We start from the raw sequence: 114,539 nt of genomic DNA, 5'->3' as shown, positions 1-114,539 counted from the left end.
ACCCACAACCTGGAAAAGAACGCCTTCACCAAAGGCGAACCGGAATACGGTGCGCACCTGGCCGACGAACTGGAACGTCTGGTCGCGCTGCACGATGCCTCCAACATCGCCGCCGTGATCGTCGAGCCGGTGGCCGGTTCGACCGGCGTGCTGATTCCGCCCAAGGGCTACCTCAAGCGCCTGCGCGAACTGTGCACCAAGCACGGCATCCTGCTGATCTTCGATGAAGTCATCACCGGCTTCGGCCGCCTCGGCACGCCGTTCGCGTCGGATTATTTCGGCGTCGAGCCGGACATCTTCACGACCGCCAAAGGCCTGACCAACGGCGTGGTGCCAATGGGCGCGGTGTTCGTCAAACCGCACATCCACGACGCCTTCATGCACGGCCCGGACGGCATCGAACTGTTCCACGGCTACACCTATTCCGGCCATCCGCTGGCCTGCGCCGCCGGGCTGGCGTCGCTCGACATCTTCGAGCAGGAAGGCATCCTCGAACACGCGCAAAGCGTGGCCGATTACTGGCAGGAGGCCGCCCATGCGCTGCGCGGCCTGCCGCATGTGATCGACATCCGCACCATCGGCATGATCGTCGGCATCGAACTGGCGTCGATTCCCGGCAAGCCGGGTGCGCGCGCCTACGACGCCTTCCTCCGCGCCTTTGACGACGGCATCCTGATCCGCGTGACCGGCGACATCATCGCGCTGTCGCCGCCGCTGGTCATCGAGAAGAAACACATCGACGAATTGTTCGGCAAGCTCGCTGCGATTTTGAAAACTCTGAATTAAAAACGACAGTATGGAAAAGATTACCCACTTCATCGGCGGACGCCGCGTCGACACCAACAGCGACCGCTACGCCGACGTCTTCAATCCTGCGCTCGGCGTCCCGGTGGCGCGCGTGGCGCTGGGCACGGCGGAGGATGTCGACAACGCCGTCGCGGTCGCGGCGGCGGCCTTCCCCGCCTGGTCCAACACGCCGCCGCTGACGCGCGCCCGCGTGCTGTTCAAGTTTCTCAACCTGATCCAGCAGCATGCCGACGACTTCGCCGCCATCCTCACCCGCGAACACGGCAAGACGTTCTCCGATGCGCAAGGCGAAGTCGCGCGCGGCATCGAGGTGGTCGAATACGCCGTCGGCATTCCGCAAATGCTCAAGGGCGAATACACCGACCAGATCGCGCGCGGCATCGACGCCTGGTCGATGCGCCAGCCGCTCGGTGTGGTGGCCGGCATCACGCCGTTCAACTTCCCGGCGATGGTGCCGATGTGGATGTTCCCGATCGCGCTGGCTTGCGGCAACTGCTTCATCCTCAAGCCGTCCGAACGCGACCCGTCCGCTTCGCTGCTGATCGCGGAACTATTGCAGCAAGCTGGTCTGCCGGATGGCGTATTCAACGTCATCCAGGGCGACAAGGTCACCGTCGACGCGCTGCTCGACCATCCCAAGGTCAAGGCGATCAGCTTCGTCGGCTCGACCCCGATCGCCGAATACATCTACGCGCGCGGCAGCGCCAAGGGCAAACGCGTGCAGGCATTGGGCGGCGCCAAGAATCACATGGTGGTGATGCCCGACGCCGACATGCAAGTCGCGGTCGACGCGCTGATCGGCGCGGCCTACGGTTCGGCCGGCGAACGCTGCATGGCGATCTCCGTCGCCGTTGCCGTCGGCGATGCCGGCGACAAACTGGTAACCGCACTGGCCGAACGCACGCGCAGCCTGAAGATCAACGACGGCATGGAAAAAGACGCCGAGATGGGTCCGGTCGTCACCGCCGCCGCGAAGGCGCGCATCGAAGGACTGATCGGCAAGGGCGTCGAAGAAGGCGCAACGCTGGTAGTCGACGGCCGCGGCTTCAAGGTGCCGGGACGCGAAAAAGGCTTCTTCGTCGGCGGCACGCTGTTCGATCACGTCACGCCCGGGATGACCATCTACAAGGAAGAAATTTTCGGGCCGGTGCTGTGCGTATTGCGCGCGCCCGATGTCGCCACCGCCGTCGAACTGATCAACAACCACGAATACGGCAATGGCGTTGCGGTATTCACACGCGACGGCGGCGTGGCGCGCGAGTTCGTGCGCCAGATCGAGGTCGGCATGGTCGGCGTGAACGTGCCGCTGCCGGTGCCGATGGCGTTCAGCAGTTTCGGCGGCTGGAAGCGCAGCCTGTTCGGCGACCATCACGTCTACGGTCCGGAAGGCGTGCGTTTTTATACACGCGCCAAAGCGGTCATGCAACGTTGGCCGAACAGCGCCAGCGCCGGCGCCGAGTTCGCTTTCCCGCAAATGAAGTGAACCTGAAAGCGCGATGAAAGCAGCGATTTTTTCATGGACAGAAACGGCATGAGCGAACCTCATGCCGTCGCTGTTTTCAGCGACGATTTTTCGATGTGAAGTATTGGTGCGGAAGACGGATTTGATGGTGCAAATCGATGTTGACGATGTTGAAAATGCACCGATATCTACGGAAAGGAATCATTAAATTCATCTCAAGAAAAATGAAACGATGAAGTAATTCACGTAGTATGCAGTAACGCGAAAAAACATAATGAAGACCTGCGCAACACATGGTCATGCACCTATTCGCGGCAGTAAAAAACATAAAAACGAACAGAGACGTTAAACCAGGAGGAGCAATCATGATCCATCGCCATCATGTGTTGCGACAGGCGCACATACGCATGCGCGCGAGGTCGCAAACAATCCATCTTCACGTCGCGTTTAGCTCGGTAAACGCGATGTATTTTGACACGTCCATGCAGTAAATTTTTTCTTATCCCGCGATGATTTTCCTGGCGTCATGGGCATAGAACTTGCGTCACAACATCCTGATTTAACCCTTTCAATGCGCAGTCATTTTTGGAGATGTGAATATGATGAATCGTCGTGATTTTCTCAAGCTGTCCGCACTCGCCGCACCGGGAGCTTTGTCGTTCACCGATGTCTTTGCACAAGCCGATGCGATCCAGTTCGGCTGTCCTGTCCCGATGTCCGGTCCTTTCGCCGCCAACGGCAAATACGCCGACATGGGCATGAAGCTGGTGCTGCAAAAATACGGCAAGGTGCTCGGCAAGAACCTCAGCTACGTCACGCTCGATACGGAAGGGAAACCGGCGACCGCCGTGCGCAAGATGCAGGAAACGATGGAAAAGGGCACGCGCTTTTTCGCCGGCGGCATTCTCTCCGGCGAAGCGCTGGCGATGGGCAAGGAAGCCGAGAAAGGCGGCGGCATTTTCATCACCACCGCCGGCGCCGATGAAATCACCGGCAGCGATTGCAATCGCGCCACCTTCCGCTGGTCGGTGCCGACCTTCGGCGCAATCGAACAGACCGTACGTCCGCTGCTGGAAAAAATGCCGAACGCCAAACGCTGGTACACCATCACGCCGCAATACGTATTCGGCGACGGTTTGCTCAGTGCAGCCAAGGCGATCTTCAAGGAAAAAGGCATCGAGCACGTCGGCAACAGCTATCACTCGCTGGCCGAAAAGGAATTCAGCGGCTACCTGACCAACGCCATGGCGGCCAAGCCGGATGTGCTTCTGCTACTGAACTTCGGTTCGCAATCTTCGGACACGCTGCGTCAGGCGGTCAGCTTCGGCATGAAGAACAACTGCACCATCCTGATGGCCTGGGCGTCCGGCCTGGAACAGTTCGAAACGCTGGGCGCCGACATCTGCGACGGCGTGTATTTCGGCGCGCAATACTGGCACGCGATCGACTCGCCGTTCAACAAGGAATTCGTGCAACTGGTCAACAGCAACCTGAAGATCGACCCGAACTACAGCCTGGCCGGTTCCTACATCTGCACCAAGATCATGCTCGACGCCATCATCAAGGCCAACAGCACCGATCCCAAAGCGGTCATCGCCGCGATGGAAGGCATGAAGTACGAGGGCCTGACCGGCACCGAGGAAATCCGCAAGGGCGACCACCAGGTCATCAAGAACTACTACCTGCTCAAGGGTAAAGCCAAGGCCAAGATGCGCAACAAGAACGACTATGCGGACATCATTTCGTCCGGCAAATCCTTCCTGGCGCTCGACAAGACCATGTGCAAGCTCGGTTGATCGGACCGGCGTAAGTTCGTTTCTGCGCGGCGCTGTGCAAGATTCGTGTACAGCGCCGCTTATGCACATTACTGCAAGCTGCTTGCATCGGCGTTTCGAGGTTTCATGAATATTTATCTGCTGCAAATTGCCAATGGCGTCGGCATCGGCATGTTGTATTTCCTGCTGGCGGTGGGACTCTCCATCGTGTTCGGCTTGCTGCGCTTCGTCAATTTTTCGCATGGCGCATTTTTCCTGCTGGGCGCTTACCTGTGCTTCCAGCTCGGCGAAATGGGCGTCAATTTCTGGTGGTCGCTGCTGGTCGCGCCGCTGGTGGTGGCTGCGTTCGCCTGGCTGGTCGAGCGCTTCGTGCTGCGCCATATCTACGCGCTGCCGCATCACTTCCATATCCTGTTTACGGTCGGCCTGGCGTTGGTGTTGCAGGAGGCTGTCATCTCTTACTGGGGACCGCTGGGCAACAATATTTCGCCGCCGGACCTGCTGCAAGGCGTGGTGATGGCCGGCGGTTTCGTCTATCCAAAATATCGCCTGTTCGTCATCGCTTTCACCGCCGTGATGGCGCTGCTGCTGTGGTGGATCCTCGAAGGCACGCGCCTCGGCTCCATCGTGCGCGCGGGCAGCGAATCGACCGAGATGGTGTCGCTGCTGGGTCTGAACATCGATCGCATCTTCAGCCTGGTGTTCGCGCTGGGCGCGTTTACCGCCGGCCTCGCCGGCGCGCTGGCGGCGCCGATCCGCGGCGTCGAACCGTTCATGGGGGTGGAAGCGCTCGGCATTGCCTTCGTGGTGGTGGTGATCGGCGGCCTCGGCAGTTTCTCCGGCGCGCTGGTGGGCGGCATCCTGGTCGGCATCGTGCAAAGCGTGATGAGCACGGTGTGGTCGGAAGGCGCGCACCTGATGATCTACATCGCAATGGCGGCGGTCATGCTGCTGCGCCCCAATGGCCTGCTCGGCCGCGCCAGCTAAGGAGGCCGCCATGAAACATATCGTGCATTTCCGCTTCACGCTGCTGGTCATTGCCGTCGTCTTGCTGCTGCCGTTGTGCGTCGGCTCCGGCACGCTGGCGACCGAAGTATTGATCTATGCGCTGGCCGCGCTGGGTTGCAATCTGCTGCTCGGCTATACCGGCCTGATGTCGTTCGGCCAGGGGATTTTCTTCGGCATCGGCAGTTATGCCACCGGCCTGGCCTTGCTGCACCTGAAGGCGCCGCTGCTGATTTCACTATTGATCGCGGCCGTCATCGGCGGACTGATCGCGCTGTTGGTCGGCTGGTTTTCGATTCGCCAGCGCGGCACTTATTTCGTCATGCTGACGCTGGCGTTCGCGCAGATGTTCTACTTCCTCGCCTATACGATGAAGGACATCACCGGCGGCGACAACGGCCTGCTCGACATTCCGCGTCCCGACCTGTCGATATTCGGGCTGACGCTGTTGCCGACCACGTCGTCGTGGCAGTACTACAGCTTTGTTGCGATCCTGTTCGTGCTGGTGTTCTGGCTGCTGCAACGGGTGGTCGATTCGGTGCTGGGCCGCACCTTGCTGGCGGTGCGCGACAACGAGGCGCGCGCTTCCGCGGTCGGTTATGACATCACGCTGCTGAAGCTGGCGGCCTTCGTGATCTCGGGCGCGGTGACCGGCCTGGCCGGCGGCTTGCACGCGATGATGACCGGCGTCGCGCCGCTGTCGAATATCGAATACCACGCCAGCGAAGCTATCCTGATCATGACCGTGATCGGCGGCACCGGCAATCTGTTCGCCTCGGTGCTGGGGGCATCCTTCTATGTACTGGTCGGCAACTGGCTGTCGACGCTGTGGCCGCGCTGGCTGATGCTGCTGGGCTTCCTGCTGATCGGTGTGAGCCTGTACATGCACAAGGGCTTGTACGGCCTCGCGCAGTCGCTGCTGCAACGCCTGCGCCCCGGCGCCAAGGTCGGCCCCGATGTCGTCAAGGAGACCCACTGATGAGCTCGCCCATCCTCAAAGCGGTGAACGTGACCAAGCGCTACGGCAAATTCACCGCCGTCAACAACATCACGCTCGATATCCTGCCCGGCACCGTGCATTCGGTAATCGGTCCCAACGGCGCTGGCAAGACCACGCTGTTCCATACGCTGACCGGCACCACGCCGATCACCGAAGGCAGCATCCTGGTCGAGGGCGAAGAAGTGTCGCATCTGCCCGGCTACAAACGGGTGCGCAAAGGCCTGGCGCGTTCATTCCAGGTGACCAGCCTGTTCCCGAACCTGAGCGTGCGCGAAAACCTGCGGCTGGCCGCGCAAGGCACGCGGCCGGCGCAGGCGCTCAATCCGTGGCGGCGTCCCGAGTTGTTGCGCCAGGCCTGCGACATCGCCGAGCAATTGCTGGCGCGGCTGAGCCTGCAAGGGGTCGCCGATCGCCTGTCGGCCGAACTGTCGCACGGCCAGCAGCGCCGTCTCGAAGTCGGCATGGCGATGGCCGGTCAGCCGAAGGTGATCTTCCTCGATGAGCCGACCTCGGGCATGGGCATCGACGACATCGGCGAGATGAAGAAACTGATTCACAGCCTGCGCGACAACTACACCGTGGTGCTGATCGAACACAACATGGATATCGTCATGGACATCTCCGACAGCATCACCGTGATGCAGCAGGGCCAGATCCTCGCGCAAGGCAAACCGGAGGACATCCGCAACGACGAGCGCGTGCGCCGCGCTTATCTGGGCAGCATGATCACCGGAGGAAAAGCATGATCCTCGACATACAGGATGTTCACAGCTATTACGGCAAGAGCCACATCCTGCAAGGCGTGTCGCTGCAGGTCGCGGCCGGTGAAGTGGTCACGCTGCTGGGCCGCAACGGCGCCGGCAAAAGCACGACCCTGAAGAGCATCGTCGGCGTGGTCCAGCCGCGCCAGGGCAAGGTCATGTTCGAAGGCAACAACGTGGCCGGCCTGCCCGCCTACAAGATCGCCGCGCGCGGCGTCTGCCTGGTGCCGGAACATCGCGGCATCTTCAAGCTGCTGACCGTGGAGGAAAACCTGACCATGGCGGCGCGCAAGGATTCTGCGTGGGGACTGGAAGACGTCTACACAATCTTTCCGCGCCTGAAGGAGCGCCGCAAGAACGGCGGCGGCCAGCTCTCCGGCGGCGAGCAACAGATGCTGGCGATTGCGCGCGCATTGATGACGCATCCCAAGGTGCTGATGCTGGACGAGCCGGTCGAAGGACTGGCGCCGGTGATCGTCGATGAGATCGTCGCACAGATCAAACTGATCAAGGCAACCGGCATGTCGATCATCCTGGTGGAACAGAATCTGGAGGTTTGCACGCAGCTTGCCGATCGCCATTACATCGTGGAACAGGGGTGTATCGCCTATACGGCGACCAACGCGGAATTCCTCGCCGACGACAGCGCGAAGGATCGTTATCTTGGCGTAAATATTGCTAACTGAGTTGCGGCATAAGTTAAGTACTGAGCTGCAGCACAAACCGAATTTGACGGAGTCATCATGGACATGAAAACCAGCATCACCAATGTACGCATCGACGGCAAGCGCCTGTGGCAATCGCTGATGGACCTCGGCGCCATCGGCGCGACGCCGAAAGGCGGCGTCTGCCGCCTGGCGCTGACCGACCTCGACAAGCAGGGACGCGACCTCGTCAGCGGCTGGGCGAAACAGGAAGGCATGAGTGTGACGGTCGACCAGATCGGCAACATCTTCATGCGCCGCGCCGGACGCAACAACGCCTTGCCGCCTGTCGTCACCGGCTCGCACATCGACACCCAGCCGACCGGCGGCAAATTCGACGGCAACTATGGCGTGCTGGCCGGCATGGAGGTGATCCGCACGCTCAACCAGCACAACATCCAGACCGAAGCGCCGATCGAGGTCGCGGTCTGGACCAATGAAGAAGGTTCGCGCTTCGTGCCGGTAATGATGGGCTCGGGCGTGTTCTGCGGCGCGTTCACGCTGGAACATGCTTACGGTGCGACCGATGTCGACGGCAAGAACGTCAGGGACGAACTCGCGCGCATCGGTTACATCGGCGAACAGAAGTGCGGCGATCATCCCATCGGCGCCTATTACGAAGCGCATATCGAGCAAGGCCCGGTGCTGGAAAACGCCGACACCGTGATCGGCGTGGTGCCTGCCGTGCTCGGCCTGTCGTGGTACGACTGCACGGTCACCGGGTTCGAATCGCATGCCGGTCCGACGCCGATGGAAATCCGCAAGGACGCGCTGCAAGTCTCGACGTACATCATGCAGGAAGTCGTCGCGATTGCGAAACGCTATGCGCCCTATGGCCGCGGCACGGTGGGTTCGGTGCAGGTGATGCCGAACAGCCGCAACGTGATTCCGGGGCAGGTGAAATTCTCGATCGACCTGCGCAACGTCAGCGACGAGACGCTCAACCGGATGCATGAAGAATTGCTGGCCTATCTGGAACAGACCCGCCAGAGGACCGGCCTGAGGATCGACCTGGAACGCGTGTCGTATTTCCCGCCCTGCCCTTTCCATCCCGACTGCGTCGGCGAAGTGCGCAAGGCCTCGGCGATGCTCGGCTACGCGACGATGGACGTGGTCTCGGGCGCCGGTCACGACGCCATCTACGCCGCGCGCCTGGCGCCGGCCGGCATGATCTTCGTACCGTGCAAGGATGGCGTCAGCCACAATGAAATCGAGGACGCCAAACCGGAACATCTGGAAGCCGGCGCGAATGTACTGCTGCACGCCATCCTGGCCAGCGCCAAAGTCGTCGCTTAGTCAAAGAACACGCAAGGAAAAATTGTCATGCCGCTGAAAATCGTCATCGCCCGCCTCAACCACGAGACCAATACCTTCTCGCCCATCCCGACGCCGCTCGAAGCCTTTGCGCCGCAATGGGATGACGCCGCCTACCGCGACCAGAAAGGCGCGCGCACCGCGATGGGCGCCTTTCTCGATATCGCCGACGGCATGTCGGCGACCATCGCGACGCCGCTGGCCGCCATGGCCAATCCGAGCGCAGCCGTCGCCGCCGACGCTTACACGCTGATGACCGACGCCATCGTGCGCGCCATCGAAAACGGCTGCGACGCCATCATGCTCGATCTGCACGGCGCGATGGTGGCGGAGAACGCCGACGACGGCGAAGGCACGCTGCTCGAACGCATCCGCAAGATCGCGCCGCACGTGCCCATGTGCGTAGCGCTCGACCTGCACGCCAACGTCACGCAAAAGATAGTCGACAACGCCGACGTCATCGTCAGCTTCAAGACCTACCCGCACATCGATATGTACGAAACCGGCGAACACGCCGGCCGCCTGCTGGTCGATCTGCTGCAGGAGAAATCGCGTCCCGTGACCGGCTGGCGGCAAGTGCCGCTACTGTCGGCGACGCTGACCAGCAATACTTCCGCATCGGCCATGCAGCGCGCAGTCGAGCAGGCCAAACTGGCGGAAAAGCAGCCCGGTGTGTTGGCGGCCTCGGTGCTGGCCGGATTCCCGCTGTCCGACTTCCGCGATGCCGGCATGTCGGTGGTGGTGGTGACCGACAACGATGCGGCGCTGGCGCAGAGCGTCGCCGACGAGATTGCGAAAAAGATCTGGCAGGAACGCGACGATTTCGTCTATGACAGCCAGCCGCTGCGCCAGTCGCTGGCGCACGCGCGCGCGATGGCGGCAGGTGCCGGCAAGGGGCCGGTGCTGCTGCTCGACCACAGCGACAACGTCATGTCGGGCGGCACCTGCAACACCATGGATGTGCTCGAAGCGGCGCTGGCCGAAGGTTTGGATAATATCGCCGCCGGCCCGATCAGCGATCCCGAGGCGGTCGCGCAGTTGCTCGCCGCGGGCGTCGGCAGCAGTGTCACGCTGGCGGTCGGCAACAAGGTCGCGCTGACGCAGCAGGCCATCACGAAGACGCCGCTGCAACTGAGCGGCAAGGTGCTGGCGATCACCGACGGCATATTCCGCGTGACCGGGCCGATCTATACCGGCTCGACCATCAACATGGGCAAGAGCGTCCTGTTCGACACCGGCAAGGCGAAAATCGTCGTCACCGAAGAACGCGTCGAACCGTACGACCTGGGTGTGTTCACGTCGCTCGGCCTCGATCCGGCCGCAATGAATTACGTGATCCTGAAATCGCGCATGTATTGCCGGCCGGTGTTCGTACCGATCGGCAAGGGCCTGGTGGAATGCGATTCGGACAGCGGCGGTCCGACCAGCTCGAATTTCGACCTGTTTCCGATCCGTAACGTACGGCGCCCGATCTATCCGCTCGACGCCGCCACGCCGGCGCCGGTCTGACTCCCGAAGCCATGCCGCCAACCGCCGTGCAGAGCGGCAAGGCCAGGCTGCTTCTGCTTGTCCTCGGCGTAGTGTGGGGCCTGAACTGGCCCGCAGTGAAGGTATCGCTGGGAGGCGTCTCGCCGTGGACCTTGCGCAGCATCGGACTCGGCGCGGCGGCGTGCACGCTGTTTGCGCTGGCGTTCGCGCGCGGCCGCAGCCTGCGCATCGGCCCGCGCGATCGCGTACACGTCATCATGACCGGACTGCTCAACATTGCGCTGTTCAATATCCTGCTGACGTTTGCCCAGCTCGGCGCGGCGACTTCGCGCGTGGCGATCATTACGTATTCGATGCCGTTGTGGGCGACGCTGTTTGCGCGCATCGCGCTGGGAGAGAAACTCGACCGCGTGCGCTGCATGGGCCTGGCGCTCGGCGTCGGCGGCCTGGCGGTGCTGATTGCTCCGCTGCTGGGCGGCGGCATGTCGGGCCTGATGAACCTGCCGCACGGCATCCTGTACGCGCTGGCGGCGGCGCTGACATGGGCGGCGGGCACGGTGTACATGAAATGGGCGAAGATTGCCGCCGAACCGCTGGCGATCGCCGCATGGCAATTGCTGATCGGCGCGCTGGCGGCGCTGGCCGGGTTGCTGTCTTTCGAAGGCTGGCCGCATCCGGGCGCGCTGCACCTGCCGGTGCTGTGCGCATTGGCGTATCACATCTTCTTCGGCATGGCGGCCGGTTACATCCTCTGGTTTGAAATCATCGCCAGATTGCCCGCAGGTACTGCCGCGCTGGGCACGCTGCTGGTGCCGGTGGTGGGCGTCAGCGGCGCCGTGCTGTTGTTGCACGAGCATCCGAGCAGACCGGACATGCTGGGCTTTGCGCTGATTTTCAGCGCCGCCGTCTGCGTGCTGCTGCCGGCGGGATCGCTGCGCTTCATACGATTGCCGCGCCGCTCCTGATCATTGCGCCAGCGACTGCAGGGAATTGACGTAGGCGGTTTCCAGTACGTGATGCGGCACGTACAGCAGATCGGTGACCGTTTCCGGCGCCAGCGCGCGCGAAAAGAAAAACCCTTGCCCGAAATCGCAACCAAGACTGCGCAGATGCTCGACCTGCATTTCGGTTTCGGTGCCTTCTGCCACCACTTCGATGCCGAGGTTGCGCGCCAGCGTCATGATGGTCTGTACGATCTGCAGGCGCTCGCGGTCTTCATTCATGCGCATGACGAAGGAACGGTCGATCTTCAGTACGTCCAGCGGGAAACGGTGCAGGTAGCTCAGCGAGGAGTAGCCGGTGCCGAAATCGTCGACGCTGAAACGCACGCCCAGCGCGCGCAACTGCGACAGGATCCTGATGGTGCGCTCGACGTCGCCCATGGTGACACTCTCGGTGATTTCCAGCCGCAGGGTATTCGGATCGATGCCGGTGTCGGCGATGATCTGCTTGATCTGGTCGACCAGGTTGGGCTGCACGAACTGGCGCGGCGAGATGTTGACGCTGATCGTGAGCGGCTTGGCGCGCGGAAATTGCCGGTGCCACAGATGCATCTGGCGGCAGGCCTCGCGCAACACCCACATGCCGATGTAGAGGATCAGGCCGGTGTCTTCGGCGACGCCGATGAAGTCGCCCGGGTAGACCAGTTCGTCCGGTCCGCGCCGCCAGCGCACCAGCGCCTCGACACCGACGATGGTGCCGGCCTGGAGTTCGATGATGGGCTGGTAGTGCAGGACGAATTCGTTGTTCTTCAATGCATGGCGCAAGGCGGTCTCGATGGCGAGGCGGCTCACGGCGCCTTTGCGCATGCTGCGATCGAATACTTCGTAGTGGCTCTTGCCGGTAGCCTTGGCGCGGTACATGGCGAGGTCGGCGTCGCGCAAGACTTCGTCGGCCAGCGTGTGGCCGACGTCGCCGAAGACGATGCCGGTGCTGGCGCTGGCGTAGATCTCCTGGTCGCGAATCAGGAACGGCAGGGCCATGGCCGACTGGATGCGCTCGGCGATGCGCACCGCTTCATCGGCGTCGGGGATGTCGCGCAGCAAGATGGTGAACTCGTCGCCGCCCATGCGCGCCAGCGTGTAGCTTGGGCCGACGCTGTCTTCATGCGATGCAACGCGGTCCGGTCGCAAGGCGTTTTTCAGGCGCGCCGCGACCTGGACGATCATGCGGTCGCCGGCGAGATGACCAAGGCTGTCGTTGACGATCTTGAAGCGATCGATATCGATGAACAGCACCGCAAACCTGGCGTTGTCGTCGTCCCACTGGCGTTTCAGCGCCAGATCCAGTTGCTGCAGGAACAGGCTGCGGTTGGGCAAGCCGGTCAGGGCGTCGTGCGATGCCTCGTGGATCAGCCGCTGTTGCGCTTGCTGGCGCTCGGCGACGCGGCCGAGACGGGTGCCGATCTCGCGCATCAGGTCCATCAGACGCAGCAAGTGATCGTCGAGCGACAGGATGCGCACGGAGAAAAATTCCAGCACAGCAACTATCCCTCCACCGCTCACCACCGGAAAGGCGATCGCCGCGCGAATGCCCGCCGCACGGGCGACATCCGCGCGCACGGCATCGCGGTCGGCACCGATGTTGACGATCCACACGGGCGCGGCTTCTTTCAGTGCACGGCCAGGCAAATCACGTTCCGCCTGGAATTGCGGATCGCTGGAATAGCAGTGAAATGCAGCGAATTCAGGTCGGCTGGCGCCATGCCAGATACCGCTGGACGTCAGGACGGTGTGCTTGCCGGTTTTTTGCACGTGAAAACAGTGTCCCAGCGGCCAGCCGGTGTAGCGGCAGATTTCATCGACGGCGAACTGCAACGCCTCGTCCATCGTATCGGCTTGATTGGCGGCGGCGGTGACTGCCTCAAGCGCCTGGAGCCGACGCAGGCGATGCTCGGCGGCAGCTTCAGCCTGCAGGCGCGCATCGCGCTCACGCAACAGGGACTGGGTCAGTTTTTCTAGTTCCGCGGCATGCGCAGCCGCGTCCGGTTTCATTGTCATGTGGTCGTAAGGTAAGACGGCTGATACGCGCATTGCCGTGATGTACTTCCCAAGCGCTTGATTATAGCGGCACGTTGTCACTGTTGCATGATTACATTACGCCGCCGCAGTAAAGTTCCTTGCCTTGCATGCCGTATAGTTCATAAGAGGCACGGCCAAACAGCGTTAAACGGCATTTCGGCGCAATGCCGCTGTGGTACGCTGGACCGATAACGATAAGCAGGCGCTCGCGCCGCCTCAGGCGACGAGATGAAAACCGATACAACAAGAGGAGACCATCATGAAGAACTTCAGGATAGGCGTACGTCTCGGCATAGGTTTCATCGCAATGTTGATGCTGATGGCGGTGATGGTCGGCATCGGCGTCTGGCGCCTGCAGGGCATCGGGGACGCCACCGACGACATGGTCAGGAATGCCTTGCAGAAAGAGCGCAACGCCAGCCGCTGGCATGCCGCCATCAAGGAAAATGGCGTTCGCACTTTTGCCGTCATGCGCAGCGACGACGCCGAATTCCAGAAGTACTTCCAAACCCAGATCGATGATGAATCGAAGAAGATCAGCGCAATACAGAAACGCGTGGAGGCGGCCATCGCCACGCCGGAAGAAAAGCAATTGTTCGATGAAGTCGGCAAGCTGCGCACCGGCTATCGCAACGCCCGCGAAGATATCTTCAAGCTGAAGGCGGCCGGTAATGTCGAAGAGGCCAAGCGACTGACCAACACCAGCCTGATCAAGATGATGGACGATTACGCCGCCAGCGTCCTGAAATATGCCAACTATCAAACCCAGGTCATCGACAGGTCCGCCGACCGGATCAACGGCAGCTACCGGTCCGGCCGCACGCTGCTGCTGAGCCTGGGCATGATAGAACTGATCCTGGGGGGCGTGCTCGGCTGGCTGTTGACGCTGAGCATCACGCGTCCTCTCAACGAAGCGGTCAGCATCGCCGAGACCGTGGCGGCGGGCGACCTGACTTCGCACATCGAGAGCAGCGGCAAGGATGAAACCAGCAAACTGCTGCGGGCCTTGAAGACGATGAACGATAATCTGCTGAACATTGTCGGCAAGGTGCGCAACGGCACCGACACCATCGCCACGGCGTCGAGCGAAATCGCCACGGGCAACCTCGACCTGTCGTCGCGCACCGAACAGCAGGCCGGCGCGCTGGAAGAGACGGCATCGGCCATGGAAGAACTCACCGCGACCGTCAGACAGAACGCCGACAACGCGCGCCAGGCAAACCAATTGGCGGTGTCTGCGTCCGAAGTCGCGATCCAGGGCGGCAACGTGGTGGGGCAAGTGGTCGACACCATGGGCGCCATCAATGACTCATCGAAGAAAATTGTCGACATCATCAGCGTGATCGATGGCATTGCTTTCCAGACCAATATTCTGGCGCTCAATGCCGCTGTCGAAGCAGCGCGCGCCGGCGAGCAGGGCCGAGGCTTTGCCGTGGTCGCCAGCGAAGTGCGCGGTCTCGCGCAGCGCTCCGCCGCAGCGGCAAAGGAGATCAAGGCGCTGATCGGCGATTCGGTGGAAAAGGTCGGCTCCGGCAGCAGGCTGGTCGAACAGGCCGGCCAGACCATGAGCGAAGTGGTGGCCAGCGTCAAGCGCGTGACCGACATCGTCGGTGAAATCAGCTCGGCCAGCCAGGAACAGAGCGACGGCATCGAGCAGATCAACCGTGCGATCACGCAAATGGACGAGACCACGCAGCAGAACGCGGCGCTGGTCGAGCAAGCTGCAGCAGCAGCCCAGTCGTTGCAAGACCAGGCAGATACGCTGACTCAGGTGGTCAGCGTGTTCAAGCTGGACAATACGCGCCTGGCGGCGATGCCTCCGGTGCGAACCGTCGACATCACGCCGCGACGGACTCCGGAAAAAATGGCCGCGGCACAGATGCCCAAACTAAGGCAGGCGCCCGTCAAATCCGAATCGGGCAAGGAAGGCTGGGAACAGTTCTGAAACTCTCGCAGCCCTATACCAAAACGAAAACGCCGGCATGACGCCGGCGCTTTTCTTGTTGCATGCCGATGAGATAGATCAGGCGGCCAGCGCCTTTTCCAGCAACTGGTGCAACTCGGCGAATTGCGGCTCGCCGACATAGCGTTTGAGGATGCTGCCGTCCTTGCCGATGACGAACGTGGTCGGAGTCAGCTTGACGTCGCCGAAGGCTTTGGCCAGCGTATCTTGCGGATCAAGCGCGACCTTGAAGGGCAGCTTGCGCGTTTCGGTGTAGTTGAGGACGTAGTTGGGCGGATCGTAGCTCATGGCGACGGCCACGAAGTCCAGGCCCTGATCCTTGAATTTGTTGTAGGTCGAAATCATTTGCGGCATTTCGCCCACGCAGGTGGTGCAACTGGTGGCCCAGAAATTGACCATCACAACCTTGCCGCGCAAATCCTTGAGTGCGACCTTTTCGCCATTGAGCTTGACGAAGGTGACGTCGGGAGCGGCATTGCGCGCCGACAGAGAAGTGTAGCCGAACACGGCGATGGCCGCGACAACGGCCAGTCCGCCGAGCTTGAGACCGAGGCGACGACCGGATGCGGCGGGAGCGGCAGGGGTGGCGTTTTTGGCTTCCATATTCTTTCCTAGTATTGCCGGATGACAATTCAACAACATCGGGTCACCGGGAAACATTCCAATTCGTTCATTATAGACGCGCCATGAAAAAACCGCCGGGTCGGCGACACCGGCGGTTCTGGCATGGCCTCCGACTGCGCTGCCGTCCGCTTTACCGGGACTGCTCCGGGGCCGGCTGGTGGATGTATTGCTTGAGTTCTTCTTCCGAAATGTATTCGTACAGCGTCACGACCTTTTGCACGCCGCTCACGCCGCTGGCGATTTCCGCGCCGCGCTTGCCTTCGCGCTCGGTCACGCGCCCCATCAGATAGACGATGCCGCGTTCGGTGGTGACCTTGTAGGCGCTCGCATAGAGATCCTTGGCGTCGACCAGGCTGGCCAGGACTTTGCTGGTGATCAACGCGTCGCCGGAACGGGCAGAGAAACCGGACGAGCCGGAGATGGCCAGTTCGTTGAAGACGCCTTCGACGCCGGGCAGGCTTTTGATCTCGCGCTCGGCGGCGGCCTTGGATGCTTCGTCAGGCACTTCGCCGGTCAGCAGGACCTTGCGGTTGAAGCTGGTCACGTTGACGTGCGAGCCTTCCGGCACGACGCCGGGAATATTGGATTCGCCCTTGACCACGATCGACTTGTCCTCGGTCTGGGCGCCCAGCGTGCGCCGGTCCGTCGCTGCGAACGTGCCTGCCAGCATGCCGCCGGCGAGAATGCCGAAACAGCCTTGCAGGCTGATCGCCAGCATGCCGCCCACAGCAACCGCCGCCAGCGGACGGCGCAATGATTTCAGCACTTGCGGCAACCTGGTCCAACCAGCCTTGACATTATTCATTCGCATCACCTCCAAATAGCGCGACATCGATACCGTCGCAAATACAATGTAGTGTCACCAGATGCACTTCCTGGATGCGCGCGGTGCGATCATGCGGCACACAGATATGCACATCGGCGTCGGTCAGCTTCTTGCCGATGGCGCCGCCGCCTTTACCGGTCAGCGCCACCACGCGCATGTCGCGTTCCTGGGCGATCTCGATGGCCGCCAGCACGTTGCCGGAATTGCCCGAGGTCGAAAACGCCAGCAAGATATCGCCGGCCTGGCCGAAAGCCTGGACCTGTTTTGAAAAAATCTCCCGATAGCTGTAATCGTTACCGACCGCTGTCAGGATCGACGTATCCGTCGTCAACGCCAGCGCCGGCAGGGGCAGGCGTTCACGTTCGAAACGCCCCACCAGTTCGGCGGCGAAATGCTGGCAGTCCGCTGCCGATCCGCCGTTGCCGCAAGCAAGAATCTTGTTGCCGTTCGACAGCGCTGTGAACATAAGTTCAATTGCCTGTTCAATCGGCTGCGCCAGCACTGCGGCTGAGTGCATCTTGAGTTCGGCGCTTTCCTGGAAATGCGAAAGGATACGTTGATTGGTCATGGTGCGAGAGTATTTAAGAATGCGTGAAGAACGACAGCCCCGGTCTGCTCCGTCGGGTTGCTGCCATCGGCCGGCAGGAAACAAACCCCGGGTGCAGCGGCAACAAGCCCGCCAATTATAGTGTAGTTGCGCACTTGCACCCGCCGCTGGCGGTAAAGAAGCGTATCAAAATGCTTCAGGCATTGCTTCCACGGCATTTTTCAGCCAGGTCATCTGCTCGCCGTCATAGCCGATCACGTCGAACCGGCAAGCCGGCGGCATGCGATAGCGCTGCAGGAAGACCTGTGCGGCAATGATCAGGCGTTTTTGTTTCGTCCGTGTGACGCTGGCCAGCGCGCCGCCGTAGTTGTCCTTGCTGCGCTTGCGGACCTCGACGAACACCACGGTGTCGCGCTCCAGCATGATCAGGTCGATCTCGCCGCCCTTGCAGCGGAAGTTTCGCTCGATCTCGCGCAGGCCCTGGCGGCGCAGGAAATCCAGCGCGGCATCCTCGGCGGCGTCGCCGCTGACCTGTTTACTGGTGCGCCCGGGACGATCGCCGCGCAGCCGGTCAAAGAAAGCCATGCCGCACCGCTCAGCGCTGGTTGGAAACCGGAATCGCGATGCCGTCTTGGTAGACGGCCTGGGTTTCCCTGCGCTGGAAATAGGTGGCGCCGGCATCCATGTTGACGTTGATCTGGCCGGTGACGCCATCGATGTCGAAGCCGGAGCGCAGCAAGGCGATTTGGTCGGCGACACGGAAGGCGTCGATACCGAGCGCATACAGGCGCTCGAGGTCGGCGTTCGGTTTGACGTCGGCATTGGCGACAGAGCGCGGATAAGCCGCGACCGCCGGATGGTCGGCCTGCAACTGCCAGGGCATGTCGACCAGATGCACGCCATCGAGTTCGGGCAAGCGATTGTCGGCGGCGTTCGGCGCAGCGAGGACCGGATTGCCCACGACGCCGTTGGCAACGTTGTTGACGACATTATTGACGGTATTCCCGCCCGCGGCATTGGCGGCGGCAATGGCTGCCGTAGCCGCCGCCAGCGTCAACGGATTGAGTTGCGAGGTGCCGTACAGCGGGATCTCGCCGCCGATGGCGCTGCGCAACTGGATGGTTTGCGCGGCGTCGAGCGCGACGAACAGCAGCGCCGGCTTTTCAGCCTGGATGCGCTGTCCCAGTTGCGCCAGGCCGCTGGCGCTCAGCGCATTATTGGGCACGCTCAACTCCAGGCTCTCGACGACCAGGCCGATCTGGCGCGCCTGCTGGACGAACGCCTTGGCGGCGCGTCGCTGCCAGGCGATGTTGGTGGAAATCGCGAAGATCTTGCCGGACGTCTTTTCGCGCTCGACCCAGGCGGCGACCTGGCGCGCCTCGTCTTCGATCGACAGGCCCATCATCAGCATCTGGCGCGGCAGATGCTGCTCCGCCGTGTCGGGAAGATCGGGCTGCGCCAGCGCGATGGTCGGCTTCAACACATTGTTCGACTGTGCCAGCGCGGTGACGGCGCTGCGCGAGAGCGGACCGACGATGATGTCGTATTTGGCAGCGGCGTCGTTATAGGCGCTCAGTACATCTTGCACGGAATCGCCGGTTTCGATGATGGTGATGACGAGATTGCTCTTCTTGCGCTCTGAGGCGGTCAGGAAGCCGGTACGCACCGCATCGGCGGCCGCGCCGAACACGCTGGAACGCAGCGGCAGCAGTAGCGCCAGGCGTTTGGGAGGAGGGCCACTGTCGGGCAAGACGACGATGTCGGCGCCGGCGCCGTTGCCGACATCGGCAACGGTTGTATTTGCTTGCACGGAAGCGCACAATCCGCTCAGCAGAACAGTCTGCAAGATGACTTTCGCCCATTTTTCCAACATTTTCTTCTCCAATGAGTCATCCCAACTTCACCGCGGCCGTGGCGTCGTCAGTACTGAGCGAGGCCGCGCAGCAGACTTATCCTGAGTCGGCATTATATGTGCTGGCCACGCCCATCGGAAATGTTTGCGACGTGACGTTGCGCGCTTTGCACGTCCTGACGATCGCCGATGCGGTCGCTTGCGAGGACACCCGCAATACGAGCCACCTGCTCACGCGCTACGGCATCAGCCAGACCCTGATTGCAGCACACGAACACAACGAGCGCGAAGCCGCCGACAAGATCATCGCGCGCCTGCAGCAGGGCCAACGCATCGCGCTGGTGTCGGATGCCGGCACGCCGGCAGTGTCCGATCCTGGCGCGCGCATCGTCGAGGCAGTGCGTGCGGCGGGCCTGACGGTGGTGCCCCTGCCGGGCGCATCGGCGGCGGTGACGGCATTGTCCGCCAGCGGCCTGGTCAACGACCAGTTCCGTTTCGTCGGTTTCCTGCCGAACAAATCGAAACAGCGCGAGCATGCGCTGCAAAAACTGGCGGCCGACACGGCGACGCTGGTTTTCTACGAAGCGCCGCATCGCATCGTCGAAACGGTCGACGCGCTGCTGCAGGCGTTCGGCCCGGAACGGCACGTCGTGCTGGCGCGCGAACTGACAAAGCTGTTCGAGACCATCCATCGTTGTCCGCTGGCACAGGCACCGGCATGGTTGGCGCAGGACGCCAACCGCCAGCGCGGCGAGTTCGTCCTGTTGGTCGAAGGAGCGGCGGCAGGCGACGACAACGACGCCGAAACCGAGCGCGTATTGCGTATCCTGCTCGATGAGTTGCCGGTCAAACAGGCAGCAACGCTGGCGGCGCAGATCACCGGCCAAAAGAAGAACGCGCTCTATGAGCGCGCTTTGCAGATCAAGGACGGCGACTGAACCCGGTCGCGCCGATACCGGAAACGGCGGCTAGTGCGCCGTCGATTTCGAAAAGAGATTCAACACCAGCACGCCTGCCAGAATCAGCGTCATCCCGATGATCGCCGGCAGATCCAGCGACTGGCCGTAGACGAAATACGCCACTACCGAAATCAGCACAACGCCCAGGCCCGACCAGATCGCATAGGCGATGCCTACCGGGATCGATTTCAGCGTGATCGACAGGAACAGGAAAGCCAGCGCGTATCCGACCACCACCATGATCGACGGCACCAACCGCGTAAAGCCATCGGCTGCGCGCAAGGCGGATGTGGCGATGACTTCGGACACGATGGCGATCGCCAGCGACAGGTAGGGATGCATGCGCTCTCCTGCGAAGTGAACGGATCAGCGTTCGACCACGAAGGGCATCACGCTGCTGCGCTGACGGACGGTTTGCGCGGCGTCCACCGCCGCAGGACGGTTCTCGTAGGGACCGGCATACAAACGATACAGGCCGTTGTCGACGATGGTTTCCATCTTGACGACGGCGCCGCTCAGGCTTTGCATGAGCCTGTCGCGTGCGGCGCGGGCGTTGGTTTCCTGGGCATAGGCGCCGAATTGCAGGTAAAAGCCGCCGGGCAATGCGGTCGCCGGTTGTGCTTCCTCGCCGCCGGCCGCAGCCGACGATGCGCCGGTCGCCACAACGGCAGGCGCGCTCGCCATCGCCACCGGCACAACCTGTCCTTGCGGCGCGACGCTGCCCACGACCGGCTCCGATGCAGGCGCCGGCCCGGCGGCAAGCACCGGCGTCGGCGCATTCGGAATGCCGTTGCGTTTGTTCTCGGCCATGCGCGTGATTTCTTCAGGCAACAGGCGCTCGACTTCCAGCTCGCTGCTGCCGGACGATAGATATCCCAGCTTCAGCGCGGCGGTGTAAGACAGGTCGATGATGCGCGTCGAATGGAACGGCCCGCGATCGTTGATGCGCACGATGACCTGCGCGCCGGTCTTCAAGTTGGTGACGCGCGCATAGGACGGAATCGGCAAGGTCGGATGCGCGGCGGTCATCTTGTACATGTCGTAGAGTTCGCCGGAAGAGGTCTTCTGGTTGTGGAATTTCTTGCCGTACCAACTGCCGATGCCGCGCTGCTTGAAAGGTCGGTCATCGCTGATCGGCGTGTAAGTCTTGCCGAACACCGTGTAGGGACGCAGCGCCGATTTCGAGTACGGTTCGATGCGCGGTTCGGCATCGGGCGTATCCAGCAAACCTTCCGGCGGCTGGTCGCCCGGGCCGTCGTCCTTGTAATAACCGCCGCGCCCCGATCCTGCCGCAGGCAGGGCCGGCAGCGGCTTGCCATTGGAGGCACGAGCCGCCGGTTTCGACGACGATGTCGACGCTGACGGCGAATTGAGCGACGGAGCGCTGCTGCACGCGGCCAGTGCCAGCGGCGCCAACAAGGAAAGCCAGCGCACCAGGCGCGGCATCGAGGTAAAGAAATCTCGCATTGGCAGTCTTCCCATAGCTTGTATTATTATTTGAGGCCCAGGCCTCAGGCTAGGGCCCAACGATACCAGAGTATCCGTCATGCGTTGCCAAAGCGCCCGCATACGGCGCAAAAGTTGTCAGGTCTGCACCAGCTTGCGATGGCGCTGGATACTCATCAGAATGCCGGCGCCCAGGCCAAGCGTCACAAGAGCGGTGCCGCCGTAGCTCATGAACGGCAACGGTACGCCGACCACCGGCAGGATGCCGCTGACCATGCCCATATTGACGAAGGCATAGGTAAAGAAAATCATCGTGATGGCGCCGCCCAGCAGGCGCGTGAACAGCGTCGGCGCGTTGGCGGTGATCATCAGGCCGCGACCGATCAGCAACAGGTACAACACCAGCAGGATTGTGTTGCCGATCAGGCCGAATTCCTCCGAATATACCGAAAAAATGAAATCGGTGGTGCGCTCGGGGATGAATTCGAGATGGGTCTGGGTTCCCATCAGCCAGCCTTTGCCGGTGACGCCGCCGGAACCGATGGCGATAGTCGACTGAATGATATGGAAACCCTTGCCGAGCGGATCGGAGGTCGGGTCGATCAGCATCATTACGCGCTGCCGCTGGTAATCGTGCAGGACCGACCATATCACCGGCAGACTGGCGGCGCCGGCGACCACCAGGCCGGTCAGGACTTTCCACGACAGCCCGGCAAAGAAAATGACATAGAAACCGGCCGCCAGCACCAGCACGCCGGTGCCCAGGTCGGGCTGGCGGATGATCAGACCGACCGGCACCGCCAGCAGCACGCCGGCGATCAGGAAGATATGCCAGCGGATCATGCCTTCGCGCTTCTGGAAGAACCAGGCCAGCATCAGCGGCATGGCGATCTTCATCACTTCCGACGGCTGCACCACGACGCCGATGTTGAGCCAGCGGCGCGAGCCCTTCTTGACGATGCCGAACAGCGCCACCGCAATCAACAGCGTCACGCCGATGGTGTAGATCGGCACGGCGAACCTGAGCAAGGTCTGCGGCGAGATGTTGGCCGCGATCCACATCACGATGAAGGCGATCAGGATGTTGCGCAATTGATCTTCGACGCGGCCGGGGAAATTCATCCCGGCCGAGTATAGCGTGACGATGCCGACCGACATGATCAGGAAGATGATCAGGGACAACGCGCCGTCGAACACCGCCAGGTGCGGTTTGATGACTTGCCAGAGAGGCGGGCGATGCAGGTTCATGTCAGGGCGTGTTATGAATTATTTCCGCCCCCGCGCAACGCCGGGAACGGGTTGGATACAAGGCGCGACGACACGCCTTAGTGGTGCTACGGCACGAAGGAGCAACGCCGCAGACGCCCCCTTCCCGGCACTGCCCGGTGGGCTCGGACGAAAAGCGTTCATTGCGGCGTTGCGGCGCTTGTGCAGGATACCATCCTGCGCGACGCACCGCGCCTTGCTCTGCATCCCTTTTCATCCGAACGCGGGGGTGGAAATAATTCATAACACGCCCTTAGTCCCTGATGTCGTTGCCGACCGGATCCGGTGCAGATGCGGCTGCTGCGGCTTCGTCGCCCTTGCCGGCGGGCTTGGGCTTGTCGCCTGGGCGTTTGCCGAGCAGGTAGAAATCGAGCGCCTTGCGTGCCAGCGGCGCCGCAGCCTCAGCGCCCCAGCCGCCGTTTTCGACGATGACCGCGATCGCGATGCGCGGCTTGTCGGCCGGCGCGAAGGCGGTGTAGAGCGCATTATCCAGCAAATGCGTGGCCAGGCGTTTGGCATCGTATTTCTCGTTTTTCTTGATCGACACCACCTGAGCGGTGCCGGTCTTGCCGGCCGAGGTGTATTCGGCGCCGGCGAACACGCGCGCGCCGGTCCCTTCCTTGTTGACGCCGACCATGGCCTGCTTGATGACGTCAATGTTTTCCTGCTTCAAGGGAATACGGTAGCTTTCCTTTGGCACGGTGGCGGTACGCTCATGCGTGACGCCGTCTTCGATCATCTTGACCAGATGCGGCTTCATCACCACGCCGTTGTTGGCCAGCGTCGCCACGGCATGCGCCATCTGGATCGGCGTGAAAGCGTTGTAACCCTGGCCGATACCCAGCGAAATAGTTTCGCCGGCGTACCACTTGCGCTGCTCCGGCTTGCGGTAGGCGTTGCTTTTCCAGGTGGTGGAGGGCAGCAGGCCCTTGCGTTCGTGTTCGAGGTCGATGCCGGTGATCTGGCCGAAGCCGAACGGCTTCATGAAATCGTGGATGGCGTCGACGCCCAAGTCGTTGGCCAGCATGTAGTAGTAGGTGTCGCAGGACGCCACGATGGACTTGTACATATCGACGATGCCGTGGCCGCCTTCCTTGTCGTCGCGGAACTTGTGGTTGCCTAGCCAGAAGTAACCGGGATCGCGGATGGCGTCGCTCGGCTTGCGCTTGCCCAGCTCCAGCGCGGCCAGGGCCATGAAGGGCTTGTAGGTCGAACCGGGCGGATAAGTGCCTGACAGCGGCCGGTTGATCAACGGCCGATCGGGCGAATTGTTCAGTTCATCCCAGGTTTGCTGGTCGATGCCTTCGACGAAGACGTTGGGATCGAAGGACGGCTGCGACACGTAGGCGAGGATGTCGCCGGTCACAGGATCAATCGCCACCAGCGCGCCCTTGCGGTCGCCGAAGGCATCTTCGATGACTTTCTGCAACTCGATGTCGATCGACAGGATGAGGTTCTGGCCGGGGCTGGCGGGCGTGCGCGAGAGCGTGCGCACGGCGCGGCCGCCGGCGGAAATTTCCACTTCTTCGTAACCGGTGGTGCCGTGCAGTTGGGTCTCGTAACTCTTCTCCAGACCTTCCTTGCCGATATAGTCAGTGCCGTTGTAATTGGCTTCGTCGTCGGAGTCGGAAATGCGGTCGGCGTCACGCTGGCTGATGCGACCGATGTAGCCGATCACGTGCGCGGCAGTCTTGCCGTAAGGATATTGGCGGAACAGGCGCGCCTGGATGTCGACGCCGGGGAAGCGATAGCGCTGCGCGGTGAACTTGGCGACTTCTTCATCCGTCAGGCGCGTGCGGATCGGCAGGCTTTCAAAGTTCTTGGACTCTTCCAACAACTTGCGAAAACGACGTCGGTCCTTGAGCTGGATATCGACCAGCGTGCTCAATTCGTCGACCAGGTCGTCGAGGCTGCCGGTAATTTTGGACGGCGTGATTTCCAGCGTGTAGGCGGAATAATTGCGCGCCAGCACGACGCCGTTGCGGTCCAGGATCAGGCCGCGGTTGGGCACGATGGGCACCACCGAGATGCGGTTTTCCTCGGCTTGGGCGGCGTAGGCGTCGTGGCGCACGATCTGGAGCCAGATGAAACGCGCCATCAGCAAACCGAAGCACAGCAACACCAGCATCGCGACGGCGAACAGGCGCAGCCGGAAGAGCTTCAGTTCGTGCTCGGTGTTTTTGAACTCTGTCATCACACGCTCTAGATCGGACGGTTATCGTCGCGATTGATCGCGCGTCGTTGCGGCGCGAGCAAGAGCCAGGTCACTACCGGCCACAGGAGAGCGCAGACAAAGCTTTCGCTGAAATAGTACCAATGCGGGAATTTACCGCTGACGATCAGGCGCACGATCAGTTGCACTGCCTGCGTCAGCAGCAGCAGCGGCAGGATGTGCAAGGCCTGGGTGCCGACCGGGAACCACAAAACCCGACGATGGATCATGATCGAAAAATACGACAACAGCGTATAAGCCAGGGCGTTTTCGCCCAACAGGGTCGCCTCGTTGACATCCATCAGCAGGCCCATCATGAAAGCGATGCTGATACCGATCTTGCGCGGCTCATGGATTGCCCAGAACACCAGCACCAGCGCCACGAAATCCGGTACGCCGATCCATTGCCCCCAAGGCAGCAGGTTCAGCAGGAAAGCCGCCACCAGACTGAACGCGATGAACAGCGGACTGGCCGGAAGCAGGATGTAATGCGGATCGTTCATGGTGCGACGCTCCTGGCGGGTTGGGCGGTAACGGCCGCCGGTTTGGAGGCGGGCGCGACGCCGACTGAGGCGGGTATGCTGGCTGCAGGTCTGGCCGGCGCAGGCGCCGCCGGGGCCGCAACTGCGGCATTTGCTGCGGCTGGCGCACCCTTGCGCTCCTCGCTTGGCGTTTCCTTGGCCGGCGCGGTGTCGCTCTCCTTGGCGCTATCGCGCAGGCGGCGCTTGAGGAGCTTGTCGCCCTTCTCGACGGCGCTTTCGGGGTCGGGGCGCGGCGCCGTGTTTTGCTCGACCAGCAGTATCAGCAACTGTTTGTGGCGATCGATGCCGGCGGCGGGCAGACAAACGATATGGGCGAAGGCGTCGGTCGACTTGGTCTCGACCTGCTGCACCGTCGCCACCGACAAGCCGGGCGGATACACGCCGTCAATGCCCGAGGTCACCAATGCGTCGCCCTTCTGGATATCGGCGTTGGCTGCCATGAAGCGCAGGTCGAGCACGCCCGACTGGCCGCGCCCATAGGCCACGCTGCGCAAGCCGTTGCGCAATACCTGCACCGGGATGGCCTGGTCCTTGTCGGTCAGCAACGTCACTTCGGACGTGAACGGAAACACGCGCGTGACCTGGCCGACGATGCCGATCTCGTCGATCACCGGCTGGCCGGTCGCCACGCCTTGCTGCGAGCCGCGATTGAGGATGATCTTGCGAGTGAAGGGGTCGCGCGCGTCGTACAGAATCTCGCCGACCACGGATTTGCTGTTGACGCGCTGCTGCATGTTGAGCAGGTTGCGCAATTGACTGTTTTCCGCCGCCATCTGGCGCTCCTGCTGCAATAGCTGGGCATTCATGGCCTGTTGCCGGCGCAGGGCGTCGTTTTCCTTTTGCAGCGCGGAAAGCGAATTGAAATAGTCGCCCACCTTGTAGGCGGCGTCGCGCGGTATCAGGGCGACCACCTGAAATGGGTACAGCACCGTACCCACCGCCTGACGCACCATCGACAGTGCGTGCATGCGCGAATCGACCACCAGCATGACCACGGCGATCAGGGCGAAAAAGCCGGCGCGGGCGCGGGCCGAGGCGCCTTGCTTGAAGAGTGGTGGGATATCCATGTGTCGTCAGGCCGAAACCGATGCCGGGTGAGCCGAAAACCGCAACAGCCCGCACGCGGCGGGCTGGACAGAGAACAGCGGACGGATACCGGGAAGGTTGTAGTCGATATCAGAAAGACAACGCGGCACAGCAGTCGAGATTCGGCCGTCATGCGAACTGCTGGTTCGCCGCACCGGCCAAATCTGCTTGTGCTTTGTCATATACGCGTTTCGGTTCCTCGAAATTGACCGGACTCCTGCGGAGGAATTATTCGTTGGAGAAAATCGAACCCAGTTTGTCCATGCGATCCAGCGCCATGCCGGAACCGCGCACCACGCAAGTCAGCGGATCTTCTGCGACGATCACCGGCAAGCCGGTTTCTTCCATCAACAGGCGGTCCAGGTCGCGCAGCAGCGCGCCGCCGCCGGTCAGCATCATGCCCTTTTCGGCAATGTCGGCGCCCAGCTCGGGCGGCGTCTGCTCCAGCGCATTCTTGACGGCGGACACGATGTTGTTGAGCGGATCGGTCAACGCTTCCAGGATTTCGTTGCTGGAGATGGTGAACGAGCGTGGGATGCCTTCGGACAGGTTGCGGCCCTTGACTTCCATTTCCTTGACTTCGGAGCCCGGGAAGGCGGAACCGATTTCCTTCTTGATCGCTTCCGCGGTCTGTTCGCCGATCAGCATGCCGTAGTTGCGGCGGATGTAGTTGACGATGGCTTCATCGAACTTGTCGCCGCCGACGCGCACCGAACCCTTGTACACCATGCCGCCCAGCGAGATGATGCCGACTTCGGTGGTGCCGCCGCCGATGTCGACCACCATCGAGCCGGTGGCGTCCGACACCGGCAGGCCGGAGCCGATCGCCGCCGCCATCGGCTCTTCGATCAGGTACACCTGCGACGCGCCGGCGCCCAGCGCCGATTCGCGGATCGCACGGCGTTCCACCTGGGTCGAGCCGCAGGGAACGCAGATGATGATGCGCGGGGACGGACGGAACAGCTTGGAGTCGTGCACCATGCGGATGAATTGCTTGAGCATCTGCTCGGTGACGGTAAAGTCGGCGATCACACCGTCTTTCATCGGGCGGATGGCTTCGATGTTGCCTGGGACCTTGCCCAGCATCTGCTTTGCTTCCTTGCCGACCGCCTGGATGGTTTTCTTGCCGTTGGGGCCGCCTTGCTGGCGGATCGCCACAACCGAAGGCTCGTCAAGGACGATGCCCTGACCACGTACGTAAATCAGTGTATTTGCTGTTCCAAGGTCAATTGCGAGGTCGTTAGAGAAGTAACTGCGTAAAAATCCAAACATGAATTGTCCTGATGCGCCAGAGTCGCGCGCTTTGCATTTGGTAAGTGGGGGTGTCTTTTTATGCCGCGGCGACACAAATACGGCGCCCGCAAGGCATTAGTCCTACATTCTACCTTATAATTTGGGAGAAACCAGCAGGCAAAACTGCCAATAATCCTTGCCTGATAAGAGAATTTTCTACGTTTTTGCAGGCATTTACCTGCGTATTTGCCATCCCGGCGACGCGATTTTTCAACACACTAGTTTTTGCGCCAGGCGCACACCTTCCTATCATGACTTTAGCCCTTTCCGATGTGAAACGCATTGCCAATTTGTCCCGCCTCGAGTTGACAGATGAACAAGCCGGCCAAACCCTGGAGAAACTCAACAGCATCTTTTCGCTGGTCGAGCAGATGAAGGCCGTAGACACGACAGGCATCGAACCGCTGAGCCATCCGATCGCGGCGCTGCATGCCGACCTGTCGCTGCGCCTGCGCGACGACGTGGTGACCGAAACCGATCAGCGCGAAGCTTACCAGCAACCGGCGCCGGCGACCCAGGACGGCCTGTACCTGGTGCCGAAAGTCATCGAATAGCCATCGACCAGGCCATCGAATCGTCATCGGACAAAACGCTGCGGCGCCTCAGTCTCACAGAACCTGAAACGACATTTTTTACATGCACACCAAAACCATCAAAGAGCTGTCGACGCTCTTGCAAGCCAAGAAAATTTCGGCGGCCGAACTGGCCACGTTGTTCCTCGACCGTATCGGCCCGAGCGACCTCAACGCTTTCCTGCACGTCGACCGCGACCTCACGCTCGGACAAGCTGCACAGGCCGATCGCCGCATTGCGGCCGGCGATGTTACGCCGCTGACCGGTATCCCGATCGCGCACAAGGACATTTTTGTCACACGCGACTGGCGCACCACGGCCGGCTCGAAGATGCTGGAAAATTACGTAAGCCCGTTTGATGCGACCGTGGTGGAACAGTTCAACGCCGCCGGCACTGTTACATTGGGCAAACTCAACTGCGACGAATTCGCGATGGGTTCGGGCAACGAGAATTCCTACTTCGGCGCCGTCAGGAATCCGTGGGACAAGACTGCGGTGCCGGGCGGTTCCTCGGGCGGTTCCGCCGCCGCCATCGCCGCGCGCCTGGCGCCGGCCGCCACCGCCACCGACACCGGCGGCTCGATCCGCCAGCCTGCTTCGCTGTGCGGCGTGACGGGCATCAAGCCGACTTACGGCAGCGTGTCGCGCTACGGCATGATCGCGTTCGCGTCGTCGCTCGACCAGGGCGGCCCGATCGCCAAGACCGCCGAGGACTGCGGCCTGCTGCTCAACGCCATGACCGGTTTCGACCCGCGCGACTCGACCAGCCTTGAGCGCGCCAAGGAAGATTTCACGCGCTCGCTCAACGACAGTTTGCAAGGTCTGCGCATCGGCGTACCGAAGGAATTTTTCGGCGCCGGCCTGGCCGCCGATGTCGAGCAAGCCGTGCGCGCCGCGCTCAAAGAATATGAAAAACTCGGCGCCACGCTGGTCGAGATTTCGCTGCCCAAAACCGAGCTGTCGATTCCCGTGTATTACGTCATCGCGCCGGCGGAAGCATCATCCAATCTGTCGCGTTTCGACGGCGTGCGCTACGGCCACCGCGCCGCCGATTACAAGGACCTCGCCGACATGTACAAGAAGTCGCGCGCGGAGGGTTTCGGCGATGAGGTGAAACGCCGTATTCTGGTCGGCTCTTATGTGCTGTCGCACGGCTACTACGATGCCTACTACCTGCAGGCGCAAAAAATCCGCCGCCTGATTGCGCAGGATTTCCAGAACGCGCTGATTGGCCCGGACCGTCAATGCGACGTCATCATGGGACCGGTGTCGCCGACCGTGGCATGGGATCTCGGCGACAAGACCGACGATCCAGTGGCCAACTACCTGGCCGACATCTTCACGCTGTCGACCAGTCTGGCGGGCTTGCCAGGCATGTCGATTCCCTGCGGTTTCGGCCAGGGCGAAAAGAACGGCAAACGTCCGGTCGGCCTGCAAATCATCGGCAGCTATTTCGATGAGGCGCGCCTGCTCAACGTCGCCCACCAATACCAGCAAGCCACCGACTGGCACCTGCGCGCGCCGGCCTGACCGGCTGGCGCAGACAAGAAACAATACAGAATCAGCGAGGAATACTATGCAGTGGGAAGTCGTCATCGGTCTGGAAACGCACACGCAGCTTTCAACCGAATCCAAAATTTTCAGCGGCTCGTCGACGCGGTTCGGCGCAGCTCCCAACACCCAGGCCAGCCCGGTCGATCTGGCGCTGCCGGGCGTGCTGCCGGTGCTCAACAGAGGTGCGGTCGAACGCGCCATCCAGTTCGGCCTGGCGATTGGCGCGACAATTGCGCCGCGCTCGATTTTCGCACGCAAGAATTACTTTTATCCCGACCTGCCGAAAGGCTACCAGATCAGCCAATACGAGATCCCGGTGGTCCAGGGCGGCAAGATTTCCTTCGTGCTGGAGAAGGACGGCAAAGCCGAAATCAAGACGATCCAACTGACCCGCGCCCATCTCGAAGAAGACGCCGGCAAGTCGCTGCATGAAGACTACCAGGGCATGACCGGCATCGACCTGAACCGCGCCGGCACGCCACTGCTGGAAATCGTCACCGAGCCCGACATGCGCAGCGCCGCCGAAGCCGTGGCCTATGCCAAATCGTTGCACTCGCTGGTCATGTGGCTCGGCATCTGCGACGGCAACATGCAGGAAGGCTCGTTCCGCTGCGACGCCAACGTCTCGGTGCGCCCGGTCGGCCAACAGGAATTCGGCACGCGCTGCGAGATCAAGAACCTGAACTCGTTCCGCTTCATGGAAGACGCGATCAACTACGAAGTGCGCCGCCAGATCGAACTGATCGAAGACGGCGGCAGGGTGGTGCAGGAGACGCGCCTGTACGATCCTGACAAGAAGGAAACGCGCTCCATGCGCAGCAAGGAAGACGCGCAGGATTACCGCTACTTCCCCGATCCCGACCTGCCGCCGCTGGTCATTGCGCAAGAATGGATAGAGCGCGTCAAGGCGACAATGCCGGAATTGCCGGGCGCGATGCGTGAGCGTTTCGTCAGCGATTACGCCTTGCCCGAATACGACGCCGCCGTGTTGACGCAATCGAAGGCGATGGCCTCGTACTTCGAAGCCGTGGTCAATGCCGCCGGCAAGGAGCAGGCCAAACCTGCCGCCAACTGGCTCATGGGCGACGTTGCCTCCACGCTCAACCGCGAAGACACCGACATCGCCGACGCCCCGGTCAGCGCCGTGCAATTTGCACTGCTGCTGAAACGCATCGCCGACGGCACCATTTCCAACAAGATCGCCAAGGAAGTCTTCACCGGCATGTGGGAAGCGAAGTCAGGCAAGGACACGCTGGCCGACGACATCATCGAGGCCAAGGGGCTGAAGCAGATTTCCGACAGCGGCGCGCTGGAAGCGATCGTCGATCAGGTGCTGGCGGCCAACGAGAAGTCGGTGGCGGAATTCCGCTCCGGCAAGGAACAGGCGATCAACGCCCTGATCGGCCAGGCCATGAAAGCCACCAAGGGCAAGGCCAACCCGGCGCAATTGACGGAATTGCTGCGCAAGAAACTGGCCGGCTGATTTTCATCGCCGCGCCAATAAAAGCCAAGCCGCTGCCCTTGCAGCGGCTTTTTTTTGTTCCTGCATCTCCGCATGAACGAAAACCACATATGGATATGAGAACTTATTACTTGCTGGCACCGCCGCCCGGGGGTGTAATCCCTGTGTCAACCACACCAAAGACGGCATCGCCCTGAATCGCCAAAGTCACATGCGAGCGCCGCCTTGCAACGGAGCCCGTACCATCATGTCTAGCGCGACTGCACTGCAAACCCCGGCCACAGCAACGAAACAGAATGTGAAGCAGGATTTCACCATCCGCTCTCTCGACGGCCCGCTCGGCGCCGAAATCGACGGCCTCGACCTCAACCTGCCGGTGTCCGACCGGAACATCGCCGACATCCGCGCGGCGCTGGTCAAGCATGGCGTGGTTGTGTTCCGCGACCAACGCGTCACGCCGGACCAGCACGTCGCCTTCAGCCGCCGCTTCGGCCCGCTGCAGGTGCATGTGCTCAACCGTTTCCATCTGAAGAACCACCCGGAAATCCTGATCGTGTCCAACGTCGTCGAAGACGGCCAGCCCATCGGCTTGGTGGACGCCGGCGCCGACTGGCATTCGGATCTGTCCTACATGCCCAAGCCCAGCCTGGGCGCGCTGCTGCATTCGCAGGAACTGCCCGCCGAACTAGGCGACACGCTGTACGCCAATACTGCCAATGCCTATGACGCGCTGCCGGTCGAGATCAAGAAGCTGCTGGAGGGCAAGCGCGCGGTGCACTCCTACGTCTACCGCTACGAGCGCCTGCGCAAGCTGTCGCCCTGGCGGTCTGAGTTGACGCAAAAGCAGATCGACGAAGTGCCGCCGGTGGAACATCCGGTCATCACCACGCACCCGGAGAGCGGTCGCAAAATCCTGTTCGTCAGCGAAGGCTTCACCTCGCATATCATCGGGATGCCGAAGGATGAAAGCGACGAGTTGCTCAAGACCCTGCACGCGCACATCACGCGTCCCGAAAATGTCTACCGCCATCAATGGCAGCCGCACGACATGGTGTTCTGGGACAACCGCAGCACCCAGCACTACGCCGCCATCACGCCGCAACATCTGCGCCGCACGCTGTATCGCACGACCGTGGAAGGCGATGTGCCGTTCTGAACTGTTTCTCCGGCAATAGCGACAAAGGCCTCGCAAGAGTAATACCGTTCAATCAAGTATAAAAAGCGCCTTACTGCATAGACAGTCCATCACAACTGTCATCCTGACGAAAGTCAGGACCCAGCGTCGTATCGGACGTGTTCACGACACTGGATCCCGGCATGCGCCGGGACGATGGCTGGGAAGATAGATTTAACTGAATGACATTACCCTCGCAAGAGGGCTTTTTGTTGGGCAATCTTGCATTGTTGCCAACGAATAAGGAACGACGCTCTGCCATACGGGTCCAATCGGCATATTCCGCAGACTTATTCGAACAACATCAGGAGAATGCTCATGAAATTCCGCACAAGCTTTATGATCGCCGCGCTGGCGCTGGTCGGCATCTTCGCCGCCGTCAACTGGAATGCCTTCCTCGCACCGACGCAGTTGACGCTGGTGTTCACCGACTTTCAGGCGCCGCTGGGACTGGTGATGCTGGGCGTGGTGGTGGTCCTGACTGCCGCCTTCTTGCTGTATGTGATGGCATTGCAGACCAGCGTGCTGTTTGAAACACGTCGCCTGACCAAACAGCTCGACACACAACGCGATCTCGCCGACCAGGCCGAAAAATCGCGCTTCATCGAATTGCGCGGTTACCTGCAAAGCGAGTTGCAGCAGTTGCAGCAACGCCAGAACGCCCACCTGAGCGCGCTGACCAACAAGATCGAGTCGGTGCAGCAAGACATCCAGCAACGCGGCCAGTTGACGGAAAATGCGGTTGCCGCGCAGATCGGCGAACTCGACGATCGCCTGCAACGGCTGGGAGTAGGCGTCAGAACGACTGCCTGATGAGCCGCTACACGCTGAAAGAATGACGAACCATGCCCCGCGCCGCAACAGCGCGGGGCATTTTATTGAACGCCGTAACGCGTGCGATACGCCGCCACGGCATCCTTGTACTGCGACAATTGCGCATCGGCGCCGGCATGCGCCAGGTATTCCAGCAAATCGTTCAGGTTGCCGATCGAGATCACCGGCATGTCGTAAGTCTTGGCGACTTCCTGCACCGCCGAATGCGCCGACAAGGCGTCATCCTTGCCGGAGCGCTCCATGCGGTCCAGAGCGATCAACACGGCGCACGGCGTGGCGCCGGCGGCGCGGATCATGTCGACCGATTCGCGCACCGAGGTGCCTGCCGAAATCACGTCGTCAATAATCACCACGCGGCCTTGCAGCTTGGCGCCGACGATCGTGCCGCCTTCGCCATGATCCTTGGCTTCCTTGCGGTTGTAGGCGAACGGCACGTTGCGGCCCAGGCCCGCCAACGCAACGGCGGTGGCCGAAGCCAGCGTGATGCCCTTATAGGCCGGACCGAACAGCATGTCGTATTCCAGGCCCGACGCCTGCAACGTCTGCGCGTAAAACTGCGCGACCTTGGCCAATGCGGCGCCTTCGCTGAACAGCCCTGCATTGAAGAAATAAGGCGAGGTGCGCCCGGCCTTGGTGATGAACTCGCCGAAGCGCAGGACGCCAGCGGAAACGGCGAACTCAATGAATTCTTGTCGTAAGTTGCTCAAAATACATTCCTGGAAATTGTTTGCGGGGCAACCTTGCTCTGAGGCGAAGGCATGCAGGCCCACATTTTAAATGAATCGGTTATGCTACGCGCCTGACTTTTCATACCTGAAACCATGCCAAAAATTGTCTCCGCCAATCTCAACGGCATCCGCTCCGCCGCCAAAAAAGGCTTCTTCGAGTGGATGGCCAAGGAATCCGCCGACTTTATCTGCGTGCAGGAACTGAAGGCGCAGGAAGCCGACATGACGCCGGAATTCCTGGCCCCCGCCGGCTACGTCGGCCACTTCCACTACGCCGAGAAAAAGGGCTATTCCGGCGTCGGCCTGTACAGCAAGCGCACCCCGGACGCGGTGCGCATCGGCTTCGGCGTGGAAGAGTTCGACAACGAAGGCCGGTATGTCGAATGCGACTTCGGCGACATCACGGTGATTTCACTGTACTGCCCCTCGGGCTCATCGAGCGAAGAGCGCCAGCAGGCCAAATTCCGCTTCATGGAAGTGTTCCTGCCGCACTTGCAGGAATTGAAGAACAGCGGCCGCGAAATCGTCATCTGCGGCGACTGGAACATCGCGCACAAGGAAATCGACCTGAAGAACTGGAAGAGCAACCAGAAGAACTCGGGTTTCCTGCCGGAAGAACGTGCCTGGCTGTCGCGCGTGTTCGACGAACTCGGGCTGGTTGACGTGTATCGCGTGCTGCATCCGACCACCACCGGCGATGCCTATACGTGGTGGAGCAATCGAGGCCAGGCCTGGGCCAACAACGTCGGTTGGCGCATCGATTATCACATCGCCACCGCCGGCATCGCCAAGAAGGCCAGTAGCGCCGCCATCTACAAAACGGCGCGCTTCTCCGACCACGCGCCGTTGACGATCGATTATAAGCAGTGAGCGCCGCCTGAACGTTCGCGGCAGCAATGAAAAAGCCCTCGAAAAAAACGAGGGCTTTTTCGTGCGCGGGAGAAAACCGATCGCCTATGCGGCGGCAGCTTTCTTCGGCGCGGCCTTTTTCGCTGCAGGTTTTTTCGCCGCAGGTTTCTTGGCGGCGGCCGGCTTCTTCGCTGCTGCCGGCGTGGCCTTGGCCGCCGCTTCGGCGCCGTCGCCTTCCGCAGCCGCTGCAGCCTTGCCCTTGGCCGGCGCCTTGGCTTTGCGTTCCTCGAATTCGAAGCTGATCTTGCCATCCTTGCCGCGCACCAGGAACGCCTTGAACGGCCGCCGCGTACGTTGCGAGATGAAACCCGGCAGCAAGTCGGTCTTGCCTTCGTTGAGCAGCTTGGCCATTTGATCCGGCAGGATTTCCTGCTGCAGGATGATGCGGCCGCTGCGGAAGTCGCAGGCCTTGGGCTTGGCAACCGTCTTTTCGCAGACATAGGCCAGTCCCATTTCGTACACGCCGCTGCCGCATTTCGGGCAAGGACCGAGAGGGGTCTGCTCGCTGAAATCGACGGGTTCGCCACCTTCGCCTTCGTCGTTCTGGCCGAAGTCGAATTCGAGCTTGTAGTTGTTGATCTCGTTGTCGCGCGAGATCTTCAGGATCGCCGCGAACGGACGGCCCATTTTGGAACGGAAACCTTGCAGCGGACCAATGGTGCGATTGGTCAGCAATTCTTCCACTTCGGGAATCTCGAACTGGCGCCCGCCCGGCACCTTGCTCATCGAGAATTCGCACTTGGTGCAAGCGAAGCGGCGATAGTTTTCCTTGACCACGCCGCCGCAGTTCGGGCACGGCGTCTTCAGCGTCGCGTAATCGCCGGGGATGGTGTCGTTGTTGTATTCTTTGGCGCGCTTGACGATGATTTGCGTCATCTGCGCGATCTCGCGCATGAACTCGTCGCGGCTGATCTTGCCGCGCTCCATCTGCGCCAGCTTGTGCTCCCATTCACCGGTCAGTTCTGGCTCTGTCAGTTCGTCCACGCCGAGGCCGTGCAGCAGCGTCATGAGCTGGAACGCCTTGGCGGTCGGCATCATTTCGCGGCCTTCGCGAATCAGGTATTTTTCGTTCAGCAAACCTTCGATGATGGCCGCGCGCGTGGCCGGCGTGCCGAGACCCTTGCCGGCCATCGCTTCGCGCAGCTCGTCGGAATCGATCAACTTCCCTGCGCCTTCCATGGCCGACAGCAACGTTGCTTCCGTGTAGCGTGCGGGCGGTTTGGTGACCAGGCCGTTGGCGGTGACCTTGTCGGTCTTGACCTTTTCGTCCTTGGCGACCGCCACCAGCGTACCGCTGTTTTCGTCTTTCTCGTCAACCACATCCTTGCCGTAGATCGCCAGCCAACCCGGGTTGGTCATGACTTTGCCCTCGGTCTTGAACTGATGGCCGGAGACTTCGGTAAAGCGCGTCGTGACCTGGAATTCCGCCGCCGGGAAAAACACCGCCATGAAGCGGCGCGTCACCAGGTCGTAGAGTTTCTGTTCCGGCTCGGACAAATTCTTCGGCACCTGCGTGGTCGGGATGATCGCAAAGTGATCGCTGATCTTGGTGTTGTCGAAGATGCGCTTGTTCGGCTTGACCCAGCCCTGCTTGAGGATTTGCTTGGAGAACTGATGATAGTTGTTGTTCTCCGACAGCGACTCCATCGTTTCCTTGACGGTCTGCAGATAGTCTTCGGGCAAGTGGCGCGAGTCGGTACGCGGATAGGTCAGCACCTTGTGCTTTTCGTACAACGCCTGCGCCAGGCCGAGCGTGTTCTTGGCCGAGAAGCCGAAGCGCGAGTTGGCTTCGCGCTGCAGGCTGGTCAGGTCGAACAGGCCGGGCGCCATTTGCGTGGTCGGCTTGGATTCTTCGGTGACGGTGCCGATCTTGCCACGGCAGGCGGCGACGATGGATTCGGCGGCGGCTTTGCTCCACAAACGCTCGGGACGCTTCTCGGGATCGGTCTCGTCCTTCTTGTGCATCTTGTCGAGCCAGCGGCCTTCATAGATGCCGGCGGCGCAGACGAACTCGGCGCGCACTTCCCAATAGTCGCGCGGGACGAACTTCTTGATCTTCTCTTCGCGCTCGACCACGATCGACAAAGTCGGCGTCTGTACGCGACCGACCGTGGTCAAGTAGAAGCCGCCTTCCTTCGAATTGAACGCGGTCATGGCGCGCGTACCGTTGATGCCGATCAGCCAGTCGGCCTCGCTGCGGCAACGCGCGGCATCGGCCAGCGGCAACATATCCTCATCCTTGCGCAAATTGGCGAAGCCGTCGCGGATTGCGCCCGGCGTCATCGATTGCAGCCAGAGGCGTTGCACCGGCTGCTTGGCCTTGGTGTACTGCGCGATCAGGCGGAAAATCAGTTCGCCTTCCCGCCCCGCGTCGCATGCGTTGATCAGGCCGGTGACGTCCTTGCGCTTGATCAGCCTGGACAGCGCCTTGAGGCGCGATTCGGTCTTGGCGATGGGGTTGAGCGCGAAGTGCGGCGGAATCATCGGCAAATGCGTGAAAGTCCACTTGCCACGCTTGACGTCGTATTCTTCCGGCACTGCGATTTCCAGCAGGTGGCCGACGGCCGAGGACAGGACGTATTGGTCGGATTCGAAATACTCATCGTGCTTGGTAAAGCCGCCGAGCGTCTTCGCGATGTCGTTCGCGACAGAGGGCTTCTCGGCAATGATGAGGGTCTTGCTCATAAATGTGATCTCAAAGAGGAGGCAAAGGAGTCGTAAGCGGATGCCTTGCGGCACCAAAATGAGGCGCCGCAGCAAAATTTGTATTGCATATTGGCAATACGCTTTTTATATAGTAGCTAATATTCGAGTAATGCGGGGGGAATGATAAGCGCGTTGCGGAACAAACGGCAAGCGCGGCAGTATGGCTGTGGTCCGCGAAGAACGTTGCCATCGTCGGATAATCTGTTGGCAGATGTCAAAAAAACAAGCGCCATCCGACCTGGCGATTGCCTCCGTTCAACCCCGGCCCGCTCCATGCACAATGTCGACCGGACAATAAAAAACGGCGCCGCCATGGACGCCGTTCTGTTGAAGTTAATGCAAGAGCCGCGGTTCGTTATCTTCTTCGTCGAGAAACAACTCGTCGAACATCAGACCGTCCGGTTCCTTGCCCTGGCTCCACAAGACCATCAGCACGATGACTTTGAGCTTCTCGAGCGACACCGGCGCATCGCCGATGGCCAGCGCGCGCTCGATGACGATTTCGCGCTGCACGGCATTGAGCATCTTGGCGGATTCAAGGAACTGGATGAAACCGACGGCTTCCGTGCCGAGCACATCCATCTCTTGCTGGGCGTAAATACGGATACCGAAGGAAAAGGCCGTCTGCTGAGGATACCGATCAGCGAACTCGTGATTGGCTTCTTCCAGATCGGTCAGCCAACCGAGCGCCCTGGTGATTTCCTCTTCCTCAAAACCGATGGCGGACAATTTCTTGACCAAAGCCGCTGGTTCAGGGCAGGCATCGGGGCGATAGTAGGTTTCGTACAGATAAACAAGGACGTCGAACATGGCTCTACTCTATCGCGAAGGTTGTGACAACACAAGTCTACGAATCCAGTATGGCAGGATTTTGACATTTGCGCAGAATATCTTGTGCGTTGTCATCTGCGAGTTACCTAGAGACTAATTGATTGTCTAGTCGACGCGACGATACCGTCCACCCGGCAGGCACTCCACCGCGCCCGCCAGTTCCAGCGTCAGCAAACGCTCCGCCAACGCAGCGGCGCCGAGTCCGCTGCGCATGCCGAGCATGTCGGCATCCACCGGATCGAAGCCCATGGCGTTAAGCACCTGGTCGCCATCCGCAATTGATGAATCATCAGCAACATTTGTCGCGCCCGCCGACGCCAGTTGCCTCGGCTCCGTCAGCGGCAGCTTGCCGATTTCTTCGAGGATGTCCTGTGCCGATTCCACCAGCTTGGCGCCTTGCTTGATCAGCAGATGGCAACCTTTGGACAGCGGCGAATGAATCGAGCCGGGAATCGCGAACACGTCGCGCCCCTGCTCCGCCACCGTGCGCGCTGTGATCAGCGACCCCGATTGCGCTGCCGCCTCGACCACCAGCACCGCGCGCGCCAACCCGGAAATAATGCGATTGCGACGCGGAAAATTGCCGGCAATCGGCGGCACGCCGAGCGGATATTCGCTGACAATGCAGCCTTCTTCGGCGAGTCGATGCGCGAGCGTACGGTTGCGCGCCGGGTACACGATATCGATGCCGGTGCCGATGACGGCAACGCTCGATGCGCCACCGCGCAAACCGCCCTGATGCGCCGCCGCGTCGATCCCCAGAGCCAGCCCCGACGCCACCGTCAGTCCGGCGCGACTGGCCGCCTCGGAAAAGCGCTCGGCATTCTGTATGCCCTGGACCGTGGCATTGCGGCTGCCGACCACCGCCAGCGAAGTCGCCTGCAACAATTCGCTACGTCCTTTTGCATAGAGCAGGATGGGCGGATCGGCAATGTTGAGCAACGCCTGCGGATAAGCGGCGTCGGCCAGCGTGACGATACGATGGCCGGGCTGCGCCGCCCATTCCAGCGCGCGTTGGACATTGTTTTGCATCATCGGCGAGGGCGGCTTCAGGAGCGCACGCGCGATACGCTCGGACGTCGCCGCGCGCAAGTCATCGAAAGCGGCGGCGAAGATGTCGGCCGGCATGCCGAAGGCGGACAAGAGACGCCGGGCAGCTTCCACGCCGACGCCCTCGGTTTGCGTGAAACGGATCCAGTTGCTCAGTTCCCTCTGTTCCGTTTCGTCATTCATATGATCGGTATTCGACATCGCTAATCTCTTCAGTGTGGCGCACGCACCTTGTCTCCCACCCGCAACGGTGCGACGGCTTGCGTAATCAAGCCGTACGACACGCGTTCGAATACGCGCAGAATCAACAAGCGGCCGCTTTCTTCCTCCGGCAAGCGGGGCTCCTGTTCCGGCGTCTGTTCTTTTGTCTCTCTGCGCAATTTGTCCGCCGTCGCGTACAAGGCAAACGATGCGCCTTCCATGAGCTGATCGCGCGCGCCCTTGTTGATGCTGACGACCTGGTGTTGCGCCGCATGGACGGCGCCGTCGGAGACCGACACGATCAGCGCATCGAGCGCTGCGCCGGGATTACGTGGCGCGCCGGCGGCAAGCGACTCATCCGACTTCGGCAAATGCGGCAGCAAGCGGTCACCGATGACGATTTCCTGCCTGGAATCGGAAATGAAGAAAGCGTGCAAACCATCGCCCGCCTTGCGCACCAGCTTCGCCGCGCCGAGCTGCATCACTTCATCGCCAAGATGCTCGCCGCTGACCGGATCCCGAAGACGCTGCGTCGAACGCACGATCAGAAATTCCGCCGCGCCCTGCACATCGCCCTCTACATACATGCGATCGCCCTTGCCCAGATGCATGCGTTGTTCCGGTGCGGAGACAATGCGCGGTGCATGGTCCAACATGGCGGCATCGACTGCGACAGGCAATGCTGAAACAAACGCCCCGGAACGCGGAAAAAACCTCTGCGGCAAAGCTTGCTGCAGCGCCCCCGATCTGATCGCGGGCGCGAGCAGTACCGTCGTCGCCGCCTCCTCCGAAGCAGATGCCCAAACCGCGCCGCACAAGCCCGGCAGCAGGAAGAATACGGCGGCTATGCTAAACTTTTTCAAAGATTGCCCCCGGATGCGGCAAATAATCGGAATCAGCCTGATATGGCCTGATATATTTTGTTGCAACATTGATAATAAAATGCAGATTCTGCCGAGAAATCCTTGAACTGGCAAGAACAACCCGCAGCTATCGCTATAGAGCGCAGATAGCGCAGCAAGTAGATATGTATGGCCTTATTGAATATCCTCCGTTACCCGGATTCCCGACTGCACAAGATCGCCAAACCCGTGACCGCGTTTGACGATCGCATCAAAAAACTGGTCGCCGACATGGCCGAAACCATGTATGCCGCGCCGGGCGTCGGCCTGGCCGCGACCCAGGTCGACGTGCACGAGCAAGTCATCGTCATCGATGTATCCGACACCAACAACGAACTGCGTGTTTTCATCAATCCGGAAATCACCTGGGCCAGCGAAGAAAAGCAGGTCTACGACGAAGGCTGCCTGTCGGTGCCCGGCATTTACGATGGCGTCGAACGTCCGGCACGCGTCAAGGCGCGTGCGTTCGACGTCGACGGCAAACCGTTCGAAGTGGAAGCGGACGGCCTGCTGGCGGTCTGCATCCAACACGAAATGGACCACCTGAAAGGCAAGGTCTTCGTGGAATACCTGTCGCCGCTCAAGCGCAACCGCATCAAGGCCAAGCTGCAAAAGGAAGAACGCGAACTGAAACGCGAACATGCCGGCGCGCGCTGATTCGCTGCTCGCTGCAAAATAAAAACGGCCTGCATCAGCAGGCCGTTTTTCATTCCGTATGAATGACGATCAGGCGCGCATCACACTGCGACGAAGCGATATACCTTGTCTTCGCCGAGTTGACGCTGCAACACGCCGTCAAACCACAGCTTGTGCAAATGCGCCACGGCCTCGCCGAGCGCGAAACTGAGCTGGTGCGTATCCAGCGGCCGCTTGAACATGACCGGCAAGATGTCCACGGCCGACTGCGGCGTCGCACACGCTTCGACCACTTCCGCCAGCCGCGCGCGATGATGGTCGTTTAGTTGCGCAATGCGCGTATGCAAGCCGCGGAACGGCTTGCCATGCGACGGCAGCACCAGCGTATCGTCAGCCAGACCGGCGTATTTCTTCAACGAATCCAGATATTGCTGCACCGGGTTGGATTCCGGCTCGATCGCAAATACCGAGACATTGGTCGAGATGCGCGGCAACACCATGTCGCCGGAAATCAGCAATCGCACATCCCCGGCATACAGCGAGACATGTTCCGGCGAATGGCCGAAGCCGGTGATCACGCGCCAGTCGCGGCCGCCGATGCGAACCATGTGCTGGTCCTGCATGCGTGTGTAGGCCAGCGGCACGCTCGGCACCAGGTTTTGATAATAATGATTGCGGCCAGCCAACTTGGCGATCTGCTCGGCATCGGTCAAGCCGTGCAGGCGGAAATGCGGCGCCGCGGCGCTGCCGTCCGCACCCGGCAGACCGGCCGACATCAGGCGCGCGAACCCGTATTCGGCGGCGCTCATCCACAGCGGCGCATGCCAGCGTCGGCACAACCAATCCGCCAGGCCGACGTGATCGGGATGACAATGCGTGACCAGCACGCGAAGAATCGGCAGGCCGCGCAACTGCGTGGCGAAAATGGCCTCCCAGCTTTCTTTCGTGATATCGGTAGCGATGCCGCAATCGACGGCGGTCCAGCCGCGCACCCGGCCGGCCGGCGTGTCGACCTCGTCTTCCAGCAGCCACAAGTTGATGTGATCCAATGCGAACGGCAAGCCCATGCGCAGCCACAACACGCCGGGCGCGACTTCAAGGGTGGCGCCCAACGCGGGCAGGGTGTCGCCGAAGGCGTATTCAAGTTGGGATTCAAGAGCGTTCATGAGTACCTGGGTGTGATCGGAGGCAATCCAATGTATTGGCAAACTGGCAAAAAACGAAGAATGGTTTTCATTTTTTGCGGAGCAGCCTACAATATACTTGACGTTAACGTAAAGTGCCACCAACACTCCGAAAACCGTAGCAAGCCACCATTCAGAGATCATGCCGACCTATACCATTACCGAGCTGGCGAAAGAATTCGACATCACGCCGCGCGCGATCCGGTTCTATGAAGATCAGGGCTTGCTGAGCCCGAAACGAGAAGGCAGCGGCGGTCGCAACCGGGTCTACGCGGCGCGCGAGCGCACCCGCCTCAAGCTGACCTTGCGCGGCAAGCGCCTCGGCCTCACCCTGTCGGAAATCAAGAACCTGGTTGACATGTACGAGTCACCCAAGGACACCGAAGCGCAGTTGAAGCGCTTCCTCGGCGTGCTCGCCCAGCATCGCGAAAAGCTTGAGCGCCAGCGTGAAGACCTCGAAGTGACGCTGGCGGAAATCGCCGCGCACGAAGCCGAATGCCTGCAGTTGCTGGAAACCGCGCCGTCGCAAAAGAACCCCGCCAGACGCGCCGCCTCCGCCCGCAAATCCGCCTGAACGCATGACCAAAGATTGCCCATTATTTAGGCACACCACGCAATTTGATTGACGTTAACGTAAACCATATAAATCATAACGAACCTATCCAGACGAGGAGACACAACATGATCCATTTACCCGGTTTGACCTTCGATCACGGCGAAGACATTGCCGCGCTGCGCGCCAGCGTGGCGGAATTCGCGCAGGCGGAAATCGCGCCGCGCGCGGCGGAAATCGACCGCAGCGACCAGTTCCCGATGGACTTGTGGAAGAAGATGGGCGACCTTGGCGTGCTCGGCATCACCGCCGACGAAGAATACGGCGGCGCCGCCATGGGATATCTGGCCCACATCGTCGCGCTCGAAGAAATCTCGCGCGCCTCGGCCTCGGTCGGCCTGTCCTACGGCGCGCACTCCAACCTGTGCGTCAACCAGATCAAGCGCAACGGCACTGCCGCGCAAAAGAACAAATACCTGCCCAAGCTGATCTCGGGCGACTTCATCGGCGCGCTCGCCATGTCCGAACCCAATGCCGGCTCCGACGTCGTCAGCATGAAACTGCGCGCCGATCTCAAAGGCGACCGCTACGTGCTCAACGGCAGCAAGATGTGGATCACCAACGGTCCCGACGCCGACGTGCTGGTGGTCTACGCCAAGACCGACATCGAGGCCGGCGCGCGCGGCATGACGGCGTTCCTGGTCGAAAAGGACTTCAAGGGATTTTCGGTTGCACAAAAACTCGACAAGCTCGGCATGCGCGGTTCCCACACCGGCGAGCTGGTGTTCCGGGATTGCGAAGTGCCGGCCGAAAACGTGCTCGGCGGCGTCGGGCGCGGCGTCAATGTGTTGATGTCCGGCCTCGATTACGAACGCGCCGTATTGTCCGGCGGCCCGCTGGGCATCATGCAGGCCTGCATGGATGTGGTCGTGCCTTATGTGCACGACCGCAAGCAGTTCGGCCAGGCGATCGGCGAATTCCAGTTGATGCAGGGCAAGATCGCCGACATGTATTCGACCATGATGGCGTGCAAGGCCTACGTCTACGCTGTCGGCCAGGCCTGCGACCGCGCGAAGACGCCCGACGCGGCGCGCGCCTTGCGCAAGGATGCCGCCGGGTCGATTCTCTACTCCGCCGAAAAGGCCACCTGGATGGCCGGCGAAACCATCCAGGCCCTGGGCGGCAACGGTTACATCAACGAATATCCGGCCGGGCGCCTGTGGCGCGACGCCAAACTGTACGAGATCGGCGCCGGCACCAGCGAAATCCGCCGCATGCTGATCGGTCGCGAACTGTTTGCAGAAACGATATAAGCAGCGACGAGAACCACATGCCGTTCTTTAAGCATCTCTCAGTTACGCTTCATTTCCGTCGTCCCGGCGAACGCTGGGTCCCGACTTTCGTCAGGACGACAGATCTGCCAAGTTTGCTGTGTAAAAGAGTTTTTCAGATTTCACCATTTCCATACTTTGTTCACGTATTTCATTAACTAGCCAGCAGGAGAAGATCATGCAAGACCCTATCGTTATCGTCGGCGCCGCGCGCACTCCCATGGGCGCTTTCCAGGGCGAATTGTCGGCGCTCTCCGCCAACGAACTCGGCGCCGCCGCAATCAAGGCCGCACTCGAACGCGCCGGCGTCGCCCCCGATCAGGTGCAGGATGTCCTGTTCGGCAACTGCCTGATGGCAGGACAAGGCCAGGCGCCGGCGCGCCAGGCGGCGATCAAGGCCGGCATCCCGGTGTCGGCCGGCGCCGTCACGCTGTCCAAGATGTGCGGCTCGGCGATGCAGGCCGCCATGTTCGGCTTCGACTCGATCCTCGCGGGGACCAATGACGTCGTGGTTGCCGGCGGCATGGAATCGATGACCAACGCGCCCTACCTGATCCCGAAGGCGCGCGGCGGCTATCGCATCGGCCACGGCATGATCTACGACCACATGATGCTGGACGGCCTCGAAGATGCTTACGACAAAGGCCGCGCCATGGGCACCTTCGCTGAAGACTGCGCGGCGAAATACCACTTCACGCGCGCGGACCAGGACGCCTTCGCCATCGCCTCGGTCAAACGCGCGCAGCAGGCCACCGCCGATGGTTCGTTCAAATGGGAAATCGCGCCGGTCACGGTCGCCACGCGCGCCGGCGATGTCGTCATCGACACCGATGAAGGTCCGCGCAAGGCCAGGATCGAAAAAATCCCGACGCTCAAAGCCGCCTTCAAGAAAGACGGCACCATCACTGCCGCCTCGTCGTCCTCGATCAACGACGGCGCCGCCGCGCTCGTGCTGATGCGCGAATCGACCGCGAAAAAACTCGGCAGCACGCCGATTGCCCGCATCGTCGGCCACGCGCGCCATTCGCAGGAACCGAACTGGTTCACCACCGCGCCGATCGGCGCCATCAACAAGCTGTACAAGAAGATCGGCTGGAGCACCGCCGACGTCGACCTGTTCGAGATCAACGAAGCCTTCGCCGCCGTGCCGATGGCCGCGATGAAGGAACTCGGCATCGCGCACGACAAGGTCAACATCCACGGCGGCGCCTGCGCGCTGGGCCATCCCATCGGCGCCTCCGGTGCGCGCATCATCGTCACGCTGATCGGCGCGCTGAAGAAAACCGGCGGCAGGCGCGGCGTGGCCTCGCTGTGCATCGGCGGCGGCGAAGGCACGGCACTGGCAATCGAACTGATCTGAGGATGATATGAGCGCACCTATCGATTTCTACTTCGACTTCAGTTCGCCCTACGGCTATTTCGGCTCGCTGCACATCGAAAAGCTGGCGGCCCAATACGGCCGTCAGGTCAACTGGCATGCGATCCTGCTGGGCCCGGCATTCAAGCTGATGAACATCGCGCCGCTGGCGAGCGTCCCGTTGAAAGGCGACTACTCGCACCATGACATGGAGCGCACCGCGCGCTTCCACAACATCTTCTTCAAGATGCCGGACGTGCTGCCGATCGCTTCGCAACAGGCGGCACGCGCGGTATTGTGGACGCAGAAGAACGATCCGGCCAAAGCGGTCAACCTGATCCACACGCTCTACAGCGCCTACTTCACCGAGAACATCGACATCAGCAAGGTCGACGCGGTATTGCGCATCGCCGGCGACCTCGGCATCGATGTCGAAAAATTGCAGGCGGCGCTCAGCAATGACGCCATCAAGGATGCGCTGAAGCAGGAAGTTACCGCCGCCATCGAACGCGGCGTATTCGGTTCGCCGTTCGTCATCGTCGATGGCGAAGCCTTCTGGGGATTCGATCGCTTCGATCAACTGGAGGCATTATTGAAAAACGGGAAAATCTGATGGCAGGCAAGTCGGACAAACAGGCATGCCCCTGCGGCAAAGGCATGTATGCCGCTTGCTGCGGCCGCTTCATCTCCGGTGCTGCGGTACCGGCAACGGCGGAACAATTGATGCGTTCGCGCTATACGGCATTCGCGCTGCGCGAAGAGGCCTACCTGCGCTCGACCTGGCATCCGGACACCCTGCCGGATGAACCGATCACGGCCGAGAGCGACGTCAAATGGATAGGCCTGGACGTGATCAGACAAAAACACGAAAAAGACAGCGACGAAGCGACCGTCGAGTTCATCGCCCGCTTCAAGGTTGGCGGCCGCGCCCATCGCCTGCACGAGGTCAGCAGCTTCGTGCGTCAGACCGATGCCGCCGGCGTGGCGCGTTGGTACTACGTCGACGGCGCTTTCCCGGACGACGAATAAAAATACATTGAGACAAAGGATCACATGCCGCAACTCGACAGCAAACTGAATACGCGCAGCGAGGATTTCCAGAGCAATGCCGCCGCGATGCAAACCATCGTCGACGACCTCAGGGAAAAGATCGCCGCGATCGCGCAAGGCGGCGGCGAAGCCGCACGCAACAAGCATCTGGCGCGCGGCAAACTGCTGCCGCGCGACCGTGTGCAGATGCTGCTCGATCCCGGCACGCCCTTCCTTGAATTTTCTCAACTTGCCGCCTACGGCATGTACCAGGAGAAGGAAGGCAAGGATGCGGCGCCGTCGGCCGGCATCATCACCGGCATCGGCCGCGTCGCCGGGCAGGAATGCGTGATCGTCTGCAACGATGCAACCGTCAAGGGCGGCACCTATTACCCGATGACCGCAAAAAAACATCTGCGTGCGCAAGAGATCGCCGAATTCAACCATCTTCCCTGCATCTACCTGGTCGACAGCGGCGGCGCCAACCTGCCGAATCAGGATGAAGTGTTCCCCGACCGCGACCACTTCGGCCGCATCTTCTTCAATCAGGCCAACCTGTCCGCCAAGGGCATCCCGCAGATCGCCGTGGTGATGGGTTCCTGCACGGCGGGCGGCGCCTACGTGCCGGCGATGAGCGACGAATCCATCATCGTCAAGGACCAGGGCACCATCTTCCTGGCCGGACCGCCGCTGGTGAAAGCCGCCACCGGCGAAGTCGTCACCGCGGAAGAACTGGGCGGCGGCGACGTGCACACGCGGCTGTCGGGCGTGGTCGATCATCTGGCGCAAAACGATCTGCACGCGTTGTCGATCGCGCGCAGCATCGTCGGCAATCTCAACCGCAGCAAGCCGCAACAACCGGCGTTGCGCGAGCCACAGGAACCGAAGTATCCGGCGCATGAGCTGTACGGCATCATCCCGGCCGACACGCGCAAACCCTTCGACGTGCGCGAGGTCATCGCGCGTGTCGTCGACGGCAGCGAGTTCGACGAATTCAAGGCACGTTACGGCGTCACGCTGGTATGCGGCTTCGCGCACCTGTACGGTATGCCGGTCGGCATCATCGCCAACAACGGCATCCTGTTTTCGGAATCCGCGCTCAAGGGCGCGCACTTCATCGAGCTGTGCTGCCAGCGCAAGATCCCGCTGATCTTCCTGCAAAACATCACCGGCTTCATGGTCGGCCGCAAATACGAAAACGAAGGCATTGCGCGCAACGGCGCCAAGATGGTGACGGCGGTGTCCACGGCATCGGTGCCGAAGCTGACGATGATCATCGGCGGCAGTTTCGGCGCCGGCAATTACGGCATGTGCGGCCGCGCGTTTTCGCCGCGTTTCCTGTGGATGTGGCCGAACGCGCGCATCTCGGTGATGGGCGGCGAGCAGGCCGCGAGCGTGCTGGCCACCGTCAAGCGCGACGGCATCGAAGCGAAAGGCGGCACCTGGTCGGTGGAAGAAGAAGCCGCTTTCAAGACGCCGATCCGCGAACAGTACGAACATCAGGGACATCCCTACTATGCCTCGGCGCGTCTCTGGGACGACGGCGTGATCGATCCCGCCGATACGCGCATGGTGCTCGGCCTGGGATTGAGCGCGGCGCTGAATGCGCCGATCGAAGAAACGAAATTCGGCGTATTCCGGATGTAAACGCAGACGCCAGACAAAAATAATGTCCGAGGAGACAAAATGTTCAGCAAAATCCTGATCGCCAATCGCGGCGAAATCGCTTGCCGGGTCGCGGAAACCGCGCGCAAGCTCGGCATCAAGACCGTGGCCGTGTATTCGGAGGCGGACGCATGCGCAAAGCATGTCGCAGCCTGCGACGAAGCCGTGTTGATCGGCCCGGCGCCGGCCAAGGAAAGCTATCTGCTGGGCGACAAGATCATCGCCGTGGCGCTGGCGACCGGTGCCCAGGCAATCCATCCGGGCTATGGTTTCCTGTCCGAGAATGCCGGTTTTGCGGAAGCCTGCGCCAAAGCCGGACTGGTCTTCATTGGCCCGCCGGCATCGGCGATCCACGCGATGGGCTCCAAATCGGCGGCCAAGGCCTTGATGGAAAACGCCAACGTGCCGCTGGTTCCCGGCTATCACGGCGACAACCAGGACCCCGACTTCCTGCAAAAGGAAGCCGACCGCATCGCCTATCCGGTGCTGCTCAAAGCCAGCGCCGGCGGCGGCGGCAAGGGCATGCGCATTGTCGAGAAACCTGAAGACTTCAAGGCTGCGCTCGCCTCGTGCAAACGCGAAGCGATCAACAGCTTCGGCGACGACAAGGTGCTGGTGGAAAAATACCTGACGCGGCCGCGTCATATCGAGATCCAGGTATTTGCCGACAACCGTGGCGAATGCGTCTACCTGTTCGAGCGCGATTGCTCGGTGCAGCGCCGTCACCAGAAGGTGCTGGAAGAAGCGCCAGCGCCCGGCATGAGCGAAGAACGCCGCCGCGCCATGGGTGAAGCGGCGGTGGCGGCGGCGCAGGCGGTCGGCTATGTCGGCGCGGGTACGGTGGAGTTCATTGCCGATTATTCCAACGGCGAGGACGGCAGTTTCTACTTCATGGAAATGAATACGCGCCTGCAAGTCGAACACCCCGTGACCGAAATGATCACCGGCCTCGATCTGGTCGAGTGGCAATTGCGCGTGGCCGCAGGCGAAACCTTGCCGCTGCGCCAGGAACAATTGCAACTCAACGGCCACGCCATCGAGGCGCGCATCTATGCGGAAAATCCGGAAAAGGGCTTCTTGCCGTCGATCGGCACGCTGCGCTATCTGCATACGCCGCCTGCGGTGCATTTCCGCGTTGCCGGCCATGCGCAATCGCCGGCTGCGGTGCGTATCGATTCCGGCGTGCGCGAAGGCGACGCGATTTCGCCGTTCTACGATCCCATGATCGCCAAGCTGATCGTCTGGGGCAAGGACCGCGACGCCGCACTGACCAACATGGCGACGGCGCTGGCGCAATACCGCATCGTCGGCCTGGCCAGCAACATCGGTTTTTTGCAGCGTCTGATTGCGGGGCAGGCGTTCTCCACGGCGGACCTCGATACCGGACTGATCGAGCGTCACCACGATGCGCTGTTCCCGGCGCAGCAAGCGGCGTCAACCGCGACGCTGGGGCTCGCGGCGGCGCTCCTGCTGTCGCAGGAAACGCCCCGCGCGCCCGACGCCCGCGATCCATGGGCGCAAACCAGCGGCTGGCGAATGAACGGCACGCTGTTGCGCACATTGACATTCAGCGACGAAGCGGGCGTCTACACAATGACCGTCGAGTATCGCGGCAGCGCGCAATGGATTCTGCATCGCGACGGCACGCAACACAGTCTGCGCGTGGACGACCACAACCATGCCGATCTGCGCATCGCGTTGGGCGATGCAACCGTCGCCGGCAATGTCGTGCGCGATGGCGACGTCTTTCATGTCTTCCATCATGGCCGACACACTGTGCTGGAATGGGACGACCCGATGGCGCATGCCGGTCACAGCGAGAGCGAAGGCGGCCGCCTGACCGCGCCGATGCCGGGCAAGATTGTCGCGGTGCTGGTGGAGAAGGGCCGCAGCGTCGCCAAGGGTGCGCCGCTGCTGATCATGGAAGCAATGAAGATGGAACACACCATCGCCGCGCCCGCCGACGGCGTCATCGACGAGCTGCTGTACCTGGTCGGCGACCAGGTGGCGGAAGGCGCGCAGTTGCTGGCGTTCACCCCGGCCTGAGCCCGCCGCGATGATTGCCAATCCGTTCGGCCTGCCGTCCAGCATCCATGTGCTGGAGCGCGGCTGGCTGTCGTCGAACAATATCCTGTTCCTCGGCGAGCAGGAGACCGCGCTGGTCGACAGCGGCTACGTCACGCATGCGCCGCAGACGCTGGCGCTGATCGCGCATGTGCTGCGGGAACACGACCGCAGTAACCGGCTGGACCGGCTGGTCAACACACACCTGCATTCCGATCATTGCGGCGGCAACGCGGCCTTGCAAGCCGCCTATCGCTGCCGCACCGCGATCCCGCATGCCGAAGCCGGCAAGGTGGCGCGCTGGGATGAAGACCAACTGAGCTACAAGGCGACCGGCCAGCAATGTCCGCGTTTCGCGTTTGATGACACCATACGGGACGGCGATGCGCTGCTGCTTGGCGATCTGCAATGGACCGCGCTGGCGGCGCCGGGACACGATCCGCATTCGCTGATTTTGTATTGCGCGCAAGAGGGATTGCTCATCTCGGCCGATGCCCTGTGGCAGAACGGCTTCGGCGTGATCTTCCCGGAGCTGGAAGGCAAGTCCGGATTCGCCGAGGCGCACGCGACGCTAGACCTGATTGCAGGACTCGATGTGCGGCTGGTCATCCCCGGCCACGGCGCGCCGTTCGCGGATGTCGGCGCGGCGCTGGCGACAGCGTATTCGCGACTCGACTATCTGCAGGACGATCCGCTGCGCAATGCGCAGAACAGCGTCAAGGTGATCTTGAAATTCCTGCTGCTGGAGCGGCAAACGATTCCGCTCGAACAGGTGTCGTCGATGATGGCGGATATTCCGCTGCTGGCCGCATGCAACCGTCGCTACTTCCATCTCGGCGACGCCGCGCTCGCCGACTGGGCGATGGCGCAACTGGTCAGAGCGGGCGCAGCCGCCATCGTGGGCGGCGAATTGCGCAACGCTGGCTAAGCTGGTTATGGCAGCGATGGCGACGCGTTGCAGGTAAAATCATCGGCTTACTTCACTTTTTGCAGACAACCTACATGCGCATCCTGTTCCAGACCGCAGACACCGCCAGCCAGGACGCCTGGCTGCGCGATCTGCGCGCCGCCCTGCCGGACGCCGACGTCCGCCTCTGGCAATCCGGCGACGCTGCTTCTGCCGCGCCGGCCGATTATGCGGTGGTGTGGAAGCCGCCGTTCGAGATGCTGCGGGCGCATCCCGAGCTGAAAGCGGTATTCAATCTCGGCGCCGGCGTCGACGCCATCCTGCAATTGAACGTGGTGCCGGAACACCTGCCGCTGATCCGCATCGACGACGGCGGCATGGCCGAACAAATGGCAGAATTCGCCGTCCAGGCGACGCTGCGCTATTACCGCCGCCTCGACCTGTACGAACAGCAAGCGCGGCGCGGCGAATGGAAACCGCTGCCGCCATTCGACAAGGCCGATTTCGGCGTCGGCATCCTGGGACTGGGCGTGCTCGGCCAGCGCATCGCCGAGAGCCTGCAGCATTTCGGTTTCAAGGTCAGCGGCTGGAGCCGCACTCCCCGATCGATGCCCGGCGTGACGAGCCACGCGGGTGCCGCGCAATTGAATGACTTCCTGCGCAGCGCGCGCGTGCTGGTATGCATGGTGCCGCTGACGCCGGAAACCGCCGGCATCCTCAATCGCGAGACGCTGTCGCAGTTGCCGCACGGCGCTTACCTGATCAACCTGGCGCGCGGCGGCCATCTGGTCGAAGCCGATTTGCCGCCGCTGCTGGCAAGCGGCCGGATTGCCGGCGCCACGCTCGACGTGTTCCGGGAAGAGCCGTTGCCGCCTCAGCATCCGTTCTGGAGCGACCCGCGCATCGCCATCACGCCGCATATTTCCGCGCTGACGGTACGCGATATCGCGGCGCGCCAGATCGCCGAAAAGATCGCCGCCCTGCAACGCGGCGAAACAGTCGCCGGTCTGGTCGATCGCAAGCGAGGATATTGATCGTGGCGCCCGCGCCGCATCCCGCATCCGACAACCTGCCCAAAATAGCAAAGGAGACAAACGCCATGAGCCTGCCCAAGAAAGTAAAAATCGTCGAAGTCGGTCCGCGCGACGGCTTGCAGAACGAGAAGGAAACCATTTCCGCCGAGGTCAAGATCGAACTGGTCGACCGCTTGACGGCGGCCGGCTTCGTCAACATCGAAGCGGCGTCGTTCGTGTCGCCGAAATGGGTGCCGCAGATGGCGACGTCCGGCGAAGTCATGCGCGGCATTGCACGCAAACCCGGTGTGATCTATTCCGCGCTGGTGCCCAACATGAAGGGTTTTGAAGCGGCGCTGGAAGCCGGCGTCGATGAGATGGTGATTTTCGGCGCCGCGTCCCAAGCGTTTTCGCAGAAGAATATCAATTGCTCTATCGCCGAATCGATCGCGCGCTTCCGCGAGGTCGCGCAAGCGGCAAAACAACACAATAAACGCCTGCGCGCAGCCGTCAGTTGCGCGTTCGGCTGCCCCTACCAAGGCGATGTGCCGCTGTCGGCGGTGGCCGACGTCGTCGGCCGTTTCCGCGATCTGGGTTGCGACGAGATCGACATCGCCGACACCATCGGCGTGGCGACGCCGAACAAGGTTGCGCCGGTCATGCAAGCGGCCATCCGCGAGTTCCATATCGACGGCCTGTCGGGGCATTTCCACGATACCTACGGCCAGGCGCTGGCCAATATCTACGCCAGCCTGGAAGTCGGCATCACGATCTATCACTCTTCGGTCGCCGGCCTGGGCGGCTGTCCTTACGCCAAGGGTGCGACCGGCAACGTCGCCTCGGAAGATGTGCTCTACATGATGCAAGGCCTGGGCATCGAGACCGGCGTCAATCTGGATGCGGTGGTGGATGCAGGCCAGTTCATTTCGCAGCACCTTGGTCGCAAGGCAGTCAGCCGCGCAGGAAACGCCATTGCGGCCAAGCGCACAGCGTAAGCATTCGGCTCGAAAGGGAAAGCGGCACGACCGGTAATGGTCATGCCGCTTTTTACCTGGGCGCGTCAGAATCTCTGAATCATCAGAATTCTTCCCAGGAATTTTCATCGGCGCCGGTTGCTTTGACGGTCCTGTCGGCGGAAGCTGCCGTCGGCAGTGCAGCCGGTTTTGCAACCGGTTTCGCAACCGCCTGCACAGGTGCTTTGAGTGGCTTCTGCTTCGCCGCCGGCGCGCGCACGGCGGCAGCTTTATGGACCGGCTTTGGCTGCGGCGCCGTATGCGAAGTCGCAGACATGCGGCCATGATCGTTGTCGGACAGCTTGAACACGCTGACAGCCTGCGCCAACAGACCGGCCTGTTCCTGCAGGCTTTCGGCTGCGGCGGCGGCCTGCTCGACCAGCGCGGCGTTTTGCTGCGTGATCTCATCCATCTGCGTAATCGCCCGGTTCACTTCCTCGATGCCTGTGCTTTGCTCCTGGCTGGCGGCGGTGATCTCGCCCATGATGTCGGCCACGTGCTTGACCGAGGTCACGATCTCGCCCATGGTGGCGCCGGCTTCGTCCACCAGCTTGCCGCCGGCGTCGACCTTGCCCACCGAATCGCCGATCAGTTCCTTGATTTCCTTGGCCGCCGAGGCGCTGCGCTGCGCCAGGCTGCGCACTTCGCTCGCCACCACCGCGAAGCCGCGGCCCTGTTCGCCGGCGCGTGCCGCTTCCACCGCCGCGTTCAATGCCAGGATGTTGGTCTGGAAGGCGATACCGTCAATCACGCTGATGATGTCGACAATCTTGCTTGAGCTTTCTTTGATCGAGCCCATGGTGACGACCACATCGCCGACCACTTTGCCGCCCTTGAGCGCCAGCTCGGACGCCGAGGTCACCAGCGAATTGGCCTGGCGCGCGTTGTCGGCGTTCTGTCGCACCGTCGATGTCAGCTCTTCCATCGAGCTCGCGGTTTCTTCCAGGCTGGAGGCCTGGGACTCGGTGCGGTTCGACAGGTCGGCATTGCCGGTGGCGATTTCGCGCGAGGCGACGTTGATGGTTTCAGTGCCGGTGCGCACATTGCCGACCACGCTGGCGAGTCCCTCGCCGATGCCGTTGATGGCGCCCATCAGGCGGCCGATTTCATCGTCGCGTTCGACCGCAAGTTTGGCGGTCAGGTCGCCGGTGGCCAGTTTCTCTGCGGCGACCAGGCTCTGATCGAGCTGTTTCTTGATCAGGACATACAGCGCATAGAGCACGGCCACCGAGGTCGCCAGCATCAAGCCGAGCATTACCAGGGCGACGACATAAGCCCGGGTTCCGTCGCCACGCGCCTTGTCCAGTTCGCCGGCAGTGCGTCGGTCCATCAGCGTTTCAAATTCAGTGATCGGCTGCATGATGTTTGCGGCATTTTTTTCGTAGACGTCGTCGTACACCAGTTTGCGCGCCTTCTCCAGGTCGGGCGTATCTTTCTTGGTGAATTTCCCGGTGCCGTCGTCGTACTCGCCCTTGACCGCATGCATGGCGATGTCTTCCGTCTTGATCAGCGCCGTGGATAACGATTGGGCCTCATTGAGCTTGGCGAATTCCTGATCGGTAAAACCGGCCTGTTTCATCAGATCGGTGACGGAAATGGTGCGGCCGTCGGGGCGCGGTTTCTTGCCGGTGCTGACGGCGACGATGTCCCAATAAATCGCCTCGTATCTCGGATCGCCGGTGACGACGTATCTGCGCACGGATGCAGTCAGACGTTCTGAATTGTTGCGGACTTCGCTGGCGAGCTTGTAGGAGTTATAGCGCGCATCACCGGCTTTTTCGATCTCGGTCTGCGCCCTCAATATCAGTTGCAATGTGGCAAACATCAATATCGACAATGCTGCCAGCACGACAAAGAAAAAAAAAACTCCGCTTTAAAGTGAATAGTTTGCGCATCCTCACCTCCTCGGTTTTCTCAAAAATTTTGTCGCCGGCAACATGGATGCACGACATCCCGAGACGAGACGACACGACACAGCACCGCCGACAGACGGTGCTGTGGTACTGCGCGATTGATGAATGGAATTAGTGTCGGTGACGACTGCGCGTGCGTATATGCTGCAGACGCGCCTGAAGAAGTCGATGATGAAGTATTGCCGCCAGGACAAGGCCGCCGGCGATGGCGGTCACAGTCAGAAAGGTATCCATATATCCCCCTCGGAAAGGCACCTTGAAAAACCAGCATTGAACACGCATGCACTCGCAAACGGCGCGCCATACGGCAGCGTGCAAGTCTTTATCGGCTGGTTTATAGAAAACATAACATGTTTACAAAATAAGAAGACTTGTCAAAAACAAAAAATATTCGACGCAACAACACAAAAAGCACGATCGTAATATTTTCACCTTATAATCGCCGCATTACCAACAATGATGAGACGCCGCCATGCCGATTCCAGCCATCCTGCAACACTTGCGCCTGCCCGTGATTGCCTCGCCGATGTTCATCGCCAGCGGCCCTGCGCTGGTGGCGGCCCAATGCAAAGCCGGCATCGTCGGCTCCTTTCCGGCGCTCAATGCGCGTCCGGCGGAGCAACTCGACGTCTGGCTGACGCAATTGCAGGCGGAGCTGGCGACCTATCACGCCGCCAATCCGGACGCCATCGTCGGCCCGATTGCGGTCAATCAGATCGTGCATCAGTCCAATGACCGTCTCGCGCATGACGTGGAAGTCTGCGTGAAACATCGCATTCCCATCATCATCTCGAGCCTGCGCGCGCCGCCGAAGGAAATGCTGGACGCCATCCACAGCTATGGCGGCATCGTGCTGCACGACGTGATTTCGATCCGTCACGCGCAAAAGGCGCTGGAAGCCGGGGTCGACGGCCTGATCCTGGTGGCGGCCGGCGCCGGCGGCCATGCCGGAACGCTGTCGCCGTTCGCGCTGGTCGGCGAGGTGCGCAAGTTCTTCGACGGCCCGCTCATCCTGTCGGGCGCCATCGCCACCGGCGACGCCATCCTGTCGGCCCAGGCCATGGGCGCCGACCTGGCCTACATCGGCTCGCGCTGGCTGGCGACCAAGGAAGCCAACGTCAGCGACGCATACCGCCAGGCCATCATCGAATCGACCGCGGCCGACGTGGTGTATACCAACCTCTTCACCGGCATACACGGCAATTACCTGAAGAAATCCATCGTCAACGCCGGGCTCGATCCGGACAACCTGCCGGAGGCGGACAAGACCAAGATGAATTTCGGTTCCGGCGGCGACACCAAGGCCAAGGCATGGCGCGACATCTGGGGCGCCGGTCAGGCGGTGGGATTGATGGACGATGTGCCGACGGTGGCGGAGATGGTGACGCGCCTCGAAAACGAATATGCTGCGGCGCGCAAGCGTCTTGCGCTATAACCACTTTCGATGCTGCGCCGACAGACGGCTTCTGTCGGACAATGCCGCTATCTGCAAACGACTTTGTAACTAGCGGCACTTCTTCCTCACTTGTATGTCGTACGGTCTCAAACACCATACACGTGAGGACTTTATGACCAGCTTTCTCCGCACCAGAAAAGATCGCCACCCAAAATCGGAAAACAAAGCCCGTCTCCCCCATGAGCATGACCAGTCCGCCGACAGCCAGCGCAGCGATGTCGGGCAGAAGGAAATCCGCCGCGCCTATGAGGACATTCGCGATGGTCAGGTAGACACGGATCTGCGCGGCAGCGGCGGCCTCGACGAAGTCAACAAGGATGCCGGCAAACGCGCCGGCGAAGCGCCGCACAAGACCGGCGACGAAACTTTCGATAAATCGCATTGACCCGCCAGGGCCTGATGGCAATCGATTTGCGAGCTGCGTGTTGTAGCGTCCGGCAGGAAGGGAAGAAAACCGGAAATCAAAGCCCGGCGTCGGCGATCCACTCGTTGATGATGCGGGCCAGTTCCTGCGGTTTCTCCAATGGCGTCATGTGGCCGCAATCGCGCACGATCTCGAAACGCGCCGCGGGGATGCGCTTTGCCATCTCTTCCGACTCCTCCACCGTGCGCAGGCGATCGGCGTCGCTGGCCACGATCAGCGCCGGGCAAAGGATGCGATGCAGGTCGGCGTAGCTGCCGTCGCGCAGCGTCGACAACTGGCGCAGGAAAACTTCCTTGCCGTTTTTCAGCGCCATCGCTTGCAAACGCTGCAGCAACGCCGCGTCGCCGGCCCGATCGGGATGCAGCGACGATGCCAGCGCGCGTGACGTCAATCCCTTGAACGGCGCCTTCTCCGCCAGCGCGATCTGCGCCAGCGTCGCCGCCGATTCCTGCGCGTTTTGCGCACGCGAGGAAGTATTCAGCAAGCCCAGACCGAGCACGCGCTCCGGCGCTTTCAAGGTGATCGCCTGCGCCACGAAACCGCCCATGGAAAAACCGAACAGCACGAACCTGTCCGGGGCATTGTCCAACACCCGGTCGGCCATCGCCGCCAGCGAATCGTCTTGTCCCAGGTCGCCGAAATGCAATGTGCCCAGCGTCGCAAGATCGCCGCGCATGTCGTCCCACAATGATTCATTCAGCATAAAGCCGGGCAAAAAAACCAGGTCGCGCATCTTCTTTCTATTTCCTCGTTGTAGATTGTCGTTCAATTATCTGTCCCGCGTTGCGCCGGGAATGTCGCGCGCCTGGAGGGTCATGACCTCCCCATCGACCGCAAACAATTGCAGCGTCTTGCCGTTGATCTTGTATCGTTCCAGCGCCTGCAGCTTGTCGAGGAAAGCCGCTTCGAAATCCATGGCCTTGCCCGCACAAGCCATGCGCGTGGCGGCGGCGTGGCCGATCGTGAGACGGCTGCCGTCGCGCAGCACATATGGCGCGCTGAACCGGTTGCACCAGGCACGGCCGCTGACGCTGGCCTGGGCGCCGTCATCCTGGAAATTCAGGATCACCGGCTCGCCGTTGTCGCCGTGCGGAATATCATGGCCGGGCCAACTCGTCAGTTCCCAACGCGACATTGCCAGCGCCGCGCTATCCGTGGCCTGCGGTGTTGCGCATGCCGCCAGCACCGTTGCCGCCGTCGCGGCGAAAATCGCAAGATATCGTTTCATGACTGCACCTCCTTTTTTCAACAAGATCACTCCAGCCATTTCGCCCGGCCGGCCGCCAGCGCCACCGCGCCGCACAGCACGCCGATGAACGCCAGCGCCGCCTGCAACCCGAAACCGTGCGCCAGAAAACCGACCATCGGCGGACCAACCAGGCTGCCGCTATAACCCAGCGTCGCCACGCCCGCCAGCGCGATCGAACCATGCCGGCCGGCGGCGCTGAACACGAACGGGAATACCATCGCCACGCCGCTGCCGGCAATCGCGAAGCCGACGATCGCCATCGGAATGTTCGCCGCCGCGACGGCGATGAAGACGCCGACGCCGGCCAGCAGCGCACCATAGCCCACCACCTTGCGCGCGCCCCAGCGTTCCTTGAAGCGGTCGCCGACCAGGCGCGCCAGCAGCATCATGCCGGCAAACCCGGCATACGCCAGCGGCGCGCCGCCATCGCCCGCCCCCATGTGGTCCTTCATGTACAGGCCGCTCCAGTCGGCAATCGATCCTTCGACGATGGCGCCGCAAAAACCGATCAGGCCGAGCGCCACCAGATGGCCATGCGGAATGGCGAAAATTTTCCTGTCCGCGTCAGGCTCGGGGCGATCGTTCGGCAAGGCCTTGTAACCCCAGCGCAGCGGCAGGAAAAATAACAGGCTTAACAACAGAAAGTGCCAGAACGGCGCCACCTCGAATGACGCCACCGCGCTGCCGAGCAAGGCGCCGCAGAACGTACCGACGCAAAACCATGCATGCAGCAGCGACATGATGGAGCGCCCGGCCTGCTTTTCCGCCACCGCGCCGAGTGCATTGATGGCGACATCGAAGCAGCTCGATGCGGCGCCGTACATGGCGCTGAACAGCATCAGCAGCGCCAGCTCCGGCGCGCAACCGATGGCCGGCAGCGATATCAGCAACATGATTCCGGCATACCACGCGGTACGACGTGCGCCGTAGTGCGCATTGAGCCACGCCGCCAGAGGAAACGAGCCGACGGCGCCAATGCCGCCGCACAGCAGCACCATGCTCAACGTGGCGGCGTCCAGTTGCAGGTTGTCGCGAATCGATGGAATGCGAGCAGCCCAGCTTGCATAGAGCAGGCCGAGCAAGAAAAAGAAAAATGGAACGGCGATTTGTCGCCAACGCACGCGCGGCGTCGATGTGCCGAGAGTCAGATCGGTTGTCATGCGGTCATCGGAGGATTAAACTTCGGTCAGCCGCCATTATCTCGCATCCCGTGCGAATCGCTTTCGGATTCTGCACAATCGCAATGATGTCTTCCATTCACCACTACGGCGGCATTTTATTTTCCACATGCTAGATTCGACTGTCCAACCACACAGACTTGAACGACAAACGCTGGACGCGCTCCTGGCGCTGCAACACATGGTCGACGACTACCCCCCCCTGCATGAACACCGCGTCGCAGGACTGGCGATGAGCATCGGCCGCCGGCTGGAAGTCGGCTCCGCTCAACTCGAAGCGCTGCATATGGCGGCACTGGTGCATGACATCGGCAAAGTCGACATTCCACTCGGAATATTAAATAAACCAGGCAAGCTCACCGACACCGAATTCACGTTGATCAAGACGCACGCCAAAACCAGCTACGACGTGCTGAACCGCATCTCTTTCACGCTGCCGGTGGCCGACATCGTGTACGCGCATCACGAATACCTCGACGGCTCCGGCTATCCGCGCGGTTTGCGCGGCGACCAGATCATGCCGGCCGCGCGCATTCTCACGGTGGCCGACATCGTGGAGTCGATGTCCGAAGATCGCCCCTATCGCAAAAGCCTGGGCATGTCCGCCGCGCTGAAGGAAATCCAGCGCCTGCGCGGCACGCGTCTTGATCCTGCGGCAGTCGACGCCTGCCTGCATGTCTGCGGCAACGCCGCATAGCAAGATCAGCTACACTCTGGGCAAGACAAAATCAGGCGGCGCTCGCAACACCAGCCATCAGCCGCCGACGCCCAAGAGACAAGCCCATGCCCGCATCGACTGCGCACGCCGATCACGATTTCATCACGCGCCATCCTTTACTGACCGCCCTCGCCCTGTCGCTGGGCACCGCAATCGCGCTCGGTGTGGCGCGCTTCTCCTACGCCCTGCTGCTGTCGCCGATGCGCACCGATCTCGGCTGGCCTTATCTGATCGCGGGCGGCATGAACACCGGCAATGCGCTCGGCTACCTGCTGGGCGCATTGGCGACGCCGCCGCTGGCGCGCCGCTTCGGCACGCACGGAATGCTGATCGGCGGCGCCCTGGCGACGGCGTTCTTCATCATCCTGTCGGGCTTGGTCACCGACACCGCAACGTTGCTGTCGCTGCGCATCGTGACCGGCACGGTCAGCGCTTTCGTCTTCATCTCCGGCGGCATCCTGGTCAGCCGGCTGGCGGCAATGCATCCGCGGCGCGCGGGTTTTTTGCTGGGCGTGTTTTATGGCGGCAGCGGCATCGGCATCGTGGCATCGGCCTGGCTCGTGCCGCTGACGATTGCCGCCGCAAGCGCCTGCGGCGTAGCGCACGGCTGGCAGTGGGCCTGGCTGGCGATGGGCGCACTGAGCCTGATCGCCACCGCCGTCATGGCAATTCCCGCCTTGCGCATCCCGACGCTGCCGCCGCAGACGCAAGGTGCCGGGCATTTCCGTCTGCGCACATTGGGTTTCGGACTGACGGGCTACTTCATGTTCGGACTCGGCTATATCGGTTACATGACCTTCGTGATTGCCTTGCTGAAGGAGCAAGGCATGTCGGCTGGCATGATCACCTTGTTCTATACCCTGCTCGGCGTGGCGGTAGTGGGATCGTCGCGCTTGTGGGCCGGCATGCTCGACAGGTTCAGGGGCGGCCAGTCGCTGGCGCTCCTCAATGCGCTGCTGAGCATCGCGACGCTGGTGCCGGCAGTGACGGCGGCGCCGGCGGCGGTGTTCATTTCGGGATTGATGTTCGGCGGCGTGTTCCTGTCGGCGGTGGCGTCGACCACGGCGCTGGTGCGCCACAACCTGCCGCCGGCGAGCTGGTCAGTCGGCATCAGTGCATTCACGATCGTGTTTGCGGCAGGCCAGATTGTCGGCCCGACCATTGTCGGCTGGATCGCCGATCGCAGCGGCGGCTTGCAGCAAGGCCTGCTGTTTTCGGCGCTGGCCCTGCTGATCGGGGCGCTGCTGGCATGGCGCCAGCGGCCGCTGAATTCAAGCCAGGTACTTACGCAATGAATCGATCAGCGTCCCGCATGCCTCATCGGTGCCGACCGTGATGCGCAGGAACTGATTGATGCGCGCGCTGGTGAAGTGGCGCACGATGATGCCGTCGCCGCGCAACGCGGCCGCCAATGCCGCGGCGTCATGTTGCGGATGGCGTGCGAAGATGAAGTTGGCAGCCGACGGCAGCACCTCGAAACCAAGCGACGCCAGGTCGCTCACCAGCTTGCCGCGGCTGGCGATGACGGCATTCCTGGTCTTGTCGAAATGCGCGTCGTCCTCGATCGCGGCAGTGGCGCCGACAATGGCGATGCGATCCAGCGGATAGGAATTGAAACTGTTCTTGACGCGTTCGAGCGCGCTGATCAGGTCGACATGGCCGACCGCGAATCCTACGCGCAAACCGGCCAGCGAACGCGACTTCGACAGCGTCTGCACCACCAACAGGTTGGGATGACGCGCTATCAGTCCGATGGCGCTCTCGCCGCCGAAATCGATATACGCCTCGTCGACGATCACCACGCGGTCCGGATTGCCGGCCAGCATGCGCTCGACCTCGTCCAGCGGCAGCAGGCAACCGGTGGGGGCATTCGGATTCGGGAAGATGATGCCGCCGATGGCATCGCCATGGCCCAGGTAATCGTCCACGCGGATGGTGAAGTCGTCCGCCAGCGGCACGGCGCGGTATTCCACTTCATACAGGCCGGCATAGGTCGGATAGAAGCTGTATGTGATGTCCGGGAACAGGATCGGCGCGCCATGCTTGAGCAAGGCCTGGAAAGCATGCGCCAGCACTTCGTCCGAACCGTTGCCGACGAACACTTGCGCGGTCGACAAGCCATGCCGTTTTGCAATTGCCAGCTTGAGCGGTTCGGCGTCGGGATTGGGATACAGGCGCAGGTTGTCGCCGACTTCCTGCGCCATGGCGACGACCGCCTTCGGCGACGGGCCGTAGGGATTCTCGTTGGTGTTGAGCTTGACCAGCTTGCTGATCTTGGGTTGCTCGCCGGGAGTGTAGGGCGTCAGGCGGCTGACGAGGGGGCTCCAGAATTTGCTCATGGGGAATGGTTTTCGGAAGGTTCTGCAATAAAACAGCAATGGTAACAAACCCCGGCCCGGCGCGCGGCACAGATAAAAGTGCAAACCGCGTCAACTGGCGCTGCCGCTTGCGCATTAAGGGCATGCGCAAGGAGGGTTGCGCGACATGCCCGGCGACGCCGGACATGCAAAGATAACAAGTCAATCAAGATAAAGAGCGCTCGCATGGCAGAAGAATTTGAAGTCCCCAGTCCGCATGAACATCATCTGGAACACGTGACCGAACACGCGCATTCCAGCGGCGACAATTTCGCCGGCAAGATCGCCGTCATGACCGCCATCATGGCGACCATCGGTGCGCTGTTCAGTTATCAAGCCGGGTCCACCGAAAGCACGGTGGCGATGAACAAGAACAATGCTGCGATCAAGAAGACCGAAGCGGCGAACCAGTGGAATTACTACCAGGCCAAATCGAGCCGCCAGAATCTGGCCGAACTGGCGGCGACGATTCCCGGCGTCGACGCGGCAAAATACACTGCCGCTGCCGAACGCTACAAATCGGAGAAAGAAGAAATCCGCAAGGCCGCCGAGAAGCTGGAAGCCGAATCCAAGGAATGGGATGAGCTGTCGGAAGTCAAACTGCACCAGCATCACCGCTGGGCTCAAGCCATGACGGCGATCCAGATCGCCATCTCGCTGGCGGCGATCACGCTGCTCACGCGCAAGGACTGGCTCAAGAAGATTTCCTACACCGCAGCCGGCGCCAGCGTGGTGCTGGGAACGTTGGCGGCGATGCATATCTGAGGCAAGGGCCTGGAAGCCTAGGCTTTGGCTTCCATGTGATACATCCCCCACGGGCATAGCGTGAATCTCGCACTCAGCGGTTTTGCCATGATGTCGGCAAAACTGTCGGCGTCATACACCGCCCACAACGGTCCCAGGCCGCCCAGCGGAATCGGCTTGCCGTCCAGATGGGTGGCGACGATGAAGCGGTACTTGCGAATGTCGGCCATCGACGCCTGCACGGCGTAGCCGTCGACCGCGCGCAGCAGGACATCGCTTGCGGCGGATGCGCCGGCGGCGTCCATGACCTCGCCCAGCAAGGGGCCGCTCAGCGTGTGCTGCTTGCCGTCGTATTCCAGCGTCGGTTTGATGACCACCTGCGGCAGAGCCGCCAGCGCGGCAAAGTCGAAGGTGTGGGCGCGGTTGAATTGCAGCTTCTGTTTGGCCATCATCTGGTCCAGCGCCGGATCGAGCGCGCCGCGATTGCCCGCGCCGATGGCGCCGGTCACGGTGAGCAGGACCGGACCGGCCTCGGCGCGACAGGCGAGGTTCTTCTTGCCGCTTGCCGCCATGGCGACGCTGCCGACGCCGAGCAGTCCGGCGGCGAGAAAATTCCGTTTCTTCATGATCGCTTCTCCGTTTGCAGACGATGAGCTGCATGATGCCCGATAATTCCGGATCGCATCCGTCCGGCGGACATAAAAAGCGGACCGCACTCCTCATGCCATCCAGTTAAGCCAGTTCTCCCAGCCGTCGTCGCGGCGCACGCTGGGACCCAGCGTCATGACGACGTCCGATGCGACGCTGGGTCCTGACTTTCGTCAGGACGACAGTTGTGACAGTTATGATGGACCGACAATGCGGCAAGGAGCTTTTTACGGCATGAGAACCGCAGTCCGCTTTTCCCGTTGCATAAGACCGGCTCAGACCTGATCCTTCGGCGGCCGGCCGCGCCAGAAACCGGCCAGCATCGACCCCGACAGATTGTGCCAGACCGAGAACAGCGCGCCCGGCAAGGCCGCCAGCGGCGTGAAGTACAGCTTGCCCAGCGCCGCCGCGAGACCGGAATTCTGCATGCCGACCTCGATCGCCAGCGTGCGGCAGATCGCTTCGTCGAAACCGAGCAGCCGCCCGCCCCAGTAACCGCCCAGGAGGCCGAGGCCGTTATGCAGGATGACGCCGACCAGCACCACCAGCCCGACCGAAGCGATGCTGGCCTGGCTGCCGCCGACCACGGCGGCGATGATCAGCAGGATCGCCACCATCGACACCAGCGACAGGTAAGGCTCGACGCGGCGGATCAGCTTGCCGGCGAACAGGTTCAGCACCAGGCCGACGACGATGGGCACCACCACGATCTGCACGATGCTCATCAGCATCGCATGCGCATCGAAATGAATCGACGCATCCACATACAACTCGGTCAGCAACGGCGTGGCGAATACGCTGACCAGCGCCGACAGGGTCGAAATCGTCACCGACAGCGCGACGTCGCCGCGCGACAGGTAGATCATGACGTTGGACGCCGTACCGCTGGCGACGCTGCCGACCAGCACCATGCCGGCGGTCAGGTCAGGCGGCATGCGCAGCAATTTGGCGATAAGCCAGGCGGCCAGCGGCATGACCAGGTAATGCAGCACGATGCCGGCAGCGACCGGCGCGGGACGTTTGACGATGCGTTTGAAATCGTCGACCGTCAATGTCACGCCCATGGTCAGCATGATCAGCGTCAGCAGAATGGTGACGTGGGGGCCGATGGGTGTAAAGGTGGACGGCGAAAAATAGGCAACAGCGGACAGCAGCAGCGCCCACAGGGGGAACAGACGGGTAAGGCTTGCAAGCATGATGAACGATCGTTTCAGCGGATGAGGGGAAGTTATTGTGTGAGCATTTCCGCGGATGACGCGAGCGCGTGTTCAGGAGGCGGATGCAACGGATAGCGTGCGGCGATGCCGGCCTGTCCATGCATCTTTTGGACGCACAAGAGCCGCCATTTTACCTGCGCGCCGCCATCCTTGCAGGCAGTCGCCTTGCGGACCGCATCAGGCCGCGCATCTGAACATCACCACGCTCTTCGACGGCCATATGCCGATCACGCCGTCGGAGGTTTCCGCGCCGGTCATCTGCATGCGCTTGCCGCGTTCCTTGCAATAGGCATCGGCCTTCGTTATTCCCGCCGCCGCGCCGTTGGCGTTGCCCAGACGCGATTGCGCGGTCACCATGTAAGTGTCGCGATCGAGCTGGACGATGTCGCCGCCGGAAGAACATGCGGACAGCGCCGCGACGGCAAGCAGGGGAAGGAAACGAGTCGGCGTCAACATGGGCTCCGCGATAAGGACAGACAGAGCGCAAGCCTATCCCACAAAATCATGCGGCGAGCAATCGTAAAGAGGCTGCTTACACTTCCTTTACATGCCGCGAATGGAGCCGCAGGCCGGATGGAATCACCGCACGGTGTGGGTCCTCAGCGCCACCCATTTTTGATTCTGCACTTCGTAGATGGTAAACGATGGCGTGCGCGGATTGCCGCTGGCGTCGAAGGAAACGGTTCCGGTCAATCCCTTGTGGCTGATCTGATGCAAAGCGTAAGCGACCTTTCTCGGATCGAGCGCGTTGGCCTGGCGCACCGCCGCCATGAGGACATGGGCGGCATCGTATGCATACGGCGTCAGGCCATAGATGTTGAAATCGAAACGTTGCGTGAAGTCGGTTTCGAATTTCTTCCAGCCCGGCATTTTGCCGAACGAGATGCCGGCTTCCTGCGCAATGGTGCCGTTGGCTGCGGAGCCCGCCGAAATCAGGAAGGGCGTACCGACAATGCCGACCATGGTGGTGACCAGATGCGCCTTCATCTCCATGCGCGCCATGTTCTGGGCCAGCATGCTGGTCTGGGACGAATAGCCGCCGAAGAAAACCAGATCGACGTCTTGCGCCTTGGCGCTCTTCAGGATGCCGCTGAAATCGGTCAGCATGTCGCTCACCGAGTCGCGCCGCACGATCACCGCGCCGTGGTCTTGGGCCACTTCACTGAAGCGTGCGGCGACCGTGCTGCCGAACAGCGTGCCGTTGTCGATGACGGCAACGCGCTGGGCATGCATTTCGTTGACCACATATTCGCCGAGGAAAACGCAGGCTTGATCGTCGATGCCGACCATGCGAAAGGTTGTCCGCGATCCCGATTCGGTATATTTGCGCAGGCTGGCCGCCGGAGAAATCTGCGGAATGCCGGCCGCAGCGTAGATCTTTGCGCCGGCGATGCTGGTGCCGCTGTTGGCGCCGCCGATGACGCCGATCACGCCCTCCTTGACCAGGATCCTGGCGACTTCCTTCGCACGCTCCGGGTCGCTGCGATCGTCCATGCGCAGCAGCCGGAACTGGATGCGCTTGCCGTTGATCTTGAAAGGTGCGCGATTGTTTTCGGCAATCGCCAGTTCCGCCGCATTGGCGAGGCTCTTGCTGAATGCTTCCGAAACGCCGCTCAGGGCGCCGGTAAATCCTATCGTGACGGTCTGGACTTCGTCATCGGCCGCCAGGCAAGCCTGCGCTTGCGCCAGTGATGCCAGTAGTACCAGAAGGACCGCCATCTTGTGCGCGCGGTTGAAAAAACACATAACGCCTCCGCGTAAATTTATCATGTCAAGCGTCTGTTCTTATACCTCACACAGGCGAGAGACACGATCAAAAAAATACGAAAAGGAGCAAGGTTTACAAGACATTCCAAAATGCAACAATGCCCCGGCCGGCGGTAATGCCATTCGGTTGAGCATATTCCTGTCCGGCGCAATCAGCGCGGCGAATGCCGGGACGACCGGAAAGAATGGACATTTTGAGGCTTAACTGAACGGCATTGCCGCCGGCCGGGGCATTTGCCCGCATGCCGCCGGGATGTTGCGTAATCCGCAATATCCCGGCGGCAAGGATCAGCGCGTGACCGGCTTGTAACGGATGCGCTTGGGCTTGGCGCCTTCTTCGCCGAGACGCTTTTTCTTGTCGGCTTCATATTCCTGATAGTTGCCGTCGAAGAAAGCAACCTGCGAATCGCCCTCGAAAGAAATGATGTGGGTGGCGATACGGTCCAGGAACCAGCGATCATGGCTGATCACCAGCACGGTGCCGGCAAATTCCAGCAAGGCGTCTTCCAGCGCACGCAGGGTTTCGACGTCGAGGTCGTTGGACGGTTCGTCCAGCAGCAAGACATTGCCGCCTTGCAACAATGTCTTCGCCAGGTGCAGGCGGCCGCGTTCGCCGCCGGACAGGTTGCCGACAATCTTCTGCTGGTCGCCGCCCTTGAAGTTGAAGCGTCCCAGATAGGCGCGCGACGGCATTTCAAAACGGCCGACCGTCAGGATGTCGGCGCCGTTGGCGACGTCTTCGAACACGGTCTTCTTGTTTTCCAGGTCTTCGCGCGACTGATCGACCAGCGAAATCCTGACGGTGGGTCCGAGCGCCAGTTCGCCGCCGTCCGGCTGTTCGCGGCCTGCCAGCATGCGGAACAGCGTCGATTTGCCGGCGCCGTTGGGGCCGATGATGCCGACGATGGCGCCGGCCGGGATCTTGAAGTTGAGGTTGTCGATCAGCAGGCGGTCGCCGTAGCCCTTGCTGACGTTCTTGAATTCGATGACTTCATTGCCCAGGCGCTCGGCCACGGGAATGAAGATTTCCTGGGTTTCGTTGCGCTTCTGGTATTCATGTTCGGAGAGTTCGTTGAAGCGCGACAGACGCGCCTTGCTCTTGGCCTGGCGGCCCTTGGGATTCTGGCGCACCCACTCCAGTTCCTTGGCGATGGTCTTCTGGCGCGCCGATTCGCTGGCTTCTTCCTGCTTCAGGCGCGCCTCCTTCTGTTCCAGCCAGGACGAGTAATTGCCCTTCCACGGAATGCCATGGCCGCGGTCCAGTTCCAGGATCCACTCGGCGGCATTGTCGAGGAAGTAGCGATCATGGGTGATCGCCACGACGGTGCCGGGGAAGCGTTGCAGGAACTGCTCCAGCCAGTCCACCGATTCGGCGTCCAGATGGTTGGTCGGCTCGTCGAGCAGCAGCATGTCGGGCTTGGACAGCAGCAGCTTGCACAGCGCCACGCGGCGCTTTTCGCCGCCCGACAGCACACCGATTTTTGCATCCCACGGCGGCAGGCGCAGCGCGTCGGCGGCCATTTCCAATTGCTGGTTCAGGCTGTTGCCGTCGGAGGCGGCGATGATCGCTTCCAGCCGCGCCTGTTCGGTGGCGAGGGCGTCGAAATCGGCGTCTTCCTCGGCATAGGCGGCGTAGACGGCATCGAGCTTGGCCTGCGCTTCGAACACTTCGCCCAGCGCGCTTTCGACTTCCTGGCGCACGGTCTTTTCCGGATCGAGCTGCGGTTCCTGCGGCAGGTAGCCGATGTTCAGGTTGGGCATCGGGATCGCTTCGCCTTCGATGTCCTTGTCGATGCCGGCCATGATCTTGAGCAGCGTCGACTTGCCCGAGCCGTTCAGGCCCAGCACGCCGATCTTGGCGCCGGGGAAGAACGACAGCGAAATGTCCTTCAGGATCTGCCGCTTCGGCGGCACGATCTTGCCGACGCGGTTCATAGTGAATACGTATTGAGCCATGTTTGAATGCCAGTATGGATGGATGATGAAAAAGTGAGACGATGCAGCGCGCAATCCCGCAATCCGGGCTTACGCGCCGGCGGTGCGCGCCTTGCCGGCCCACAACCGCCACAGTCCTTCCAGCGAGTATACAGCCAGCGCGGCCCAGATCACCACGAATCCGGTCAGGCGCGGCCCGTCGAAGGGTTCGTCGTAGATGAACACCCCGGTCAACAGTTGCATCGTAGGCGAAATGTATTGCAGCAATCCCAGCAAGGACAGCGGAATGCGCCGCGCGGCGCGGGCGAACAACAGCAAGGGAATCGCCGTGACCGGTCCCGATAGCGCCAGCAGCACCTGCGACGACGGTGACGCCTGCAGGAAACCGTTGGCGCCGTGCAGCGCCGATACCGCGAGAATGGCCAGCACCAGCGGCGCCAGCAGAATGGTTTCCAGCGCCAGCCCCTGCAGCGCGCCCAGATGCGCGGTCTTGCGCAGCAAGCCGTAGAGGCCGAAGGTCACGGCGATGGTCAGGCCGATCCATGGCAAGGCGCCGTTCATCCAGGTCAGCCACAGCACCGCGCCCAGCGCCAGCAAGACCGCCAGCCATTGCAGCGGACGCAGCCGCTCCTTGAGCACCACCGAACCGAGCAACACGCTCAGCAGCGGGCTCATGAAGTAACCCAGGCTGGCGTCGACGATGCGGCCGCTGTTGACCGCCCACACATACAACACCCAGTTGCCTGACAACAGCAGCGCGCTGATCAGGAAACCGAGCAGCACGCGCGGTCGCCGCGCCGCTTCGCCCAACCATGCCCATTGGCGCTTCCAGCTCAGCACGATGACGAGGAAGATCAGCGACCAGAAGATGCGCTGGACGACGATGTCGAAAGAAGAAACGTCTTGCAACAGCTTGAAGTACAGCGGAAACAGACCCCAGAGCAGAAAGCAGCTTATCGCGTAAAACATGGCGAACTGAAAAGTGGAATGGCAAAAAGGAAAGCGCCGCGAAACCTTTTCAGGATCTCACGGCAGCGACGCCATTATCACAGGATTTTTCTTTCGCGGCAGGGCGCGCCGGATCAGGACTGCTTCAAGTTGTCAAAGCGCGACGACGAACTGCCCTTCGACACGCCGGATTTCGCAATCGGCATGCGCCGCACGGCGCTCGATGACGAGCACGTCGGCGCCGCCGATGGTGATCAGCGGATGGTGCCAGACGCCGCGCTTCAAGGTGATGCCCTGGCCCGGTTCGACGATGAAAGCCGCGATGGCGCTTTCGTCGGGCGCGTCGTCGCCGTGCGCCAGCACGGCAAGGCAACGTCCCTGCGCGAGCGGCACGAAGGTCTGGCTGCCCAGCACATGGCGCTCGAACACGGTCAGTCGGTAAGGCGCGACATGCGCACCGTCCTGCGTACGGAAGATCGCCACGCAGGCTGTGCCGCCCTGCTCGCTCACGTCGAGTGCGGTGAGGTCATCGAAACGCTGCGCCGTACCCTGGTTGATCGGCGTGCTGCCGCCGGCTTCGGCAACGATCACGTCGCCGAAGCCGGCGAAGGCTGCCGGCGTCAACGCCTGCGCCGCGATCGTCCTCGCCTCGGACAGGTCAGGCAAGCTCATCGATCAGTTTCCTCGACAAGCGGATCAACGCCTGGTCGCTGCCACGCGGGCCGATCAGGGAGAACCCGAACGGCGCGCCGTCCAGCGTCATCAACGGCAGCGAAATCTGCGGACAGCCGGACAAGCCGGCCAGGCACAGCATGCGCACAGCCTGGTTGCGATAGTCTTCCAGCACCTGCTCCGACTCGCTCAGCAAGGGCGCGACGTCGGGCATGGTCGGCAAGAGCATCACGCGATCGTTGCCGAGCAGACGCAGGAAATCTTCGCGGAAACGATCGCGCACGCCGGCGTGTTCCTGCATTTGCTGCGCCGTGATCTGACTCGACCACGCAAAACGTTCGGCCACGCCCGGACCGAGTTGCAGGTCGTGGCGACGGATCGTGGCGCCGTGGCTTTGCCATGCTTCGTAGCCCTGGATGTAACGGAAAGACCAGTACAAGGCATCGAAGGACGGCGTCGCCGTCTTCACCGGCAGCGGCATGCCGATCGCGCCGGACAGGCGTTCCAGCGTCTGCATGAAGACTTCCTGCACGCGCGGCTCCAGCAGCGCCAGCACGTCGGCCGCCACCAGCATCTGCGGCATGGCCGGCGCACCATCCGGCAGCATGCAGGTGTCTTCGCCCAGCAGGACTTCGCCGGCGCGCGCGAAGTTGTCGATGTCGCGTGCAAACCAGCCGCAGGTGTCGAACGACGGCGCCAGGTCCATCGTGCCTTTCAGGCTCACGCGCGCATGCGTCGGACGCAGGCCGATCAGCCCGCAGTGGCTGGCGGGAGCACGTACGGAACCGCCGGTATCGGTACCGAGTGCAACATCCGCCAGCCCGTTGGACACGGCTGAGGCAGACCCCGAGCTGGAGCCGCCCGGAATCCGGTCAGGCGCGCCGCCGTTGCGCGGCGTGCCGAAGTGGGCATTTTTGCCGTTCATGGAAAACGCCAGTTCGTCGGTATAGGTCTTGCCGACGAATTTCGCACCGGTCTGCGCCAGCGCCGTCACGGCCTCGGCCGAAACGCTCTTGATGCCGGACAGCGCCAGCATGTGCGGATTGCCGCAACCGGTCGGATAGCCGGCGACGTCGAAGATGTCCTTCACTGCAAAGCGCAGCCCGGCCAGCGGGCCGGAAGAAATCGCCGTGACCGTCGGCGCCGGATAAGGGACGAAACAACGTGCTGCTTGCGCATCGACAAGCGGGAAGGATTTTTCCGGATGCGGGGAAGAAGAGGTGATCTGGGTGTTCATGATGAAAGTTCCGTTAATGGGTTGCCGCCGGGGCGGCCGGGGCGTCAGCGATCTGGTGCACGCGCAGGCAACTGACGACGTGGCCGGGCGCCAGCGTCTCTTCGCGCGGCTGCATGCTGTGGCATTCGGCGAGGCCATGTTTGCAGCGCTCGGCGAAGGCGCAGCCGGATGGCAGGTTGGACAAATCCGGCGGCGCGCCGGCGATGGTTTCCAGGCGCTGGCCCTTTTGCATGGCGCCGTGGCTGCGGCTCTTGAGCAGCGACAAGGTGTAGGGATGGCGCGGCCGCGTCAGCAGCGTCGCGGCGGGGCCCTGTTCGATGATCTTGCCGGCATACATGACGGCGATGCGATCGGCCACTTCCGCCGCCGCGCCGATGTCGTGCGTGACGAAGACGATGGACAGGCCCAGTTCCTTTTGCAGCTCGCGCAGCAACAGCAGGATCTGGATCTGCACGGTGGCGTCGAGCGCCGTGGTCGGCTCGTCGGCCAGCAAGACCTTGGGCGAGCACGACAAGGCCAGCGCAATCATGGCGCGCTGGCGCATGCCGCCCGACATCTCGTGCGGATAGGCATCGAGGCGACGTTCCGGACTCGGGATGCGCACTTTCTCGAACAGGCCCAGCGCCTGCCTGCGCGCTTCCGCCCTGGATACCTTCTTGTGGCGGCGGATCGTCTCGATGATCTGGTCGCCAACGGTGTAGACGGGATCGAGCGCCAGCAGCGGTTCCTGGAAGATCATCGCCACGGTGTCGCCGCGCAACGCCGCCAGTTCGCGCTGCGACAGCGCCAGCACGTCCTTGCCGTCGACGCGCAAGCCGCCGCTGATGCGGGTCGAGCGCTCAGGATGCAAACGCATGATGGAACGCAGCGTGACGCTCTTGCCCGAACCGGATTCACCGATCAGCGCGACCACTTCGCCCTGGCCGACGCTCAGGTTGACGCCGTTGACGGCACGGATCAGCTTCTTCGGCGCGAAGAACTGCACTTGCAGGTCGCGCAGGGAAATCATGTCAGACATGGGCCACCTCGCGGGCGAACAGGGATGCGGTATCGGCTTCGTAGCGCAGGCAGGCCACGCCGTGGCCGCTGTCGTCGCTGGCGAAGAGCGGCGCGCGCTGATTACACACGGGCTGCGCAAAGGCACAGCGCGTATGGAAGCGGCATCCGCTCGGCGGGTCGATAGGATTGGGCGGATCGCCGGCCAGCGGCGCCTGCGTCGTGCGTTGCAAGGGATCCATGCTCGGCATCGATTGCAGCAAGGCGCGCGTGTAGGGATGTTTAGGCCGGTCGAACACCTGATCGGACGAACCGATCTCGACAACCTGGCCGAGATACATCACCAGCACGCGATCCGAAATGAAGCGCACCACGTTGAGGTCGTGGCTGATGAACAGATAAGTCAGACCGAACTCCTGCTTGAGGTCGAGCAGCAGGTTGAGCACTTGCGCCTCGACCGACTTGTCGAGCGCCGAAACCGCTTCGTCGAGAATCACCAGGCGCGGCTCCAGCGCCAGCGCACGCGCAATGTTGACGCGCTGGCGCTGGCCGCCCGACAGCTCGTGCGGATAGCGGCCGGCGAAACGCGCCGGCTGCAAGCCGACGCGCGCCAGCAAATCGCGTGCGCGCGTGATCGCTGCGCGCGACGGCAAGCCGTGGACGATGGGCGCGAAGGCAATCGAATCCTCGATCGTCATGCGCGGATTGAGCGACGAGTAACTGTCCTGGAACACCATCTGCGTCTGGCGGCGGAACTGACGCAGCGGCAAGGCGCGCGAACCGACCGTCTCACCGTCGAACACCAACTCGCCGCTGTCCTGATTGATCAGTTGCATAAGCACGCGCGCGGTGGTCGATTTGCCGCAGCCGGATTCGCCGACCACGCCCAGCGTCTCGCCCTTGAGGATGTCGAAGTTGATGCCGTCGACGGCGCGCACGGCGCTGCGCGAAGAAGTGAAAGGCGCAAATGGAAGCCCTTTTCCCTTGAGCGGAAAATGCTTGAGCAGATCGCGCACCTGCAGCAGGGGCTGGCGCGGTCCGCCGATATCGCGTTGGTCCGTCATTGCTTGACCTCCATCGCCGAACGCAAGCCGTCGGACAACATGTTGAATGAAATGGATGTGATGAAGATGAAGGCGCCCGGCAAGGCCGCCACCCACGGCTGCGTATAAATGGCGGTGCGCAGCGTGTTGAGCATCAGGCCCCATTCCGGCTCCGGCGGCTTGACGCCGAGACCGAGGAAGGACAAGCCAGAGGCCAGGATCATCGACACCGAGATCAGGCTGGTCGAATAGACGAAGATCGGTCCAAGCACATTGCCCAGCACGTGCGCGCGCACGATGGTGAAAGCGCCCGCGCCCGACGCGCGTGCGGCGTCGACGTAATCGCTGCGGCGCACCTGCGTGGTGACGCTCTCGGCGATGCGCGCGATCTGCGGAATGAAAACGATGGTCAGCGAGGTCAGCGCATTGACGATGCCGGCGCCGAGCGCGCCCGACAGGGCGATCGCCAGCAGCACCGAGGGAAATGCGTACAGCACGTCGATGGTGCGCATGATGACGGTATTGACGATGCCGCCCGCGTAGCCGGCCAGGATGCCGATGCCGCTGCCGATCACGAATGCCAGCAGCACCGGCGTGATGCCCATGAACAGCGACAGGCGGCCGCCGAGGATCAAGCGCGACAACAGGTCGCGGCCCAGTTCGTCGGTGCCGAAAATGTGGCCAGGAGTGCCGATCGGCTTGAGCCGCGTAAACATCGACGCGGCGAACGGATCGGCCGGCATCAGCCACGGCGCGAACAGCGCCAGGCAGATCAGCGTCAGCAGAATCAATGCGGCAATCATCGCCAGCGGATTGCGCACGATGCGCGCGGCGACGTTGGCCCAATGTCCGCGCGAACGCGTGAAGGCCGGCGGCGATATGGTGGAAGGAACGGCGACAGTCGCTTGCATGGTCAGGCTCTTTCTATGCGCGGATCGAACACGGTTTGCAGGATGTCGACCAACAGGTTCAGCGACACGAAGAATAGCGCCAGCACCAGGATCGTGCCCTGCAGCAGCGGCAGGTCGCGCTGGAAGATCGCCTGGTTCAGCAGGAAGCCGGTGCCGGGCCAGGAGAATACCGTCTCGATCAGGATCGAGCCGCCCAGCAGATAACCCAGTTGCAAACCCATCACCGCCATCGCGGTCGGCGCGCAGTTCTTGACGACGTGGCGGAACACGCCGAATTCGCCGAGGCCGCGCGCCTTCAGGCCGATCACGAATTCCTGGGACAGGATGTCGGCGACCAGTGCGCGCACGGTGCGCGCGATGATGCCCATCGGGATGAACGACATCGTGACGGCCGGCATGATCAGGTATTTGACGTGCTCGACGTCCCAGATCCATGCGCCCGATCCGTCGGGACCGGCGCCGGTGGCAGGCAGCCACATCAGTTGCGACGAGAAGATGATGACCAGCACCATGCCGAGCCAGTAATGCGGCACGCTCACGCCGATCACGGAAATGAAGGAAGCGATCTTGTCGACCCAGGAGTTGCGGAAGTAGCCCGCGACAAAACCGAACAGCGAGCCGAAAAAGAAACCGATCAGTGTCGCCAGCGCGGCCAGCATGAAGGTGTTGCCGACGGCCTTGAACACTTCCTGCGCTACCGGACGTCCGGTGGCGATCGAACTGCCGAGGTCGCCATGCATGGCGCGCCAGACCCAACTGAAAAATTGTTCGGGATAACTGCGATTGAAACCGTAGAGTTCCATCAACTGCTTTTGCAGATCGACGGACGCGTCGGGCGGCAAGATAGCCACCAGCGGATCGCCGGGCGCGATGTGAACCAGCATGAAGCACAGGAACGCCACGCCCAGCATAATGGGCAAGGCATACAGCACGCGTCGGATCAGGTAGGAAATCATGGGTTTTCAGTCAGTCGTTTCTGCCGCCGGGATTGCCCTCGCAACCCCGGCGGCATGGTTCGCATCAAGCCTGCGGCATCAGTCCATCGTCATCGTGGCGATGTCGATGAACCAGCTTTGCGGCTGCACCACGCCCTTGACCTTGGCGGAGATGGCGCGCGGGCCGGTGTCGTGCGCCACCCAGACGAACGGCGCTTCGTCGACGATCCTGGCGTGCAATTGCGCCAGCAGGGCATCGCGCTGTTTGGCGTCGAAGGTGGTGCGCGCCTTGGCGATCAGGGCGTCGACCTCGGGATTGCTGTAGAAGCCCCAGTTGTTCGACACCGGCGGCGCTGCCTTGGAGCTGACGAAACGCACCATCGCAAAGAACGGATCCATCGCCGCGAAGCTGATGTTGACCGCATCCGATCCGTGCGCGCTCGGGTCCTTGGCGCCGATGCGCCAGTTGGTGTACAGCGTGTTCCACTCGATCACGTCGAACTGCACGTCGAAGAAGCAGGCTTTCAGATTCTGCTGCATGAACTCGTTCATCGGCAGCGGCTGCATCTGGCCGGAGCCGGACGCCGAAATCTGCACCTTCACCTTGAGCGGCTTGGCGGCCGAATAGCCGGCTTCGGTCATCAGCTTGCGCGCGCCGTCCGGGTCGTACTTGATGTGGAAGCTGGGGTTGCCGCGCCATGGATGGCCGGGTTCGACGGTGCCGGTGGCTTCGCCCATCAGGCCGCCCAGCAATTGCTTCATCGCCGGACGATTGACGCACAGGTTGGCGGCGTAGCGCACGCGCTTGTCCAGCCAAGGCGAACCGGGCACGAAGGAAAGCTGCCACGGCCACACGTGCGGCTGCGGGTTGGAATAAATCTTGAAGCCGCGCGCCTTGATGGTGTCAAGCGCATCGGGCGCCGGCGCTTCGATCCAGTCGACCTGGCCGGACAGCAGCGCGGCAGTGCGCGAATTGGCTTCCGGCAGCGGCAGCATCACCACCTTGTCGATATGCGGGCGGCGCTTGGCATCCCAGTATTCCGGATTCTTGGCCAGCTCCAGGCGCTCGCGCGCGACGAACTTGGTCATCTTGAACGGACCGGTGCCGGAGGCGTCGGCGGCGAACGCGGCCCAGGCCTGTTTGGAGCGCTCGGCCTTGTCGGTTACCGACGCGGGCACGGCGGCCAGCTTCTTGGCCCATTGCAGCGGCGATGCCATGAACAGGTTGGTCAGGTTGATCGGCAGGAAGGAATCGGGCTCGGAGGTCGTCAGCTCGACCGTGAGGTCGTCGATCTTTTTCGCCGACCGCAGCGTCGGCATGCGCGAGGCGGTCACACCGACCTGGCTCGGATCGAAGTTGGGCGCGTCCTTGTCGAGCACCTTGGCGACGTTCCACACCACGGCGTCGGCGTTGAAGGCGGAACCGTCATGGAACTTGACGCCGGGACGCAGCTTGAAGATCCATTTGGTCTTGTCCTTGGCGTCGACCGCCCACGACACGGCCAGATCGGGAATCAGTTCGCTGGCCTTGTCGGCCTTGCTCAAATCCCATTGCGTCAGGCTGTCGTACATCGGGATGCCGGTGAAGCGATTACCCTCGAAGCCCTGGTCGGGCTGGCCCAGCGTGCGCGGAATATCGCCGGCGGTCATGGCGATGCGCAATACTTTTTCCGCGTGCGCGCCGGCGCCGGCCAAGAGGCCGAAGGCCAGCGTACAGGCCAGGGTGAGAACGCTTGGTTTGGTCAGTTTCATGTCGATGCTTCCTTTGATGAGAACGGCGAAGAAATGTTGTTGAGAGTTCTTACTGAGTCGGGCAAAGCAATCATGGCTGGAGAAATTCGATGCCGGCGCGCGCCGCGGTGCGCAGCAGGTGCGTCTGCATCGCCGTGCGCGCGCCGGTGGCGTCGCCGGCCGACATGGCGGCGGCGATGACGCGATGTTCTTCCGCCGGTTCCCAGATGCGGGAATGATCGGCGAACGGCAACCGCAGGCTGTGGCTGATGCGGGTTTCAAAATCCCGCGCGATTTGCAGCAGGCCGGCATTGCCGGACAGCTCGGCGATCAACTGGTGGAACTCAAGATCGGCCTGCGAAGCGCTGACCAGGTCGACGATCTTGAGCGCATCTTCAAAGCGCGCCTGCACGCCCCACAGGCGCGGCGTGGCATGTGCATCGACCACGCGCGCAGCCAGCGCCGCGGCGGACGGTTCGAATACGTAGCGCAATTGGAACGTGGATTGCAGCTCGGCGGAGGACGGCGCCGTCGATGCGGTCGCGGCGTTTCCGGCCGCGGCGCGGCCCGAGGTGACCAGCGTGCCCTTGCCCGGCATGGAGCGGATGAAACCCAGCGCTTCCAGCATCGACAAGGCTTCGCGCAGGGAGGCGCGGCTGATGCCCATCAACTCGGCGAGATCGCGCTGGCCCGGCAGCATCTGTCCGGTCTTGTAGGCCCCGGACAGGATCTGGCGCTGCAAAGTCTGCGCGGCGATATTGGGCATGCTCATCGGTTTCCCCTTTTTGGTCTGACTGGTCAGACCGCAAGAGAGGACATAGCAATTGACATGCCACCTACCCGGAATAGCGACGCTTACCGAGAAAGAATCAGGGAGAAGGCGGGCATCGGCAAGCGCATGGAGCGAGGCTGCGGGGATGAAAACAATGCGCCGAAAAAAGACGCCGCACAAATTTCATGCAAGCCCGTGCCGCGTAAACGTGCACGCGCGCACGGGCCGATGAAAGAAAAAATAAGAAGAGGCGCATGGAACTGGGCGCCGAAAATGCCAACCAGTGACGATCAGGCTTGGCGCGGCTGCGTCGTGTGGCGCGCGACGTAGCGATACAGCAGCAGCGCGGCGACACCGCAGACCGCCATCACGGTCACCAGCGGCAATGCGGTGCCGTCGTGCCACAGCCCCATCACGACGCCGGACAGCATGCCGGTGCCGAATTGCAGGGTGCCCATCAGCGCCGCCGCCGTGCCGGCCTGCTTGCCTTGCTGCGCCAGCGCGATGGCCGAGGCGTTGGGACCGACAAAGCCGTGACAGGACAGGAAGCCGAAGAAACCGACCAGCAGCAACGGCAGGCTTTCAAAACCGCAGGCGACCAGGACCGCAACCGCGGTGGTCAGGATGGCCGGCACCCAGATGATCTTGCCGAGCACGCGGTCGGCGCTGCGTTTGATCACCAGGCGCGCATTGATCTGCGAACAGGCGATCAGGCCGATGGCGTTGGCGCCGAACACGAAGCCGAAATTCTGCGGCTTGATGCCGTGCAGTTCGATCAGCACGAATGGACCGCCGGAAATGTAGGCGAACAAGCCCGCCTGGATCAGGCCGCCGCACATGACGTAGGCCATGAACTGGCGATGCCGCAGTAAATCGACGTACTGGCGCAGCACCCGGCCCAGGTGCAGCGGCACCACATGCGTCTGGTCCAGCGTCTCTTCCATCACGCGATAGGTGAAGATCAGGCAGATCGCGCCGAAAGCGGTCAAGGTCACGAAGATCGCGCGCCAAGTCGAAAAGGTCAGCAGCAGACCGCCGATGAAAGGCGCGAGGATGGGCGCCAGGCCGAACACCAGCATCAGCATCGAGAACGCCCGGGCGGCGCCTTCCGCGCCCATCTTGTCGCGCACCACGGCGCGCGGGATCATCATGCCGGAGCTGCCGCCCAGGCCCTGGAACAGACGCAGCACCAGCAGCGTCTCGATGTTCGGCGCCAGCACGCAGCCCAGCGACGACAGCACATACAGGCAGATGCCGAAGTACAGCGGCGGCTTGCGGCCGAAGCGATCGCTGATGGGGCCGTAGAACATCTGTCCCAGCGCCAGTCCGATCAGGAAAGTCGACAGCGTCAGTTGCACCGTGTTGCTGCCGACGCCCAGGTCCTTGGCGATGAAGGAAAAACTGGGCAGGTACATGTCGATCGACAACGCGCCCATGGCCGTCAAGGCCGCCATCAGGATCAGCCAGCCGGGCAGGAGACGCTTGTCGTGTAAAGAAGAATTTGTATGCATGAAGAGAGACAAAAAGCCGCTTCTCACCGGCATGCGGCATGCGAGAGACGGTCAGGGCAATGAGAGGGGGAATGCGTTGCGCGCAGGAGGTCGCGCATTGGCATTATACCGTCTGGCCCGGAAAGCTTCAGCGCCCCATTGCACGGGGACACAATGGCCGATGTTGTCAATGCTGCATTGCATGCTGCAGTTACATCCTCGCAAGAAATTTTTTGCTGATCGCTCAACATTCGAGCAGCAATGCGGCGAAAAGGTGGCACACTGGTCGCAAGTGCCAGGTCGCGGCAAAACCGCGCTGGCCGTGCGTTTTCGTACTACCTAGAATGTTTTTTGATAATCATATCGGGGGAAGTTTCAAGAAGACTCATGGGTGATGCAAGAATAAAAAGAACCGCCGGTCGCGCCGTTTTCCTGCTGTTTTCCGGTTTGCTGTCCTGCCTGCTTGCGGCCTGCGACCAGGACACCGGGAACAGTTTTTCGCCCGCGACGCCTGCCGTTGCGCGTACCCGTCTGACCGCGCTGGTATGGGCGCCGGACTGGCCGCAGGAGATGCACAGGATCGCCGATGAATTTCATCGCGAGCATCCCGACATCACGGTCGACGTGCAATTCATGATCGGCAACTCGGTGGAGGAAAACCTCAAACCCAAGATCGCCACGCGCAATCTGCCCGATCTGGTCTCGGTCAATCCGAACGCCTACAGCGCCGAACTAGCCGACCAGGGCATCCTGGCCGACGTCGGCGACACCGCGGCCTGGAACAACATGCTGGAGTTGCTCAAGCCCGACTGGACCAGCCGGCACGCAAAACGCTACGGCATCTCCGGCGGCGTGGCGGCGACGCTGGTCTATTACAACAAGGAGATGTTCCGGCAAGCGGGGATCGCGACCCTGCCGGCCAACTTCGAGGAATTCCTGGCGGCGTGCGCTGCACTCAGGAAAGCCGGCTTCACGCCGATGGTCTGGACCGGCGCCTTTCCCAATACGCTGGCCAACGGCCCGTTCAGCTTCGGCTTCGCCAACAATATCGTGACGCGCCACCCGGCCGACTGGAAGGCGCGCATCGCCGACGGCAGCCTGGACCTGAAGACCGGCGCAGCGGTCGACATCTTCGCCAAGATCAAGCTGATCGCCGACAAAGGTTATCTGCAGCGCGACTACATGAACACCAGCTACGACGAAGGCATCCACTTGTTTACTGAAGGCAGGGCGGCGATGGCCTTCGAAGGCACCTGGTCGGCGGGCGCTTTGATGCATGGCAAGGATTTCAGCACCGGCGTCTTCATGCCGCCGTGGAATGCGCCGGGGGAAACCATCGTGCCGGTGATCGGCAGCGAAACCGGCTTCGCCGTCTGCGAGACGCGCAACAAGAAAGCGGCGCTGCAATTCCTCGAATTCATTTACGGCAAAGGCTTCACCATCCAGCAAAACAAGCGCCAGAACATCGCTCCGCTCAAACTGGTTCCCGGCAAGTCCGCCAGCGATCCGCAGATCATCGACTATGTGCAGCGCGCAAGCCAGGCGCCGGTCACGGCCGGACCTTACTATTCCTACCTGCCGACCAATACCATCGCCCTGCTGCATCCGCTGCTGCAGGATGTCCTGTTCGGCAAGAAAACGCCGCGCCAGGCGGCGCTGGCGCTGAACGCGTCGATCCGCCACGAGGCCAGGACGGAGAACAAATAGCGATGCCGACCACGCCTGCCCATTTGCCGAAGTACGCTGCCGCATGAAGAAGATGCTGGATTTCCTGTCGCTGAAGCTGCTGCGCCGGATCGAGATCCGCTATCGGCTGATCAATTCTTTCATCCTGGTGTCGCTGCTGCCCTTGCTGATCGCCGGCGTCATCGCTTACCGCGAATCGAACAATGCTTCACAGGAGAAAGTCCGTATCTTCGCCGGCGAAGTCGTCAAGCAGGTTGCACAGAACATGCTGCAGCAGATCGAGAAAATCGAATCCTCCAGCGAAGAACTGGCGATCTCCGAACGCATGCAAAATGCGCTGACGGCCTATTACAGCAAGAGCGCAGCGGAACGCGCCGCCGGCCATGCCGAGATCATCCGGCTGCTGCTGGAGAATTACGGCTCTTTCGAATACGTCAATCAGAAGTACTTGCTCGACCGCCGCCACAAGATCATGGATTCGCAAGTGTTCGCACAACTGGGCGACGACGTGGCGCGCTTTGCCGACCGCGCGCCCGACATGCAGGGCCGCCCCTACTGGAGCATATACAGCACCGCGACCGGGCAGAAGAGCGTGGTGATGCTGCGCGACATCCTGTTCAAGGGCAACAATCGCCTGGCGGGCACGCTATTCATCGGACTCCGGCCCAGCCACTTCTCGCGTATCTTCGAATCGGTCGATCTCGGTTACGGCTCGCGCATGCTGGTAATCGACAGCCGCGACGGCCACGTCATCGTCAGCGGCGGCGATAGCGGCGATACCGTCGAGACTGCCCTGGTCGAGGCAATGGCGAACAACATCACCGGCGGCAACGGCAATTTCATCGCCTACCGCGATCGCAATCGCAAGAAACAACTCGCGGCCTATGCGCCGGTGCCGCACACCACCTGGATGGTGGTCAACGTCACGCCGCTCGACGGTGTCAATGCGGAAGTACGCTCGATCAGGAACAAGATCATCCTGATCGGCGTGCTCTGCTTCATCCTCGCATTGGTGCTGTCGTTCATTATCGCGCGCAGCATTTCGCTGCCGCTCAAGCAACTGGTTGGCGTGATGAAAGCCACCAAGACCGGCAATTACCTGATCCGCATGGATTACGAAGGCAAGGATGAAATTGCCGTGCTGTCGCGGCGTTTCAACGAAATGGCCAGCAAGGTGCATCAGCACAATGAACAGTTGGAAGAATTGGTGGCCGAGCGCACGCACGAACTGGAACAGGCCAACCGCAAACTGGAAACCTTGAGTGCGACCGACAGCCTGACCGGCATCGCTAACCGACGCCGTTTCGACGAGGCGCTGAGCGGCGAACTGCGGCGCGCCGTACGCACGCAGAAGTCGCTGGCGTTGATGATGCTGGACGTGGATTTTTTCAAGAACTACAACGACCGCTACGGCCATCTGGCCGGCGACGATTGCCTGCGCACGATCGCGCAAGTGTTGCGCACCAGCTCACGCCGCGCCACCGACCTGGCGGCACGCTACGGCGGCGAAGAATTCGCCGTCATCGTCGCCGAGGGCGACAGCGCCAACGCCATGCTGCTTGGCGAGAACATCCGCGCCGCCGTCGAAGCCTTGCAGATACCTCACGAAGATTCGCCCTTCGGCCACGTCACCTGCAGCATCGGCATCACCGCCCTCGTGGTTGACGACGCCATGAACACCGACACGCTGTTGCGCATGGCCGACGTCGCCTTGTATCGCGCCAAATCGCAGGGACGTAATCGTGTCGTGCTCAACGCGTTGCAAGGCCTCGCGGATGAACAAGCGGAATAAACGTTGTTCAGCAGACTAGCCTGTTGAACAACATTTAGGAGCCGGGCCGCAACGCCAGACCGGCAATGAGTATTTTCCTGGCAAGAAAATACTACATCGCGGTGATGTAGTACCACCGCTATCCTCAACTGGGCATGGTTTACCGGCCTTTTCGCAAGATGGCGCGCGCTGCCGCGGGACTACCATGCAATTCTGCCTTGCACCTCCTCCCCCTACAGGCAGGAACGACAAAACATTTGAGAGACGAAAGAAGAACAATATGAAAAATATGCGCATTGGCTCGCGCCTGGGCCTCGGCTTTGCATTGGTGCTGTCCCTGCTGGTATTGATGACGATCATCGGCGTGTGGCGTTTGCAGGATATCGGCGGCCGCACCGCGAACATGATCAGCCAGGATTTGCTGAAAGAACGCCTGGCCTCCGAATGGGCCGCCAACATCGATGCCAATGGCGTGCGCACGGTTGCGCTCATCAAGAGCAACAATCCCGACCATCAGAAATATTTCAAGGATCAGGTGGCCGGCACGGTCGACCGCACCAGCGCCATCCAGAAACAACTGGATGAACTGGTCAGGTCCGACGAAGGACGAAAAATATTCAATGCGTTGCTGGCGCAGCGCAAGGTCTACAACGATTTGCGCAACAAGGTATTCAAAATGAAGGAAAGCGGCGATGAAGCCGGCGCGCTGGCCGCCCTCGACAGCGAACTGATACCGGCGATGAAGGAATACACGGTGCGCGTCAATGCGGTCGCTTCGCACCAAAGAGACGTCATCAATCTCGGCGCCGCCACGGTCGATGCACAATACCGCTCGGGCCGCACCATCCTGATCGCGGTCGGTGTGATTGCGCTGCTGGTGGGCATCATCGCTTCCTGGCGCTTGTCCGACGGCATCACGCGTCCGCTGCAGCGCGCCGTGCAGGCAACGGCGGCGGTTGCCGCCGGCGATCTCAGCAAGCCCGTCGTGGTCGATCGCAAGGATGAAGTGGGCCAGTTGCTGCAAGGCTTGCACGACATGACGCAAAACTTGCTGAAAACCGTGCGCGAAGTGCGCACCGGCGCCGACACCATCGCCACCGCCTCGTCCGAAATCGCCACCGGCAATCTCGACCTGTCGTCGCGCACCGAACAGCAGGCCGGATCGCTGGAAGAGACCGCGTCCGCCATCGAACAATTGACCTCCACCGTCAGGCAGAACGCGGACAACGCGCGCGAAGCCAACCAGTTGGCGTTGTCGGCATCGGATGTCGCCGTGCAAGGCGGCGCCGTGGTCGGCAAGGTAGTCGACACCATGGGCGCGATCAATGAATCCTCGCGCCGCATTGTCGACATCATCAGCGTGATCGACGGCATCGCTTTCCAGACCAACATCCTGGCGCTGAACGCGGCGGTGGAAGCAGCGCGTGCCGGCGAGCAGGGGCGCGGTTTCGCGGTAGTGGCATCCGAAGTGCGCAACCTGGCGCAACGCAGCGCTTCCGCCGCCAAGGAAATCAAGACGCTCATCGGCGACTCGGTCGACAAAGTCGACTCAGGCACGCGACTGGTGGAACAGGCCGGCAAGACCATGACCGAAGTGGTCAGCAGCGTCAAGCGTGTCAGCGACATCGTCGCCGAGATCAGCGCCGCCACGCAAGAACAGAGCACCGGCATCGGCGAGGTCAATCGTGCGATCACGCAAATGGATCAGGTGACCCAACAAAACGCTGCGCTGGTCGAACAGGCAGCAGCGGCAGCGGGCTCGCTCCAGGAACAGGCTGCACGGCTGGCGCAGGTGGTCAGCGTATTCAGACTGGACAACGATGGCATGATGCCGGCGGCGCCGATGAAGACCATCGCGCCGCAACCGCGTCCGGTCATCGCAGCGGCACGGGCTGCCGCGCTGCCGGCGGCAAAAGCGCGTGCGCCGTCCAGGCCGGCCATGGCAATTGCCGCGCCGCAGACACAAACGCCATCACATAAAAAAGCGCCTGCCGATGCCGATAACGGTTCGGAAGAATGGGAAACCTTCTGAGAAAAAGCATGCTGAAATGAGCAACGGGCGCCTGATGAGGCGCCCGTTTCTTTTCATGCTATGAGGTCGTCAGGCCCATCACAGTTTGAACTGCCGCCCCGCATCGGCCAGCTTGCCGGCCTGGGCCTGCAACAATTCCGATGTGGCGGCGGCCTGCTCGACCAGCGCGGCGTTTTGCTGCGTAGTGTTGTCCATCTCGGTCACGGCCTGGTTGATCTGCTCGATACCGGCGCTCTGTTCCTGGCTGGCGGTGGCGATTTCGGCCATGATCGCGGTCACGCGCTTGACGCTGTCGACCATCTCGCTCATGGTGACGCCGGCCTGTTCCACCAACCTGCTGCCGGAACCGACTTTCACCACCGAGTCGTCGATGAGCGCCTTGATTTCCTTGGCGGCGGAAGCGCTGCGTTGCGCCAGGCTGCGCACTTCGGATGCCACCACCGCGAAACCGCGCCCCTGCTCGCCGGCACGCGCAGCTTCCACCGCCGCGTTCAGCGCCAGGATGTTGGTCTGGAAAGCGATGCCGTCGATCACGCTGATGATGTCGACGATCTTGTTCGACGACTCGTTGATCGCGCCCATGGTGTCGACCACTTGCGCCACCACGCCGCTGCCTTTGACTGCAACGTCGGAAGCGTTCTGCGCCAACTGGTTGGCCTGGCGCGCGTTCTCGGCATTCTGTTTGACGGTGGAGGTCAATTGTTCGATGGAGGCGGCGGTCTCTTCCAGCGACCCGGCTTGCTGCTCGGTGCGCGACGACAGGTCGAAATTGCCCGACGCGATTTCATTGGCTGCGGTGGTGATCGATTCGGTCCCGGTCTGCACCTCGGACACGATCTTGCGCAATGCCGTATTCATCTCTTCCAGCGCTTGCATCAGTTCAGCGATCTCGTCCTTGCCCTGCTTCTGGATATTGGCGGTGAGGTCGCCGGCCGCGACCATCCTGGCAACTTCCAGCGCGCGCTTGAGCGGCGCGGTGATGCTGCGCGAAATGATCAGCACCGCAATCACACTGATGCCGACCAGCAGCACACCCAGCAACATCATCAACTGCATGCCGCGCGTATTGGTCCTGTTGATGTCGGCGGCCATGCTGTCGATGGCGTTGCGCTGCATGTCGAGCAACGCATGCACCTTGTCGGAATACGCTTTGGCCGCCGGATCGAAGGCATCCTTGTATGCTTTTTCGGAGGCGGCGGCATCGCCTGCCTTGCGCGAATTCATGACCAGTTCCTTGGCCGCCTGGTATTTGTTGCGCGCGGCGATGATTTCCTTGAACAGGGCTTTTTCGTCTTCCGTGCTCAACAGCGGTTCAAGCTTCTTGATGATCGCGCTGCCCGACACCACGCTGGCGGCGATCACCTCTTTGAAGGTCTCCGACAGGTTGGCGTCGGAGCTGCGCGCGATCATCGACGTGCGCGCGATTGCCGAATACGTCAGCACGAACCAGTCCGCCACCAGCCGTTCCTTGGCCAGCGGCAACTCCATCATGGCGCGCGTGGCGTCGGAGTTGCGCTTGGCGTTGATCAGTCCCATCCCCGTGGAAATGATCGCCAATATCAATACAATGGCAAAACCGAAAATCAGGCGGCTGGAAATCCGTATATTGGAAAGTTGTTTCATGATGCTGTCGTCCCTCGTTCGCTATCGTTATGATTGTCTGCCTCCACTCCGGGTTGCCCGTGAGCTTGATACAGAGTACCGCGTTTTATGGACAGCGCAAATAGAACTTGCGGCGAAAGCAACAGTACTGCCATGCAACATGAAACAGCCGATGGAGACGCCGGGATGCAGCGCCGGCAATGCGATTTTTACAGGAGAAGCAATACCGGCTTCGTCGCCGCCTTTCAGCGCAAGCGCACAAACGGCAGGCGCATGCCTTGCTCGTCGCTGCCGATCGCCAGATCGATAATGGTCATGACGTCGACGGCATCCTGCGCCGACACGGGGAAAGGTTTGCCGTCCAACAGCGTATCCGCCAGCGCGCGATAGAATCCGGCATAGTCGCCGTCAAGTGAGGCGAGCTCGCCTTGCGTGTCGTGCTCGCCGTCGGCTTGGCGCAGCAGGCCGGGAGGATTCTTGCCGAAACCGGCGCCGCCGGGACGCAGCCCGGCCTTCAACTGGTCTTCCTGCACATCCAGGCCGTTGATCACATAACTGCCGCGCGTGCCGTGCACGGTAAAGCGCGGCGGCGGCAATGCGGTCAGCGCGCTTGCATGAAGAATCACTTCCTTGTCGGCGTATTGCAATTGCAGGTGCACGTAATCCGGCACCTCGGCGCGGTCGCGTTGCTGCCTGAGCGTGGCCGACACCGACAGCGGCGCGCCGAACAACGCCAGCGCCTGGTCGATCAGGTGTGGGCCGAGATCGAACAACAAGCCGCCGCCATGCGCCGCTTCTTCGCGCCAGCGTTGCGGGATGACCGGACGGAAACGGTCGAAATGCGATTCGTAGTGGGTGACGCGTCCCAGACGGCCTTCGGCGATCAGGCCGCGCAGCGTCATGAAGTCGCCGTCCCAGCGCCGATTGTGGAACGGCGCGAACAACAAGCCGCCCTGCGACGCCAGATCAGCCAGTATTTTGGCGTCGGCGCCGGACAAGGTGACCGGTTTGTCGACCACCACATGTTTGCCGGCCTCGAGCACCCGGCGGGCAAGATCGAAGTGGGTGTCGTTGGGCGTGGCGACGACGATGCAGCCGATGTCGCCGCGCGCGAGCAAGGCATCGATATCGGGAACGATGGCGGCGCCTGGAAAATCGGCGCCGGCGCGACCGGCCTGCGATGTTGCAATCGCGGCAAGCTCGGCGCGGCCGCTATACGCGATGACCGGCGCATGGAACGTGGCCCCGGCAAAACCGTAACCTATCAAACCCAGCTTCAATGCGTCGGACATGGCCCCGCTCCTGATTCAGATTTTCTTGACGAATTCGGTCTTCAATCCCATTGCGCCGAAACCGTCGATCTTGCAATCGATGTCGTGGTCGCCCTCGACCAGGCGGATGTTCTTGACCTTGGTGCCGATCTTGACGACCCCGCCGCCGCCCTTGAGCTTGAGATCCTTGATCACGGTGACGGTGTCGCCGTCCTGCAGGATGTTGCCGGCGGCGTCGCGCCAAACCTTGGCGCTTTCTTCGACGGACTCGGCGGCTTGCGCCGACCATTCATGGGCGCATTCGGGACAAATGTAGAGGTTGCCGTCTTCGTAAGTGAATTCGGAATTGCATTGGGGACAGCGTGGCAAGGTGCTCATGATGGTTTCCGTGATGAGGCTGCAACAGCGCCGGATGCGCGTCGCGGAACGCATAGTATACAACCCCGGCCATGTGCCGCCGGCTGCCGCGTCCGGGGCATGCCGCTATACTAGAACTCATTAACGTTGAAATCCCGGCAGGAGTTGGCATGCAGCACCCGCTTTCCGATATTCCCATCCGCAAGGAGTGTCCTCCGGGCGCGTGCGTTTGCGATCGCGAAAGCCTGCTTGCCGGCGTCGGCGCCAACGCCGATATCGACCTGCGCGTGCTGACGCTGACGCAGGAACAGGAACGGCGGCTGATCGAACGCATCGGCAAGATATCCAGCTACGACGACCTGCAGCATGTCGCCGGCCTGCTGTACCAACAGCTTGGCGTGGTCTTGCGCATCACGCCGAGTCCGCGTGAAGTGCGCACCGTGCGCGGCTTCGTCATTCTGCTCGAAGACCGCCCCGGCTTGTGCAAAAAAACACGCCAGACAGTCCCCGCCGCAATCCGCAAGTGCCTGGAAAACAAACCGGAAATCGCCTACGCCATCCTCAACGCTCACGACATGCTGGGCAACGCCTGAGGCGAGTCGCGCAACGCGGGAATTTCGATATATACAAAAATCGCTTAAGCATGATCGAAAGCATTCGTTCTGCTATCGCGTCGCTTTGTTTAGTCTTGATGCCTTGACACATTCTACGGGGCAGGACATGACAACAACATCGCACAAACGCCGTCTGGTTTTGCAAGGGGCGGCAGCAGCAGCGTTGGCCGGTACGGCCGGATGGAGCGGCGCCGCCGAAGAGCGCACGCTGCGCATCGGCTATCAGAAGTTCAACACGCTCAACATTCTTAAAGGCACCGGCAACCTGGAAAAGGCGCTGGCGCCGCTGGGCTGGAAGGTGAAGTGGTTCGAGTTCGCGGCCGGTCCGCAGTTGACCGAAGCGCTCAACGCCGAAGCGATCGACTTCGGCCACGCCGCCGATACGCCGGCAGCGTTCGCCAATGCGTCGGGCGTGAACGCAGTGTATCTCGCCGCCGAACAGCCGTATCCGAAAGGCATCGGCATCTTCGTCGCGCAGGATTCTCCGATCCGCTCGATCAAGGAACTGAAAGGAAAGAAGGTCGCGCTGGGCCGCGGCTGGAACGTACAATACCTGCTGGTGCGCGCGCTGGAAGAAGTCGGCCTGAGCTACAACGATGTCGTGCCGGTGTATGTGTCCAACGCTGCCGACGTGCGCGCGGCGTTCCAGTCGGGCAATGTCGACGCCGCCGGTTTGTGGGATCCCTTCCTGGCCGGCCAGGAAATTTCGACGCGGCCGCGCATCCTGCGCGACGGCACCGGCCTGTCGAACAACCGCACCTTCCATCTGGCCAATCCGAAGTTCGTCGACCAGAACAAGAACATCATTCGCACCTTGTTCGTCGAACTGAAGAAAGCCAACAACTGGACCCAGTCCCATCCGCAGGAAACCGCCGACCTGTTGGCGCCGCAACTTGGCGTCGACGCCAAGGTATTGCGCCTGGCCACCGAGCGCCGCAATTACACTGCGGTGCCGATCGACGCCGGCATCATCCAGGAACAGCAGCAGATCGTCGAGGCGTTCTACAAGCTGAACCTGATCAAGAATCCGGTGCGGGTCAAGGACAAGGTCTACGGCGAAGCGTTGTTGTAATTCTTCTCCGGCCATCCCATGACGATACATCTCGCGGCGTTCCTGATCGCCGGCAACGCAGCCCACAGCCAGGTGCTGTGGCGCCATCCGCGCAGCACGCCGGGCGGCTTCCTGACGCTCGACTATTACAGGCGCATCGCGCAGACGCTGGAGCGCGGCAAGTTCGACTTGCTGTTCTTCGCCGACCGGCTGGCGGTGTCGACGCGCTTCGGCGGCGATCATCGCTACGGCGTGGCGCACGGCGACCAGGATGCGACGCGCATGGACCCGTTGCCGGTGCTGGGCGCGATTGCCGCAGTGACTTCGCGCATCGGCCTGGGCGCGACGCGCTCGACTACATATTCGCAGCCTTACAGTCTGGCGCGCGAGTTCTCCACGCTGGACCATTTGTCGGCGGGACGCGCGGCATGGAATGTGGTGACCTCGGTGAATCAGGGCGAGGCCGACAACTTCGGCCTGCGCGAAACGCTGGGGCATGACGAACGCTACGACCGCGCCGACGAGTTTCTGGATGTCGCACACAAACTTTGGCAGAGCTGGGACGCCGGGGCCTTGCTGCTGGAAACGGACAGCGGACGCTATGCCGATCCCGATCGCGTGAACCCCATCGACCACCACGGCGCGCATTTCAATGTGCGCGGCCCGCTGAATATTCCGGCCTCGCCGCAAGGCGGCCCGGTGATCATTCAGGCCGGATCGTCGCATCGCGGCCAGGACTTCGCCGCGCGCTGGGCCGAGGTCGTGTTCGGTATCCAGCCTGATCTGGCGCGCATGCAGCGTTTCTACCAGGACCTCAAGGGCCGCACGGAGAAATTCGGGCGCCGTCCGCAGGACATCAAGGTGCTGACCGCCGTCATGCCCTTCGTCGGCAAGAGCAAGGCCGAAGCGGAGGACAAACGCGCACGCCACAATGCGATGGTCGATCCCGTCGTCGGCTTATCGACGCTGTCCAGCCACATGAACGTGGATTTTTCGGCGCATGCGCTGGATGCGCCGATCGACGATATCCAGGTGGCGGGGATGCAGGGCTTGTTCGGCCTGGTGAAGGAGTTGTCGAGCGAAGGCTGCCTGACGCTGGCCGACATCGGACGGCTGTATGCCGGCGGCGTGCTGGTGCCGCAAGTGGCCGGCACCGCGGCGGAGATTGCCGACTGGATGGAGCATATCGTCGCGCAGCAAGGCGCCGACGGTTTCGTGATCACGCCGGTGCACCTGCCCGAGGGCTTCGACGATTTCGTCGATCTGGTGGTGCCGGAGTTGCAGCGGCGCGAACAGTTCCGGCGCGATTATGGGGGCGATACCTTGCGCAGCTATTTGCGCTGAGATGATGTCGTTCCGTCACCGGCACAAGCGTCGTGCTGACACACGTCAGGACCCAGCATCGTATCGGCCGTCTTCACGACGCTGGGTCCCGGCATTCGCCGGGACGACGGCAGGACAGACGAGAACAGGCTCCATCCCGAGACTTATGCGGACTTGCCGCCCTTGCGATGCGGTTTGGCTTTGCCCGATACGCGCGTGTCGGGACGCGCATCGCGCTTGTCCGAACGTTTGTCGCCCGGACGGCCGGCGCGCGCACTGCTGTTGATCTTGGGAGGCGTAGCATTTTTTGGCGGGTTCTTGTCATGATGTTCGGTGCCTGAACCGATGATGCTGATGTTCATCTTGCGGCCGGCAATTTCCACTGCCTTCAACTGATGCAGCAAAGGCTTGGGCATGCCGGCAGGCAGATCCAATGTGCTGTAGTCGTCGTGAATATCGATGCGGCCGATATGCTTGGCTTCGAGTTCTGCTTCGGTGGCGATCGCATTGACGATGCCTGCGGCGGTGGCGGCGTGGACACGGCCGATCTCGATGCGGAAGGTCTGCATCTGGAATGTCGGCTTGCCCTTCTCCTTGGTCTTGGCCTTGCGCGGTTCTTCTTCAGCCGGCGCATGTTCTGCACGCTCGGTACGGTCAACGCGTTCTGCGCGCGCCGGACGATCGTCGCGGTCATTGCGCGGACCGCGCTCGGCGCGCAGCATCGGCGGCCGCTCGTCGGTCAGGCTGATCTTCAGTTGCTGGCCGGCGACCCAGACCTTCTTGAGATGCTGGAGCAAATCGTCCGGCATGTCGCCCGGGAGATCCAGCACGCTGTGATCGTCGAAGATCTCGATGCGACCGATGTGCTTGGCGTCCATGCCGGCTTCATTGGCGATCGCGCCGACGATATTGCCGGGCTTGACGCCATGCTCATGGCCGACTTCGATGCGATAGGTCTGCGTGGTGTGCGCCGCAAAATCGGCCTTGCCCGGACGCTCGCGGCTTGCCGGTGCGCGTTCGCGCTCGGTGCGCTCGGTGCGTTCCGAACGCTCCTTGCGTTCGCTTCTTTCCGCACGCGGCGCCGCGTCGATACGTGCGCCGTCGCGACTGATCTGCAATTGCTGGCCGGCGACGCGCACCAATTTCAGATGATCGATCAGATCGTCGGGCATATCGTCCGGCAGGTCGAGCACGCTGTAATCGTCGAAGATCTCGATACGGCCGATGTGCTTGGAATCCATGCCGGCTTCATTGGCGATGGCGCCGACGATGTTGCCGGGCTTGACGCCGTGCTGATGGCCGACTTCGATGCGGAAGGTCTGCATGCCTGGATCGGCGTCGCGAATGATGCGCTCCTTCTTGGCAAAGGCCGGACGCTCGCCGCGGTCTTCACGTTCGGCGCGTGGCGAGCGGTCCGGACGTTCACGCGGCGCGCGCTCGTCGCTGCGCGCAAACTCCGGTTCGCGCTGGTTCTTGTCGAGCAGCAGCGGCACGTCGCCGCGCGCCATCTTGGCAAGGGCGGCGGCAATGTCGACTGCGGTGACGTTCTGCTCGCGCTCGTAGTCTTCGATGAGTGAACGGAAGACGTCAAGGTCGCCGGCCGCCAGCGTTTCGCCGATCTGTTCCTTGAAGCGGGCGACGCGCACGTCGTTGACGGCTTGGATGCTCGGCAGCGTCATCTGGGTGATCGGCTGGCGGGTGGAACGCTCGATGCTCTTGAGCAGGTTCTTTTCGCGCGGCGTGATGAAGAGGATCGCTTCGCCGCTGCGGCCGGCGCGACCGGTGCGGCCGATGCGGTGGGTGTAGCTTTCCGGATCGTAGGGTACGTCGTAGTTGATGACGTGGCTGATGCGTTCGACGTCGAGGCCGCGCGCGGCGACGTCGGTGGCGATCAGGATGTCGATCTGGCCATCCTTCAGTTGCTGGATGGTGCGCTCGCGCTGTTGCTGCTGAATGTCGCCGTTGATGGCGGCGGCGGCAAATCCCCGCGCCTGCAATTTGCCGGCCAGCTCTTCGGTGCCGAGCTTGGTTCGCACGAAAATGATCAGGCCGTCGAAGGGCTCGACTTCCAGAATGCGCGTGAGCGCGTCGAGCTTGTGCATGCCGCTGACCAGCCAGTAACGCTGGCGGATGTTTTCGGCGGTGCCGGTCTTGGCGGCGATGGTGACTTCGGCCGGATCGCGCAGGTACGTCTTGGCGATGCGTTTGATGACGGCCGGCATGGTGGCCGAAAACAGCGTGGTCTGGCGCGTTGCCGGAGTCTTTTGCAAAATCGATTCGACGTCGTCGATGAAGCCCATGCGCAACATTTCATCGGCTTCGTCGAGCACCATGGTCTTCAGTTGCGAGAGGTCGAGCGAACCCTTGTCCAGATGGTCGATCACGCGACCGGGCGTGCCGACCACGACGTGTACCCCGCGGCGCAAGGCGCTCAGTTGCGGGCCGTAACTCTGGCCGCCGTAGATTGGCAGCACATGGAAGCCGGGAATGTGGGTGGCATAGCGCTGGAAAGCTTCGGCCACCTGGATCGCCAGTTCGCGCGTCGGCGCCAGCACCAGCGCCTGCGGCGCGCTCTGGCGGATGTCGATGCGCGACAGGATCGGCAGCGCAAACGCCGCGGTCTTGCCGGTGCCGGTCTGGGCTTGGCCCAGCACATCGCGGTTGCTCAGCAGCAGGGGAATGGTGGCGGCCTGGATCGGCGACGGCGATTCGTAACCGAGTTCCTTCAGCACGCGCAACAGCGGTTCGCTGAGATGGAGGTCGGAAAATAAGGGGAGGGGGGCTTCGGACATGGTGGGACTCACGAGTTCTTTTGGGCCGCAGGGCGCGGCCGGATGGAGATGCAGTTTACCCGCTTGTGACGCAATCAGCGATGTTAAGTTGCAAGGCCCGCCCGCACCACGCAGCATAATTGCGGATACTCGCATCGGCGATGCGCCGACGACGGCAAAGCGGACGGACAGGAGAAAGTATTGCCGACAAGACAAACAATGCCAGACGGCAATGCGCCGGTGCAGCGAATGACGATGTTATTGGAAGGTGTTCGGCGTAAGTTGCAGCGGAGATCCCTGCACCCCGGCATGCACCAGGCGACGCGCCACACCGGTGATGTTGGCTTCCAGTTGGCGGAAGGTTTGCATCGGTCCGATGGCAGTGAACATTTGCGAGGCCAGTTTCATCAGCGCTTCATTGGAAATGAAGCACTCGCGATTGACGAACTCGACGCACACAGAGAACACCACGCCCGCATTGGTCAACTTCGCTTCGGTTTCGGTCACAGATTGAGACATGGCGTACCTCTGGTCGAATAATTTTCTATAGTGCGCGTAAGTGCCGCGAATAGCAAACAAAATCCGCGATCCGGCGGGGTTGGCGCCGACAAGGTATAATAGATGCTCGTTGGGCGCACCGCCCTTTCCCGGACCGGCCAGCAGCATTGCCTGTCTCCACACTTTCCGGCCGCGCCAGTCTCCCGTTGTTCTGGTTTTCAGGCAGTCGGCCTGTCCTGTAGTAATCGTCCTGCCGTCGGCGGCATTGTGCATCCGGCGCCAAGTCTTTTCGTGTTCCTGCATCTGTGTGCAAGCAGTGCTTCCGAGCGAAAAGCAAATCGCACTGGTCCGTTCGCGCGGCAACCGGCCTCTTTTTCTGCGATCCCTGGCGGATGCCGTTGCAGCGTATTGCAAGCAGCCCCCCCGCCTGCCGGTCGCCTTACCTGGAAACCATTATGGCTAAAGAAGAACTACTCGAAATGAACGGCCTCGTTGAAGAAGTCCTGCCAGATTCACGCTTTCGCGTCAATCTGGAGAACGGTCATCGACTGATCGCCTACACCTCCGGCAAGATGCGCCAGAATCACATCCGCATCCTGGCCGGCGACAAGGTCACGCTGGAGTTGTCGCCTTACGACCTGAGCAAGGGCCGCATCACTTTCCGTCATCTGGAAAAACGCGGACCTGTCGGCGGCGGGCAACAGCGTCGCCGTTATTAATAAGACCGGCGCCATCATCATGCCGAACGCCATCCACATAGATCGCAACGACGGCGCCGCTGCGATCTCCGCCACGGCGGTCGCGCTGGCGCAGGCGCAGGGTGTGCAGATCGTCGAGTGCGTGTGGGACATCGGCGCCGATCTCACGCACGAGCACGCGCACAGACTCGACCTGATCACCGCGGACAAGTCGGTGCGCGTTTACTTCCCGGATCTGGAGCTGACCACTTCCGGCAATGCTTCGCGCACCAAGCGCAGCGAAGAGCGCCTGCAGCGCGCAATCGCCCAGCTCACGCAGCGTACGCCCGCGCCGACCTATGGATATCGATGACGCGATTATCGCAAATTCAAATTGTTACGAATTAAATTTCGATATGTTTAGGCAAACCGGCGTTTTGCCTGTATATTGAATTCTGCACTTACATCAAGTCGTCGTTATTGTCGGTCTCTCTTCCTTGTGCTCGTTCGCGGGCCATCTCTGTCGGACTCTCTTCGGTTACATCTTTCTTGGTCTTGGGTGCGCTTCGGGCGTTGTCCCTCATTTTTTACAAGGAAGTATCATGTCTACAAGTCAAACCGGCACAGTCAAATGGTTCAACGATGCAAAGGGCTTCGGCTTCATCACGCCTGATCAAGGCGGCGACGATCTGTTCGCGCATTTTCAGGACATCCAGTCCAACGGTTTCAAGAGCCTGGCCGAAAACCAGCGCGTCTCTTTCGACCGCGGCACCGGTCCTAAAGGCGAAAAAGCCACCAACATTCGCGCGATCTAATCGTCGCGTGTCGTGACGCGGAGGCCGAGGTCTCCGCTGCACTCAAGTCCGGATTCGATACATCGCCGGCGGCACCACGCAGATAGCATGGGCCGTCGCCGATCGGACCCGGCACCAACGAAGCTCGCCTAGGCGGGCTTTGTTTCATTCCGGCGGCGCATTCCGTTCCGCTATGATCACTGTTCCGCGATCACAAATACGCTCTTCCATGAATCATCTTCTGCAAGACTGGCAAACGCAACTGGCAACGCTGGCCGGCAAGCTCGCCGGCGACGATGGCGCCCACGACCTCAATCACTTGCATCGCGTCTGGCGCGCAGCGCAAACCCTGCTCGATGAACATCCGCAAGCCGATGCGCTGACGGTGCTGGCGGCCTGTTACCTGCACGACCTGGTGAACCTGCCCAAGAACCACCCGCAACGTCATCTCGCTTCGCGCCAAGCCGCGCAACTGGCTTGCCGCCATCTCGAACAACTGCGTTTCCCGCAAGAGAAATTGGCCCCCGTCGCGCATGCGATTGAAGCGCACAGTTTTTCGGCCGGCATTACGCCGACGACCATCGAAGCGCAAATCGTGCAGGATGCCGACCGCCTCGACGCGCTCGGCGCAGTCGGATTGGCGCGCCTCTTCTATACCGCCGGACGTATGGGCAGCCGGCTCGCCCATGACGGCGATGTGTGCGCAACGCAACGCTCGCCGGACGACCAACGTTATGCGCTCGATCATATCGCCTGCAAACTGGAAACCTTGCCGGCGACAATGCAGACCGCCGCCGGCCGCAAGCTCGGCGAACGGCGCATGCAATGGCTGCGCGAATTCCGCGACACGTTTGCGGCGGAATGGGAAGATCCGGTTGCCTGAAAAACCGGTTCCGGAAATGCTGCTAGAATCGTTTGCATTGCGTTGCTACGTATTTCATCCTTCATGTTTACCGTCGCCCTGTCCTGCCTGTTGTCGCTGAGCCTGCTTGCACTGGCCATGCCTGCGCACGCAGCCGCGGCCGGCAAACCAAAGAAACAGTCGCTCATCTGACCGGGGCGCGCTGTCCTGTCAGGTGGGTCGACAGGATGGCGAATGCAGGCCGGACTCTTTCCCTCTTCCTGCAACACGGTGCACATTCCCCTCCTCCTTCCAGACAGACATAGACGGTCTTCATGCATCAATTGAATGGAGTGTTGTATGGCAGCTTTTGACGGTATCTGGATTCCCCTGATCACGCCTTTCCACGACGGCGAGATCGACTTCCCCGCTTTGCAGACGCTGGCGCGCAGCATGGTCGGTGCCGGTGTGTCCGGCCTGGTGGCCTGCGGCTCGACTGCGGAGGCGGCGGCGCTCGACGACGATGAGCAACTGGCGGTGCTGGACGCCATCCTCGACGCCGCTCCCGGCTGTCCGGTGGTCATGGGCCTTGCCGGCAACCGACAGGCGGCGATGCTGGAAAGACTGGAAAAAATCCAGCAGCGTCCGATCGCCGGCCTGCTGATTCCGGCGCCGTATTACATCCGCCCTTCGCAGCTTGGCCTGCGCGCCTTCTATCTGGCGATGGCCGACGCCGCGAACGTTCCCATCATCGTCTACAACATCCCTTATCGCACCGGCGTTCATATCGATGTCGCCACCATCCTCGAACTCGCGGCACACGAGCGCATCGTCGCGGTGAAAGATTGCGGCGGCAGCGCGGCGGCGACCATGGACCTGATCGCCCACGGCGGCCTGCAGATACTGGCCGGAGAAGACGAACAGATTTTCATCACGCTGTGCCTCGGCGGCAGCGGCGCGATCACCGCCGCGGCGCATATCCGTCCCGACCTGTTCGTGCGCGTGGCGCAACTGGTGAGCGAACAGCGGCTGATCGAAGCCCGCGAACAATTCTACAATTTGCTGCCGCTGATCCGGTTGCTGTTCGCCGAACCGAATCCGGCAGCCATCAAGACCGCCTTGTCGCTGATGGGCATGGCGCGCGACGAACTGCGCGCACCGATGCAGCCCGGTTCGCCGCCATTGCGCGAGAAGTTGCACCGCGAATTGCTGCGGCTCGGCTGTCTCTGAGTCCGGATCCGAATCCGACGGCGCTGCCGTTCAGGACAAGCCGGCGGCGGGATTGCCGCTGGCGATGCCTTGCTGGCGCAGGACATCGGCAAGGCTGCTGCGAAAACGCGCCAGCGGCGCCGCCAGCCGGCCGCTCGACAGCGCCGGTGCGTGCAGTAGCCAGACCTTCATGCCGTTGTCGAATTCCGGCACCGACAAGACCCGGATCTGCTTGCGGAAAGCGCTGCGCTTGAGTGCGCTGGGGGTGGTGATGCCGATGCCGACTCCGCGCGCCACCAGCGACAATTGCAGTTCGGCACCGAAAGCTTCCACCGCGACCGTGAAGGGCAGACGCAATGCCTCTAGCGCATGCCGGATGGCGCTGCGCAGTCCGCAGCCATCCTGATTGAGTACCCAGGATTGCGGCGTCAGGTCGGCCAACCCGAGGTCGCCCCTGGGCAGCTTCAGCGATTTAGCCGCGACCACCAGCGCCGGTTCGCGCCCCAGCACATGGAGCTGAAAGCGCTCGGGCGGCGGCACGCCATCGGGCACGATCACGGCGGCGGCATCGATGGCATTTTTTCCCAGCATGTCCATCAGGCCCGGCGACCACGCGGCGGTGATGCGCACGCTGAGCCTGGGGAACTCCGTACGCAGACAATCGAGCGGGGAGGTTAATGCCGCCTCCGACAGAAACGGCGGCACGCCCAGACGCAATTCGCCGCTGGCTTGCGCCTGCGGCGAGACACGGTCGATCAGGTCCTCGACCGACGCTAGCACGCGCCGCCCCATGTCGTACACTTCACGCCCCGCCGACGTAGGCTTGAGCGGCTTTGACTGGCGATCCAGCAATTCGATGCCTAGCATGCTTTCCAGGCTTTGCACGCGGCGCGTGATGCCGGATTGCGTCAGGTGCAGCCGCGTGGCGGCGGCGACGATGGAGCCGGTTTCAATCACCGCGACGTAGGCTTGCAGGTCTCGCGTATTCAAAATAATCTCGCATATTGTTTATGACAATTATTCAATTGTCGCATAATTAGCCGCTATCTATACTGGCCCGCATCAACTCGAATGGAGCCAGAATGGAACAATGCAACAAGCTGCCGGCTGACGACCCGACAGGCTTCCGGCCGCCGCCTCCCGCCACACCGGCCAGGCGCATGACGACCGCCATGACGGTGCTGTTTGCCGCGGCGGTTGGCGTCATCGTCATGAATCTTTATGCCGCCCAGCCGATGCTGGCGGCGATCCGCGCATCCATGCGGATACCCGACGGCGCCATCGGCCTGATCGCGATGCTACCCTTGCTCGGCTATACCTGCGGCCAGTTTCTGGTGGTGCCGCTGACCGATCTCCACGAAAACCGCCGCCTGATCGTGCGCCTGCTGGCGGGGTGCGCGCTGTGCCTGGGCGTGGCGATGCTGAGTACGCAGGCATGGCTTTTCCTGACAGCGATCTTCCTGGCCGGCGTGCTGTCGAGCGCGATCCAGATGCTGGTGCCAATGGCGGCTTTCATGAGCGAAGAGGCGCATCGCGGTCGCGTCATCGGCAATCTGATGAGCGGCCTGATGCTAGGCATCATGCTGTCGCGCCCGCTGGCCGGATGGATCGCCAGCATTGCCGGCTGGCGCGCGGTCTACGGCCTGCTGGCATTGATCGTCGCCACACTGGCGCTGCTGCTGGCGCGCGTGTTGCCGGAACGCCATCCTCAGCAGACGGTGCAACGCTATGGCGCAATCCTGCGCTCGCTGTGGCAATTGCTGCTGCATGAGCGCACCTTGCAATACAGTGCGTTGACCGGCGGGTTGGGCATGGCAGCGTATATGTCATACTGGACCACGATTGCGCTGCTGCTGACGCAAGCGCCGTTCTCGCTGGGCGCAGGTGGAATCGCGGTGTTCGCGCTGGTTGGCGCGAGCGCGGTGTGCGTGACGCCTTTTGCCGGACGCGCCGGCGACCACGGACGCGGTCGCATCGCTGCGCGCCGCAGTCGTCTGGCAGTGCTGGCGGCGGCCTTGATTGCCGGCGTGGCCGGCAGTGGCTGGGGCGGCTTCGACGTGCGTGGCCATGCCGGCGTTGCGCTGGCGTTGCTCGGCCTGGCCGCGATCCTGCTCGACGGCGGCGTCGCCGCCGAACAGACGCTGGAACGACGCAAGATCAATCTGCTGTCGCCGCAACTGCGCGGGCGTCTGAACGGCTTGTTCGTCGGCTTCCTGTTCGTCGGCGGCGCGGTCGGCGCGGCGCTGTCCGGCCTGGCGTGGAATCGGGGCGGCTGGACTGCGGTATGCCTGTTGCAGTTGCTGTTCAGCGCAACGATCCCGTTGTTGGCATCCAGGCAACTCCGCAATTGAGCGATGCGCTGTTACAAATCGCCAACACAAGTTGGCGAACCAAGCCTATTCGGTTTCGTCATACTTCTATCGCAATTTTGTCGAGGAGGTAATGTGGCAAGTCCGGAACAGTACCAGCCGCGCTGGCGTATCGCCGATCTGGATTTCTCCCGCATCGATCTGCAACGCGTGCGCGACGACGAATACACCTTCTATCTGGTAGCCTGCGCATCCTTTGTCGAAAGCGGCTCCGATCTCTATACCCACAACCTGGTCGACTTCTTCCATGACAACGAACAAGTCGTGGCCTGGTTGCGCGGACAATGGGAACTGGAGGAGTTGCAACATGGCGCCGCGCTGCGCGCCTACGTCGCACATGTCTGGCCCGAATTCGACTGGCAGAGTGCCTACGACAGCTTCCTCGGCGAATACGCCGCCTATTGCAAGGTCGAGTTGCTGGAGCCGACCAAGGCGCTGGAAATGGCCGCACGCTGCGTGGTCGAAACCGGCACGGCAACGTATTACCGCGCCTTGTCGCGCAGCACAAAAGAGCCGATGCTGCGCGATCTGGCCGCGCGCATTTCGAACGACGAGGTCAATCACTACAAGCATTTCTATCATTACTTCCGCCAGTATCGCGAGCGTGAAGGCGTCGGCCGCTCGCGCGTACTGGCGACGCTGAGCCGCCGCACGCTGGAGATGCGCAACGAAGACGCCGACTGCGCGATCCGCCATGTGCTCAGATTCCGCGATCCGGCGCGCGCCGAAGACGCTGCCTATCTACGTCAGTTGAGCGCGCGCATGAACACCATCGTGCGCACCAATTTGACGCCGGAAATGGCGTTGAGGATGATCATGCGTCCGCTGGAGCTGCCGCCCAAGGTGCAAAGCTGGGTGCAATATCCGATCCGGCAGCTCATGCACTACGTTTTTTTGCGCTAAAAACAAACACCCCCATCCCTGATTTGCGCACTTTTGGGGCAAATCATCTCCGACCGCACCGCCGCCATTTCCACCATCACCGAAATGGTGCGTCGATGCGCACCCGCTTCTGCAAAGCATGAAGAATCCCCGCAGATTGACGAATTGTCATTGGCACGCAATCTGCTAAAGCATGGGGGCAGTCAACAAACCTTCATTGATTTTTCTAACTGTAGGAGCACTTCATGTCACGTCGCACTATCCTAAAAGCAACAGCACTCGGCGCGTTCGCACTTGCAGCTTCTTCCTGGCTCCCTGCCGCGTTCGCCGCGGACACCATCAAGGTCGGCATCCTTCACTCGCTGTCGGGCACCATGGCCATCTCCGAAACATCGCTCAAGGATGTGGCGATGATGACGATCGATGAAATCAATGCCAACGGCGGCGTCATGGGCAAGAAGCTCGAGCCTGTGGTCGTCGACCCTGCATCCAACTGGCCTCTGTTCGCTGAAAAAGCGCGTCAGTTGATTTCGCAAGACAAGGTCTCCGTCGTGTTCGGCTGCTGGACTTCGGTCTCGCGCAAGTCTGTCCTGCCGGTCTTCAAGGAACTCAACAGCCTGCTGTTCTACCCGGTCCAGTACGAAGGCGAAGAACTTGAAAAGAACGTGTTCTACACCGGCGCTGCACCTAACCAGCAAGCGATCCCGGCCACCGAATACCTGATGTCGAAAGAAGGCGGCGGCGCCAAGCGTTTCGTGCTGCTGGGCACCGACTATGTGTACCCGCGCACCACCAACAAGATCCTGCGCGCTTTCCTGCACAGCAAGGGCGTGAAGGATTCCGACATCGATGAAGTCTATACGCCGTTCGGCCATTCCGACTACCAGACCATCGTCGCCAACATCAAGAAGTTTTCCGCCGGCGGCAAGACTGCCGTGATCTCGACCATCAACGGCGACTCCAACGTGCCGTTCTACAAGGAACTGGGCAATGCCGGCCTGAAGGCGACCGACGTGCCTGTCGTGGCGTTCTCGGTGGGTGAAGAAGAACTGCGCGGCGTCGACACCAAGCCGCTGGTCGGCCACCTGGCTGCGTGGAACTACTTCGAATCCGTGAAGAACCCGGTCAATACCGCCTTCATCAAGAAGTGGAAAGCCTACGCCAAGGCCAAGGGTCTGCCGAATGCCGACACCGTCGTGACCAACGATCCGATGGAAGCAACCTACGTCGGCATCTACATGTGGAAGCAGGCTGTCGAGAAGGCCAAGTCGACCGACACCGACAAGGTGATCGCAGCGATGGGCGGTCAGACGTTCAAGGCGCCGTCCGGCTACACGCTGGAAATGGACAAGACCAACCATCATCTGCACAAACCGGTGATGATCGGCGAAATCAAGGCCGATGGTCAGTTCAACGTGGTCAACAAGACCAAGACCACGATCCGCGCGCAGCCATGGAGCCCGTACATCCCTGGCAACGAAGGCAAGCAAAAGCTGTAATCCCGGCTTCGCCTCTCGTCTTTGCAGCAAGCAGCCGCATCTTCCTTGCAGTTGCTTTGTAACACCTTGCACCGGGCGCCCGACATCCCGTCCGGTGCAATCTACGCAGCGCCGCTCGTCCTGGCGTTTGCACGACGCTCAGACAAGCGTCGCCAAGACCTTCTTTCCGTCTTGCAGTGCCACCGAAAAGAATCATGAGACTTCTTCCCAACATCCTTGCCTCTGCCTTGCTGACGGGCTGGCTGTGCATCCAGACGATCGGCGCGCATGCCGCGATTGATCCGGCGCTGCTCAAGCCGCTGGCCGGCGACGATCCGGATGCGCGCATCGCCGCCGTCACGCAGATCGCCGCGCTCGCCAATGCCGATGCGCAGAAAATCCTCAACGCCATCAACAGCGATGCGCTGTACGCGACGCCTACCGGCGACGTGTTGATCATTGAGGACACCGAGGCGTTCAATCCCGCCACCGACAAGACCGGTCCGGCGCCCGACGACGCCGAAGGCATCACCGTCAACAACCGCCTGCGCGGCGTGGTGGAAGGCGCCTTGTCCGGCCTCAGATTGTTTTCGCCGGACCGCGCCGTGCGCCTGACCGCGGCGACCGATTTGCTGAAGACTGCCGACGCCGCGCAGACGCCGCTGATCAGCAAGGCGTTGGCCGCGGAAAAAGATGCCGAGATTCAGGCGGTGCTGAAGCAGGTCGTCGCCACCGCCAACCTGCACGCGCCCGACGCCCCCACGCGCCAGGCCGCCGTCAAGGCGCTGGCCGAGACCACCAACGCCAACCTGAAGCCGGTGCTGGAACAAATGCTGGCCAGGAATCCCGACGGCAGCTACGTGGAAACCGATGAAGGCGTGCGCGTCGAAGCGGTCCGCACGCTGTCGGCGCTGGACCGCCGCCTGGCGATCACGGAATTCGTCGGCAAGCTGTTCTACGGCGTCTCGCTCGGCAGCGTGCTGTTGCTGGCGGCCCTCGGCCTGGCCATCACCTTCGGCTTGATGGGCATCATCAACATGGCGCACGGCGAGCTGCTGATGATCGGTGCTTACACGACCTATGTGTGCCAACTGGTATTCCGCAAATTCTTCCCCGGCGCGATCGACGCCTATCTGGTCGTCGCATTGCCGGCGGCCTTCATCGTCGCCGCGGCGGTCGGCATCGCGCTGGAACGCCTGGTGATCCGCTGGCTCTACGGCCGTCCGCTCGAAACGCTGCTGTGCACCTGGGGCATCAGCCTGATGCTGATGCAATGCGTGCGCTCGATCTTCGGCGCGCAGAACGTCGAGGTCGCCAACCCGAGCTGGATGTCGGGCGGCATCACGGTGTTGGGCTCGCTGGTGCTGTCGTACAACCGCATCGTGATCATCTTCTTCGCGCTATTCGTGGTGTTCGCGGTGTGGCTGATCCTCAATAAAACACGCCTCGGCCTGTTCGTGCGCGCCGTCACGCAGAATCGCCGCATGGCCGATTGCGTCGGCGTGTCGACCGGCAAGATCGACATGATGACCTTCGGCCTCGGCTGCGGCATCGCCGGTCTCGGCGGCGTAGCCCTGTCGCAGCTCGGCAATGTCGGTCCCGACCTCGGCCAGGGCTACATCGTCGACTCCTTCATGGTGGTGGTATTGGGCGGCGTGGGTCAATTGGCCGGCACCGTGATCGCCGCGTTCGGCCTGGGTGAAGTGAACAAGTTCCTGGAACCGGTCGCCGGCGCCGTGCTGGCCAAGATCGCCATCCTCGTGTTCATCATCGTGTTTATCCAAAAACGCCCGCAAGGCCTGTTTGCACTGAAAGGCAGGAGCGTGGAATGAGTACCTTGAATCTACCTTTGAAACCGTCCCTGTTCTCGCGTCCGGCATGGATCGGCATCGTCGTCTGCACGCTCATCCTGGCGCTGCTGCCGATCCTTAATCTGGTCTTTCCGCCCGGCCATCCGCTGGCGATCTCGAGCTATACCGTGGCGTTGATCGGCAAGTTCATGTGCTACGCCATGGCGGCGCTGGCGCTCGATCTGGTATGGGGCTACACCGGCATCCTGTCGCTCGGCCACGGCGTGTTCTTCGCGCTGGGCGGCTATGCGCACGGCATGTACCTGATGCGCGCCATCGGCCATGACGGCGTGTATCAGAGCGACTTGCCGGACTTCATGGTGTTCCTCAACTGGAAAGCCTATCCGTGGTACTGGTGGATGACCGAGCATTTCTGGTTCGCCATGTTGCTGGTGGTGCTGGTGCCGGGCGTGCTGGCGTTCGTGTTCGGTTACTTCGCGTTCCGTTCGCGCATCAAGGGCGTGTATTTTTCGATCATCACGCAGGCAATGACCTTCGCTTTCATGCTGCTGTTCTTCCGCAACGACACCGGCTTCGGCGGCAACAACGGCTTCACCGACTTCAAGCGCATCCTCGGCTTCACCATCACGGCGCCGTCGACCAAGGCGGTGCTGTACCTGGTGACGCTGGCCTTCCTGCTCGGCTCGCTGCTGCTGTGCCGCGCCATTGTGACGTCGAAGCTGGGCCGTGTGCTGCAAGGCGTGCGCGATTCGGAGTCGCGATTGATGTTCATCGGCTACAACCCGCTGTGGTTCAAGCTGTTCGTATGGACCTTGTCGGCGGTGTTGTGCGGCATTGCCGGCGCGCTGTACGTGCCGCAGGTCGGCATCATCAACCCGTCGGAAATGTCGCCGGCCAACTCCATCGAAATGGTGATCTGGGCCGCCGTCGGCGGGCGCGGTTCACTGCTCGGCCCGATCATCGGCGCGTTCACCGTCAACGGCCTGAAAAGCTGGTTCACCGCGGCGTTCCCGGATTTATGGCTGTATGCGTTGGGGCTGATCTTCATCCTGGTCACGCTGTTCCTGCCGCAAGGCATCCTGGGGCTGATCAAGAAACTCAAGAAACAGGATCCCGCCAAGGAGGCCGCATGAGCGAAATGTACAATCGGGCGGCGCCGCAAGACAACGTCGACAACAGCCAGCACGCCGACCACGGCACCTCGTATGCGCGCGTCAGGCCGGAAGGCGTCGACACCACGCACGGTGCGATTCTGTATCTGGAAAACATTACGGTGTCGTTCGACGGCTTCAAGGCCATCAACAACCTCAATCTCGACATCTCGGTGGGCGAACTGCGTTGCATCATCGGCCCCAACGGCGCCGGCAAGACCACGATGATGGACGTGATCACCGGCAAGACGCGTCCGACTGCGGGCACGGCTTTCTTCGGCCAGTCCATCGACCTGACCAAGATGACCGAGTATGAAATCGCCCACGCCGGCATCGGCCGCAAGTTCCAGCGACCGACGGTGTTCGAGCAGCATTCCGTGTTCGAGAACCTGGAAATGGCGATGAAGATGGACAAGCGCGTGAAGACCACCTTGTTCGCGCGCCTGAATTCGGAACAGATCGGCAAGATCGAGGAATGCCTCAAGCTGATCCGCCTCAACGGTCAGGAAAACCGCGCCGCCGGCCTGCTTTCGCACGGTCAGAAGCAATGGCTGGAAATCGGCATGCTGCTCATGCAGGAACCGCAATTGCTGCTGCTGGACGAACCGGTAGCCGGGATGTCCGACGCCGAAACCGTGCGCACGGCCGAATTGCTCAACGAGTTGCGCGGCAAGCATTCGATCATGGTGGTCGAGCATGACATGGGCTTCGTCGAAGAGATTGCCCAGGGCGGCAAGGTGACCGTGCTGCACGAAGGCTCGGTGCTGGCTGAAGGCACGATGCAGCAGGTGCAGTCGGATGATCGCGTGATTGAAGTGTACTTAGGTCGCTAATGCCAGAGCGCTAAACCCGGGACGAGAAGAATATGCTGCAAGTCAATCAACTGAACCAATACTACGGCGCCGCGCACACGCTGCGCGGCGTGTCGATTACTGTCGAAAAAGGCAAATGCCTGTCGCTGCTCGGCCGCAACGGCGTCGGCAAGACCACGCTGCTGAAATGCCTGATGGGTGTACTGCCGGTGGCTGCCGGCAACGTCACGCTCGAAAGCAAAGACATCACCAGACTGAAGCCGCATCAACGCGCCGCGCTCGGCATTGCGTATGTGCCGCAGGGCCGCGAGATCTTTGCGCGCCTGACCGTCGAAGAAAACCTGTTGATGGGCATGGCGACCAAATCCGGCCGCAAGGCATCGACGATCAAGGGCGAAGTCTACGAGCTGTTTCCCGTGCTCAAGGAAATGCTGCACCGACGCGGCGGCGATCTGTCGGGCGGCCAGCAACAGCAACTGGCGATCGCCCGCGCGCTGCTGGCGGAACCGAAGCTGATCATCCTCGATGAACCGACCGAAGGCATCCAGCCATCCATCATCAAGGACATCGGCCGCGTCATCAGCTTGCTGCGCCAGCGCGGCGATATCGGGATTTTGCTGTGCGAACAATATTTCGACTTTGCGCGCGAGCTGGCCGATACCTTCGTCGTCATGTCGCGCGGCGAGGTGGTCGCTTCGGGCACGCAAGCCGAGATGGATAACGAAGACGTCAAGAGGCATCTGGCGGTGTAACGCTTGGCGGCGTGCGTTTTGGCGACAGCTCTGCTATAAAAGCACATCCCGCACCATCGACCCATGTCCTCATAATCAAAACATTGCATGAAACGCATCATTGATCCTGCCGCTGCCGTCACGGAGTCGGGCCAAGCCGTCGTTGCCGCGTCGCGCCATGAGCAGGCGCGGCTGACGCTGGGCTTCGCCGACGACGCCGGCACCACGCGCATGATCGAACGCAGCCACTTCGGCCCCTTGCGCGTGCAAAAGCCTCTGTACCCGGAGCAACCGGCGGTCTGCCATGCGGTCATCGTGCATCCGCCGGGCGGCATCCTCGGCGGCGACCAGCTCAGCATCAACGTCCGCGCCGGCGATCGCGCACATGCCTTGCTGACAACACCGGGCGCCGGCAAGTGGTATCGCGCCAACGGCTTCGTCTCGCAGCAGCAGGTGTCGCTGACGGCGACGGCCGGCGCGGCGCTGGAATGGCTGCCGCAAGAAACCATCTTTTTCAACGACGCCGATGTGCGCATGGAACACCAGGTCGACCTGGCTGCCGATGCCCGTTATATCGGCGGAGAAATTTTGTGCTTCGGCCGCACGGCCTCGGGCGAATCCTTCGCCAGTGGCCGCGTCAGCCAGCGCACCAGCATTCGCCGCGACGGCAAGCTGGTATGGTTCGAGCAAGGCGCCCTGCGTGCGGGCACGTCGTCGATGACCAGTCCGCTGGCGCTGGCCGGCCATACGGTGTGCGCCACGCTGATCGCGGTCGGCATGCCGTTGAACGGCGCCTTCCTGAATGAACTGCGGGAGCAAACCGGCGCACTCGCGCACGACGGCCGCAGCGGCGCGACGCAGATGAAGCAGGTATTGGTGCTGCGCTATCTGGGCAACTCCAGCCAGGTCGCACGGCAATGGCTGACGCATGCGTGGCGGCGTATCCGGCCCGAATTATTGGCGCGCGAAGCGATTGTGCCGCGCATTTGGAATACATAACGAACGTAAAGAACCAGGGAGAATGGAAACATGGAACTCACCCCGCGAGAAAAAGACAAGCTGCTGATTTTCACGGCGGCGCTGGTGGCCGAACGACGCAAGGCGCGCGGCCTGAAACTGAATTATCCGGAAGCCGTGGCGCTGATCACCGCCGCTATCATGGAAGGCGCGCGCGACGGCCGCACCGTCGCAGAGCTGATGTCGGAAGGCACCAGGATCCTCACGCGCGCCGACGTCATGGACGGCGTGGCGGAGATGATTCCCGACATCCAGGTTGAAGCGACGTTCCCTGACGGCAGCAAGCTGGTCACGGTTCACCATCCCATTCCTTAAGGAGCGCCACGATGATTCCAGGAGAAATGCTGGTCGAACCCGGCGACATCGAACTCAACGTCGGTCGCCGCACGGCGAGCGTCAACGTCGCCAATAGCGGCGACCGCCCGATCCAGGTCGGTTCTCATTTTCATTTTTTTGAAACAAATCCGGCGCTGAAATTCGATCGTCGGATCGGCTACGGCATGCGCCTGAACATCGCCGCCGGCACTGCAGTACGCTTCGAGCCGGGCCAGGAGCGCACGGTGGAGCTGGTGGCGCTGGCCGGCGACCGCAAGGTCTACGGCTTCAACGCCAAGGTGATGGGCGCACTCGACAAGAAGGGAAGCAAACAATGAGCAAGATTTCGCGTCAGGCTTATGCCGAGATGTTCGGCCCTACCGTCGGCGACCGTTTGCGTCTGGCCGATACCGAGCTGTTCATCGAGATCGAAAAGGACTTCACGACCTATGGCGAAGAGGTCAAATTCGGCGGCGGCAAGGTGATCCGCGACGGCATGGGCCAGTCGCAGCGCAACTACAAGGACGTCATGGACACAGTGATCACCAATGCCGTGATTGTCGACCACTGGGGCATCGTCAAGGCCGACATCGGTCTCAAGGGCGGCAAAATCGCCGGCATCGGCAAGGCCGGCAATCCGGACATCCAGCCGGACGTGACCATGGCCATCGGCGGCGCCACCGAGATCATCGCCGGCGAAGGCATGATCGTGACGGCCGGCGGCATCGACACGCACATCCATTTCATCTGCCCGCAACAGATCGAGGAGGCGCTGATGAGCGGCGTCACCACCATGATCGGCGGCGGCACCGGTCCGGCGGTCGGTACGGCGGCGACGACCTGCACGCCGGGGCCGTGGCATATCCATTCGATGCTGTCGGCGGCCGACGCCTTCCCGATGAACCTAGGCTTCCTCGGCAAGGGCAACGTGAGCCTGCCGACGCCATTGGAAGAACAAGTCCATGCCGGCGCCATCGGCCTCAAGCTGCATGAAGACTGGGGCACCACGCCGGCGGCGATCGACAATTGCCTGTCGGTGGCCGACCGTCTCGACGTCCAGGTGGCAATCCATAGCGATACGCTGAACGAAGGCGGCTTCCTCGAACACACGCTGGCCGCGTTCAAGGATCGCACTATCCACACCTTCCACACTGAAGGCGCGGGCGGCGGCCATGCGCCCGACATCATCGCAGCGGTCGGCGAGAGCAACGTGCTGCCGTCGTCGACCAATCCGACGCGGCCATTCACCGTCAACACGCTGGACGAACATCTGGACATGCTGATGGTCTGTCATCACCTGGATCCGGCGATTGCCGAAGACATCGCCTTCGCCGAGTCGCGCATCCGGCGCGAGACCATCGCGGCGGAAGACATCTTGCACGACATCGGCGCGATCTCGATGATGTCCTCGGACTCGCAGGCGATGGGCCGCGTCGGCGAGGTAATCATGCGCACCTGGCAGACCGCTCACAAGATGAAAACGCAGCGCGGTTCGCTGGCAGAGGATCCGTCGCGGCACGACAATTTCCGCGTCAAGCGCTATATCGCCAAGTACACCATCAATCCGGCCATCACACACGGCGTTTCGCATGTGGTCGGTTCGCTGGAGGTCGGCAAGGTCGCCGATATCGTGCTGTGGAAGCCCGCCTTCTTCGGCGTCAAACCATCGATGATCCTCAAGAGCGGCATGATCGCCGCAGCGCAGATGGGAGATCCGAACGCCTCGATCCCGACGCCGCAACCTGTGCATTACCGCATGATGTTCGGTGCCTATGGCGGCGGCTTGAAGACCTCGATGACCTTCGTCTCGCAGTCGGCATTCGACGCCGGCATCGGCGACATGCTCAAGCTGAACAAGCCGGTGGTGCCGGTCAAGGGCATGCGCAACCTGCGCAAGCGCGACATGATCCACAACGGCGCGACGCCGAAGATGGAAGTCGATTCCGAAACTTATGAAGTGCGCGCCGACGGCGAGTTGCTGGTCTGCGAACCGGCCAAGGTCTTGCCGCTGGCGCAACGTTATTTCCTGTTCTGAAGAAATCATGCTGACTCTGAATACCAAGATTGATCAGTCCGACCGTGTCGATGGTGAACTGCTGCTGCCTTACGACCTGCGAGAAAAAAGCCGCCTGCGCGCAACCATGACGTCCGGCGAAGAAGTGGCGGTCTTCACGTTGCGCGGCACGGTGCTGCGCAACGGCGATCTGCTGCGCGGCGATGATGGTCGCGTGGTGAAGATCAATGCCGCCAGGGAGGCTACCTATCGGGTTGAAGCAAGTTCGCCGCACCAGTTGCTGCGTTGCGCTTTTCATCTCGGCAATCGCCATACCCAGGCCCAAGTCGGCGAAGGTTTTCTGCGCATCAGGAAGGACCCGGTTCTGAAGGAAATGCTGGAGGGCCTCGGCGCGCGCGTAACGGAAGAAGAAGCGGCTTTCGAGCCGGAGTCCGGCGCTTACGGCGGCGGCCATCATCATCACGGCGACGATCACCATCATCCGCTGGCCCCGATTCCGGTACGTCAGAAAATCCATCGCCCCGGCGACAAATCCTGATCACCGGCCAGCATCCCATGCAAGCACAAGCCCTTCTCCATCTGCTTCAACTGACCAGCCCGTCGCTACCGATCGGTGCGTACAGCTATTCGCAGGGCCTGGAGGCGGCGATCGAAAACGGCGCGGTCAAGAACGAAGCGAGCGCGCGGACGTGGATCGTGGATTCGCTGCACGAGGTGGTGGCGCGTTTTGAAGCGCCGATATTCTGGCGTTTGCTGCAGGCGTTCGCAGCACGCGACGCGCAAGAGGTGAGCCTGTGGAACGAACGTTTCATCGCCGCCCGCGATACCGCAGAGTTCCGCGCCGAGACGATACAGATGGGATATTCGCTGAGCAAGCTGGCCGTCGATCTGCAAATCGGCGACGACATGTTGCGCGGCCTGATGCAGTCGCAAACAGAAGTGCCGTTGCCGACTGCGCTGGCCTATGCCGCAGTGGCGTTGAATGTGCCGCATGACGCGGCGTTGCTGGGCATGCTCTTCGCCTGGGTGGAGAATCAGGTGCTGGTCTGCGTCAAGTCGGTGCCGCTTGGGCAGGTTGCCGGACAACGCCTCTTGCTGTCGCTGCAGCCGGAGCTTGAAGCTGCCGCGAGAACCGCTCAAGAGTTGGGCGATGACGATTTATCCAACTGGTCGCCCGGCTTGTCGCTGCTGTCGATGCAGCATGAGGTGCAGTACAGCCGTCTCTATCGCTCCTGAGGCGATCCGCAATATCATGTACGTTTGCAGTTTATAGAATCCGTTTTTAATCGAGATAACCATGAGCAATCCATCCTCTCCCAATCCACTGCGCGTAGGCATCGGCGGCCCGGTCGGCTCCGGCAAGACGGCGCTGTGCGAAATGCTGTGCAAGCGCATGCGCGACCATTATGACATGGCGGTCATTACCAATGACATCTACACCAAGGAGGACATGGAAATCCTGCTGCGCGCCGATGCCTTGCCAGCCGAGCGCCTGATGGGCGTCGAGACCGGCGGCTGCCCGCACACCGCAATCCGTGAGGATGCGTCGATCAACCTGGAAGCGATCGCGCGCATGAGTGCCGACTTCCCCGACCTCGACCTGATACTGGTAGAATCCGGCGGCGACAATCTGGCGGCGACGTTCAGTCCGGAATTGTCGGACCTGACCATCTATGTCATCGACGTCGCCGGCGGCGAAAAAATTCCGCGCAAGGGTGGCCCCGGCATTACGCGGTCGGATCTGTTGATCATCAACAAAACCGACCTCGCTCCTTATGTCGGCGCCAATCTCGACATCATGGCGCAGGACGCCAAGCGCATGCGCGGCGAGCGACCTTTTGTCTTCACCAATCTGCGTAGCGGCGATGGCGTGGAGACGGTCATCGATTACATCCGTAAGCAAGGTTTGCTGGATGAGAAGAAGTAATACTGCCGGTCGATTTCATACTCAGGTTTATTGTGCGTATGCACATATTCACGAAGATCTATCCTAAGGAGAAAAATATGTTCCGCATTTCCACCAAAACAGCGACGCGTACCGGCGCATTGGCTATTGCCGCGCTCGCTGCCGGCAGCGCATTGGCGCATCCTGGACATCCCGGCTCCATGATGACGGCGTCGATGAGTTTTGGCGCCGGCTTCAGCCATCCGTTCTCCGGCATTGACCATTTGTTGGCAATGCTTGCTGTCGGTCTCTGGGCTGCACAGAACAAGCGCTCCGCGTTGTGGGTGCTGCCGCTGGCGTTCCCGCTGATGATGGTAATCGGTGCATTGCTGGCGCTCGTCGGCCTCGAAATTCCTGCTGCGGAAACCGGCATCGCGGCATCAGTCGCTGTACTTGGTCTGCTGATTGCCTTCGCCGTCAAAATGCCTTTATGGACAAGTACATTGGTGGTGTCTTTATTCGCGCTGTTCCACGGTTATGCGCATGGCAGCGAATTGCCGCATGGTTCATCGGCAGCGACGTACGCTTTCGGCTTTGTACTTGCCACTGCCTTGCTGCATGCGGCCGGCCTGACGCTCGGCCTGGTTGCCGGCAAACGAATGGCAGACGGGGTTGTACGTCTCGGCGGGGTTGGCATTGCGGCGGTGGGCGCTTATCTGCTGAGTGCTGCTTAATAATTTGATGCCGAATAGCTCGCGGTAGATAGCCAGCCGTTGCACACTGTTTGATAGAGGGTCGCGTTGCAAACGCGGCCCTTTTTTTGTTTCCAACGTAGTCGCTCATCGTATGATCCGTTGGGACATTCAGCCGCGTCGTGCAGGTCACTGTGGCAGTGTCTTATAATTTCCCAAATGACGACCTCCCTAACCTACTATAGCTTGCGCATTGAACTAACGCGCATCGAGCCCATGATATGGCGCCGCCTGCTGGTGCCGGCCACCATCACCTTGCCCAAACTGCATCGCGCTATACAAGGTGCCATGGGCTGGACCAATAACCATCTCCACCAATTCCATATCGGCGATGACTGTTACAGTGAACCAGATCCCTTTGGCGATCGAAAGTTGGTCGATGAGAAAGGTGTCAAACTGTCGGCCGTGCTGGTTGGTCAGGTGCGCGAGTTCATCTATGAATACGATTTTGGCGACGATTGGCAACACCGGGTGGTGCTTGAGCAAAGCCGGGAGGCGCATCCATCCTGGAAGGGATCACTTTGCACAGCCGGACAACGGGCTTGCCCACCTGAAGATGTCGGAGGAGTTTGGGGCTATGGGGAATTCCTCAGTGCAATCGCAAATCCTAAACATGAACAGCATGTCGACATGTTGCGTTGGATTGGGGGCGTCTTTGATCCAGAGGGATTTGATATCAATTCCGCAAATTCCCGTATTCGTAGAATGAAGGCATAACGGCGTTCCAATTTGGCGATCACATAGGAGCTGGTTATGTGTTTTCGAACGGACTGGACCTGGGAGTGAAGCTGCAGCATTTTTCGAATGGTGGCATCAAGCAGCCGAACGGAGGGGTGAACTTTGCGGTGGTAAAAGC

General features: G+C 61.6%; 109 protein-coding genes and 1 pseudogene (1 of these 110 running past the window's edge). 65 read left to right on the top strand and 45 right to left on the bottom strand.

Annotated features, from left to right (window positions below; genetic code table 11):
- From RV1423_RS15595 to RV1423_RS15545, 10 genes are all read left to right on the top strand, one after another.
- Positions 1-786: the 3' portion of an aspartate aminotransferase family protein gene (locus tag RV1423_RS15595; RefSeq protein WP_034298318.1), read on the top strand. 537 nt of this gene lie to the left of the window's left edge; only the last 786 of its 1,323 coding nucleotides appear in the window; the start codon falls outside the window, past its left edge; the stop codon is at positions 784-786.
- Positions 787-796: 10 nt separating this feature from the next.
- The gene (locus RV1423_RS15590) at positions 797-2,290 is read left to right on the top strand and encodes a CoA-acylating methylmalonate-semialdehyde dehydrogenase (RefSeq protein ID WP_034298317.1); all 1,494 of its coding nucleotides are present in this window, start codon (positions 797-799) and stop codon (positions 2,288-2,290) included.
- Positions 2,291-2,871: 581 nt separating this feature from the next.
- Positions 2,872-4,065 (top strand): ABC transporter substrate-binding protein, encoded by a 1,194-nt coding sequence (locus RV1423_RS15580; protein ID WP_034298333.1) that lies wholly within the window; start codon positions 2,872-2,874, stop codon positions 4,063-4,065.
- A 105-nt stretch (positions 4,066-4,170) separates the two neighbouring features.
- Positions 4,171-5,031 carry a branched-chain amino acid ABC transporter permease gene (locus RV1423_RS15575; protein WP_034298315.1) on the top strand — a complete coding sequence of 287 codons (861 nt, stop codon included), beginning with the start codon at positions 4,171-4,173 and terminating at the stop codon, positions 5,029-5,031.
- Between the two features lie 10 nt (positions 5,032-5,041).
- Positions 5,042-6,028 carry a branched-chain amino acid ABC transporter permease gene (locus RV1423_RS15570; RefSeq protein WP_034298314.1) on the top strand — a complete coding sequence of 329 codons (987 nt, stop codon included), beginning with the start codon at positions 5,042-5,044 and terminating at the stop codon, positions 6,026-6,028.
- Complete coding sequence (locus RV1423_RS15565; protein WP_034298313.1) at positions 6,028-6,795, top strand: ABC transporter ATP-binding protein; 768 nt, start codon at positions 6,028-6,030, stop codon at positions 6,793-6,795. The genes RV1423_RS15570 and RV1423_RS15565 overlap by 1 nt, the downstream gene beginning before the upstream one ends.
- Complete coding sequence (locus RV1423_RS15560) at positions 6,792-7,496, top strand: ABC transporter ATP-binding protein (protein WP_034298312.1); 705 nt, start codon at positions 6,792-6,794, stop codon at positions 7,494-7,496. Before RV1423_RS15565 ends, RV1423_RS15560 begins: the two co-directional genes overlap by 4 nt.
- Before the next feature lie 57 nt (positions 7,497-7,553).
- Entirely contained in the window at positions 7,554-8,810 is a 1,257-nt protein-coding gene (locus RV1423_RS15555) for a Zn-dependent hydrolase (RefSeq protein WP_034298311.1), read from the top strand.
- A 27-nt stretch (positions 8,811-8,837) separates the two neighbouring features.
- The gene (locus tag RV1423_RS15550; RefSeq protein ID WP_034298310.1) at positions 8,838-10,337 is read left to right on the top strand and encodes a M81 family metallopeptidase; all 1,500 of its coding nucleotides are present in this window, start codon (positions 8,838-8,840) and stop codon (positions 10,335-10,337) included.
- An 11-nt stretch (positions 10,338-10,348) separates the two neighbouring features.
- Complete coding sequence (locus RV1423_RS15545; RefSeq protein WP_034298309.1) at positions 10,349-11,281, top strand: DMT family transporter; 933 nt, start codon at positions 10,349-10,351, stop codon at positions 11,279-11,281.
- Here the strand turns inward: RV1423_RS15545 and RV1423_RS15540 are convergent, their stop codons facing one another.
- The gene (locus RV1423_RS15540) at positions 11,282-13,315 is read right to left on the bottom strand and encodes a GGDEF domain-containing protein (protein ID WP_051516701.1); all 2,034 of its coding nucleotides are present in this window, start codon (positions 13,313-13,315) and stop codon (positions 11,282-11,284) included.
- Positions 13,316-13,595: 280 nt separating this feature from the next.
- Here RV1423_RS15540 and RV1423_RS15535 point away from each other — a divergent pair, with 280 nt between their 5' ends.
- Entirely contained in the window at positions 13,596-15,281 is a 1,686-nt protein-coding gene (locus RV1423_RS15535) for a methyl-accepting chemotaxis protein (RefSeq protein ID WP_034298308.1), read from the top strand.
- 78 nt (positions 15,282-15,359) lie between these two features.
- Here the strand turns inward: RV1423_RS15535 and RV1423_RS15530 are convergent, their stop codons facing one another.
- From RV1423_RS15530 to RV1423_RS15510, 5 genes are all read right to left on the bottom strand, one after another.
- A complete protein-coding gene (locus tag RV1423_RS15530) occupies positions 15,360-15,902 on the bottom strand; it encodes a peroxiredoxin (protein ID WP_034298307.1) in 543 nt (180 codons plus the stop codon).
- A 151-nt stretch (positions 15,903-16,053) separates the two neighbouring features.
- Positions 16,054-16,728: a BON domain-containing protein gene (locus RV1423_RS15525; RefSeq protein WP_034298306.1), complete on the bottom strand. Its 675-nt coding sequence runs from the start codon at positions 16,726-16,728 to the stop codon at positions 16,054-16,056.
- A complete protein-coding gene (locus RV1423_RS15520) occupies positions 16,721-17,317 on the bottom strand; it encodes a phosphoheptose isomerase (RefSeq protein WP_034298305.1) in 597 nt (198 codons plus the stop codon). The genes RV1423_RS15525 and RV1423_RS15520 overlap by 8 nt, the downstream gene beginning before the upstream one ends.
- Before the next feature lie 165 nt (positions 17,318-17,482).
- On the bottom strand, positions 17,483-17,881 hold the full coding sequence (locus tag RV1423_RS15515) for a YraN family protein (RefSeq protein ID WP_034298304.1): 399 nt from the start codon (positions 17,879-17,881) through the stop codon (positions 17,483-17,485).
- 10 nt (positions 17,882-17,891) lie between these two features.
- A complete protein-coding gene (locus RV1423_RS15510) occupies positions 17,892-19,169 on the bottom strand; it encodes a penicillin-binding protein activator (RefSeq protein ID WP_034298303.1) in 1,278 nt (425 codons plus the stop codon).
- Positions 19,170-19,180: 11 nt separating this feature from the next.
- Here RV1423_RS15510 and rsmI point away from each other — a divergent pair, with 11 nt between their 5' ends.
- Positions 19,181-20,086 (top strand): 16S rRNA (cytidine(1402)-2'-O)-methyltransferase, encoded by a 906-nt coding sequence (gene rsmI, locus RV1423_RS15505; RefSeq protein ID WP_034298301.1) that lies wholly within the window; start codon positions 19,181-19,183, stop codon positions 20,084-20,086.
- A gap of 30 nt (positions 20,087-20,116) precedes the next feature.
- Here the strand turns inward: rsmI and RV1423_RS15500 are convergent, their stop codons facing one another.
- From RV1423_RS15500 to RV1423_RS15470, 7 genes are all read right to left on the bottom strand, one after another.
- Entirely contained in the window at positions 20,117-20,449 is a 333-nt protein-coding gene (locus RV1423_RS15500; protein ID WP_034298298.1) for an SMR family transporter, read from the bottom strand.
- Positions 20,450-20,473: 24 nt separating this feature from the next.
- A complete protein-coding gene (locus tag RV1423_RS15495; protein ID WP_231502310.1) occupies positions 20,474-21,574 on the bottom strand; it encodes a septal ring lytic transglycosylase RlpA family protein in 1,101 nt (366 codons plus the stop codon).
- 117 nt (positions 21,575-21,691) lie between these two features.
- Positions 21,692-22,801 carry a rod shape-determining protein RodA gene (rodA, locus tag RV1423_RS15490; protein ID WP_034298295.1) on the bottom strand — a complete coding sequence of 370 codons (1,110 nt, stop codon included), beginning with the start codon at positions 22,799-22,801 and terminating at the stop codon, positions 21,692-21,694.
- Positions 22,802-23,072: 271 nt separating this feature from the next.
- Positions 23,073-25,013, bottom strand: coding sequence for a penicillin-binding protein 2 (gene mrdA / locus RV1423_RS15485; RefSeq protein ID WP_034298293.1), 1,941 nt, complete (start codon positions 25,011-25,013; stop codon positions 23,073-23,075).
- A gap of 8 nt (positions 25,014-25,021) precedes the next feature.
- On the bottom strand, positions 25,022-25,534 hold the full coding sequence (mreD, locus tag RV1423_RS15480; RefSeq protein ID WP_034298291.1) for a rod shape-determining protein MreD: 513 nt from the start codon (positions 25,532-25,534) through the stop codon (positions 25,022-25,024).
- Positions 25,531-26,640 carry a rod shape-determining protein MreC gene (mreC, locus tag RV1423_RS15475; protein ID WP_034298289.1) on the bottom strand — a complete coding sequence of 370 codons (1,110 nt, stop codon included), beginning with the start codon at positions 26,638-26,640 and terminating at the stop codon, positions 25,531-25,533. The genes mreD and mreC overlap by 4 nt, the downstream gene beginning before the upstream one ends.
- A gap of 247 nt (positions 26,641-26,887) precedes the next feature.
- Positions 26,888-27,931 (bottom strand): rod shape-determining protein, encoded by a 1,044-nt coding sequence (locus RV1423_RS15470; protein ID WP_007881173.1) that lies wholly within the window; start codon positions 27,929-27,931, stop codon positions 26,888-26,890.
- Between the two features lie 272 nt (positions 27,932-28,203).
- On the opposite strand from RV1423_RS15470, the gene gatC reads away from it, so the two are divergent.
- The 5 genes from gatC to RV1423_RS15445 all read left to right on the top strand — a co-directional run bounded on the left by gatC (position 28,204) and on the right by RV1423_RS15445 (position 33,528).
- The gene (gatC, locus tag RV1423_RS15465; RefSeq protein WP_034298287.1) at positions 28,204-28,506 is read left to right on the top strand and encodes an Asp-tRNA(Asn)/Glu-tRNA(Gln) amidotransferase subunit GatC; all 303 of its coding nucleotides are present in this window, start codon (positions 28,204-28,206) and stop codon (positions 28,504-28,506) included.
- Positions 28,507-28,588: 82 nt separating this feature from the next.
- Positions 28,589-30,055 (top strand): Asp-tRNA(Asn)/Glu-tRNA(Gln) amidotransferase subunit GatA, encoded by a 1,467-nt coding sequence (gene gatA, locus RV1423_RS15460; RefSeq protein WP_034298285.1) that lies wholly within the window; start codon positions 28,589-28,591, stop codon positions 30,053-30,055.
- Positions 30,056-30,101: 46 nt separating this feature from the next.
- Positions 30,102-31,562, top strand: coding sequence for an Asp-tRNA(Asn)/Glu-tRNA(Gln) amidotransferase subunit GatB (gene gatB, locus RV1423_RS15455; RefSeq protein ID WP_034298281.1), 1,461 nt, complete (start codon positions 30,102-30,104; stop codon positions 31,560-31,562).
- A gap of 226 nt (positions 31,563-31,788) precedes the next feature.
- Positions 31,789-32,697, top strand: a complete 909-nt coding sequence (locus RV1423_RS15450) for a TauD/TfdA family dioxygenase (RefSeq protein WP_034298278.1) — start codon at positions 31,789-31,791, stop codon at positions 32,695-32,697.
- A 336-nt stretch (positions 32,698-33,033) separates the two neighbouring features.
- Positions 33,034-33,528, top strand: a complete 495-nt coding sequence (locus RV1423_RS15445; protein ID WP_034298276.1) for a hypothetical protein — start codon at positions 33,034-33,036, stop codon at positions 33,526-33,528.
- A gap of 62 nt (positions 33,529-33,590) precedes the next feature.
- On the opposite strand, the gene pyrE is transcribed toward RV1423_RS15445, so the two are convergent.
- On the bottom strand, positions 33,591-34,256 hold the full coding sequence (pyrE, locus tag RV1423_RS15440) for an orotate phosphoribosyltransferase (protein WP_034298274.1): 666 nt from the start codon (positions 34,254-34,256) through the stop codon (positions 33,591-33,593).
- Between the two features lie 114 nt (positions 34,257-34,370).
- Here pyrE and RV1423_RS15435 point away from each other — a divergent pair, with 114 nt between their 5' ends.
- Positions 34,371-35,147 carry an exodeoxyribonuclease III gene (locus RV1423_RS15435; RefSeq protein ID WP_034298272.1) on the top strand — a complete coding sequence of 259 codons (777 nt, stop codon included), beginning with the start codon at positions 34,371-34,373 and terminating at the stop codon, positions 35,145-35,147.
- An 84-nt stretch (positions 35,148-35,231) separates the two neighbouring features.
- Here RV1423_RS15435 and RV1423_RS15430 read toward each other — a convergent pair whose 3' ends face one another.
- From RV1423_RS15430 to RV1423_RS15415, 4 genes are all read right to left on the bottom strand, one after another.
- The gene (locus RV1423_RS15430) at positions 35,232-37,871 is read right to left on the bottom strand and encodes a DNA topoisomerase III (RefSeq protein WP_034298270.1); all 2,640 of its coding nucleotides are present in this window, start codon (positions 37,869-37,871) and stop codon (positions 35,232-35,234) included.
- Between the two features lie 354 nt (positions 37,872-38,225).
- The gene (locus tag RV1423_RS15425; protein WP_034298268.1) at positions 38,226-38,702 is read right to left on the bottom strand and encodes a DUF494 family protein; all 477 of its coding nucleotides are present in this window, start codon (positions 38,700-38,702) and stop codon (positions 38,226-38,228) included.
- A gap of 126 nt (positions 38,703-38,828) precedes the next feature.
- On the bottom strand, positions 38,829-39,974 hold the full coding sequence (gene dprA / locus RV1423_RS15420) for a DNA-processing protein DprA (RefSeq protein ID WP_034298266.1): 1,146 nt from the start codon (positions 39,972-39,974) through the stop codon (positions 38,829-38,831).
- A gap of 11 nt (positions 39,975-39,985) precedes the next feature.
- On the bottom strand, positions 39,986-40,630 hold the full coding sequence (locus tag RV1423_RS15415; protein WP_155835120.1) for a hypothetical protein: 645 nt from the start codon (positions 40,628-40,630) through the stop codon (positions 39,986-39,988).
- Here RV1423_RS15415 and RV1423_RS29855 point away from each other — a divergent pair.
- On the top strand, positions 40,629-40,943 hold the full coding sequence (locus tag RV1423_RS29855) for a hypothetical protein (protein WP_155835119.1): 315 nt from the start codon (positions 40,629-40,631) through the stop codon (positions 40,941-40,943). The two genes, RV1423_RS15415 and RV1423_RS29855, sit on opposite strands and share 2 nt — an antisense overlap.
- A 62-nt stretch (positions 40,944-41,005) precedes the next feature.
- Complete coding sequence (gene def, locus RV1423_RS15410; protein ID WP_034298261.1) at positions 41,006-41,533, top strand: peptide deformylase; 528 nt, start codon at positions 41,006-41,008, stop codon at positions 41,531-41,533.
- Between the two features lie 80 nt (positions 41,534-41,613).
- On the opposite strand, the gene RV1423_RS15405 is transcribed toward def, so the two are convergent.
- Positions 41,614-42,678: an MBL fold metallo-hydrolase gene (locus tag RV1423_RS15405; protein WP_034298259.1), complete on the bottom strand. Its 1,065-nt coding sequence runs from the start codon at positions 42,676-42,678 to the stop codon at positions 41,614-41,616.
- A 160-nt stretch (positions 42,679-42,838) separates the two neighbouring features.
- Here RV1423_RS15405 and RV1423_RS15400 point away from each other — a divergent pair, with 160 nt between their 5' ends.
- The 10 genes from RV1423_RS15400 (at position 42,839) to RV1423_RS15355 (ending at position 53,610) form a co-directional block, all read left to right on the top strand.
- Positions 42,839-43,270, top strand: a complete 432-nt coding sequence (locus RV1423_RS15400; protein WP_034298256.1) for a MerR family DNA-binding transcriptional regulator — start codon at positions 42,839-42,841, stop codon at positions 43,268-43,270.
- A gap of 107 nt (positions 43,271-43,377) precedes the next feature.
- Entirely contained in the window at positions 43,378-44,562 is a 1,185-nt protein-coding gene (locus tag RV1423_RS15395; protein WP_034298255.1) for an isovaleryl-CoA dehydrogenase, read from the top strand.
- Positions 44,563-44,758: 196 nt separating this feature from the next.
- Positions 44,759-45,940 carry an acetyl-CoA C-acetyltransferase gene (locus RV1423_RS15390; RefSeq protein WP_197034945.1) on the top strand — a complete coding sequence of 394 codons (1,182 nt, stop codon included), beginning with the start codon at positions 44,759-44,761 and terminating at the stop codon, positions 45,938-45,940.
- A 7-nt stretch (positions 45,941-45,947) separates the two neighbouring features.
- Positions 45,948-46,550 carry a 2-hydroxychromene-2-carboxylate isomerase gene (locus tag RV1423_RS15385; RefSeq protein WP_034298247.1) on the top strand — a complete coding sequence of 201 codons (603 nt, stop codon included), beginning with the start codon at positions 45,948-45,950 and terminating at the stop codon, positions 46,548-46,550.
- The gene (locus RV1423_RS15380; RefSeq protein WP_034298245.1) at positions 46,550-46,966 is read left to right on the top strand and encodes a YchJ family protein; all 417 of its coding nucleotides are present in this window, start codon (positions 46,550-46,552) and stop codon (positions 46,964-46,966) included. Before RV1423_RS15385 ends, RV1423_RS15380 begins: the two co-directional genes overlap by 1 nt.
- A 24-nt stretch (positions 46,967-46,990) precedes the next feature.
- Positions 46,991-48,613, top strand: coding sequence for a carboxyl transferase domain-containing protein (locus RV1423_RS15375; RefSeq protein WP_034298243.1), 1,623 nt, complete (start codon positions 46,991-46,993; stop codon positions 48,611-48,613).
- Between the two features lie 39 nt (positions 48,614-48,652).
- Positions 48,653-50,677 carry an acetyl/propionyl/methylcrotonyl-CoA carboxylase subunit alpha gene (locus RV1423_RS15370; protein WP_034298240.1) on the top strand — a complete coding sequence of 675 codons (2,025 nt, stop codon included), beginning with the start codon at positions 48,653-48,655 and terminating at the stop codon, positions 50,675-50,677.
- A 10-nt stretch (positions 50,678-50,687) separates the two neighbouring features.
- A complete protein-coding gene (locus RV1423_RS15365; protein ID WP_034298238.1) occupies positions 50,688-51,623 on the top strand; it encodes an MBL fold metallo-hydrolase in 936 nt (311 codons plus the stop codon).
- A 74-nt stretch (positions 51,624-51,697) separates the two neighbouring features.
- Positions 51,698-52,636 carry a glyoxylate/hydroxypyruvate reductase A gene (locus tag RV1423_RS15360; RefSeq protein ID WP_034298237.1) on the top strand — a complete coding sequence of 313 codons (939 nt, stop codon included), beginning with the start codon at positions 51,698-51,700 and terminating at the stop codon, positions 52,634-52,636.
- A 65-nt stretch (positions 52,637-52,701) separates the two neighbouring features.
- The gene (locus RV1423_RS15355; protein WP_034298331.1) at positions 52,702-53,610 is read left to right on the top strand and encodes a hydroxymethylglutaryl-CoA lyase; all 909 of its coding nucleotides are present in this window, start codon (positions 52,702-52,704) and stop codon (positions 53,608-53,610) included.
- 82 nt (positions 53,611-53,692) lie between these two features.
- Here the strand turns inward: RV1423_RS15355 and RV1423_RS15350 are convergent, their stop codons facing one another.
- Positions 53,693-55,453, bottom strand: coding sequence for a methyl-accepting chemotaxis protein (locus RV1423_RS15350; protein WP_081768841.1), 1,761 nt, complete (start codon positions 55,451-55,453; stop codon positions 53,693-53,695).
- 193 nt (positions 55,454-55,646) lie between these two features.
- Here RV1423_RS15350 and RV1423_RS15345 point away from each other — a divergent pair, with 193 nt between their 5' ends.
- The 3 genes from RV1423_RS15345 (at position 55,647) to RV1423_RS15335 (ending at position 57,382) form a co-directional block, all read left to right on the top strand.
- A complete protein-coding gene (locus RV1423_RS15345; protein ID WP_155835118.1) occupies positions 55,647-55,964 on the top strand; it encodes a hypothetical protein in 318 nt (105 codons plus the stop codon).
- Between the two features lie 49 nt (positions 55,965-56,013).
- Complete coding sequence (locus RV1423_RS15340) at positions 56,014-56,976, top strand: nitronate monooxygenase family protein (protein WP_034298233.1); 963 nt, start codon at positions 56,014-56,016, stop codon at positions 56,974-56,976.
- 133 nt (positions 56,977-57,109) lie between these two features.
- Positions 57,110-57,382: a hypothetical protein gene (locus tag RV1423_RS15335; RefSeq protein WP_034298231.1), complete on the top strand. Its 273-nt coding sequence runs from the start codon at positions 57,110-57,112 to the stop codon at positions 57,380-57,382.
- 76 nt (positions 57,383-57,458) lie between these two features.
- Here the strand turns inward: RV1423_RS15335 and RV1423_RS15330 are convergent, their stop codons facing one another.
- Genes RV1423_RS15330 through RV1423_RS15320 form a run of 3 tightly spaced genes read right to left on the bottom strand, consistent with a single transcriptional unit; the run spans position 57,459 to position 59,830 of the window.
- Positions 57,459-58,154, bottom strand: coding sequence for an alpha/beta fold hydrolase (locus tag RV1423_RS15330; protein WP_034298227.1), 696 nt, complete (start codon positions 58,152-58,154; stop codon positions 57,459-57,461).
- 36 nt (positions 58,155-58,190) lie between these two features.
- Positions 58,191-58,649 carry an META domain-containing protein gene (locus RV1423_RS15325; RefSeq protein ID WP_034298226.1) on the bottom strand — a complete coding sequence of 153 codons (459 nt, stop codon included), beginning with the start codon at positions 58,647-58,649 and terminating at the stop codon, positions 58,191-58,193.
- A gap of 26 nt (positions 58,650-58,675) precedes the next feature.
- Entirely contained in the window at positions 58,676-59,830 is a 1,155-nt protein-coding gene (locus RV1423_RS15320; RefSeq protein ID WP_034298224.1) for an MFS transporter, read from the bottom strand.
- Between the two features lie 199 nt (positions 59,831-60,029).
- On the opposite strand from RV1423_RS15320, the gene RV1423_RS15315 reads away from it, so the two are divergent.
- Entirely contained in the window at positions 60,030-60,545 is a 516-nt protein-coding gene (locus RV1423_RS15315) for an HD-GYP domain-containing protein (RefSeq protein WP_231502308.1), read from the top strand.
- An 86-nt stretch (positions 60,546-60,631) separates the two neighbouring features.
- Positions 60,632-61,861, top strand: a complete 1,230-nt coding sequence (locus RV1423_RS15310; protein ID WP_034298218.1) for a YbfB/YjiJ family MFS transporter — start codon at positions 60,632-60,634, stop codon at positions 61,859-61,861.
- Here the strand turns inward: RV1423_RS15310 and hisC are convergent.
- Entirely contained in the window at positions 61,838-62,905 is a 1,068-nt protein-coding gene (gene hisC / locus RV1423_RS15305; RefSeq protein WP_034298215.1) for a histidinol-phosphate transaminase, read from the bottom strand. The two genes, RV1423_RS15310 and hisC, sit on opposite strands and share 24 nt — an antisense overlap.
- Positions 62,906-63,109: 204 nt before the next feature.
- Here hisC and RV1423_RS15300 point away from each other — a divergent pair, with 204 nt between their 5' ends.
- Positions 63,110-63,688: a DUF4337 domain-containing protein gene (locus tag RV1423_RS15300; protein ID WP_034298213.1), complete on the top strand. Its 579-nt coding sequence runs from the start codon at positions 63,110-63,112 to the stop codon at positions 63,686-63,688.
- Positions 63,689-63,705: 17 nt separating this feature from the next.
- Here the strand turns inward: RV1423_RS15300 and RV1423_RS15295 are convergent, their stop codons facing one another.
- The 15 genes from RV1423_RS15295 to RV1423_RS15225 form a co-directional block, all read right to left on the bottom strand.
- On the bottom strand, positions 63,706-64,293 hold the full coding sequence (locus RV1423_RS15295) for a molybdopterin-dependent oxidoreductase (RefSeq protein WP_034298211.1): 588 nt from the start codon (positions 64,291-64,293) through the stop codon (positions 63,706-63,708).
- A gap of 297 nt (positions 64,294-64,590) precedes the next feature.
- Positions 64,591-65,511, bottom strand: coding sequence for a bile acid:sodium symporter family protein (locus RV1423_RS15290; protein ID WP_034298208.1), 921 nt, complete (start codon positions 65,509-65,511; stop codon positions 64,591-64,593).
- A gap of 198 nt (positions 65,512-65,709) precedes the next feature.
- Entirely contained in the window at positions 65,710-65,988 is a 279-nt protein-coding gene (locus tag RV1423_RS15285) for a hypothetical protein (protein ID WP_051516700.1), read from the bottom strand.
- Positions 65,989-66,111: 123 nt separating this feature from the next.
- On the bottom strand, positions 66,112-67,278 hold the full coding sequence (locus RV1423_RS15280; protein WP_034298206.1) for a branched-chain amino acid ABC transporter substrate-binding protein: 1,167 nt from the start codon (positions 67,276-67,278) through the stop codon (positions 66,112-66,114).
- A gap of 309 nt (positions 67,279-67,587) precedes the next feature.
- The gene (gene ettA / locus RV1423_RS15275; RefSeq protein WP_034298203.1) at positions 67,588-69,255 is read right to left on the bottom strand and encodes an energy-dependent translational throttle protein EttA; all 1,668 of its coding nucleotides are present in this window, start codon (positions 69,253-69,255) and stop codon (positions 67,588-67,590) included.
- 69 nt (positions 69,256-69,324) lie between these two features.
- A complete protein-coding gene (rarD, locus tag RV1423_RS15270) occupies positions 69,325-70,203 on the bottom strand; it encodes an EamA family transporter RarD (protein WP_034298199.1) in 879 nt (292 codons plus the stop codon).
- A gap of 132 nt (positions 70,204-70,335) precedes the next feature.
- On the bottom strand, positions 70,336-70,854 hold the full coding sequence (locus RV1423_RS15265) for an ureidoglycolate lyase (protein ID WP_034298197.1): 519 nt from the start codon (positions 70,852-70,854) through the stop codon (positions 70,336-70,338).
- On the bottom strand, positions 70,841-72,091 hold the full coding sequence (locus tag RV1423_RS15260) for an amidase (RefSeq protein ID WP_034298195.1): 1,251 nt from the start codon (positions 72,089-72,091) through the stop codon (positions 70,841-70,843). Before RV1423_RS15260 ends, RV1423_RS15265 begins: the two co-directional genes overlap by 14 nt.
- Positions 72,092-72,104: 13 nt before the next feature.
- Positions 72,105-73,109: an ABC transporter ATP-binding protein gene (locus RV1423_RS15255; protein WP_034298193.1), complete on the bottom strand. Its 1,005-nt coding sequence runs from the start codon at positions 73,107-73,109 to the stop codon at positions 72,105-72,107.
- Positions 73,102-74,151, bottom strand: coding sequence for an ABC transporter ATP-binding protein (locus RV1423_RS15250; protein WP_034298191.1), 1,050 nt, complete (start codon positions 74,149-74,151; stop codon positions 73,102-73,104). The genes RV1423_RS15255 and RV1423_RS15250 overlap by 8 nt, the downstream gene beginning before the upstream one ends.
- Positions 74,148-75,041 (bottom strand): ABC transporter permease, encoded by an 894-nt coding sequence (locus RV1423_RS15245; protein ID WP_034298190.1) that lies wholly within the window; start codon positions 75,039-75,041, stop codon positions 74,148-74,150. The genes RV1423_RS15250 and RV1423_RS15245 overlap by 4 nt, the downstream gene beginning before the upstream one ends.
- A gap of 2 nt (positions 75,042-75,043) precedes the next feature.
- Positions 75,044-75,997: an ABC transporter permease gene (locus RV1423_RS15240; RefSeq protein WP_034298186.1), complete on the bottom strand. Its 954-nt coding sequence runs from the start codon at positions 75,995-75,997 to the stop codon at positions 75,044-75,046.
- A gap of 78 nt (positions 75,998-76,075) precedes the next feature.
- A complete protein-coding gene (locus tag RV1423_RS15235; protein WP_034298183.1) occupies positions 76,076-77,728 on the bottom strand; it encodes an ABC transporter substrate-binding protein in 1,653 nt (550 codons plus the stop codon).
- A 70-nt stretch (positions 77,729-77,798) separates the two neighbouring features.
- Positions 77,799-78,479, bottom strand: coding sequence for a FadR/GntR family transcriptional regulator (locus tag RV1423_RS15230; RefSeq protein ID WP_034298182.1), 681 nt, complete (start codon positions 78,477-78,479; stop codon positions 77,799-77,801).
- 290 nt (positions 78,480-78,769) lie between these two features.
- Positions 78,770-79,990: a Bcr/CflA family multidrug efflux MFS transporter gene (locus RV1423_RS15225; protein ID WP_034298180.1), complete on the bottom strand. Its 1,221-nt coding sequence runs from the start codon at positions 79,988-79,990 to the stop codon at positions 78,770-78,772.
- Between RV1423_RS15225 and RV1423_RS29850 the strand changes: the two genes are divergently transcribed.
- From RV1423_RS29850 to RV1423_RS15210, 4 genes are all read left to right on the top strand, one after another.
- Positions 79,989-80,312, top strand: coding sequence for a hypothetical protein (locus RV1423_RS29850; protein WP_155835117.1), 324 nt, complete (start codon positions 79,989-79,991; stop codon positions 80,310-80,312). The genes RV1423_RS15225 and RV1423_RS29850 overlap by 2 nt on opposite strands.
- Before the next feature lie 44 nt (positions 80,313-80,356).
- Positions 80,357-81,676, top strand: a complete 1,320-nt coding sequence (locus tag RV1423_RS15220) for an ABC transporter substrate-binding protein (protein WP_051516699.1) — start codon at positions 80,357-80,359, stop codon at positions 81,674-81,676.
- 43 nt (positions 81,677-81,719) lie between these two features.
- The gene (locus RV1423_RS15215) at positions 81,720-83,447 is read left to right on the top strand and encodes a diguanylate cyclase (protein ID WP_034298176.1); all 1,728 of its coding nucleotides are present in this window, start codon (positions 81,720-81,722) and stop codon (positions 83,445-83,447) included.
- 259 nt (positions 83,448-83,706) lie between these two features.
- Entirely contained in the window at positions 83,707-85,458 is a 1,752-nt protein-coding gene (locus RV1423_RS15210; RefSeq protein WP_081768839.1) for a methyl-accepting chemotaxis protein, read from the top strand.
- A gap of 78 nt (positions 85,459-85,536) precedes the next feature.
- On the opposite strand, the gene RV1423_RS15205 is transcribed toward RV1423_RS15210, so the two are convergent.
- The 3 genes from RV1423_RS15205 to RV1423_RS15195 all read right to left on the bottom strand — a co-directional run bounded on the left by RV1423_RS15205 (position 85,537) and on the right by RV1423_RS15195 (position 88,709).
- The gene (locus RV1423_RS15205; protein ID WP_034298173.1) at positions 85,537-87,081 is read right to left on the bottom strand and encodes a methyl-accepting chemotaxis protein; all 1,545 of its coding nucleotides are present in this window, start codon (positions 87,079-87,081) and stop codon (positions 85,537-85,539) included.
- Between the two features lie 224 nt (positions 87,082-87,305).
- On the bottom strand, positions 87,306-88,352 hold the full coding sequence (locus tag RV1423_RS15200; protein WP_034298170.1) for an oxidoreductase: 1,047 nt from the start codon (positions 88,350-88,352) through the stop codon (positions 87,306-87,308).
- A 15-nt stretch (positions 88,353-88,367) separates the two neighbouring features.
- Positions 88,368-88,709 carry a zinc ribbon domain-containing protein YjdM gene (locus RV1423_RS15195; protein ID WP_034298326.1) on the bottom strand — a complete coding sequence of 114 codons (342 nt, stop codon included), beginning with the start codon at positions 88,707-88,709 and terminating at the stop codon, positions 88,368-88,370.
- A 149-nt stretch (positions 88,710-88,858) separates the two neighbouring features.
- On the opposite strand from RV1423_RS15195, the gene RV1423_RS15190 reads away from it, so the two are divergent.
- The 3 genes from RV1423_RS15190 to RV1423_RS15180 all read left to right on the top strand — a co-directional run bounded on the left by RV1423_RS15190 (position 88,859) and on the right by RV1423_RS15180 (position 91,697).
- Positions 88,859-89,281, top strand: a complete 423-nt coding sequence (locus tag RV1423_RS15190) for a hypothetical protein (protein ID WP_034298166.1) — start codon at positions 88,859-88,861, stop codon at positions 89,279-89,281.
- A 127-nt stretch (positions 89,282-89,408) separates the two neighbouring features.
- On the top strand, positions 89,409-90,374 hold the full coding sequence (locus tag RV1423_RS15185; RefSeq protein WP_034298160.1) for a sulfonate ABC transporter substrate-binding protein: 966 nt from the start codon (positions 89,409-89,411) through the stop codon (positions 90,372-90,374).
- An 18-nt stretch (positions 90,375-90,392) separates the two neighbouring features.
- The gene (locus RV1423_RS15180; RefSeq protein WP_034298158.1) at positions 90,393-91,697 is read left to right on the top strand and encodes an LLM class flavin-dependent oxidoreductase; all 1,305 of its coding nucleotides are present in this window, start codon (positions 90,393-90,395) and stop codon (positions 91,695-91,697) included.
- Positions 91,698-91,840: 143 nt separating this feature from the next.
- On the opposite strand, the gene RV1423_RS15175 is transcribed toward RV1423_RS15180, so the two are convergent.
- Both RV1423_RS15175 and RV1423_RS15170 read right to left on the bottom strand, forming a co-directional pair.
- Positions 91,841-94,468 (bottom strand): DbpA RNA binding domain-containing protein, encoded by a 2,628-nt coding sequence (locus tag RV1423_RS15175; RefSeq protein WP_034298156.1) that lies wholly within the window; start codon positions 94,466-94,468, stop codon positions 91,841-91,843.
- A 237-nt stretch (positions 94,469-94,705) separates the two neighbouring features.
- Positions 94,706-94,966 (bottom strand): DUF1488 family protein, encoded by a 261-nt coding sequence (locus RV1423_RS15170; protein WP_034298325.1) that lies wholly within the window; start codon positions 94,964-94,966, stop codon positions 94,706-94,708.
- A 434-nt stretch (positions 94,967-95,400) separates the two neighbouring features.
- Here RV1423_RS15170 and infA point away from each other — a divergent pair, with 434 nt between their 5' ends.
- The 5 genes from infA (at position 95,401) to dapA (ending at position 98,487) form a co-directional block, all read left to right on the top strand.
- Complete coding sequence (gene infA / locus RV1423_RS15165) at positions 95,401-95,664, top strand: translation initiation factor IF-1 (protein WP_007881321.1); 264 nt, start codon at positions 95,401-95,403, stop codon at positions 95,662-95,664.
- A gap of 19 nt (positions 95,665-95,683) precedes the next feature.
- On the top strand, positions 95,684-95,995 hold the full coding sequence (locus RV1423_RS15160) for a hypothetical protein (protein ID WP_231502301.1): 312 nt from the start codon (positions 95,684-95,686) through the stop codon (positions 95,993-95,995).
- 229 nt (positions 95,996-96,224) lie between these two features.
- A complete protein-coding gene (locus tag RV1423_RS15155) occupies positions 96,225-96,437 on the top strand; it encodes a cold-shock protein (RefSeq protein ID WP_034298151.1) in 213 nt (70 codons plus the stop codon).
- A 208-nt stretch (positions 96,438-96,645) separates the two neighbouring features.
- Positions 96,646-97,299: an HD domain-containing protein gene (locus RV1423_RS15150; protein WP_034298145.1), complete on the top strand. Its 654-nt coding sequence runs from the start codon at positions 96,646-96,648 to the stop codon at positions 97,297-97,299.
- Between the two features lie 318 nt (positions 97,300-97,617).
- On the top strand, positions 97,618-98,487 hold the full coding sequence (gene dapA, locus RV1423_RS15145) for a 4-hydroxy-tetrahydrodipicolinate synthase (RefSeq protein WP_034298143.1): 870 nt from the start codon (positions 97,618-97,620) through the stop codon (positions 98,485-98,487).
- 30 nt (positions 98,488-98,517) lie between these two features.
- On the opposite strand, the gene RV1423_RS15140 is transcribed toward dapA, so the two are convergent.
- A complete protein-coding gene (locus RV1423_RS15140; RefSeq protein ID WP_034298140.1) occupies positions 98,518-99,456 on the bottom strand; it encodes a LysR family transcriptional regulator in 939 nt (312 codons plus the stop codon).
- A 92-nt stretch (positions 99,457-99,548) separates the two neighbouring features.
- Between RV1423_RS15140 and RV1423_RS15135 the strand changes: the two genes are divergently transcribed.
- The 17 genes and pseudogenes from RV1423_RS15135 to RV1423_RS29080 all read left to right on the top strand — a co-directional run.
- A complete protein-coding gene (locus RV1423_RS15135; protein WP_051516698.1) occupies positions 99,549-100,817 on the top strand; it encodes an MFS transporter in 1,269 nt (422 codons plus the stop codon).
- A 93-nt stretch (positions 100,818-100,910) separates the two neighbouring features.
- Complete coding sequence (locus tag RV1423_RS15130) at positions 100,911-101,738, top strand: ferritin-like domain-containing protein (RefSeq protein WP_034298138.1); 828 nt, start codon at positions 100,911-100,913, stop codon at positions 101,736-101,738.
- A 224-nt stretch (positions 101,739-101,962) separates the two neighbouring features.
- A complete protein-coding gene (urtA, locus tag RV1423_RS15125) occupies positions 101,963-103,216 on the top strand; it encodes an urea ABC transporter substrate-binding protein (protein WP_034298136.1) in 1,254 nt (417 codons plus the stop codon).
- 194 nt (positions 103,217-103,410) lie between these two features.
- Positions 103,411-105,027, top strand: coding sequence for an urea ABC transporter permease subunit UrtB (urtB, locus tag RV1423_RS15120; RefSeq protein WP_034298134.1), 1,617 nt, complete (start codon positions 103,411-103,413; stop codon positions 105,025-105,027).
- Positions 105,024-106,139 carry an urea ABC transporter permease subunit UrtC gene (gene urtC / locus RV1423_RS15115; protein WP_034298132.1) on the top strand — a complete coding sequence of 372 codons (1,116 nt, stop codon included), beginning with the start codon at positions 105,024-105,026 and terminating at the stop codon, positions 106,137-106,139. The genes urtB and urtC overlap by 4 nt, the downstream gene beginning before the upstream one ends.
- The gene (urtD, locus tag RV1423_RS15110) at positions 106,136-106,990 is read left to right on the top strand and encodes an urea ABC transporter ATP-binding protein UrtD (RefSeq protein WP_051516697.1); all 855 of its coding nucleotides are present in this window, start codon (positions 106,136-106,138) and stop codon (positions 106,988-106,990) included. The genes urtC and urtD overlap by 4 nt, the downstream gene beginning before the upstream one ends.
- A gap of 32 nt (positions 106,991-107,022) precedes the next feature.
- Positions 107,023-107,721 (top strand): urea ABC transporter ATP-binding subunit UrtE, encoded by a 699-nt coding sequence (urtE, locus tag RV1423_RS15105; RefSeq protein ID WP_034298130.1) that lies wholly within the window; start codon positions 107,023-107,025, stop codon positions 107,719-107,721.
- A gap of 87 nt (positions 107,722-107,808) precedes the next feature.
- Entirely contained in the window at positions 107,809-108,699 is an 891-nt protein-coding gene (locus RV1423_RS15100) for an urease accessory protein UreD (protein WP_034298127.1), read from the top strand.
- A gap of 30 nt (positions 108,700-108,729) precedes the next feature.
- Positions 108,730-109,032, top strand: a complete 303-nt coding sequence (locus tag RV1423_RS15095) for an urease subunit gamma (protein WP_034298124.1) — start codon at positions 108,730-108,732, stop codon at positions 109,030-109,032.
- A gap of 11 nt (positions 109,033-109,043) precedes the next feature.
- Entirely contained in the window at positions 109,044-109,370 is a 327-nt protein-coding gene (locus RV1423_RS15090) for an urease subunit beta (protein WP_034298122.1), read from the top strand.
- Positions 109,367-111,067 (top strand): urease subunit alpha, encoded by a 1,701-nt coding sequence (gene ureC, locus RV1423_RS15085; RefSeq protein WP_034298116.1) that lies wholly within the window; start codon positions 109,367-109,369, stop codon positions 111,065-111,067. The genes RV1423_RS15090 and ureC overlap by 4 nt, the downstream gene beginning before the upstream one ends.
- Before the next feature lie 7 nt (positions 111,068-111,074).
- The gene (ureE, locus tag RV1423_RS15080; protein ID WP_034298114.1) at positions 111,075-111,584 is read left to right on the top strand and encodes an urease accessory protein UreE; all 510 of its coding nucleotides are present in this window, start codon (positions 111,075-111,077) and stop codon (positions 111,582-111,584) included.
- Positions 111,585-111,601: 17 nt separating this feature from the next.
- Positions 111,602-112,282: an urease accessory protein UreF gene (locus RV1423_RS15075; protein ID WP_034298113.1), complete on the top strand. Its 681-nt coding sequence runs from the start codon at positions 111,602-111,604 to the stop codon at positions 112,280-112,282.
- A gap of 61 nt (positions 112,283-112,343) precedes the next feature.
- On the top strand, positions 112,344-112,973 hold the full coding sequence (gene ureG, locus RV1423_RS15070) for an urease accessory protein UreG (protein ID WP_034298112.1): 630 nt from the start codon (positions 112,344-112,346) through the stop codon (positions 112,971-112,973).
- Positions 112,974-113,050: 77 nt separating this feature from the next.
- Positions 113,051-113,665 carry a HupE/UreJ family protein gene (locus RV1423_RS15065; protein WP_034298111.1) on the top strand — a complete coding sequence of 205 codons (615 nt, stop codon included), beginning with the start codon at positions 113,051-113,053 and terminating at the stop codon, positions 113,663-113,665.
- A 177-nt stretch (positions 113,666-113,842) separates the two neighbouring features.
- A complete protein-coding gene (locus RV1423_RS29085) occupies positions 113,843-114,400 on the top strand; it encodes a plasmid pRiA4b ORF-3 family protein (protein WP_081768838.1) in 558 nt (185 codons plus the stop codon).
- Positions 114,400-114,539 (top strand): annotated as a pseudogene (locus RV1423_RS29080) (acyloxyacyl hydrolase); the annotation flags it as partial. The gene RV1423_RS29085 and the pseudogene RV1423_RS29080, both read left to right, overlap by 1 nt.

The sequence above is a fragment of the Herbaspirillum sp. RV1423 genome, from assembly GCF_000577615.1.
Lineage (GTDB): Bacteria > Pseudomonadota > Gammaproteobacteria > Burkholderiales > Burkholderiaceae_D > Herbaspirillum.
The sequence above is the reverse complement of the archived record's forward strand: the minus strand, read 5'-3'. Positions and strand labels throughout refer to the sequence as shown.

Coding starts and splice junctions, on each gene's coding strand:
- RV1423_RS15590 (WP_034298317.1), top strand. CDS start 797: ATGGAAAAGATTACCCACTTCATCGGCGGACGCCGCGTCGACACCAAC.
- RV1423_RS15580 (WP_034298333.1), top strand. CDS start 2,872: ATGAATCGTCGTGATTTTCTCAAGCTGTCCGCACTCGCCGCACCGGGA.
- RV1423_RS15575 (WP_034298315.1), top strand. CDS start 4,171: ATGAATATTTATCTGCTGCAAATTGCCAATGGCGTCGGCATCGGCATG.
- RV1423_RS15570 (WP_034298314.1), top strand. CDS start 5,042: ATGAAACATATCGTGCATTTCCGCTTCACGCTGCTGGTCATTGCCGTC.
- RV1423_RS15565 (WP_034298313.1), top strand. CDS start 6,028: ATGAGCTCGCCCATCCTCAAAGCGGTGAACGTGACCAAGCGCTACGGC.
- RV1423_RS15560 (WP_034298312.1), top strand. CDS start 6,792: ATGATCCTCGACATACAGGATGTTCACAGCTATTACGGCAAGAGCCAC.
- RV1423_RS15555 (WP_034298311.1), top strand. CDS start 7,554: ATGGACATGAAAACCAGCATCACCAATGTACGCATCGACGGCAAGCGC.
- RV1423_RS15550 (WP_034298310.1), top strand. CDS start 8,838: ATGCCGCTGAAAATCGTCATCGCCCGCCTCAACCACGAGACCAATACC.
- RV1423_RS15545 (WP_034298309.1), top strand. CDS start 10,349: ATGCCGCCAACCGCCGTGCAGAGCGGCAAGGCCAGGCTGCTTCTGCTT.
- RV1423_RS15540 (WP_051516701.1), bottom strand. CDS start 13,315: ATGACAATGAAACCGGACGCGGCTGCGCATGCCGCGGAACTAGAAAAA.
- RV1423_RS15535 (WP_034298308.1), top strand. CDS start 13,596: ATGAAGAACTTCAGGATAGGCGTACGTCTCGGCATAGGTTTCATCGCA.
- RV1423_RS15530 (WP_034298307.1), bottom strand. CDS start 15,902: ATGGAAGCCAAAAACGCCACCCCTGCCGCTCCCGCCGCATCCGGTCGT.
- RV1423_RS15525 (WP_034298306.1), bottom strand. CDS start 16,728: ATGAATAATGTCAAGGCTGGTTGGACCAGGTTGCCGCAAGTGCTGAAA.
- RV1423_RS15520 (WP_034298305.1), bottom strand. CDS start 17,317: ATGACCAATCAACGTATCCTTTCGCATTTCCAGGAAAGCGCCGAACTC.
- RV1423_RS15515 (WP_034298304.1), bottom strand. CDS start 17,881: ATGGCTTTCTTTGACCGGCTGCGCGGCGATCGTCCCGGGCGCACCAGT.
- RV1423_RS15510 (WP_034298303.1), bottom strand. CDS start 19,169: ATGTTGGAAAAATGGGCGAAAGTCATCTTGCAGACTGTTCTGCTGAGC.
- rsmI (WP_034298301.1), top strand. CDS start 19,181: ATGAGTCATCCCAACTTCACCGCGGCCGTGGCGTCGTCAGTACTGAGC.
- RV1423_RS15500 (WP_034298298.1), bottom strand. CDS start 20,449: ATGCATCCCTACCTGTCGCTGGCGATCGCCATCGTGTCCGAAGTCATC.
- RV1423_RS15495 (WP_231502310.1), bottom strand. CDS start 21,574: ATGCGAGATTTCTTTACCTCGATGCCGCGCCTGGTGCGCTGGCTTTCC.
- rodA (WP_034298295.1), bottom strand. CDS start 22,801: ATGAACCTGCATCGCCCGCCTCTCTGGCAAGTCATCAAACCGCACCTG.
- mrdA (WP_034298293.1), bottom strand. CDS start 25,013: ATGACAGAGTTCAAAAACACCGAGCACGAACTGAAGCTCTTCCGGCTG.
- mreD (WP_034298291.1), bottom strand. CDS start 25,534: ATGAACGATCCGCATTACATCCTGCTTCCGGCCAGTCCGCTGTTCATC.
- mreC (WP_034298289.1), bottom strand. CDS start 26,640: ATGGATATCCCACCACTCTTCAAGCAAGGCGCCTCGGCCCGCGCCCGC.
- RV1423_RS15470 (WP_007881173.1), bottom strand. CDS start 27,931: ATGTTTGGATTTTTACGCAGTTACTTCTCTAACGACCTCGCAATTGAC.
- gatC (WP_034298287.1), top strand. CDS start 28,204: ATGACTTTAGCCCTTTCCGATGTGAAACGCATTGCCAATTTGTCCCGC.
- gatA (WP_034298285.1), top strand. CDS start 28,589: ATGCACACCAAAACCATCAAAGAGCTGTCGACGCTCTTGCAAGCCAAG.
- gatB (WP_034298281.1), top strand. CDS start 30,102: ATGCAGTGGGAAGTCGTCATCGGTCTGGAAACGCACACGCAGCTTTCA.
- RV1423_RS15450 (WP_034298278.1), top strand. CDS start 31,789: ATGTCTAGCGCGACTGCACTGCAAACCCCGGCCACAGCAACGAAACAG.
- RV1423_RS15445 (WP_034298276.1), top strand. CDS start 33,034: ATGAAATTCCGCACAAGCTTTATGATCGCCGCGCTGGCGCTGGTCGGC.
- RV1423_RS15435 (WP_034298272.1), top strand. CDS start 34,371: ATGCCAAAAATTGTCTCCGCCAATCTCAACGGCATCCGCTCCGCCGCC.
- RV1423_RS15430 (WP_034298270.1), bottom strand. CDS start 37,871: ATGAGCAAGACCCTCATCATTGCCGAGAAGCCCTCTGTCGCGAACGAC.
- RV1423_RS15425 (WP_034298268.1), bottom strand. CDS start 38,702: ATGTTCGACGTCCTTGTTTATCTGTACGAAACCTACTATCGCCCCGAT.
- dprA (WP_034298266.1), bottom strand. CDS start 39,974: ATGTCGAATACCGATCATATGAATGACGAAACGGAACAGAGGGAACTG.
- RV1423_RS29855 (WP_155835119.1), top strand. CDS start 40,629: ATGGCGGCATCGACTGCGACAGGCAATGCTGAAACAAACGCCCCGGAA.
- RV1423_RS15415 (WP_155835120.1), bottom strand. CDS start 40,630: ATGTTGGACCATGCACCGCGCATTGTCTCCGCACCGGAACAACGCATG.
- def (WP_034298261.1), top strand. CDS start 41,006: ATGGCCTTATTGAATATCCTCCGTTACCCGGATTCCCGACTGCACAAG.
- RV1423_RS15405 (WP_034298259.1), bottom strand. CDS start 42,678: ATGAACGCTCTTGAATCCCAACTTGAATACGCCTTCGGCGACACCCTG.
- RV1423_RS15400 (WP_034298256.1), top strand. CDS start 42,839: ATGCCGACCTATACCATTACCGAGCTGGCGAAAGAATTCGACATCACG.
- RV1423_RS15395 (WP_034298255.1), top strand. CDS start 43,378: ATGATCCATTTACCCGGTTTGACCTTCGATCACGGCGAAGACATTGCC.
- RV1423_RS15390 (WP_197034945.1), top strand. CDS start 44,759: ATGCAAGACCCTATCGTTATCGTCGGCGCCGCGCGCACTCCCATGGGC.
- RV1423_RS15385 (WP_034298247.1), top strand. CDS start 45,948: ATGAGCGCACCTATCGATTTCTACTTCGACTTCAGTTCGCCCTACGGC.
- RV1423_RS15380 (WP_034298245.1), top strand. CDS start 46,550: ATGGCAGGCAAGTCGGACAAACAGGCATGCCCCTGCGGCAAAGGCATG.
- RV1423_RS15375 (WP_034298243.1), top strand. CDS start 46,991: ATGCCGCAACTCGACAGCAAACTGAATACGCGCAGCGAGGATTTCCAG.
- RV1423_RS15370 (WP_034298240.1), top strand. CDS start 48,653: ATGTTCAGCAAAATCCTGATCGCCAATCGCGGCGAAATCGCTTGCCGG.
- RV1423_RS15365 (WP_034298238.1), top strand. CDS start 50,688: ATGATTGCCAATCCGTTCGGCCTGCCGTCCAGCATCCATGTGCTGGAG.
- RV1423_RS15360 (WP_034298237.1), top strand. CDS start 51,698: ATGCGCATCCTGTTCCAGACCGCAGACACCGCCAGCCAGGACGCCTGG.
- RV1423_RS15355 (WP_034298331.1), top strand. CDS start 52,702: ATGAGCCTGCCCAAGAAAGTAAAAATCGTCGAAGTCGGTCCGCGCGAC.
- RV1423_RS15350 (WP_081768841.1), bottom strand. CDS start 55,453: ATGTTTGCCACATTGCAACTGATATTGAGGGCGCAGACCGAGATCGAA.
- RV1423_RS15345 (WP_155835118.1), top strand. CDS start 55,647: ATGGAATTAGTGTCGGTGACGACTGCGCGTGCGTATATGCTGCAGACG.
- RV1423_RS15340 (WP_034298233.1), top strand. CDS start 56,014: ATGCCGATTCCAGCCATCCTGCAACACTTGCGCCTGCCCGTGATTGCC.
- RV1423_RS15335 (WP_034298231.1), top strand. CDS start 57,110: ATGACCAGCTTTCTCCGCACCAGAAAAGATCGCCACCCAAAATCGGAA.
- RV1423_RS15330 (WP_034298227.1), bottom strand. CDS start 58,154: ATGCGCGACCTGGTTTTTTTGCCCGGCTTTATGCTGAATGAATCATTG.
- RV1423_RS15325 (WP_034298226.1), bottom strand. CDS start 58,649: ATGAAACGATATCTTGCGATTTTCGCCGCGACGGCGGCAACGGTGCTG.
- RV1423_RS15320 (WP_034298224.1), bottom strand. CDS start 59,830: ATGACAACCGATCTGACTCTCGGCACATCGACGCCGCGCGTGCGTTGG.
- RV1423_RS15315 (WP_231502308.1), top strand. CDS start 60,030: ATGGTCGACGACTACCCCCCCCTGCATGAACACCGCGTCGCAGGACTG.
- RV1423_RS15310 (WP_034298218.1), top strand. CDS start 60,632: ATGCCCGCATCGACTGCGCACGCCGATCACGATTTCATCACGCGCCAT.
- hisC (WP_034298215.1), bottom strand. CDS start 62,905: ATGAGCAAATTCTGGAGCCCCCTCGTCAGCCGCCTGACGCCCTACACT.
- RV1423_RS15300 (WP_034298213.1), top strand. CDS start 63,110: ATGGCAGAAGAATTTGAAGTCCCCAGTCCGCATGAACATCATCTGGAA.
- RV1423_RS15295 (WP_034298211.1), bottom strand. CDS start 64,293: ATGAAGAAACGGAATTTTCTCGCCGCCGGACTGCTCGGCGTCGGCAGC.
- RV1423_RS15290 (WP_034298208.1), bottom strand. CDS start 65,511: ATGCTTGCAAGCCTTACCCGTCTGTTCCCCCTGTGGGCGCTGCTGCTG.
- RV1423_RS15285 (WP_051516700.1), bottom strand. CDS start 65,988: ATGTTGACGCCGACTCGTTTCCTTCCCCTGCTTGCCGTCGCGGCGCTG.
- RV1423_RS15280 (WP_034298206.1), bottom strand. CDS start 67,278: ATGTGTTTTTTCAACCGCGCGCACAAGATGGCGGTCCTTCTGGTACTA.
- ettA (WP_034298203.1), bottom strand. CDS start 69,255: ATGGCTCAATACGTATTCACTATGAACCGCGTCGGCAAGATCGTGCCG.
- rarD (WP_034298199.1), bottom strand. CDS start 70,203: ATGTTTTACGCGATAAGCTGCTTTCTGCTCTGGGGTCTGTTTCCGCTG.
- RV1423_RS15265 (WP_034298197.1), bottom strand. CDS start 70,854: ATGAGCTTGCCTGACCTGTCCGAGGCGAGGACGATCGCGGCGCAGGCG.
- RV1423_RS15260 (WP_034298195.1), bottom strand. CDS start 72,091: ATGAACACCCAGATCACCTCTTCTTCCCCGCATCCGGAAAAATCCTTC.
- RV1423_RS15255 (WP_034298193.1), bottom strand. CDS start 73,109: ATGTCTGACATGATTTCCCTGCGCGACCTGCAAGTGCAGTTCTTCGCG.
- RV1423_RS15250 (WP_034298191.1), bottom strand. CDS start 74,151: ATGACGGACCAACGCGATATCGGCGGACCGCGCCAGCCCCTGCTGCAG.
- RV1423_RS15245 (WP_034298190.1), bottom strand. CDS start 75,041: ATGCAAGCGACTGTCGCCGTTCCTTCCACCATATCGCCGCCGGCCTTC.
- RV1423_RS15240 (WP_034298186.1), bottom strand. CDS start 75,997: ATGATTTCCTACCTGATCCGACGCGTGCTGTATGCCTTGCCCATTATG.
- RV1423_RS15235 (WP_034298183.1), bottom strand. CDS start 77,728: ATGAAACTGACCAAACCAAGCGTTCTCACCCTGGCCTGTACGCTGGCC.
- RV1423_RS15230 (WP_034298182.1), bottom strand. CDS start 78,479: ATGAGCATGCCCAATATCGCCGCGCAGACTTTGCAGCGCCAGATCCTG.
- RV1423_RS29850 (WP_155835117.1), top strand. CDS start 79,989: ATGAAGAGAGACAAAAAGCCGCTTCTCACCGGCATGCGGCATGCGAGA.
- RV1423_RS15225 (WP_034298180.1), bottom strand. CDS start 79,990: ATGCATACAAATTCTTCTTTACACGACAAGCGTCTCCTGCCCGGCTGG.
- RV1423_RS15220 (WP_051516699.1), top strand. CDS start 80,357: ATGGGTGATGCAAGAATAAAAAGAACCGCCGGTCGCGCCGTTTTCCTG.
- RV1423_RS15215 (WP_034298176.1), top strand. CDS start 81,720: ATGAAGAAGATGCTGGATTTCCTGTCGCTGAAGCTGCTGCGCCGGATC.
- RV1423_RS15210 (WP_081768839.1), top strand. CDS start 83,707: ATGAAAAATATGCGCATTGGCTCGCGCCTGGGCCTCGGCTTTGCATTG.
- RV1423_RS15205 (WP_034298173.1), bottom strand. CDS start 87,081: ATGAAACAACTTTCCAATATACGGATTTCCAGCCGCCTGATTTTCGGT.
- RV1423_RS15200 (WP_034298170.1), bottom strand. CDS start 88,352: ATGTCCGACGCATTGAAGCTGGGTTTGATAGGTTACGGTTTTGCCGGG.
- RV1423_RS15195 (WP_034298326.1), bottom strand. CDS start 88,709: ATGAGCACCTTGCCACGCTGTCCCCAATGCAATTCCGAATTCACTTAC.
- RV1423_RS15190 (WP_034298166.1), top strand. CDS start 88,859: ATGCAGCACCCGCTTTCCGATATTCCCATCCGCAAGGAGTGTCCTCCG.
- RV1423_RS15185 (WP_034298160.1), top strand. CDS start 89,409: ATGACAACAACATCGCACAAACGCCGTCTGGTTTTGCAAGGGGCGGCA.
- RV1423_RS15180 (WP_034298158.1), top strand. CDS start 90,393: ATGACGATACATCTCGCGGCGTTCCTGATCGCCGGCAACGCAGCCCAC.
- RV1423_RS15175 (WP_034298156.1), bottom strand. CDS start 94,468: ATGTCCGAAGCCCCCCTCCCCTTATTTTCCGACCTCCATCTCAGCGAA.
- RV1423_RS15170 (WP_034298325.1), bottom strand. CDS start 94,966: ATGTCTCAATCTGTGACCGAAACCGAAGCGAAGTTGACCAATGCGGGC.
- infA (WP_007881321.1), top strand. CDS start 95,401: ATGGCTAAAGAAGAACTACTCGAAATGAACGGCCTCGTTGAAGAAGTC.
- RV1423_RS15160 (WP_231502301.1), top strand. CDS start 95,684: ATGCCGAACGCCATCCACATAGATCGCAACGACGGCGCCGCTGCGATC.
- RV1423_RS15155 (WP_034298151.1), top strand. CDS start 96,225: ATGTCTACAAGTCAAACCGGCACAGTCAAATGGTTCAACGATGCAAAG.
- RV1423_RS15150 (WP_034298145.1), top strand. CDS start 96,646: ATGAATCATCTTCTGCAAGACTGGCAAACGCAACTGGCAACGCTGGCC.
- dapA (WP_034298143.1), top strand. CDS start 97,618: ATGGCAGCTTTTGACGGTATCTGGATTCCCCTGATCACGCCTTTCCAC.
- RV1423_RS15135 (WP_051516698.1), top strand. CDS start 99,549: ATGGAACAATGCAACAAGCTGCCGGCTGACGACCCGACAGGCTTCCGG.
- urtA (WP_034298136.1), top strand. CDS start 101,963: ATGTCACGTCGCACTATCCTAAAAGCAACAGCACTCGGCGCGTTCGCA.
- urtB (WP_034298134.1), top strand. CDS start 103,411: ATGAGACTTCTTCCCAACATCCTTGCCTCTGCCTTGCTGACGGGCTGG.
- urtC (WP_034298132.1), top strand. CDS start 105,024: ATGAGTACCTTGAATCTACCTTTGAAACCGTCCCTGTTCTCGCGTCCG.
- urtD (WP_051516697.1), top strand. CDS start 106,136: ATGAGCGAAATGTACAATCGGGCGGCGCCGCAAGACAACGTCGACAAC.
- urtE (WP_034298130.1), top strand. CDS start 107,023: ATGCTGCAAGTCAATCAACTGAACCAATACTACGGCGCCGCGCACACG.
- RV1423_RS15100 (WP_034298127.1), top strand. CDS start 107,809: ATGAAACGCATCATTGATCCTGCCGCTGCCGTCACGGAGTCGGGCCAA.
- RV1423_RS15095 (WP_034298124.1), top strand. CDS start 108,730: ATGGAACTCACCCCGCGAGAAAAAGACAAGCTGCTGATTTTCACGGCG.
- RV1423_RS15090 (WP_034298122.1), top strand. CDS start 109,044: ATGATTCCAGGAGAAATGCTGGTCGAACCCGGCGACATCGAACTCAAC.
- ureC (WP_034298116.1), top strand. CDS start 109,367: ATGAGCAAGATTTCGCGTCAGGCTTATGCCGAGATGTTCGGCCCTACC.
- ureE (WP_034298114.1), top strand. CDS start 111,075: ATGCTGACTCTGAATACCAAGATTGATCAGTCCGACCGTGTCGATGGT.
- RV1423_RS15075 (WP_034298113.1), top strand. CDS start 111,602: ATGCAAGCACAAGCCCTTCTCCATCTGCTTCAACTGACCAGCCCGTCG.
- ureG (WP_034298112.1), top strand. CDS start 112,344: ATGAGCAATCCATCCTCTCCCAATCCACTGCGCGTAGGCATCGGCGGC.
- RV1423_RS15065 (WP_034298111.1), top strand. CDS start 113,051: ATGTTCCGCATTTCCACCAAAACAGCGACGCGTACCGGCGCATTGGCT.
- RV1423_RS29085 (WP_081768838.1), top strand. CDS start 113,843: ATGACGACCTCCCTAACCTACTATAGCTTGCGCATTGAACTAACGCGC.